At 52.9% G+C, this 85713-nt stretch carries 69 protein-coding genes, 1 pseudogene and 2 riboswitches (1 of these 72 running past the window's edge); of the genes and pseudogenes, 12 read left to right on the forward strand and 58 right to left on the reverse strand.

Annotated features, from left to right (window positions below; all coding sequences use genetic code 11):
- Nucleotides 1-806, forward strand: partial view of an FAD-dependent oxidoreductase gene (locus J2Z70_RS11650; RefSeq protein WP_209872889.1) — the final stretch only. It extends 1447 nt beyond the left edge of the window; 806 of the gene's 2253 nt are visible here — the last part of the coding sequence; its start codon lies off the left edge, out of view; the stop codon is at nucleotides 804-806.
- 73 nt (nucleotides 807-879) lie between these two features.
- Here the strand turns inward: J2Z70_RS11650 and J2Z70_RS11655 are convergent, their stop codons facing one another.
- Both J2Z70_RS11655 and J2Z70_RS11660 read right to left on the reverse strand, forming a co-directional pair.
- Complete coding sequence (locus tag J2Z70_RS11655) at nucleotides 880-1995, reverse strand: glycoside hydrolase family 88/105 protein (RefSeq protein WP_209872892.1); 1116 nt, start codon at nucleotides 1993-1995, stop codon at nucleotides 880-882.
- Nucleotides 1996-2029: 34 nt separating this feature from the next.
- Nucleotides 2030-3826: a glycoside hydrolase family 2 protein gene (locus tag J2Z70_RS11660; protein WP_209872895.1), complete on the reverse strand. Its 1797-nt coding sequence runs from the start codon at nucleotides 3824-3826 to the stop codon at nucleotides 2030-2032.
- A 271-nt stretch (nucleotides 3827-4097) separates the two neighbouring features.
- On the opposite strand from J2Z70_RS11660, the gene J2Z70_RS11665 reads away from it, so the two are divergent.
- Nucleotides 4098-5015, forward strand: coding sequence for an ArsR/SmtB family transcription factor (locus J2Z70_RS11665; RefSeq protein ID WP_209872897.1), 918 nt, complete (start codon nucleotides 4098-4100; stop codon nucleotides 5013-5015).
- 334 nt (nucleotides 5016-5349) lie between these two features.
- Here J2Z70_RS11665 and J2Z70_RS11670 read toward each other — a convergent pair whose 3' ends face one another.
- Entirely contained in the window at nucleotides 5350-6369 is a 1020-nt protein-coding gene (locus J2Z70_RS11670; protein WP_209872900.1) for a toll/interleukin-1 receptor domain-containing protein, read from the reverse strand.
- Between the two features lie 148 nt (nucleotides 6370-6517).
- On the opposite strand from J2Z70_RS11670, the gene J2Z70_RS11675 reads away from it, so the two are divergent.
- Nucleotides 6518-6841 carry a hypothetical protein gene (locus tag J2Z70_RS11675; RefSeq protein ID WP_209872902.1) on the forward strand — a complete coding sequence of 108 codons (324 nt, stop codon included), beginning with the start codon at nucleotides 6518-6520 and terminating at the stop codon, nucleotides 6839-6841.
- Entirely contained in the window at nucleotides 6831-7154 is a 324-nt protein-coding gene (locus tag J2Z70_RS11680) for a hypothetical protein (protein WP_209872904.1), read from the forward strand. The genes J2Z70_RS11675 and J2Z70_RS11680 overlap by 11 nt, the downstream gene beginning before the upstream one ends.
- Before the next feature lie 38 nt (nucleotides 7155-7192).
- Here J2Z70_RS11680 and J2Z70_RS11685 read toward each other — a convergent pair whose 3' ends face one another.
- Nucleotides 7193-8536 (reverse strand): competence protein CoiA family protein, encoded by a 1344-nt coding sequence (locus J2Z70_RS11685; protein ID WP_209872908.1) that lies wholly within the window; start codon nucleotides 8534-8536, stop codon nucleotides 7193-7195.
- A gap of 112 nt (nucleotides 8537-8648) precedes the next feature.
- Here J2Z70_RS11685 and J2Z70_RS11690 point away from each other — a divergent pair, with 112 nt between their 5' ends.
- Nucleotides 8649-10046, forward strand: coding sequence for a SpoVR family protein (locus J2Z70_RS11690; RefSeq protein ID WP_036721329.1), 1398 nt, complete (start codon nucleotides 8649-8651; stop codon nucleotides 10044-10046).
- A 176-nt stretch (nucleotides 10047-10222) separates the two neighbouring features.
- Here the strand turns inward: J2Z70_RS11690 and J2Z70_RS11695 are convergent, their stop codons facing one another.
- On the reverse strand, nucleotides 10223-10795 hold the full coding sequence (locus J2Z70_RS11695; RefSeq protein WP_209872910.1) for a Uma2 family endonuclease: 573 nt from the start codon (nucleotides 10793-10795) through the stop codon (nucleotides 10223-10225).
- A gap of 256 nt (nucleotides 10796-11051) precedes the next feature.
- On the opposite strand from J2Z70_RS11695, the gene J2Z70_RS11700 reads away from it, so the two are divergent.
- The gene (locus J2Z70_RS11700) at nucleotides 11052-13454 is read left to right on the forward strand and encodes a transglutaminase domain-containing protein (protein ID WP_209872912.1); all 2403 of its coding nucleotides are present in this window, start codon (nucleotides 11052-11054) and stop codon (nucleotides 13452-13454) included.
- A 67-nt stretch (nucleotides 13455-13521) separates the two neighbouring features.
- Here the strand turns inward: J2Z70_RS11700 and J2Z70_RS11705 are convergent, their stop codons facing one another.
- The 5 genes from J2Z70_RS11705 to J2Z70_RS11725 form a co-directional block, all read right to left on the reverse strand.
- Nucleotides 13522-14127 carry a DJ-1/PfpI family protein gene (locus J2Z70_RS11705; protein ID WP_209872913.1) on the reverse strand — a complete coding sequence of 202 codons (606 nt, stop codon included), beginning with the start codon at nucleotides 14125-14127 and terminating at the stop codon, nucleotides 13522-13524.
- 38 nt (nucleotides 14128-14165) lie between these two features.
- Nucleotides 14166-15098, reverse strand: a complete 933-nt coding sequence (locus J2Z70_RS11710) for a VanZ family protein (protein WP_209872914.1) — start codon at nucleotides 15096-15098, stop codon at nucleotides 14166-14168.
- A 56-nt stretch (nucleotides 15099-15154) separates the two neighbouring features.
- On the reverse strand, nucleotides 15155-16072 hold the full coding sequence (locus J2Z70_RS11715; RefSeq protein WP_245368158.1) for an AraC family transcriptional regulator: 918 nt from the start codon (nucleotides 16070-16072) through the stop codon (nucleotides 15155-15157).
- Between the two features lie 66 nt (nucleotides 16073-16138).
- Nucleotides 16139-16582: a flavodoxin domain-containing protein gene (locus J2Z70_RS11720; RefSeq protein ID WP_036721321.1), complete on the reverse strand. Its 444-nt coding sequence runs from the start codon at nucleotides 16580-16582 to the stop codon at nucleotides 16139-16141.
- Between the two features lie 144 nt (nucleotides 16583-16726).
- A complete protein-coding gene (locus J2Z70_RS11725) occupies nucleotides 16727-17314 on the reverse strand; it encodes a TetR/AcrR family transcriptional regulator (protein WP_036721318.1) in 588 nt (195 codons plus the stop codon).
- Nucleotides 17315-17474: 160 nt separating this feature from the next.
- Between J2Z70_RS11725 and J2Z70_RS11730 the strand changes: the two genes are divergently transcribed.
- The gene (locus J2Z70_RS11730) at nucleotides 17475-18356 is read left to right on the forward strand and encodes a hypothetical protein (protein WP_209872916.1); all 882 of its coding nucleotides are present in this window, start codon (nucleotides 17475-17477) and stop codon (nucleotides 18354-18356) included.
- A 194-nt stretch (nucleotides 18357-18550) separates the two neighbouring features.
- Here J2Z70_RS11730 and J2Z70_RS11735 read toward each other — a convergent pair whose 3' ends face one another.
- Nucleotides 18551-20446 carry a PrkA family serine protein kinase gene (locus J2Z70_RS11735; protein ID WP_209872919.1) on the reverse strand — a complete coding sequence of 632 codons (1896 nt, stop codon included), beginning with the start codon at nucleotides 20444-20446 and terminating at the stop codon, nucleotides 18551-18553.
- A 170-nt stretch (nucleotides 20447-20616) separates the two neighbouring features.
- On the opposite strand from J2Z70_RS11735, the gene J2Z70_RS11740 reads away from it, so the two are divergent.
- Nucleotides 20617-21516 carry a DUF2161 family putative PD-(D/E)XK-type phosphodiesterase gene (locus J2Z70_RS11740; protein ID WP_209872921.1) on the forward strand — a complete coding sequence of 300 codons (900 nt, stop codon included), beginning with the start codon at nucleotides 20617-20619 and terminating at the stop codon, nucleotides 21514-21516.
- A gap of 907 nt (nucleotides 21517-22423) precedes the next feature.
- Here J2Z70_RS11740 and J2Z70_RS11745 read toward each other — a convergent pair.
- The 5 genes from J2Z70_RS11745 to J2Z70_RS11765 form a co-directional block, all read right to left on the reverse strand.
- Nucleotides 22424-24322, reverse strand: coding sequence for a beta-glucoside-specific PTS transporter subunit IIABC (locus J2Z70_RS11745; protein ID WP_209872923.1), 1899 nt, complete (start codon nucleotides 24320-24322; stop codon nucleotides 22424-22426).
- Between the two features lie 140 nt (nucleotides 24323-24462).
- Nucleotides 24463-25314: a BglG family transcription antiterminator LicT gene (gene licT / locus J2Z70_RS11750; protein ID WP_209872925.1), complete on the reverse strand. Its 852-nt coding sequence runs from the start codon at nucleotides 25312-25314 to the stop codon at nucleotides 24463-24465.
- A 248-nt stretch (nucleotides 25315-25562) separates the two neighbouring features.
- The gene (locus J2Z70_RS11755) at nucleotides 25563-27020 is read right to left on the reverse strand and encodes a glycoside hydrolase family 1 protein (protein ID WP_209872927.1); all 1458 of its coding nucleotides are present in this window, start codon (nucleotides 27018-27020) and stop codon (nucleotides 25563-25565) included.
- 267 nt (nucleotides 27021-27287) lie between these two features.
- Complete coding sequence (locus J2Z70_RS11760) at nucleotides 27288-28505, reverse strand: aminotransferase-like domain-containing protein (protein ID WP_076079779.1); 1218 nt, start codon at nucleotides 28503-28505, stop codon at nucleotides 27288-27290.
- A 67-nt stretch (nucleotides 28506-28572) separates the two neighbouring features.
- The gene (locus J2Z70_RS11765; RefSeq protein ID WP_209872929.1) at nucleotides 28573-29229 is read right to left on the reverse strand and encodes a response regulator transcription factor; all 657 of its coding nucleotides are present in this window, start codon (nucleotides 29227-29229) and stop codon (nucleotides 28573-28575) included.
- A gap of 283 nt (nucleotides 29230-29512) precedes the next feature.
- Here J2Z70_RS11765 and J2Z70_RS11770 point away from each other — a divergent pair, with 283 nt between their 5' ends.
- Both J2Z70_RS11770 and J2Z70_RS11775 read left to right on the forward strand, forming a co-directional pair.
- The gene (locus tag J2Z70_RS11770) at nucleotides 29513-29920 is read left to right on the forward strand and encodes a hypothetical protein (RefSeq protein WP_036722356.1); all 408 of its coding nucleotides are present in this window, start codon (nucleotides 29513-29515) and stop codon (nucleotides 29918-29920) included.
- Nucleotides 29917-30984, forward strand: a complete 1068-nt coding sequence (locus tag J2Z70_RS11775) for a phosphodiester glycosidase family protein (protein WP_209872933.1) — start codon at nucleotides 29917-29919, stop codon at nucleotides 30982-30984. The genes J2Z70_RS11770 and J2Z70_RS11775 overlap by 4 nt, the downstream gene beginning before the upstream one ends.
- Nucleotides 30985-31370: 386 nt before the next feature.
- On the opposite strand, the gene J2Z70_RS11780 is transcribed toward J2Z70_RS11775, so the two are convergent.
- The 26 genes from J2Z70_RS11780 to metA form a co-directional block, all read right to left on the reverse strand.
- Nucleotides 31371-31625: an AbrB/MazE/SpoVT family DNA-binding domain-containing protein gene (locus tag J2Z70_RS11780; protein WP_036697751.1), complete on the reverse strand. Its 255-nt coding sequence runs from the start codon at nucleotides 31623-31625 to the stop codon at nucleotides 31371-31373.
- 153 nt (nucleotides 31626-31778) lie between these two features.
- Entirely contained in the window at nucleotides 31779-32243 is a 465-nt protein-coding gene (gene trmL / locus J2Z70_RS11785) for a tRNA (uridine(34)/cytosine(34)/5-carboxymethylaminomethyluridine(34)-2'-O)-methyltransferase TrmL (RefSeq protein ID WP_036697752.1), read from the reverse strand.
- A 196-nt stretch (nucleotides 32244-32439) separates the two neighbouring features.
- Complete coding sequence (gene serC, locus J2Z70_RS11790) at nucleotides 32440-33531, reverse strand: 3-phosphoserine/phosphohydroxythreonine transaminase (RefSeq protein ID WP_036722639.1); 1092 nt, start codon at nucleotides 33529-33531, stop codon at nucleotides 32440-32442.
- 106 nt (nucleotides 33532-33637) lie between these two features.
- Nucleotides 33638-34522, reverse strand: coding sequence for a hypothetical protein (locus J2Z70_RS11795; protein ID WP_209872936.1), 885 nt, complete (start codon nucleotides 34520-34522; stop codon nucleotides 33638-33640).
- A 145-nt stretch (nucleotides 34523-34667) separates the two neighbouring features.
- A complete protein-coding gene (locus tag J2Z70_RS11800) occupies nucleotides 34668-37415 on the reverse strand; it encodes a GH36-type glycosyl hydrolase domain-containing protein (RefSeq protein WP_245368160.1) in 2748 nt (915 codons plus the stop codon).
- Between the two features lie 716 nt (nucleotides 37416-38131).
- The gene (gene glnA / locus J2Z70_RS11805) at nucleotides 38132-39556 is read right to left on the reverse strand and encodes a type I glutamate--ammonia ligase (RefSeq protein WP_036722362.1); all 1425 of its coding nucleotides are present in this window, start codon (nucleotides 39554-39556) and stop codon (nucleotides 38132-38134) included.
- On the reverse strand, nucleotides 39546-39824 hold the full coding sequence (locus J2Z70_RS11810) for a hypothetical protein (protein ID WP_076079776.1): 279 nt from the start codon (nucleotides 39822-39824) through the stop codon (nucleotides 39546-39548). The genes glnA and J2Z70_RS11810 overlap by 11 nt, the downstream gene beginning before the upstream one ends.
- 13 nt (nucleotides 39825-39837) lie before the next feature.
- A complete protein-coding gene (gene aroF / locus J2Z70_RS11815; protein WP_209872939.1) occupies nucleotides 39838-40884 on the reverse strand; it encodes a 3-deoxy-7-phosphoheptulonate synthase in 1047 nt (348 codons plus the stop codon).
- Nucleotides 40885-41145: 261 nt separating this feature from the next.
- The gene (locus tag J2Z70_RS11820) at nucleotides 41146-42102 is read right to left on the reverse strand and encodes a 4-hydroxy-3-methylbut-2-enyl diphosphate reductase (RefSeq protein ID WP_209872942.1); all 957 of its coding nucleotides are present in this window, start codon (nucleotides 42100-42102) and stop codon (nucleotides 41146-41148) included.
- Between the two features lie 57 nt (nucleotides 42103-42159).
- On the reverse strand, nucleotides 42160-43611 hold the full coding sequence (locus tag J2Z70_RS11825) for a sensor histidine kinase (protein ID WP_209872944.1): 1452 nt from the start codon (nucleotides 43609-43611) through the stop codon (nucleotides 42160-42162).
- Nucleotide 43612: 1 nt separating this feature from the next.
- A complete protein-coding gene (locus J2Z70_RS11830; protein ID WP_036722376.1) occupies nucleotides 43613-44299 on the reverse strand; it encodes a response regulator transcription factor in 687 nt (228 codons plus the stop codon).
- 130 nt (nucleotides 44300-44429) lie between these two features.
- The gene (locus J2Z70_RS11835) at nucleotides 44430-46091 is read right to left on the reverse strand and encodes a S1C family serine protease (protein ID WP_209872946.1); all 1662 of its coding nucleotides are present in this window, start codon (nucleotides 46089-46091) and stop codon (nucleotides 44430-44432) included.
- A 263-nt stretch (nucleotides 46092-46354) separates the two neighbouring features.
- Complete coding sequence (locus J2Z70_RS11840) at nucleotides 46355-47566, reverse strand: MFS transporter (RefSeq protein ID WP_209872949.1); 1212 nt, start codon at nucleotides 47564-47566, stop codon at nucleotides 46355-46357.
- Between the two features lie 156 nt (nucleotides 47567-47722).
- The gene (locus J2Z70_RS11845) at nucleotides 47723-48718 is read right to left on the reverse strand and encodes an ROK family protein (protein WP_209873039.1); all 996 of its coding nucleotides are present in this window, start codon (nucleotides 48716-48718) and stop codon (nucleotides 47723-47725) included.
- Between the two features lie 54 nt (nucleotides 48719-48772).
- On the reverse strand, nucleotides 48773-49426 hold the full coding sequence (locus J2Z70_RS11850) for a response regulator (RefSeq protein WP_209872952.1): 654 nt from the start codon (nucleotides 49424-49426) through the stop codon (nucleotides 48773-48775).
- Between the two features lie 63 nt (nucleotides 49427-49489).
- Complete coding sequence (locus tag J2Z70_RS11855) at nucleotides 49490-50554, reverse strand: sensor histidine kinase (protein ID WP_209872955.1); 1065 nt, start codon at nucleotides 50552-50554, stop codon at nucleotides 49490-49492.
- Nucleotides 50555-51634, reverse strand: coding sequence for a cell wall-active antibiotics response protein LiaF (liaF, locus tag J2Z70_RS11860; RefSeq protein ID WP_209872957.1), 1080 nt, complete (start codon nucleotides 51632-51634; stop codon nucleotides 50555-50557).
- 236 nt (nucleotides 51635-51870) lie between these two features.
- Nucleotides 51871-52017, reverse strand: coding sequence for a hypothetical protein (locus J2Z70_RS11865; protein ID WP_200869501.1), 147 nt, complete (start codon nucleotides 52015-52017; stop codon nucleotides 51871-51873).
- Nucleotides 52018-52151: 134 nt separating this feature from the next.
- Entirely contained in the window at nucleotides 52152-52841 is a 690-nt protein-coding gene (locus tag J2Z70_RS11870) for a 3D domain-containing protein (protein WP_425355111.1), read from the reverse strand.
- Between the two features lie 171 nt (nucleotides 52842-53012).
- Nucleotides 53013-54950 carry a threonine--tRNA ligase gene (gene thrS, locus J2Z70_RS11875; RefSeq protein ID WP_209872960.1) on the reverse strand — a complete coding sequence of 646 codons (1938 nt, stop codon included), beginning with the start codon at nucleotides 54948-54950 and terminating at the stop codon, nucleotides 53013-53015.
- A gap of 455 nt (nucleotides 54951-55405) precedes the next feature.
- Nucleotides 55406-55579: a type II toxin-antitoxin system antitoxin gene (locus tag J2Z70_RS11880; RefSeq protein ID WP_036722388.1), complete on the reverse strand. Its 174-nt coding sequence runs from the start codon at nucleotides 55577-55579 to the stop codon at nucleotides 55406-55408.
- Nucleotides 55580-55592: 13 nt separating this feature from the next.
- Nucleotides 55593-56435: an SPFH domain-containing protein gene (locus J2Z70_RS11885; RefSeq protein ID WP_036722389.1), complete on the reverse strand. Its 843-nt coding sequence runs from the start codon at nucleotides 56433-56435 to the stop codon at nucleotides 55593-55595.
- A 146-nt stretch (nucleotides 56436-56581) separates the two neighbouring features.
- On the reverse strand, nucleotides 56582-60952 hold the full coding sequence (locus tag J2Z70_RS11890) for a bifunctional 2',3'-cyclic-nucleotide 2'-phosphodiesterase/3'-nucleotidase (RefSeq protein WP_209872963.1): 4371 nt from the start codon (nucleotides 60950-60952) through the stop codon (nucleotides 56582-56584).
- 570 nt (nucleotides 60953-61522) lie between these two features.
- A complete protein-coding gene (gene mqnC / locus J2Z70_RS11895; protein ID WP_209872965.1) occupies nucleotides 61523-62659 on the reverse strand; it encodes a cyclic dehypoxanthinyl futalosine synthase in 1137 nt (378 codons plus the stop codon).
- A 236-nt stretch (nucleotides 62660-62895) separates the two neighbouring features.
- Complete coding sequence (locus J2Z70_RS11900; RefSeq protein WP_036722449.1) at nucleotides 62896-64062, reverse strand: aminotransferase class I/II-fold pyridoxal phosphate-dependent enzyme; 1167 nt, start codon at nucleotides 64060-64062, stop codon at nucleotides 62896-62898.
- A gap of 49 nt (nucleotides 64063-64111) precedes the next feature.
- Nucleotides 64112-65029 (reverse strand): homoserine O-acetyltransferase MetA, encoded by a 918-nt coding sequence (gene metA, locus J2Z70_RS11905; RefSeq protein WP_209872968.1) that lies wholly within the window; start codon nucleotides 65027-65029, stop codon nucleotides 64112-64114.
- A 116-nt stretch (nucleotides 65030-65145) separates the two neighbouring features.
- A riboswitch (SAM riboswitch) is annotated at nucleotides 65146-65277 on the reverse strand.
- A 426-nt stretch (nucleotides 65278-65703) separates the two neighbouring features.
- On the opposite strand from metA, the gene corA reads away from it, so the two are divergent.
- On the forward strand, nucleotides 65704-66639 hold the full coding sequence (gene corA, locus J2Z70_RS11910) for a magnesium/cobalt transporter CorA (protein WP_209873045.1): 936 nt from the start codon (nucleotides 65704-65706) through the stop codon (nucleotides 66637-66639).
- Nucleotides 66640-66809: 170 nt separating this feature from the next.
- Here the strand turns inward: corA and J2Z70_RS11915 are convergent, their stop codons facing one another.
- From J2Z70_RS11915 to J2Z70_RS11985, 16 genes and pseudogenes are all read right to left on the reverse strand, one after another.
- On the reverse strand, nucleotides 66810-67826 hold the full coding sequence (locus J2Z70_RS11915; RefSeq protein WP_209872970.1) for an HRDC domain-containing protein: 1017 nt from the start codon (nucleotides 67824-67826) through the stop codon (nucleotides 66810-66812).
- A 168-nt stretch (nucleotides 67827-67994) separates the two neighbouring features.
- Complete coding sequence (locus J2Z70_RS11920) at nucleotides 67995-68876, reverse strand: ROK family protein (protein WP_051477785.1); 882 nt, start codon at nucleotides 68874-68876, stop codon at nucleotides 67995-67997.
- A gap of 425 nt (nucleotides 68877-69301) precedes the next feature.
- The gene (locus J2Z70_RS11925; RefSeq protein ID WP_425355112.1) at nucleotides 69302-70825 is read right to left on the reverse strand and encodes a cobyrinic acid a,c-diamide synthase CobB; all 1524 of its coding nucleotides are present in this window, start codon (nucleotides 70823-70825) and stop codon (nucleotides 69302-69304) included.
- 70 nt (nucleotides 70826-70895) lie between these two features.
- Entirely contained in the window at nucleotides 70896-72035 is a 1140-nt protein-coding gene (locus J2Z70_RS11930; protein WP_209872976.1) for a cobalt-precorrin 5A hydrolase, read from the reverse strand.
- Entirely contained in the window at nucleotides 72028-72825 is a 798-nt protein-coding gene (gene cobM / locus J2Z70_RS11935; RefSeq protein WP_209872979.1) for a precorrin-4 C(11)-methyltransferase, read from the reverse strand. The genes J2Z70_RS11930 and cobM overlap by 8 nt, the downstream gene beginning before the upstream one ends.
- On the reverse strand, nucleotides 72822-73697 hold the full coding sequence (cobI, locus tag J2Z70_RS11940; RefSeq protein WP_209872982.1) for a precorrin-2 C(20)-methyltransferase: 876 nt from the start codon (nucleotides 73695-73697) through the stop codon (nucleotides 72822-72824). The genes cobM and cobI overlap by 4 nt, the downstream gene beginning before the upstream one ends.
- Nucleotides 73698-73728: 31 nt before the next feature.
- The gene (gene cbiE / locus J2Z70_RS11945) at nucleotides 73729-74955 is read right to left on the reverse strand and encodes a precorrin-6y C5,15-methyltransferase (decarboxylating) subunit CbiE (RefSeq protein ID WP_209872985.1); all 1227 of its coding nucleotides are present in this window, start codon (nucleotides 74953-74955) and stop codon (nucleotides 73729-73731) included.
- On the reverse strand, nucleotides 74948-76063 hold the full coding sequence (locus J2Z70_RS11950) for a cobalt-precorrin-5B (C(1))-methyltransferase (RefSeq protein WP_245368183.1): 1116 nt from the start codon (nucleotides 76061-76063) through the stop codon (nucleotides 74948-74950). Before J2Z70_RS11950 ends, cbiE begins: the two co-directional genes overlap by 8 nt.
- Nucleotides 76064-77006: 943 nt before the next feature.
- On the reverse strand, nucleotides 77007-77672 hold the full coding sequence (locus tag J2Z70_RS11955) for a precorrin-8X methylmutase (RefSeq protein WP_209872988.1): 666 nt from the start codon (nucleotides 77670-77672) through the stop codon (nucleotides 77007-77009).
- Nucleotides 77673-77674: 2 nt separating this feature from the next.
- Complete coding sequence (gene cobK, locus J2Z70_RS11960; protein WP_209872991.1) at nucleotides 77675-78469, reverse strand: precorrin-6A reductase; 795 nt, start codon at nucleotides 78467-78469, stop codon at nucleotides 77675-77677.
- The gene (locus tag J2Z70_RS33980; protein ID WP_425355113.1) at nucleotides 78466-79683 is read right to left on the reverse strand and encodes a sirohydrochlorin chelatase; all 1218 of its coding nucleotides are present in this window, start codon (nucleotides 79681-79683) and stop codon (nucleotides 78466-78468) included. The genes cobK and J2Z70_RS33980 overlap by 4 nt, the downstream gene beginning before the upstream one ends.
- Nucleotides 79666-81303: pseudogene (cobJ, locus tag J2Z70_RS33985) on the reverse strand (precorrin-3B C(17)-methyltransferase); the annotation flags it as partial. The gene J2Z70_RS33980 and the pseudogene cobJ, both read right to left, overlap by 18 nt.
- Before the next feature lie 14 nt (nucleotides 81304-81317).
- Nucleotides 81318-82178: an energy-coupling factor ABC transporter ATP-binding protein gene (locus tag J2Z70_RS11970; protein ID WP_209872997.1), complete on the reverse strand. Its 861-nt coding sequence runs from the start codon at nucleotides 82176-82178 to the stop codon at nucleotides 81318-81320.
- A gap of 12 nt (nucleotides 82179-82190) precedes the next feature.
- The gene (cbiQ, locus tag J2Z70_RS11975; RefSeq protein ID WP_209873000.1) at nucleotides 82191-82979 is read right to left on the reverse strand and encodes a cobalt ECF transporter T component CbiQ; all 789 of its coding nucleotides are present in this window, start codon (nucleotides 82977-82979) and stop codon (nucleotides 82191-82193) included.
- Nucleotides 82976-83269, reverse strand: coding sequence for an energy-coupling factor ABC transporter substrate-binding protein (locus J2Z70_RS11980; RefSeq protein WP_036722466.1), 294 nt, complete (start codon nucleotides 83267-83269; stop codon nucleotides 82976-82978). Before J2Z70_RS11980 ends, cbiQ begins: the two co-directional genes overlap by 4 nt.
- A complete protein-coding gene (locus J2Z70_RS11985) occupies nucleotides 83269-84033 on the reverse strand; it encodes an energy-coupling factor ABC transporter permease (protein ID WP_036722468.1) in 765 nt (254 codons plus the stop codon). The genes J2Z70_RS11980 and J2Z70_RS11985 overlap by 1 nt, the downstream gene beginning before the upstream one ends.
- Before the next feature lie 285 nt (nucleotides 84034-84318).
- Nucleotides 84319-84513: riboswitch (cobalamin riboswitch) on the reverse strand.
- Between the two features lie 139 nt (nucleotides 84514-84652).
- Here J2Z70_RS11985 and J2Z70_RS11990 point away from each other — a divergent pair.
- Nucleotides 84653-85585, forward strand: coding sequence for an ArsR/SmtB family transcription factor (locus J2Z70_RS11990; RefSeq protein WP_209873003.1), 933 nt, complete (start codon nucleotides 84653-84655; stop codon nucleotides 85583-85585).
- Nucleotides 85586-85713 lie beyond the last annotated feature (128 nt).

Raw genomic sequence — 85713 nt, forward strand, 5'->3', positions numbered from 1 at the left:
GAATTGAGCTGCTGATCGATGCGGCCGAAGCCGCAGAGCTGACCGTCGAGCTATGGGAGACCGGACGGCCGGAGAATTATGTTCCCCATACGCTGGTTCAATCTGCATCAACTCCCGTTCAGGCTGGACCCGTGCAGTGGGTGAAGCTTCCGCTGCAATGGAAGCCGGAGTCACCGCGCAACGCGTTCCTGATCTTGAAGGCCAATCCTGCACTGTCGCTGCATATGGCGGATGAGCCCGCTTCAGGAATGCTCGCCTACGGGCATAGTGACACCCCCGCAGCCTCGCGGGATTTCGGCGAGAATCCGCCTGCACAGCCCGTAGTGCAGTGGGACAAAAAGAAATTCGACCACAAAGCCCCGTGTCTCCGCCTGTCCGGGATAACGAGTGCCTTCGCTGCGGATAAAGTTATCGACGGCTACCTCCGCCCGTACGGCGGTCCGCATATGTGGTCCTCTGACCGGATGGCCTCCGATCAGCCGGAATGGCTGGAGCTGGCCTGGAACGAGCCGGTAACTCTGCGCGAGGTTCACGTTACCTTCAACGACGATGTCAACGAGGACTTGATCAACCTGCATCATCATATTACGCCTTACGAAATCCTGCCAACACTCGTTAAGGAGTATCGTATTGAAGCTTACCTGGACGGCAAATGGACCTCAGTTGCCGGGGAACGTTACAACCACAAGCGCAAGCGGGTACACACGCTGAACGAAGCTGTGAGAGCCGATCGCCTTCGCGTGGTGGTGCTTGAGACCAACGGCAGTGAGTATGCGGAGATTATTGAGGTGCGGGTGTACGAGTAACCAGCTTCGGGGAACAAGTGAAAAAAAGCCTAATCCTTTGGCGTAAATGCTCAAGGATTAGGCTTTTTGCCGTTTAGTTTAACGCTTCATATAAAGCAATAAGAGCCAAAGACTGTCCGTAGGCCATAGGTCTGAGAGCAATGTTCTTGTAATGCTCCTTATCCATTCCCATACCGGTTCCGGCCGACACATTCAGCACGGTTCCGTCTCCGCTTACATTTTGACATACTGCCTGAATGGCATTGTCTGCCGCAGTCTGATAGGAGGCATCCAGAATACCGGACTTGATGCCTTTGATCATCCCTGCGGCAATTGCGGCCGACCCGGATACCTCTTCATAGCTGGATGGGTCCTGCAGGACGGTATGCCACAGACCGGAGGCTGCCTGGAGGGATACCAGGGCATTGACCTGAGCCGTATACGTATCAATCAGAAACCGCCGGAGCCCCGGGCTAATCGAACCCTGGCAGGCTTCCAGGTAATCAACGATGCCATACGTGAACCAGGAATTACCGCGGCACCAGAAGATGCTGCCGAAATTATCATTGCGTTCGAAGCTCCAGCCGTGGAAGAACAGGCCGGTATGCTTGTCGAACAAATATTTGATATGCAGCAGAATCTGGTGTTCAGCCTCATGCGCCCACTCCGGCCGGTTAAACTTGCGCCCCGCCTGATTCAGAAACAGAACCGCCATAAAAAGCGTATCAATCCATAACTGTCCATTGTGCAGGTGAATTCCATCCCGGTTGCCGATGGCAGTGACCGTATGCTGAAAGCCGCCTTCTTTCGTTTTGGGCAGCTCATGGATGAGCCAATCCGCATGCTCCCGGCATAGCTCCTCCAGTTCGCTGGAAGGCTCAAGCTGATCCAGAAGCAGCACCAGAGGCAGATAAGGAGCGGTTGTATTAATGTTTTTGGAAGGCAGGCCTGCCTCCAGGTTACGGGAAACCCAATTCCGGAAAAATTCCATATAGCGCGTATCGCCATAATACTTTTGCAGCTTGTACAGACCATAAAGACCTACGCCCTGAGGCCAATCCCATTCTTCAATGCCGAAATCCCGTTGCACAATCCCTACTCTGGTATCGGCCTGAACCACAGTTTTATCCTTTTCATAGTCGCTGCCGCCCAGGTTCATAAGCCTGTCTACGACCAGCCCGATCTTCTCAAGCAATAGTTCATTTGTCATCGATTATCAGCTCCTTATTATTCCTTAGGTCCGCTTAAATGGTCCGCAGATGCCACTGATCATTAATTTCTTTAATTAACGCCAGATCGCATTTGGGTGTCCGGTCATAGGCAACCAGGCCGTTAATCTCCTGTTCCACATCCGTTAACTGTGTATAACAATATCCATAAATAATCTTGGACGCGTATACCGCCTTCATGATTCTTCCGTATTCCTGAACAAGATCCTCTGCAGATTGTGCACTGGTATATCCCCAGCCGTCGTCAGCGCCAGCCTTGTAGCTTATACCACCGAATTCAGTCAACAAGATCGGCTCGCCCCGATGCTCATAACCGTCTGCATATACACTGCGGGCCGATGGCTTAGAAGCAAGCATCGTATCTTTTGTAGAAAGAATCCGCTTGAACTCTTCATACTTATCGGGCTCATCTGCTCTGCCGTGCTGATAATTGTGTACCGCACAGATGTCAGTCATCGTCATTTCCCATCCGTCATTCGATATCACTAACCGGGTATTATCCAATGAATGAATCAGACTATACATGGCTACGCTGTGATACTGCTGCTGCTTATCCGATTTCACCAGCGGAATCCCCCAGCTCTCGTTAAGCGGGACCCAGGCCACAATCGAGGGATGATTGAAGTCACGGTCAATAATCTCAATCCATTCTTTGGTTAACCGGGCTACAGCATCATTATTGTAAGAGGCGTTCGCCGCACATTCTCCCCATACCAGGAACCCAATCCGGTCAGCCCAGTATAAAAACCGCGGGTCCTCGACCTTCTGATGCTTACGGCAGCCGTTGAATCCTAATTCTTTGGCTAATTCAATATCCTTCTTCAGATGCTCATCCGTTGGCGCTGTAAGCAATCCTTCCTGCCAATACCCCTGGTCCAGTACAAGCTTCTGGTAATACGGTTTGTTATTCAGGTAGACCATACCATTCTCTGTATGAACCTTCCGCATGCCGAAATACGACTCTATCGAATCGACCTCAACCCCGTGATCGTACAGCTTCATTTCCACATCGAACAAATTAGGAGCTTCCGGGCTCCATGTCCAGCCGGCGCGGTGAAAGTTTGTGCGGAATATTTTTAAGCCAAACAGATCTACCATTCTGCGTGTTATAGGCTGTAACAATCGTATCCGGTCCTGAATCACAAGTGCTCCGCCAAAGGAAATACGAAGCTCCAAATCTAATTCTTCTGATCCATGTCCCTCCGATTTAACCTCTATCCCAACACTCCCTTGGTCCAAATCCGGCGTAAACTTCACCTGCTGAATATGCACAGGGTTGACCGCCTCCAGCCACACAGTCTGCCAAATCCCGCTCGTGCGCGTATACCAGATGCTTTCGGGCTGCTCTAACCAGAACTGTTTGCCCCGGGGTATGGTCTCGTCTGTTGATGGGTCCTCCACGTGAACCGTTATCTGTTCCTCCTGTCCGGTTAAGGCATGGGTAATATCAAACGAAAATGAAGTGTGTCCGCCCTCATGCATCCCGATATATTGACCATTCACATACACCCAAGCTCTATAATCTACCGCTCCAAAATGTAATATCACCCGCTTCTGATACCAGTCCGGATCGAGTGTGAAATTGCGTTTATACCAGACATAGTCATGAAACGTGGTATCGTGTATTCCGCTGGCAGGGGTCTGAAAAGCAAAAGGAACCTGAATGGTCTGACTGAAATTCTCACCTGGATCAAACCATCGCTGTGCAGCTCCCTCATTCCTGTCATCAAATTCAAATTGCCAGGTTCCATTTAAATTAAGCCATGCGTCTCTGACGAACTGCGGACGCGGATATTCCATCCTGTGTGTCATTTAGCTTCAGCTCCCATCTTAGTAGTCTACAACAATAAAAGTTAACTTTTTGTAGTTTAGATAGTAAATCTTCCTCGCGGGCAAGCAAATACTACCATGATGAAAGCGTTCTTTCAAGCTTATATCAGCGGTATCTGTGATTTTCAACTTTGTGGTATACAAAATAAAATCACCGCTTTAACAGAGTTATTATTGTTAACTAAAAAGTTAACAATATGTTATACTATTCAACAATCGGCGGAAGCCACAGATATGACAAGGAGGTATAATTATGTTCTTAGAACTCGACGATCATGGTATTTCTGTTTTGAAGGCATTGGCATCTGATACAAGAGCTTCGATGCTTAGACTATTGTTACATACACCGCTTACTGTCAGTGAGCTGGCCGCAAAACTTAACTTAAGCAAAGCGATCGTCTCACGCCATATCCGGTTACTGGAGGACGCCAAGCTCATCAAGCTCCAGGACAACCTGGAGGCTACCGATAGCCGAAAGAAGAATTTCATTGTTGCGGTAGATCATGTTGCCCTCAACTTACCGCAAAAGCTCCATCTTCCTTTTAAAGTCATTACGAATGAAATCAAGCTGGGATACTATTCTAATTTCTCAGTCACCCCTACCTGCGGATTAGCCAGCCAGGCGAAAATTATCGGCAAGTTAGATGATCAACGGACCTTCGTCTCCAATGACCGGATCGAAGCATCCTTACTTTGGTTTGCCGAAGGCTTCGTTGAATATATGATTCCGAATGATTTCAACCATAATTTCACGGCAGAATTATTAGAGTTATCCTTAGAGCTCTCTTCAGAGTTTCCTGGCTCCAACAATAATTGGCCCAGTGATATCGCTTTTTATATCAACGATGTTTTTTTAGGCACCTGGACGGCTCCGGGGAATTTCTCAGATGTGCGCGGGAAATTAACACCAAACTGGTGGGATAACGAACTAAGCCAGTATGGCCTTTTGAAACATTTAAGAGTCACCAAGAAAGATACGGGAATAGACGGTCAAAAAATATCATCGGTTACACTCGCCCAATTAAAAATTGAAGATTCCCCCTTCATCAAGCTAAGGATTGGTATTGACGGGAATTCTAAGAACAAAGGCGGACTTACCATCTTCGGGGAGCACTTTGGAAACTATCCGCAGAATATTCTGCTTAAACTATTTTACACAGAAGCGGAATAAGGGATATTTAGGCTGGGGTTCGAATCTCCAAGGGGTTTACGCAAAAAGGCTCTCCATAAACGATGCAGGATCGTTTATGGAGAGCTTTTTTATGGATCATATTCTGCTACAATTTAAGGACAAACCTAACTGGAGGTGCCAGCCGTGCAATGGGAAGAGGTTCGTAGGATTTATCCCAATCAATACGTCAAGCTGCAAATCCTTGCAGCACATACCGAAGGCCACACCAAGTAGGTTGATGAAGTCGCACTGATTCGTGCTATTCCTATGTTTATTACTATAATTAGTCAACCATAATTTATTCATTATCAGTAATGAATTCACCTTTTAACTATTAGGCTTTGAACAAGTATGCTAGTGAAGATGTCCAGATTGATCGTACTATTTTTTCTGGAGTATCAGTTTCATCTTTGCTAGAAAAACTAAGTGTCAGTTTTAGTTTCATCTCGTTATTTCGGTTAACATCAACACTTATAATTTCGTTCATTGAATTGTCCGATCTCACATTTATATGATTACCGTAGCTCAGACAAATCGAATTTGAATCATACATTAATCCACCAATCCAAATTTTAACTCCCGCTATTTGATTCCCGTATAAGTACAGAAGGAATAACTTTTTCTGGGTATCAATTTGCTCATTGCTAAACTCAAATCCAGAGTATTCCGTGCTCATTTGAGCAAAAAGCTGTTCAAATAAACTACAAATCTCAATATAACTTTGGCCAATAAATTTCTTTTTATCGAGATCGCTAACCTTATGAGCACTAGGTAAATCCAAATCATGAAAAACATTTTTGTTAGTCGAAACTTCTCGCACCTGAGTATTATTGGGCAGCACTTCACCAAAATGAGGAATATTGCCTAATGGCGCTTTTTCAAATCTTCCTTTCTTATATATACGGCGGATTAGTTCATCTAATTTAACGTTATATTCTGAATCCTGACTAAAGTTAATGGCATAGTAATCACGTAAATGATACGGAAAAACGGATGTATAGTCCCCTTCACGCATAACAAATATAAACTTATCAGGTTCTGTTCTTAAAGCAGGTAACGACAACATGGTTTCAAATCCAACTCCGCCTTGAAAATCATCTGCTCTCTGAGCGTACGAACTTGTGAGTACGACAATGACATAATCATTATCCCTTATTGCATTAATCATCATCTTATTTAAATTTACCGTTTTATCTTGAACTTCAAATTGATCGCACGTGGCATCCACACCGCCCTGTGATCGCAAATCATTTACAAGGCTTCTAATCCATTGTTCATGAGCAGGACCGTCCCAACTGTAACTAATGAAGGCGGTGTACCTTTTGTCCAATTTTCTCGCCCCTTTAAATTTCATAACATATTGCGATTATAGAACGTAAGTTCCTAATCAACAAGCTAGTTTCAATTATAAATCAACTTCTTGAGTGACGCATTAGGAAATAATCAAGTATTGTTGAGCTTCTAATGGTCATACTTAAGAAATACAACTCCCTTATGTTATAATGAGCAAAAAGGAAGGTGATCTCATGTCCATTTCCAAGGAACAATTGGAGCAGAGCTTTCAGGGCAAATCTTATGTTGAACTTAAAGATCTGGTGCAATTGATCGAGGAAAATTTCGGATTTAATGTTACGCTTCAGAGGAAAGATGAACCTGAATTTACTGATGAACAGAAGAAAAGAATGACATCCGTCATATTCAAAGATGAGGATGTTCTGTCTCAACTTCGACAAGCTCAGAGAGACCGTGAGAACGGAATTTCCACATACAGTAACAGTGAAGATGAATTTGCACAATTACTGAAAGAGATCCAGAATGAACAATGACCGCTACAATGTTCTGTGGACCACATATGCGCGTGTAGCTCTTGCCCGTATGGGGAGGTTCAAAGTGAATCCAACAAACGTTTTTAAGCGTTCTATAGACATTTTGACTGATGAACCTAATTACAAAGCTGATGGAGTTTCTGACTTCCCTGGTTTTGAGTTTAACGGATACTTCTGGGTACTAATCGGTAATGTGATCATTATATATAGAGTTGATGAGGATCTTCGTGAAGTGTATGTGGATGCTTGTTATTTTGCTAATACTGGAATGTCTCATTATGTATTTTGGGGAATTGATCCAGATGGAGAATAGCCTAACCCATGGAAGCATGGATTAGGCTATTTTTTGTCCTATAGTATTTCTATTTCAACAAGCCACTCACGGATCTTCGGCTCACTAATTTTCCCTAAAGCATATCTGACCGCATTCTTCACTTCTGTTAGTGTCAATCCATAATCCTCGAGTTCGCCTCTATGTACTTTAAGATAATAAAACAGCGCTTTAGCTTCTTGGTGAGACAGCGATAGATATTTTAATTTTGAGACATACTCGACCACGTCAATATCTACTGTCATATAAGGTTCGGCTATTTCGCCTATTGTTTCTTGAACAGTTGAAGCAAAATACTCCTCCCTAGCCTGCTGCTCATACCTGAGTTCATTGGCTTCTCTGCTTAACATTGCCTCGGCTTTTAATGCCTCAATCTGAACTAGTACTTGATTGGAAAATTCGAGCCTGTTCATCTCCTCTTGATCCTTATCGCTGAGCTGAATTTCATCCCGAATAATCAACGCTTGCGAGATATTCATCTGATAGCCTTTAGTTAGTGTAAATCCTCTAAATGGTGACTTCATTTGATCTAGGATCAGTCTATATACAGAGAATGTAATTTCATCTCCGATGGAGTGAACATAGTACAGACTTCTAACATCTAGATTCATTGTGCCATGTGCTCTGTATCCAAACAAACGAGGAATATTCTGGCCTGGAAATACCTCACTTAGTTCCTTCAATAATTTATCCCATTTGTAATCCTCTTCTGTCTTTATGGCCAAACCATACTCTGCTTCCCATAGGTGAAGAACTCTATGCTCGTAATCATCCGCTAACTCCCTGTCTTCCACAAACCAGATCGATTCAAGACCTTTTTCCTTAAAGTACTTATTCCGTTTATTAATTATTTTTACTATCTTTTCGTCGCCAATCTCATGGACATTTGTAATCACAGAAACGGCAAATTCACGACCATTTTTATTTAGATAAATGTCAGGGTAATGCTTCCATTTCTCTTCAGCTTTTTCTTTGTAGCCGTATTCAACTTTCAAATCTGATCTTATTAGTTCCTGACCTTTAAGCTCGTTATAGATAATCTCCTTAATAACGGAATGCTTTTTACTCTCTCGCTTCGTTTGATTATGATATGTATCGTATGCCTCTGCTCCCTGACATGACTTACCCTTGAGATGTGCAAAGTGTATTTCATTAATTTCTCCAGCGCGTAACCGTAGCTCCTCAAAGCAAAAAGGGCAGATCATTGCCTTCTTCTCAGCGGCTTTCCGATATTTATCAATCATTCTCTCTTTTTCTGCATTACTATACCTGCTGATCTCTACTGTAATATTAAGTGTTTCCCCCTCGTACAAAGCGACATCCATCCTAGCACCTCCAAACAATTTGATATTATTAGCTTCCACATTATTCTAATTAATTCCTGCTTCCTTCTTCAACATCCCCCCATCATACTCCCTCCCCTCCCCCCATATACATAGGAAGAACGGTTCACAAGCTGGAAGGAGAGATGGATGCATGCCCGGTGATGATGAGATTAAAGCGCTGGAGCGGTCGATTGCCGAGATTACGGAGATTGCTTCCGGGTTCGGGCTCGATTTTTATCCGATGCGTTATGAGATATGTCCGGCGGATATTATTTATACCTTCGGTGCGTACGGGATGCCTACCCGGTTCGGGCACTGGAGCTTTGGCAAGACTTTTCATAAAATGAAGGCCCAATACGATTTTGGCCTGAGCAAAATTTATGAGCTGGTCATCAACTCTAATCCGTGCTACGCCTTTCTGCTTGACGGCAACTCCCTGGTGCAGAACAAGCTGATTGTCGCGCATGTGCTGGCGCACTGCGATTTCTTCAAGAACAATATGCGCTTCTCCATGTCCAACCGGGATATGGTCGAGAGCATGGCGGCCACCGCCGACCGCATCAATGATTATTCCGTCACTTATGGCACAGACACTGTAGAAAGCTTCATTGATTCCGTGCTGGCGATCCAGGAGCATATCGATCCCAGCCTGATCCAGCCGCGCAAGCTGGGCAAGACCCATCTGCTCGAAGCCAAAATGAAAGAGCGCAAGGACTCCCCTCCCGGCGGGCCTGGACCGGCTAATGCTTACAGTGAACTGTGGGACTTGGAAAAGAGTGATGACGTCCCGCCAGTGCCGGAAACCGCTGGCAAACGCACTTTCCCCCCGGAGCCGGAAAAGGACATCGTCTGGTTCATCCAGCAGTATTCCACCGCTCTGGAGGACTGGCAGCGCGACATCATGACGATGCTGCATGACGAGATGCTTTATTTCTGGCCGCAGATGGAGACCAAAATCATGAACGAAGGCTGGGCCTCCTACTGGCATCAGCGGATCATGCGCGAGCTGGACCTTACCCCAGAAGAGACTGTCGAATACGCCAAGCTGAATTCATCGGTGGTCCAGCCCTCCCGCCAGAGCCTGAATCCTTACTATCTGGGGCTGAAGATTTTCGAGGATATTGAGCGCCGCTGGGACCGGGACAAAATGTTCGAGGTGCGCGAGCTGGATTCCGACATCTCGTTCATCCGCAGCTATCTCTCAAAGGAACTGGTGAACGACCTGGACCTCTATGTATTCGAGAAAAAAGGCCCGGAGTGGAAAATTACCGATAAGGCATGGGAGAATGTGCGCGACCAGTTGGTGCTGGCCCGGGTGAACGGCGGCTCCCCGTACCTCGTCATCCAAGATGCCGATTATGAGCGGAACGGCGAACTCTTGATTGCCCACCGCTACGAGAGCATTGAGCTGGATCTGAAATATCTGGAGCGCACGCTCCCGCATATCTATGCCCTCTGGGGCCGCACCGTGCATCTACAGACCGTTGTGGAAGACAAAAATGCCCTGTTCACCTATGACGGCAAAAAGGTGCAGCGGCGGTTTATGTAAAGAAACATATGGGTTCGCACAATAAGCCGCAGTGTAGTTGCTATGTGCAATTACGCTGCGGCTTGTTTTTGAAAATATAAGAATTTATACGTTGCACATGATAGCTTATCCTTCTATTTCTCGCTGAAACGGTACCGTCCTTTAAGAGGACGGCGAAGCCGTTTCTACTTGTTGTATCAGATTTGCAGGTCAAACAGGTTGCCCAGCGGCAGCTGAAAATCCTTAAACACATTTGACCGCACGCTATCCAGCTCCGAATATAAGTCCCTCACCTGATAGACGCCATCCCGCAGCGCATATACATGAACCGTGCGGTTGCCGGGGTCAACGATCCAATATTCCTGGACGCCGTATTTCTGATATAGATTAAACTTCTCATTGAAGTCCTTAAGTGCAGTGTATGGTGAGAGTACTTCGATAATCATCGTCGGAGCGCCGTGGCAGCCGTTCTTGGAAATCTGATTCTTTGAACAGACCACAGACAGATCTGGCTGTGTCACATGATCAGGCATCGAAGAAGCAGAATCATCCTCGCTGAAGAACACATCGAACGGAGCGACAAACACATGACAGCTCTTATTTTCCAGGTGCGTACGCAGTGCAAAATACAGCTCTCCTACTACATACTGTTGCAGGGCTGTAGGCGCTGGTGACATATTATAGGCTTTGCCGTTAATTAATTCCCATCCACCGTCCCATGACAACCAATCCTGATACGAATGCTGCTTCTGCTCATCCGGATTCGACACTTGGATCTGCCTCCTTCGCTTCCTAGCGGATTACGTGTAAGTGAATTATAACATGAATCACCGCCAATACTCAGCGCCCCATCCCCCCGATCCCCTGCTGCAAAAAATACTTAAATATAAATTATCCCAATTTTGTTTTAATAGTATCTGTATGGGTTAAATATCTCCTGTGATTTATAATGGGTAATTCTGGATAGTCTACAATTACCCTCATATAGAAACCAGACGGGAGAGGACGTAAGTGAAAGTGAAACAAATGGCAATACTGTTGCTCATCATGTGTGTGATTCTGACAGGCTGCATGGGGGGCAGCAAAGAAGGAAGTCCAGCACCTTCGTCCAGCCCGGCCACCACGGCAACTGCCGAGACGAAGAACACTTCGGGGAACCCTCCGCCGGAGGCTTCACAGACCGTGTACGATCTGAAGCACAAGTATGATTCGGACGAAGCAGATCACAATCCGGGCATCATGCCTATGTATAATGTGGAGCAGGATATGGAATTCATCTTCAGATTCAATACCGATCTTGGCTCAGAAGCCATTGGCAAGACGTTATCCGTACATACCGATATCGAGGCGCTGCCGGAGAGCAAGGTCGCGACCCTTGAGGATTCACAGCTCGTAGACGGCAAAAGCGTGTACTCCATCAAGCCGCTCGGCTTCGGCGTCCTTCCCTCCGATTCTCTGCGTGCCACGGGAGACAGTTCCTGGGGGAACGCCCCGGTCTACTACATCCGGCTCAACTATGACCTGGACGCCAAGTCGCCTACTCTGCTGAAGCAGCCGGTGATCATCCCGTTTACGGTGAAATCGGATCTGCCCACGCCGACGCTGCAAGCCGACATCAGTCCTGACGGAAGACTGACTCTGGTGTGGAATGAAGTTCCGGGCGCGGAAAGCTACAATATTTACAGCGCCTCCCATATTACAATGGAGAACATCAATGAGCCGCTCAGCGGCGCCGAGCAGGGCTATGCGGATCAGCGTCCGCTGAAGATTGCAACGGTACAGGGCAATGCGTATAACGACTTCATGAAGGACGGCCGCGGTGCGCTCGGGATTGTGGATGAGACCATTACAAGCGTCCAGAACAACAATGTGCAAGGGGAATATTACGTTACTGCCGTTCAGGGAGACAAAGAATCCAGATTCAGCCGCTCGGTGGACACCGTGGCATTATCCAAACGGCTGCCGCGCACCGTGGCTCCTGAGGATAACATCAACCTGAAATTGTACAAGAATGCCAAAGAGCTGCCCAAGACCGTTCCGGTCCAGTTCATTGACGGCTCCAAAGCCTCAGTAACAGTGATGTACGATACCGGAGCTGTGACTCTTAAGGCTTCCGGTCCAACCGATGTCCCGTACACGATACAAGGTACTGCGCTCAAAGGCTATGTCCAGGTTACGCAGTTGACGGAAGCGGATATTACCAGTCTTGCAGCCGCCCAGAGCAACAAGGCGAATCCCGGGTATGTGGAGCCGCAGAATGACACGGATTATGTGCCTGCACCGGATGTACCGACCATCATTGACAACAACAATAACGGCAACGCCAGTGAACCTGGAGATAATGTCATCGAACAGCAAAAAGAAAATACCAAGAGCAAGGTAGAGGAAGGCAACAAGCAGGCGGTTCCGGGCACCACGATACGTGCAGACCTGATTCATGCAGACTCTGCGCTGGAGGAATATCTCGCGTTGACCCTGATGAACGGCGACACCGAAATCTCGCTGCAAGCCTTCCCGGAGGCGCAGAATGCCCGTACCCTGGTGGATGTAATTGAGAAGGTAGTCTACCAGAACCCGCTCATTCTCGGCTTCCGCGGCTATGGCTACGATTATGAGAAGCTGACGCTGAATGTGAAGTACGATGATTCTGCCGAGATCATCCGCTCCAAGCAGAAGGAGATCCTTGCCGAGGCAGATAAAGTAATCGCCGCTGTGATCAAGGAAGGCATGAGCGCGGATGAGAAGCAGATGGCAATCTACGATTATCTGAATGATAACACCGCCTATGACGATGCTGCACTGGAGAATGCCATGGAGCAGGAGTTCAAGACAGTAGATTCGAAGTATAACGATTCTTTCAATACCTATGGCATTCTGGTTAAAAAAGTCGGCGTATGCATGAGCTATGCCCATACCTTCCAGCTGCTCTCTGATCTCGTCCAGGTCCCTTCGATGGTCGTCACAGGAACCATGAGCGGCGTGAATCACGCCTGGAACAAGGTGAAGATTGGCGACGAATGGGTCAACGTTGACCCGACCAATAACGCCACCAATACCGGACTTCCTTATCTGCTCTATAACTCCAATGACGCTACAGCCTCCGATGTAGAGTATGTGATGGACAAGGCCTACTGGCTGGACCATGAGCTGCCTCAGTTCAAGGCCACCAGCAATGCCTACGATTATTACGTGACGCAAGGACTGGAAGTAGATTCCCTGGAAGCCTACAAGACCAAGCTGGCCGAACAGCTGAAGAAAGGCGAGACGCTGGTAGTTCTGCGCGTTCTGGGCAATACCGACAGCTCGGAGCTCATGCAGAAAACCGCCGAGGTCATCAAGCAACACGATGCCGCCAAGCTGGATAGTGCAGGCATGGTTGAGCTTGGAAGCTACGTTGCGGTTCAATTGGACGCTGCAGCCGGGCAATAAACGGACAAGAAAAGGCAAGCCCCTGCTGCGGGGCTTGCCTTTCTTGTAGAATCACACCGCCCTCTGTCTATTCCTCTTCATACGGATAATAGACATCGCTCAGATTACCTGCCTGATAGTAGGGGTACTCCAGTTTTTTTTGCACCAGACGTGCAGTGTCTGTATCCACTAAGCACTCAATCAGGTACAGACCAAGATCGATCGAGGACGTTACTCCGCCTCCGGTGAAGGTATCACCGTCCCGGACAGCCCGGGCCTTAATGACTTCCCCGCAGTAAGGGGCAAGCAGATCGTAGGCTGACGAGTTCGTGGTCGCTTTTTTCCCCTCTAAGAATCCTGCCGCCCCTAACAGCAGTGCACCGGTGCAGACCGACACTTTATAACGTGCGCCTTCTGCCGTTCGTATCCAGCTCATAAAGTCCTCGTCATAGCGGAGTATCCGGGTCGGCATGCCGCCCGGGAGGAAGACCAGATCGAAGGTGCCCAGATCAGGCAGCACCTCATTGGCCTTCATGGTCAGCCCCCGGTCATCCGTCACCTCCGCTTTGTTGGCGCAAAATGTCCAGGATACGTTCTCCTTCGCCTTCAGGATCGCCACCCAGCTCACCGCTTCATAGAACCCCACAACATCCATGCTGGTCATGCCGTCGAACAGAACAAATGCCATTTTCATAACCGTCACCCATCCTCTCTGAATAGAAGATCAAGCACTCATTGCCAGAAATACTGCATCTTCTTATACCCCACATCCCATACTTTCAAGTCCCCCTTGATTGTGATCTTCAGCTCATCCCCGGGCTCAACCGGCATCTCATATACCACAGGGTACTGTTCAGGATTAGTACGCTGAAAATCTCCAGTATAATTCAGAATCTCCTGGCCATCCCGGGTAATACTGATCTCACCGGAATAATCCGTTGGTTCGGGGTTTCCGAAAGTGAAGGAGAAAATCGTCTGTCCCTCAGACTTGTACGTGAATGTTCTGGAATCTCCGCCTTCAGCGCCATACAGGTTAGAGCGGAGCGGTATCTTCTGTCCGTTGATTTGAATACTGTCCGGTTTGTCTGCGGATGAATTGCCCGAGGTGTCCGTCCATTCCGTGATCGCCGTAAACGGACCCTCTACTTTAGTTAATATTTTGTCTACCGCCGCGCCTAGTCCCCATAAAGCTATAAAAAGAACCAACCCTGATATAGCCGTTGCCACCAGATTGCGCCCGAGGCTGCGGTAACGGAAACCAAGCTTGTACGCCCCGAAGCCGAGGGCTGCACCAACCGAATTCTGAAGAGCGTCGTTGATATCGAAGCTGCCCAGGAAGGTAAGAGCCTGGATCGTTTCAAGCACAAGAATCGCGATGAAGAATAAGGTGATGAACCGGACGAAGCCGACCCGGTACAGCCATGGAATCAATATGCCGAAAGGAACAAACGCAAGCGTGTTCCCGAAACCCACCATACTCATGAGGCTGGGATGTAGAAGATCAGATGGATACGGCAGCAGAAGGAAGTTATCGGGCATGAAAATAAAGGTGTAGACGGTATGATCCGATGCCTCACCTCTGCCGAAAGCAAAGAACATAAAATAAAGAACAAACAGTGTGTACAATATAGTTACCGTTAGCAAATTCTTGCGTTGTTTGACCATGGTTAACCCCTTCACTCTATATTTCCACTTATTACAATTAAACGGTTAGTGTGGTTTCATGAAACCCGTTCCCGTACAGGGACATAAATCTCCATCACGGAATCCACGCGGGCGTGACAGCGTTCGTCGTAGAACTCAAAGTTCAGTTTATCTTCGTCATGCATGTAGCCGCTGCCCGGGAACCAGTCCTCGAAGATATATCTCCAGGTACTCTTGACCACCTCGGCAAAAGTCTCCGGTCTCGCCTCATCAGTAGCGTCCACCGGAGGTGTCGTGAATACCACGTACTGCGCCGCCGGTACAACAGCCGTAAGCATGTCAGGAGTGACCTTACTGAAGTCCTCCACTATAACCCCCAGCAGATACACAGCATTACCGCCAGCGTCTGACGGTATACATAAGCCGACCTCCCCGTGCTTCGGCGGATTCAGCTTTGCGTACATCTGATCCTCCAGATTGTCGCCCTCATAGTAATACCAGAAGGAAGCGACATCCTGCGTAGTATTCCCCGCCTCTACATCCGTCTCGATTCCATACCCCGCTACGTTAAAAGCAGGCTTCGTCACCAATACAGGCTCCGCGATGTATTCCTTGATGTCATACGCCAGCCGGTCCCGGACATAGCCGTTCATCCGCGCCGCATACTGGGAGGGGCTGTAGCCGTAAGACTTGCGGAAGGCTTTGGCGAAGCCGCCGGGAGTCTCGAACCCATACTCCAGCGCGATGTCCGTAATTCTCCGCCCGTTGAACAATTCGACAGCAGCCCGCGACAGTCTTCGGCTCCGCACATATTCCATGACCGGCATGTCCTGCGACTGGCTGAACATCCGGCAAAAATGAAACAGCGAATAACCCGCATACGCCGCAATCTGCTCCGCCGTCAAAGGGTCCGTAAGATGCTCCTCAATATATTCAATCGTCTGCCCGATCTCTCTGCTGTAATTCAGTGACTCCACCGGCCTTTCAGTATACATAGGTGCATACATTATAGCAGATGGCGGCCTCCGGGACTGATCCAGTCTTGCTATATACTCAGCTTTTCAGACAATCTTGTCAAATATAGCGGCTGCGAACAGGCGGGCTTTCTCAACATCCAGCTCATCGGGATGCCCTTTTTTATCCAGATTGAAGCCCAGCGGGCTGAACTCCCCGGGACAATGGAACTCACCGATCACGTTACTGCCCTTGGCCGCCAGTTTGGCCTCAACCAGTGCCTGATTCTTGAATTCTCCAGAGCCGGATGTGCAGAAAATAAAGACATTTTTGTCCCGGAGCGGCATTCTCTTGATGAATTTGAACATCCTGCGGTGAATTTTGGAGGCGTAAATGCCTGAACCGAGGCCAATCAGGTCATATACGGACAGCATCTCAGGCTTAACGTCCTCCACTTTTGCCAAATCTGCACCTAACACTTCAGCCATAGCGGCTGCAATCTTCTGTGTGTTCATGCTGCGGCCGGATCGGTAAATAATGATAGTCTTCATAATGGCGCCTCAATTCGTTATATTTAAAATATGAATGAGCTTAATTAAATTCATTCATTTCAAGCCAAAATAAAATGCCCAGGATATCCACTGAACATTTAATAGTGTATTCTGCCGCCAGCAAAGCGATGCCGGATACCTTCGTCAATGCTGTGTATCCGTCAAGCCTTTCATTATAAATTCGACCAAATAGTCCAGGATCTGCGGGAAATAGCTAACCCCGATCTCTTCCTTGTGAATGTCGATATACGGCACGGAGTTGAACAAGGCAAGAATCATCCCGTCCTCCAGATCTGTTCTGATTTTCCCCCTGGACTTCCAGTGCCGGATTAATTCCAGTGTGCCGCTGTTCATCATTTCATGAATACCCTCTATTCCGCCATGCTCATAGAATTCCTTCTCCAGCTTGCTGAAAAGAGCTTTGTTGTACCATTCCTTCAGGATTGGATTCGTATTGATCCCGCTGTAATTAAGCGCCATGATTTCTTTGAGCACTTTGGCAGGCTCGTCGTCCAGATTGACCGAAGATTGCAGGATACTCCGTTTCAGCTTCTCGTTCTCCTGCAGATAAATATCGATGAAGAGCTTCTCTTTCGAAGCGTAATAATTATAGAACGTGCCTACGGCATATCCGCACATTTTGGTGATGTCGGAAATATTGGTGTCCTTGAAGCCCTTGGAGCTGAACAGCTCTTTGCCGCATCTGAAAATCTCAGCCTTCTTATCTTCCATCCGTAAGCCCTCCGCGCCTGAGTGAATAATATATAATTCATTCATAATGTAGCATAGCCTTGCAGGCATTACAATGCACTTTTATATTCAGCTGACACGAATCACTTCCCATTTCGGTGAATAGGCTATTGTAATGACTTCAAGAATGGAGGGTTCCCGCATGAATTACAGGAACGAAGATTCGAACAGCTCAGCTCATCCGTCAGGCTATCGGCATCTGCCGCAGCCCTACCCTTATTCGCATTACCACTACCTGGTACGTTCGGAGTCCACTGAGGAGACCGCTCCGAGGATTGCTAAGAATTCCGCAACTGCCGGGAATACGCAGACTGTCAGGGCCTCCGAACCTCCGGCCGCTCCACATAAGCTCGAGAATGACCATGCGGAGGACAACATGGACGGCTGGCAGCAGATTCAGAATGCTAGCAAGCCGCAGACGGTCCTCGAAAGCGGACATCCGGCTACCGCGAACAAGCCGGTGGACGGCCATCCCGGGGCAAGTCAGGCCGGCGGAAAGGGAATTCATGTCGATGTAGGAGGCGAGTTAGGGGGTAAACACGGCATCGGCATGAATGCCGGAGGAAACCTGGCGTACAGCGGCGCAAGCATACAGGCAGACGGCCATATCGGCAGCAGCTCCTACGGGATCGAAGCGCAAGGCGATACCCATGTGGGCAACGGGCAAGGCCTCGGAGTGAACGCCGAAGCCCAGGCCTTCGGCAAATACGGGGTGGCTGCACAAGGCAAGGCCCAGCTCGGCGGCGGGCAAGGCGCAGATGTCAAGTTGGGCGCACAGGCCGGGGGCGATCACGGGCTGAATGCAGATGCGGGTGCTCATCTGGGGCTTAGTCAAGGTGCAGGCTTTGACTCTCATGTTCAGCTCGGCGGCAACAAGGGCATCGGGGCTGAGGCCAAAGCCCAGTTCGGCGGCGGCGAAGGTGCAGGCATCGGCGTGGGCGGACAGCTCGGCAAATATAACGGCCAATTAAGCTTCAAGATTGGCGGTAAGGAGCAGGAGCCTAAGGACTCTCAGGAGGATTAGAAGAATTAGTTATCCAGTCCGCACGGATTCACCGATCAGGCGCTTCGCTAGACTAAAGGGAATATCCCTAAGCCATCACCATGGCCTGGGATATTCCCTTTTGGCTGAGCGTACAAGTCTTAATTAGCTCCGGACAGACAAGAGGACTGCCTGATGGCAGTCCCCGGTCCCCAGTATCCGTGAAGCTGCCTCCGTCAGCGGTTCAGCAGGCTTCCGACATATTTCAGCAGCTCATTGGCACAGATCGGGCAGTAGTTGTGCTCGTCGATCAGGCGGCGGCTGACCTCGTTGATCCGTTTGAGCTGGCTTTCATCCGGTGTCTTGGAGGAAGTGGTGATTTTGACGATATCCTTGAGGTCCGTGAACAGCTTCTTCTCGATGGCTTCCCGCAGCCGGTCGTGATTGTTGTACTCGAACTTCTTGCCCTTACGGGAGTAGGACGAAATACGGATCAGGATCTCCTCGCGGAAGGCCTTCTTCGCATTCTCCGAGATGCCGATCTGCTCTTCAATGGAGCGCATCAGCCGCTCATCCGGCTCCATCTCCTCATCGGTAAGCGGGTCGCGGATTTTGGACCAGTTGCAGAAGGCTTCGATATTGTCGAGATAATTCTCGAACAGCGTTTTGGCCGATTCTTCAAAAGAGTAGACGAAGGCCTTTTGCACTTCGCTTTTGGCGAGAATATCGTATTCCTTGCGGGCAATAGAAATAAAGTTCAGATAACGCTCGCGCTCCTCCTTCGTAATTGAAGGATGCTGATCCAGGCCGTCCTTGATTGCCCGCAGCACATCCAGCGCGTTCATGCACTGCAGATCGCCTTTGATCAGGGCGCTGGAGATGCGGTTAATGACATAACGCGGGTCGATGCCGGACATGCCTTCATCTAAGTATTCGGTCTGCATCTCCTTCAGATCCGCTTCCTTGTAGCCCTCGACCTCTTCGCCATCGTACATACGCAGCTTCTTGATCAGATCCATCCCCTGCTTCTTGCTCTCCTTGAGTCGGGTCAGGATTGAGAAGATCGCCGCCGCGCGCAGTGCGTGAGGGGCAATATGCACATGCTTCATATCGCTCTGGCCGATCAGCTTGGCGTAGATTTTTTCCTCTTCAGAGACGCGCAGATTATAGGGAACCGGCATGACGATCATGCGGGACTGGAGTGCTTCGTTCTTTTTATTGGAGATGAAGGATTTATATTCGGTCTCATTCGTGTGGGCCACGATAAGTTCGTCAGCACTGATTAACGCGAACCGTCCGGCCTTGAAGTTGCCCTCCTGGGTCAAAGACAGCAGATTCCACAGAAACTTCTCATCGCATTTCAGCATTTCCTGGAATTCCATCAGGCCGCGGTTGGCCTTGTTCAGCTCCCCGTCAAAGCGGTAGGCCCGCGGATCGGATTCCGAGCCGAATTCGGTAATGGTGGAGAAGTCGATACTGCCGGTCAGATCCGCGATATCCTGCGACTTCGGGTCGGAAGGGCTGAATGTACCAATCCCTACCCGCTCCTCTTCCGACAACAGCACCCGGGTAACCGCAACACGTTCAATATCCCCGTGGTAATCATTCTTCAGCCGCATCTGGCAGGACGGGCAGAGATTGCCTTCAATCCGTACATCCAGCTCGCGTTCGATCTCAGGCCGCAGCTCCAGCGGAATCAGATGCAGCGGGTCCTCATGCATCGGGCAGCCCTCAATAGCATACACCGCACCCGCATCCGTGCGCGAATATTGCTCCAGGCCGCGCTTCAGCAGCGTTACCAAGGTGGACTTTCCTCCACTGACCGGTCCCATCAGCAGCAGAATCCGTTTACGCACATCCAGCCTTCGGGCTGCGGAATGGAAGTATTCCTCCACCAGCTTTTCCACCGCACGATCCAGTCCAAAGATCTCCTGTTCAAAAAACTTATACCGTTTACGTCCGTTAATGTCCTCGACGCCGTGTGACTTGATCATGTCGTATACGCGGGAATGAGCCGTTTTGGCGGGAGAGGGGTCTACTCTAAGCAGTTCTATATAGTCCTTGAAAGTGCCGCTCCACGCCAAACGGTCGTTCTCAGCCCGATGCGTTGCTATACGCTCAAAAATATCCATGGCTCGCTGCCTCCTCTTGCGCTCCTACTTGCTCCACCAAGCTTAGAAAGTGTATTACATACCTATGCGGCGAGCCCGGAATAGTTGACCTCTTTTTTGCTGTGCTATAATAGAGAATCATAAATTCTCTATTATAATTACGCTGCAATTCAGGGCAGGAGTGAATACGAATGGCAATCAAGCAGGAGACGGAGCTGTATGCTCCTTTGAAGAGTTTTTTTGAACGGCAAGGCTATGACATCAAGGGTGAGGTGCGGACCTGTGATCTGGTGGGCATCCGGGAAGACGAGGCGCAGCCACTCATTGTGGAGATGAAAAAATCGTTCAATCTCGCCCTGCTGCTGCAGGGGATTGAACGGCTGCGGCTCAGCCCTAACGTCTACCTCGCGGTAGAACGCGTCAGGGAGAAGAAGGGCGCGGTCAACCAGCGCTGGGGCGAGCTCACTGGGCTGTGCCGCCGGCTCGGCCTCGGGCTGATCACCGTCGTCTTCTACAAGACGAAGGCCCCGCTCGTCGAGGTGCTCGCGGAGCCGGGCGACGCGCCGCCGCAGGCCCGCAGCGCGGTGCGCCGCCGCGAGCGCTTGCTCTATGAGTTCCGCGAGCGCAGCGGGGACTACAACACCGGCGGCAGCACGCGCGTCAAGCTCGTGACTGCCTACCGCGAGAAGGCGCTGCGCGTGGCCCTCGCGCTGCAGGCCCTGGAGGCCGAAGCCGCCGGAGCGGCCGGCCTCGGCGGGGGGCCCGCGGCGCTAAGCGGCGCGCCGGGCACTGCCCTGGCCGCCGGGGAGCCGGCGGCCGCGGGTACGGCAGCAGCGGCGGCGGGTGATGCCGCTGCGGGTGCGGGCCCGGCGGCTGCGCACAGCCGGGCGGAGGGCGCGCGCGGCGTCGGCGTCACGCCCGCCGCGTTGCGGAAGCGCAGCGGCGTGCCCGGCGCCGCTGCGATCCTGCAGAAGAACTACTATGCGTGGTTCTTCCGGGTGCAGCGCGGCCGCTACACGCTCACGGCCGCCGGACAAGCCGCGCTGATCGAGTATGCAGCGGTCGCGGAGATCAGCGCGGGCAAGCTGTAGGCCCGCGCCCGGCCGGAGCGGATCTCAGCGGATTCGTCCCGCCCTCAGCCCAGGTCCCGCCGATTCGTTCGCAGCTCATCTGTCGGACCTGGGCTGCTGCGACTGCCTATCCGTTCGCAGCCCCACCTGCCGGACCCAGGCCGCCGTGTCTGCCCATCTGTCCGATCACTGCTCCATCTGCCGGACCCGGGCAGCGCGCCTACCCATCCGCTCAATACTCCACCTGCAGAACCCGGGCCGCGCGCCTACCCATCCGCTCACTACTCCAACAGCCGGACCTGGGCCAGCTGCACCTGCCGATTCGTTCGCAGCCCCACCTGCCGAACCCGAGCGGAAGCGCCTCCCTTTAAATGGGAATTCACGCAATCGCAAGGCGTTCCCGCTCTACTGCCCGGCTAATAGATGGAAAATCAACACTTAAATCGTTGAGTTTTTCCCGGCGCAAAAGATTAGTTGGATAAACAACACTTATTTTCCACCATTTTGTCCTAAGTAGCATATTTCAGCTGAATAAATGTACTTTTTCCAACTAAAGTCCCAAATTCGAGGAATCCAGTCAAATTAGATGCTCTTTTTCCACCTATCTCCACAGAATAAAGTTACTGGACAAGCGCCAATACATGTATTCGGTTTTTTACACACATTTGGTCCGCTTACCTTCGCCCCATCGCCCCTGCACATTGTGTTCGGTTTTCCGCACACATTCGGCCTGCGAATCATCTCTCGCGCCAACTATACAAGCACAAAAGGAGTTGTCCCCACGCAGACCTGCTGCGAGCGACAACCCTTTGTACCTTCTCTATCCACTTACCTGATCTATACTCTAGAATATCCTACTGGTTTATACCATGCTCTTCGCTCATTCACTCCAAGCCCCAGCCCTTCGCTTATTCGCTCCTGGCTCGCCCTAAGCAAGCACCGTATACAGTAGCTCCTTCTCCTTAACCGAGGCGGCGCCAGCAGACTGGATGGACTGGTACTGCTGGATGTTCGTAATAATAACCGGCGTAATCGTGCTATAGCCAGCCTTCTCGATCTCGACCAGATCGAATTCCATCAGGAGATCGCCGACAGCCACCCGGGTTCCGGCGGTTACCTTGGGCGAGAAATGCAGGCCTTTCAGCTTCACCGTGTCGATGCCGATATGGATCAGCATTTCCGCTCCGCTGTCGCTGACCAGACCAATGGCATGTCCGCTCTTCGAGAGCGAGAACACCGTTCCCTGGACCGGCGAGACTACGCGGCCTTCGGACGGCTGAATGGCATATCCTTTACCCATAATCTCTTCCGAGAAGGCCGGGTCGCTCACTTCGCTGAGCGGCTTCACCGCTCCGGCAATCGGACTGAACACCTCTTGATTCACCATCGTAGGCTCAGCAGCAGCGCCGATCACAGTAGTGTTAGCGTCAGATGCGACAGGCTCGGCAGAAGTCACCGCAGGCGCAGCAGCAGCTTCCGGCTCATCCTCGAAACCGATAATATAAGTGACAATGGCAGCAACTGCCGCCCCGATGGCGAAGCCGATGACCGAATAGACAAAGGTCGCACCGAGAACCATCGGGATGCCGGAGAGCCCGGCGAGTCCGCCGATGACATACGCTTTTACCTTGAACAAGCTGAGGAACGCACCGCCGGCGGCTCCGCCGATCAGGGCAGCGATGAACGGTTTCTTAAGCCGCATATTCACACCGTACATAGCCGGTTCTGTAATCCCCATGAAAGCCGTAATACTTGTGGACAGGGAGAGGGACTTCAGCTTGCTGTTCTTCGTTCTCAGTGAGACACCGAGCGCACTGCCCGCCTGGGCGAAGTTCGCTACCATCATAATCGGAATCATATAGTCATAGCCAAGCTGTGCAATGGATGCGATCATGATTGGAATCAGAGCATAGTGCATCCCGGTAATGATCAGCAGCGACATGGTTCCGCCCAGCAGCAGGCCTGCGAATAATCCCGTATTCTCGAACAGCCAGCTGATCCCTCCAGTCAGGCCATCCCCGATAATTACTCCCAGCGGGCCTACGGCAATCAGGGTAAGCGGCACAATGACCAGCAGCGTAACCGTCGGAACGATAATCAGCTTCAGGGAAGCATGGGTTACTTTATCAACGGCTTTTTCCACATAGGAGGCCAGCCATACTGCAATCACAATCGGAATGACGGACGAAGCATAGGTTGCAGCTACCACCGGCAGTGAAGCGAAGGTAACAGGCTCCCCGGACCCCAGCAGCGTGGTGACGGTCGGATGCAGAATGGCCGCCCCTATCGCAGCAGCGATGTACATATTGCTCCCCAGCTTACGGGCAGCGCTGATGGCCAGAACAATCGGCAGGAAGTAAAAGGCACCGTCCCCGATCGCCGATAGTATGATATACGTGGAGTTCTCTGTCCCCATCCAGCCCACCGCCACCAGCAGGGCGACAATCCCTTTGATCATCCCCGCACCGGTAATGGCCGGCAGGATCGGTGTGAAGATTCCCGAAATGAAGTCAAACAGCTTGCTGAGCGGATTCTGCTTCTTTTTCTCCACCTGGTCACCGGAAGCCTTCTTCTCAGGAGAAACGGACATATTGCCAATCAGCTCATTGTAGACCACCGGCACATCATTGCCGATAATGACCTGGAATTGCCCGCCGTTAATCATCACGCCCATAACCCCGTCCGTCTTCTGCAGGGCCGCTTTGTCCGCACGATTGTTGTCATTCAGATTGAAGCGCAGACGGGTCATACAGTGGGTTACCTGATCGATATTGTCTTCTCCGCCGACAAGCTTCAATATTTCTTTGGACAGCTCTTTTGTATTCATAAGATGTTGCTCCTTAGATGTAGTATGTTTTCCGCAAAAAAAAACCTAAACGCCGATCAGCGGGGAAAGGCAGTCTTCTGCCTCCAGCACTGTCCGGGTTTAGGTTTTGCCTCTGTTCCGAGTAGCAATCCTGCACCACATTATTCTGTTATATCCTCATTACGGATAATCCGTTCAATATGAATGGTCAGATACAATATTTCTTCCTTGGACAAGACCCGTTTGTATATCTTGCGGGAATAGTCCGCTATCTTCACCGCAACCGCATGGGCAGCCGGGTACTGCTTCATGACCAGATCATGCAGCGCATGATCCTGGTCTCGCTCCTCCATCGGAGTGCCCTGAACCACCCGCTGCGCAAAGAACTTCAGATGGGTCAGGAAGCGGTAATACCCGAGTGATTCTTCATCCAGCTCAATCAGGAAGCTCCGCCGGACAATATTCAAGATGTCCTTCACGATATTCGTGATACTTACCGTCTCCCGCATCTCACCGTTCATCTGCGCATTCACCAGATGCATCGCGATGAAAGCGCACTCGTCCTCCGGCAGCAGAACCCCAAGCCGTTCCTCGATAATTTGCAGCGCCTTGAGTCCAATGGAGAACTCCTTGCGGTACATCCGCTTGATTTCCCACAGCAGTGCATTCTTGATTTGAAGCCCCTGACGGTGGCGGTCGATGGCGAAATGGATATGGTCCGTCAGTGAGATATAGATGCTGTCATGCAGCTTCTCCCCGAGCACCGTCTCGGCATAACGGATCACTTCATCGGTGCATTCCACATATTCCAGCGGGATCTCCGAGAGAAGCGACATCAGCTTCTGTGAACCTTCTTTATTCTCCAGGGCGAATACCTTCTCGACCTGAGCATCCTCAACATCATCCCCGGCCTGCTTCTTGAAGGCGATACCGCGGCCCATTACGACCCGTTCCTTCCCGCTGGCATCGAGTACGGTGACCACATTGTTGTTGAGCACCTTAGCAATTTTCATTCCATCACCTTACACCGTCAGAGTAATAAAATCCCCCCGCAGGCGCGGGGATACAACATTATCGTGTTAAAAAAGGCAAAACCAAAACGGCATCAAAAGAGTGCCCGTTTCTGGTTTTGCCTGAATGAACAGTAACAATCCAGTTATTCTACCTGTAGCAGCATCTTAGCATATCATTGTTAATATGACAACACTTTTATGAAAACGGTTTATTAAGGCCTGTGCTTCTTAAGCTTGCCCCATTTCACCTACAATATTTCACCGTTCGACGAAATCACCTGCTTGTACCACTCAAAAGAATCCTTCTTACTGCGGTTCAGCGTGCCGCTTCCCGTGTCGTCCAGGTCTACGTAGATGAAGCCGTAGCGCTTGGACATTTCCGAGGTCGACATGCTCACCAGGTCAATCGGGCCCCAGGCCGTATAGCCCATCAGCTCCACGCCGTCCTTAACCGCTTCCTTCATCTCCTTGATGTGTTCCCGCAAATAATCAATCCGGTAATGGTCATGGATCGATCCGTCTTCCTCCACCTTGTCATATGCGCCCAGCCCGTTCTCTACGATGAACAACGGCTTCTGGTAACGGTCGTACAGGTTGTTCAGGGTAATGCGCAGACCCACAGGATCAATCTGCCAGCCCCAGTCGGAGGCCTTCAGATACGGGTTCTTGATGCCGCCCAGCAGATTTCCTTCAGTCGCCTCACCCTCCGGACCTGCGGACACCGTAAGCGTCATATAATAGCTGAACGAGATGAAATCTACTGTATTCGCAGCAAGAAGCTCATCATCCCCCGGTTCACGGACAATCTCAATATGGTTCTCGGCAAAATAACGGTTCATATAACGCGGGTACTTGCCGCGCGCATGCACATCCGTGAAGAACAGATTCAGCTGGTCCTCCTGCTGTCTCTTACGTACATCCGCCGGATTGCAGGTATGCGCGTAGCTCTCCATACGGGCCAGCATGCAGCCAATCTGCGAGCCTGGAATAATCTCATGTCCGAGTCTGGTAACCAGGGCGCTTGCTACGAACTGATGATGCAGCCCCTGAAAGACCGCTTGCAGCTTGTTCTCCACGCGGTCTGTAAGAATACCGCCTCCGGTATACGGGCTGAAGAGCATGACATTGATCTCGTTGAAGGTCAGCCAGTACTTCACTTTTTTCCGGTAACGTGTAAATACAGTCTCAGCATACTTCACATAGAAGCCGACCACTTCACGGCTGGCCCAGCCGTTATACTTCTGTGTAAGACCGAGCGGAGTCTCATAGTGCGAGAGAGTAACCAGCGGCTCAATGCCGTATTTCAACAGTTCATCGAATACATCGTCGTAGAATTGCAGACCCTGCTCGTTAGGCTCGGCATCATCGCCGTTCGGGAAGATCCGTGCCCAGTTAATCGACAGCCGGAACACCTTGAAGCCCATTTCGGCGAATAGAGCAATGTCCTCCTTGTAGCGGTGATAGAAGTCAACGCCTTCGCGTTTCGGGAACCAGTCATCCGTCTCTCCGGCAAGAATCCGGGCGATACGCTCCGAAGAGATCTCCATGGAATGATCCCCTGTGCGCTTATCCTTTGGCACGAAGGCGATCATATCTGCGGTTGACAGCCCTTTGCCCCCCTGATCAAAAGCGCCCTCCAGCTGATTGGCAGCGGTTGCGCCGCCCCATAAGAAATGCTCAGGAAATCCGTTAAGTACTGTAGCCATAGTCCTTACCCCTTTTCATTATGATCTTTCTGCATGGCCTATATAACAGAAAAACCTAAACCTATGGCAAGATCATCGAGCCCGGCGAACGGGTTCAAATCAGTCACCATCAGTTTAGGTTTTGCCTGGCACGGCCAGTAACAATCCAGTAAACGATGTGTTTATGGAAGATTTAATTGACTCCAGCCTAACATAGCATCCGGCAAAATTCAAATGAAAATCCGCTCAATTTCTGTGAAGCTCATATTTGCGCCCGTTCCTTCTCCCCTAGCTGCGCGCCGTGAACTCGGTCACCGCTTCGCTCATCAGATTCATTCCAAGCAGCAGCTCATCGCGGCCGGGATGGCTGAAGTTGAGCCGGATGCGGTCCGAGCCTCCGCTTACACTGCAGAGCGGACCAGGCAGGAAGGCTACCCCCTTGGACAGCGAAGCCCGCAGCAGAGCCATCGCGTCCAGGCCTTCAGGCAGCGATACCCAGAGGAACATGCCGCCGGCCGGCATATCATACACGCTGTGCTTCCAGGCCGGACGCTTCAGCAGCTCCGCCATCAGCTTCAGGCGGGTATTGTATTCGCGGTTCAGCAGCGCGATATGCTCCCTTAGATCAAAGGCCGACACACTGAGCAGATGATGCAGCAGGCGCTGGTTCAGCGAGCTGGACTGCCAGTCCGCCATCTGCTTGGCGGCAGCCATCATGCCGATCAGCTCGCGGCTTCCCGCCGCCCAGCCCGTCCGCAGCGCCGGCGCGACCGTCTTGCTGAAGGAGCCGATGTACAGCACATGCCCGCCCTCGCTGACATTCTCCAGCGCATATAGAGTAGGATATTTCTTGGAGGGGTGGCCCTCACTCCGCTGGAAGTGCAGATCGCCATAGGAATCATCCTCTACGATCAGCACATTATGTGAGATACACAGCTCCAGAATCTCTTGCCGCCGGGCAAGGCTCCAGAGCACTCCGCTGGGGTTGGTGAAGCTTGGCGCAGCGAACAGCATCTTGGGTCTATAGCTGCGGATCGTTCGGCGCAGATGATCCGGCAGCAGGCCATCCCCATCCCCCTGGACCGGAATAATGACGGCTCCCTGCATCCGCAGCGCCTGCAGAATACCGGGAGAAGTCGGATTCTCAACCAGTACATGATCCCCGGGATCGATGTACACCCTGGACAGCAGATCGATGGCCTGCTGGCTGCCCGTTGTCAGGAGCACTCCGCCTTCGGTTACCGCCACCCCTTTGCTGCGGAGCCAATCTCCGGTCAGCCATTCGCGGAGCGGGCCATACCCTTCAGGCTCCCCGTACTGCAGCGCACTTGCATCTGTGGAGATCACGGTAGATGCCGCCTCAGACAGCAGTGACAGCGGAAATAATTCTTCTGCCGGGAGCTCTTCTGCCAGCGAGATCAGCGTACCCCGGCGTGTCTCTTTACGGATACTCAGCAGCGGTGAAGATAACAATGTATGTGCGCGCGAAGAAAACTCATACTTCATACGCTTCCCCCCTTTATCTGGTTTAAGAATATTCCAGTCCTGACGCCATTATGTCGTAATACAGGGATTATGCGTAGATTTGCTTGTTCTGTCTTGAGAAAAGCGCGAACTTCTCAATCGCCTGCGCTCTTGTCGATACTTCCAGCTTCACATAAATCTTGCGCAGGTAGTTATCGATCGAACGGCGGCTGACTTCAATTTCAAGTGCGATTTTGTCGTATGTAATTCCTTGCACAATGCGTTCCATGATGAACATCTCCGTCTGTGTCAGCTGCAAGACACCTTCCAGCCCTCTGGAGGAGGCTACCGGACGGAAGCCCTTTTCGATCCATTCCAGCGGAATGGAGAGGAACCCTTCGCGGATGCCGCGGATCATCTGCAGAAGCTGATCCGGAGTGGCTCCCTTTGACAATACCCCGCTCGCTCCCAGTTCAATCAGGGGCAGGAATATCTCCTTATCGTTCTCCTCCGTCATGATAATAATGTGGGAGCACGGTGAGCTTTTTTTCATGTCCGGCAGCACCAGCTCTACGGTTCCGTCATGCATCTGATAATCACTCAGCACCAGATCAGGCCTTAATTCCTCCATGCCCGCGAGACATTCTTCCCAGGTAGCGAACATGCCATCTACCGTCAGTCCCTCCTCATCTTCCAGAATTAATTTTGTTCCCAGCATACTTGTGGGATGACATCCCACGATGACCACCTGCCAGACCTTCGTCATTAATGCCCAGACCTCCTGCTATCTATATAATTTTCCAGAATGGAAAGCGCTGTAAGCGTTTCCTGTCAACACGCAAGCAAGGATCTATGCTGTCATAAGTCTATTCTTCCTACTTTTACCTTGAATACGTCCATCAGATATTCCAATCTATAGAAATTGTATCGCAGTAGTTTAACAGGATGCAATTACTTTTTGTCGTTTCTGCGCGGCTCTTTCACTTTTGCGAAAAACCTGAAAGTCTGATAGAATGAGAACTTGAAAAAATATGGCTTGAGGTGATGAAATGCAACCGCTAGCGGAATCGACCCGGGTACACTCTCGCCGGAGTGCAGAGAGAAGCGGCTCGTCCGTCAAATGGTTTCTACTGTTCTGGATTCTGATGATCACAGCCGGCGTATATGCCGTGTACAGCTACACCAATCATCTGAAGGATCAGGTGCTGAGCGAGCTTGGATCTCAAAGCCAGCAGCAGCTTACCGTTTTGAAGACCGACTACGAGTCGAAGATCGCCGTCCTGTCAGAACAAGTGAAGGAGCTTCAGAGCACCGTGCAGACGTTCAACGAGCTGCTGACCTTCACCAAGGATAATGCCAGTAACAAGACGGACAACAGCAACAAGCTGTACACGCAATTAAGCGAGGTCAAGAAACAGCTTGATACGCTCAAGAAAGAGATGGATCTGCTGAAATGATGACTCCTGTCAAAAGAGTGAACCGGTTCTTCATGCTCCTGACCGCTCCATTGTTCGGACTGCTGCTCTGTCTGTGGCTGTACCAGCCTCCGCTTGAGCTTAAGCTGAATACCGCCCCCTTCGCAGCTGACCCCGGACCCGTGAATGAAACCGCGCAATTGAAGCAGGACCTGGCTGTGGCCAAGAGCTATGCCGCTTACACCATAGACTCTATCGGTACCAGCGCACAGCTCTACAAGCAGACCACGAACGCTATGAATACACTGGTCAGCACAGCAACGGCCCAGACCTCCCGTCCTGAGCGGATCTACAACCGCCGGATTAGTTCCCGGCTCGGCATTCCTGCCGATGTGATCAGCAGCGACCGGATTACCATTGAATTATACCGGCTGAACCCCGGCAATTATACAGCATACGCCATGAAGATTAAGCTGAAGGATACCTCAGCCATGAAGATGAGCCTGGCCGGTGACGGCACGGGCGCTTCCGAGACCACACTGCAGGCCGTGAACCGCTACGGTGCCTCGGCCGGTATTAATGCCGGCGGCTTCGCTGATCAGAACGGCAAGCGTTATCCGCTCTCGACCACCATCGTCGGCGGAGAATATCTGTACGGCTTCGAGCCCAGCTACAAGGATCTCAGCTTCGTCGGCCTGAACAAATCCGGCCAGCTGATCGGCGGCAAATTCACCAGTCGTGACCAGCTCGATCAGCTGGAGCCGGTATTCGGAGCAACCTTCGTCCCTGTGCTGCTGAAGAATCAGAGCAAGACAGCCATTCCGCTGAAATGGCAGCTGGCCCCGAAGCGGGCACCGCGGACCATCATCGGTAACTACAAGGATAATCAGCTGCTGATTCTGGTCGCTGACGGATATAACGAGAACGGTAACTCGGGAGCAACGCTGGCTGAGCTGCAGGATAAGCTGTACAATCTCGGCGTCATCGATGCTTATAACCTGGACGGCGGCGGCTCATCGTCCATGATTTTCCGCGGCAAGGTCATTAACAAGCCTTCCGACGGCAATTTGCGCCGTGTCCCAACCAACTTCTTGTTCTTCAAGTAATTCCGAGTATAACCGTCAATGCTAAATATCATATTTTCATTTATTTTTACAGATTAAAAGGGTATACTCAGGGTAACGAAGATCGTCAATAATGGAGGTGCCTGCATGTCGTTCTCCCTGACTTTTTGGATCGTGACCCTGGTATTTGTACTGTTTCTGGCTGGTATTCTTACTTCTTCCTACAACGACGACAAGACTAAGGGGCTGTGACCCGCCCTCCGCGAACAATCTGATGGACGTATACCACAAAAAGGAGCACCGCACGGATGTGTGCGGCGCTCTTTTTGTGTTCTTCACTATTCACTGAAGCCGAGTCCAACCAGCATCCATGTTATAAGACGCGCTTACGCGTTTTACCCTATGTAGATAATTGATGCGCTCTACGCTTACGCGTGTTTTGGCAGTTGGGTCATCTCGGTAAGGCAGCTTGAACAAATGTAACGGTCTTTATATTCGCTTACGCCTTCCATAGATCCGCAGAAGACACACTTCGGACGGTAACGCTCCAGAATAATGTGGTCGCCCTGAACAAGAATTTCTACAGGATCACCTTCATTCATTTGATACCTTTTACGCAGAGACTTAGGCAGAACAATTCTACCCAGCTGATCTACTTTACGTACAACGCCAGCAGGTTTCATATCTAACTTACACTCTCCTGTTCAACTTATGATTAGTAGTGCCATTTCTGACATCCAAGTTCACGTACCCTATTACTTTCTTCGGCACTAATCAACTATTTCGTTACTAAAATGTCGAATCCTGCTGAAAAAAATAAAAAATGATGTCAACTTTTAGAAAAGTTGTGGGAAATCGAGCTGCCGGAGCGCTTCATAGACCACAATCGCTGCCGAATTGGACAAATTAAGCGATCTGACCGCCTCGCTCATCGGCATCCGCATCGCCGTTTCCTGACCAGCCTCCAGGATCTCTGCCGGCAACCCCTTGGTTTCTTTCCCGAACACGAAGAAGTCTCCATCCCGGAAGGCGAAATCGCTATAGCGCTTCTTGGCCTTGGTGGTTGCGTAGAAGAACCGCCCTTCCTGATACTTCTCCAATACTTCACTGAAGGAATTATGATATTCAATATTCACTGCATGCCAATAATCGAGTCCGGCACGCTTCAGCGTAGCATCGTCTGTGCGGAAGCCCAGCGGGTGCACGAGATGGAGATGGGTTCCTGTGGCCGCACAGGTACGGGCGATATTGCCGGTATTCGCCGGTATTTCCGGTTCCACCAGCACAATGTGTAATGCCATAATACGAATGCTTCCTCTCTGTAGGGTCTTAAGGAGTGCGGCGGAGTAAGTATCCGCCGTGTTCCTCCATGGCCCTGTGGTGTATTCTTGATGCTGCTTGCAGATACAGGCCGGACACAGGCCGGGCTCTATGATCCTGGCTGCGGGCAAGAAGAAACCTTCCGCTGCAAGGCGGAAGGTCAGGAACGTTCTTTCATTACCCTTGAGTTTGCCGGAAATGCTTCATGAAATCAGCCAACGCCTTAACGCTCTCATGTGGGACTGCGTTGTAGATCGAAGCCCGTAAGCCGCCTACGCTGCGGTGTCCCTTGAGGCCGACAAAGCCTTCCGCTTCGGAAGCTTTGATGAACTGCTTCTCCAGCTCCTCCGATTGCATCCGGAACGTTACATTCATGATGGAACGGCTGCCTTCTTCCGCAACTCCGCGGTAGAAGCCGTCGCTGCCGTCGATATAATCATACAGGAGACCTGCTTTGTCACGGTTCTTGGCTTCAGTGCCGGCAAGCCCGCCCTGTTCCTCAATCCATTTTAACACTTCGTTAACCATATATACAGAGAAGGATGGCGGCGTATTGTAGAGAGAGTTGTTCTTGTAATGAGTATCATACCGCAGAATCGTCGGAATATTCGCCGGAGAACTTGCGATCAGCTCTTCCTTGGCAATCACTACGGTAACGCCCGACGGTCCGAGATTCTTCTGCGCACCGGCATAGATCAGACCGAATTGGTTCACATCGAAGTCGCGGCTCAGAATATCACTGGACATATCGGCAACCAGCGGAATGTTACCGGCATCAGGATACTGTGCATACTGCGTGCCTTCAATCGTCTCATTCGAGGTGATATGCAGGTAAGCGGCATTGTCTGCAGCCTTGATGCTGCTAAGCTCAGGAATAGCCAGGAATTTCTTGTCTGCGGAGGATGCGGCTACATGACCGCCGCCTGTCAGCTTGGCTTCCTTCAGGGCTTTGTCCGCCCAGCTTCCTGTCATGACATAACTGCCGACCTGGCCTTCAGCGATAAGGTTCATCGGAACCATGGCGAACTGTGTGCTTGCTCCGCCCTGGATGAACAATACCTTGTAGCCCTGCGGATTGCCGAGGAGCGAAAGCAGGCGTTCCTGAGCTTCATTATGCACGGATTCGTATATCGCCCCGCGGTGCGACATCTCCATAATGGACATTCCGCTCTCCCGGAATTCAACGAACTCCGCCTGTGCACGTTCCAATACTGCCAGCGGCAATGCGGCCGGACCGGCATTAAAATTGTATGCTCTCTTGCTCAAAATAACTCCCACCCTTTCTCTCCTATGAATATGGATATCGCTATGATAGCAGATAACGATAAACACCAGCAAGTATAATTATTCACATATGAGGTAAGCTAGACCGCAATCAGGAGGCCGAAAACAGGTAGCTGCGGCTCCAACCCTTGCTGTGACGCGGTAAAATAGTGATGTCTGCAAAAACCTCGGGTGAAATTACATGCTTGTCTCCCCACAGCGCAATCCGCTCAGCAGCGAAATCTCCGCTCTCTCTGATGCAGGCCCCAGTAGGCTTATGGATCAGCTCCCAGTAATAGTCCGCCTCCGCCTGCTCCCAGCCTTCGAGTCTGCAATAGAATTGGCGGTCCGGTTCCCCAGCCCATGTCAGGCTATTCCCGTCTATGCTGAGCAAATTCTCCGTATACGCCGATTCCGGGGCCACAATCCGGAGCGTTCCCGGCAGCCTAAGCTCATAATCCGTCCCTACCAGCGCCCCATCAATGCCGACAAAATTATGAATATACTCTTCAATCCGCAGCGGTTCGGTCCCTGTATTCTCTATCCTGTAGGAAATATCCAGCCGGTTATCTTCAAGCTTCAATGTCTTGACCAGCCGCATGCTGTAACCCCGGCATTCCAGCGGCTGCACAGTGTATGTCACCGAGTCTTCGCTCCACTCTTCAGTGATCGGGAATGGCTTAAGCGGATACTCCCCGACGAATGAATAAGGCTCATCACTTTGCTTCTGCAGCAGCCCGATGCCGGGCTTGGGGAACCATTCCCCAGGAGCAGCATCTTCATAGCCGATTGCCCGGGAAATGCCAAACTCATTGCAGAGGCCTATCCCTCCAGTACCCTGCCCAGGCACCAGACTTTCCGGAACACAAAAGGTATGCCCGCCCTCGTCCAGCTTCACGCCTGTAATAAATCCTGTCCAGTCAAAACGGGTGCCTCCATAGGCTCCCACATCAGCAATCTCTACGGTCAGTACTCCATTGGATAGTATACGTGTCATTGATCTCTTTCCTTTCTGTCCTGGTTGGACGCAGCACATCCTATCATAGCATTTCCAAGCCCATTCTATACGGGTTATTTGGATATTAAAACGCCTGCTCCGCGCGGACCGGCAGAGCAGGCGATAGAATTCAGCAGCTCCGGCTTTAGGCCAGCTCTACCTCCAGCAGATGAATTTCTCCTTCAGGCAGGTCTGTCAACAGGCTGCGTGGAATCACAGCACCCTCTGAGACGCGCTGAAGCGTTACCTCAGCCCCGTTCAAGCGGGCTGCGTGTATTTGATACTCTCCGTATTCCGTGCTTCCAGAGGCCATATAGACGACTTTCAGCTCGCGTCCGGCAAAGATAGTCTTGATCGAGGCGCTCTTATCGCCGTCAAACTGTTCATTCACCAGCTTCGGCTGCAGCAGCAGGTCGCCGAGCTTGCCTTTGACGCCAAACACCTCAGTTACCATCGTCAGCAGCAGCCAGCTTGCCGAGCCTGTCAGATACGTATACATTCCTCTGCCCTGCTCATTGATATATTCCGGAATTCCGGGATACATCCGGCTCACCTCGAAGTTCGCACTCAGATTATACAGTGAATCCAGCACCTTGCGGCCTTCTTTAACGTATCCGCGCTTATACAGCGCATTGCCGTACATAACGGTCATGTGGCTGAACATGGCTCCGTTCTCCTTGTGTCCGAAGGCGAAGCCGAATGCCCGGCCCAGATTCTGCTGAATGCCGCCGAAGTTGCTGTTCAGACGGTAGCCGATTTTCTCATCGTACAGATTGCGCTCTACCGCAGAGATGATCGCAGGAATCTGCTCTGGAGCAGCAGCGTGGCCGAGGAGCGGGAAGACCTGACCGGTAAGCGTCATCCGTGTGCTCTCCGCCCATTCCCCTTCTACACGTTCACCGTCATTATTATAATAGCCGTTGAACCAGCCGTCACCGTGTCCGCTCTCTACCCATTCATTGCGGCGCAGGTGATCGAAGATCCATTCCGCCTTACGGGCGAGATCTGCTGCAACCTCTTCAAGCGTCAGCACGGCTCTTACCCCGCTCACCTTATTCGGTGCAGCAGCATAGAAGCGGCTGAGCAGCTCATGCTTGGCTGTCACCGATTCATAATCGACAGCTTGGCCGAGCGAGTCAAGCAGCAGCACCATCTCTTCGGCCAGCTCCAGCGTATCTCCGCCAGTCCGTTCCTTCAGGGTAACCAGCAGTTTGGACAGATCGAGCAGGTTGCTGGCATAGAAGGCTGTGAATGTAACACTTTCACCCCGCTGTGCTGCCATATCGAGGCCATCGTTCCAGTCTGCGCCTTCCAGCAGGATGTTATTGTGCTCACCCACATTGAAGAAAGGAACCAGATTCTGCAGCAGGATATGCTCCAGAATAGTACCTGTATATTCTTCGCCCGCAGTTGTCCGCAGACTGCTTCCTGCCCCCGGCTCCCAGGAGGCGTCGCGGTCCTTACAGCGGTTCATGAAGGTATCACGGAAATAAGTCTGCTCCTGCAGCAGGAAGTCCAGATCCCCGCTCTGATCCAGGTATAGCATGGTAGTCAGGAACGGCCACGCACCATGGTCCATCCAGACCCGGGGAATATTGTTGCGGTCGGCAATGAATTCGCCCGGTTGCTGCCCGATGATCGTCGCATTGCTGCCGTCAATTCGAACTCCGGCATAGTTGTTCAGCAGCAGGCTGCGCACATCCGCAGGCTCCATAATCAACAGAGCCAGGCAATCCTGCCAGAGATCGCGCCAGCCGCGTCCCCCTCTGCCATAATCGTGGTAAGGCAGGAACGAGTTGCCGTATAGCCTGCGCAGCACCGGCTGCAGCGTGACCCATTTCATCCATTCGTCGGCGGCATGATCTCCAGTATGGAATTCTACCGTATTGACTTTATCCGCCCAGAAGCGTTTATTCTCATCAAGCAACGCGTCAAAAGCCGCAGCAGAGCCATATTTGGCCATCAGCGCCTGCACATCGATTCTATCATTGTCAATCGCCATGACTACGACATAAGAATGACTCTGACCCGGCTCCAAAGTGATTGCGGCGAACCGCAAACCACCCAGCGCCTCATATCCTTCCCAAGGCACTCCGCCATCCTCCCCAATCGGCGGCGCCAGATTGTTCACGACCGCTTCCGGCCAGTCCAGACTTCCGCCCTCGCCGATGAATTCCTCCTGCACCGGGAATAATCCGGTTGGCAGCGCTCCGCCCTCACCAGCCCCGTATACCCCGTACGAAGTATGATTCACCCGGTGGCCGCGTTCGTCGAAGGACAGCGCAGGCTGCACCTCTACGCCATACGCCGAAGTATAGATCCGGTTCAGCAGCGAGGTGACATGCCGGTGATCGCGCAGATCATCCGCAGAACGCGCATACAACGGAATAGCCGCTGTAGATGTCAGCGTAAGCGCCTCTGTACCGCTGTTCGTAAGTACCACCTTCATCAGCTCAACCTTGTCGTTGCCGCAGGGTACGAAGCTTGTGATCTCCGCTCTCAGCCCCAGCTCCTTACTCTCCCGCGTCACCCGATGCCACAGAAGTCCTGCCTCCAGCAAGGATTCATCTGCTGCTTCGCCATAGAACGCCGCATTCTGCCGTGCAGAATTGCCGGCAGCCGACCAGGCGCCCTTGCCTTCAATGTACACCCAGAAATTGCGCGAGGCGCGGGAGTTATGCAGATCCTCCACGGAGATTGGCGGTGTCAGAAAGGTATTATGGCCCGAAGTGGCCTGACCATGCAGCCTAGGACTGACCGAGGACATCATGCCCCCTTCATTCACCAGCGGAAAATATAAAAAGCTGCTCCGGTCCGGCTGCTCCAGCCGAAAGTCCCCGTTATTCCCGGTGAAGCTCCAGCCTGATCTTGCCACCTTTGATTGCTCCTTCAATACATTCTTCCTCCCTTTTCCTAACAGCAGATGTATTCTTAATTGCGTATGACCACATAATCGCAAAGCCCAGTACCGCTTTCCGAAATCGGTTTCGGTTTCATTATTACACCGTTATTTTCCTTTGTAAAGCGTTATTTTTGACTTATGAGCAGAGATTAATGTGCAAAATTAATACTCTAAAGCTCAGATAATCACATATAATTGTAATTTTATTACATTAATACTATTTTAGTAACGAAAATTTACGAAACCACAATATTAAGCTATTTGTAACAAGTACGAACGGGGTTCCACATTTGCTCAACTAGCACACATTCTCCGAATTCAGGTGCACTAATGCTCCTCATTTAGCTCATTTGCCCACTTTGACCGAATTCAGGTGCACTAGTGCTCCTCATTTAACTCATTTGCCCACTTTGGCCGAATTCAGGTGCACTAGTGCTCCTCATTTAACTCATTTGCCCACTTTGGCCGAATTCAGGTGCACTAGTGCTCCTCATTTAACTCATTTGCCAACTCCCCGCTAAATCAGAGGGATTTATCCCTTTCACCTTCCAACTTTCACCTTCCACCTTCCACCTTTCACATCACCCTCCAGCACGATCAGCCGCCACCGAAGTTTGTTTACACGATAAATACAAAAAGCCCCCGGAATCAAAAGATTCCAGGGGCCTCTCTATCCAGCTAGTTTTACACTAGCTAATCTTATAAGCTTATACGTCGAAGTACAGGGAGTATTCATGCGGATGAACGCGGATGGCAACGGCTTGAGCTTCGGAACGCTTCAGGGCGATATAGTTATCGATGAAGTCTTTGGTGAATACGCCGCCCTCTGTCAGGAATTCGAAGTCAGCCTCCAGTGCATCCAGAGCTTCGTCCAGGGTACCCGGAACGCTGCGGATCTTCTCTTTGTCTGCATCAGACAATTCGTAGATGTTCTTGTCCAGCGGACCGTAGCCCATTTCTTCAGGGTTGATCTTCTTCTTAATTCCGTCCAGACCAGCCATCAGCATAGCGGAGAAGGCCAGGTATGGGTTAGCCGTAGAGTCCGGTGTACGGAATTCGATACGACAGCCCTTAGGTGTCACAGCAGCTACCGGGATACGGACAGCAGCTGAACGGTTGCCCTTGGAATAGACCAGGTTGACCGGTGCTTCATAGCCAGGAACCAGACGCTTGAACGAGTTGGTGCTTGGGTTCGTCAGCGCGATCAATGCAGGAGCATGATACAGGATACCGCCGATGTAGTGCAGCGCCATTTCACTCAGGTTGGCATAGGCACCTTTTTCATAGAACAAAGGCTCGCTGCCGTTGAAGATCGATTGGTGAACGTGCATTCCGCTACCGTTATCGCCGAACAGCGGTTTTGGCATGAAGGTGGCTACCTTGCCGTATTGGCGTGCAGTGTTCTGCACAATGTATTTGTAAGTGAGGAGATTATCAGCTGTTTTCTTCAAGGTGTCGAAACGGAAGTTGATTTCCGCCTGGCCTGCTGTTGCTACTTCGTGATGATGACGCTCGATTTCGAGGCCCGCTTCACCAAGCAAACGGCACATTTCACTGCGGATATCCTGCTGGGAATCCACTGGAGCTACAGGCACGTATCCGCCCTTCACGCCAACCTTGAATGCCATGTTGCCGCCTTCTTCCTTGCGGCCAGTGTTCCATGCTGCTTCTTCGGAATCTACGTAGAAGGAGGAAGTGTTCATTCCGCTCTCGTAACGTACATCGTCGAAGATGAAGAACTCGGATTCAGGTGCGAAGAATGCTGCTGTACCTACACCGCTGGATTGCAGGAATTCTTCAGCCTTCACTGCGATACCGCGCGGGTCGCGCTCATAACGTTCGCCATCAGGCGTGAAAATGTCGCACATAATGTTCAGTGTCGGGTGAGCAGTGAACGGGTCAATGTAAGTGGTGCTTGGATCAGGCATCATTACCATATCCGACTCTTCAATCCCCCGGAAGCCTGTAATGGAAGAACCATCGAATGCTACTCCATTTACAAAGGTTTCTTCTTCAACTGCGGATGCTGGCAAAGAGATATGGTGAGCACGTCCACCCAAATCTACAAACCGGAAATCCACCCACTCGATATTGTTTTCCTTGATCGTCTGCAATACTTTTTCAACCGACATGCTTAATTCCTCCCCAGATTCCGAACATTAGGCCGCTCATCGTATCAAATGTTCTTGTTTTTATTTTTTTGCTGTCGTCATTATAAATCGCATACCTAACATCGTCAATGCTTATGTCAGGTATTTCTTGCGACAATGTGAGATATTCTGACGCTTTGGTGAAAATACCAATTTCATCCGGATTCCATGTCACCTTTGTCCAATATGCAGCAAAAACAGCTCTCATCCTCCAGCCTGAAGCGGGAGAAGAGAGCTGTTCAATAGTCATTATTCGTTGACAATCATACTACAGGCGCAGCCTCCAGAGACGGAGAGAACTTGCGGCCCACCAGCGGTGCCAGCTTCTCCAGATCCCGCAGCAGGCTGTCGAATTGCTCAGGGAACAGAGACTGAACGCCGTCTCCGGTCATGGAGTTATCGGGGTCGGTATGCATCTCGATGATCAGACCGTTGGCGCCTGCAGCAACAGAGGCCTTGGCCATAGGGGCTACCAGTTCGCGGCGTCCGGTGCCGTGGCTCGGGTCAGAGATTACAGGCAGATGGCTGAGGTTCTGCAACACAGGAATGGCCGACAGATCCAGCGTGTTACGCGTGTAAGTCTCGAAGGTACGGATGCCGCGCTCGCACAGCATGACATCCCGGTTGCCCCCCGCGAGAATGTATTCTGCCGCATTCAGCAGCTCATCATAGGTCGCACTGAACCCGCGCTTCAACAGCACAGGACGGCCGCAGGTCCCCAGCTTGCGCAGCAGGTCAAAGTTCTGCATGTTGCGTGTACCTACCTGCAGAATATCCGCATGCTCAGCACAAATATCCACGTATTCCGGCGTCATGACCTCAGTAATGGTCAGCAGGCCGTGACGTTTACCGGCTTCCGCCATCATTGTCAGCCCTTCCACGCCAACCCCTTGGAAGCTGTAAGGTCCGGTACGCGGCTTGAAGGCACCTCCGCGCAGTACCTGGCCGCCGGAAGCCTTGACCAGCCGGGCAATCTCATCGATCTGCTCCGGAGATTCCACGGCACACGGACCGCCCATAATAACCAAGTTCTCCCCGCCGATCTTCACTCCGCGGATATCGATAACCGTATCCTCCGGATGGAAGTCTCGGCTCGCCAGCTTATAGGATTTGGTAATCTTAACTACATTCTCCACGCCCTTCATCTGGCGAAGATGCTCGGCTAGCTTCGGAGTGACGCCCCCTACCAGTCCGATTACGGTATGGTCAGCCCCTACAGAGAGATGGACCTGCAAGCCTTCCTTCTCAATCACGGCAATAATCTCATTCACCTGTTCCTGAGGTGTTTGGTTGGATGTAATAACGATCATATTATAGCTCCCCTTTTGGACCCGTATTAGTGTTGTTGGATAGACCGGCACACTGCTAATTCACTGATTTACTATTTCGCTACGACGCGTGTACGCTTTTAAGCACTAAAGTGATTTTATCGCATATTCCCCTTTCAGTCAACCATTATTCCCCGTTCCGTGTGAATTCTATGTGGCAAAAACGAAGAAAGCAGCACAGCCCTCTCAGGCCGCACTGCCGGTTATCCGCTATGAGTTCATCGTTATTGTTATGCAGACCTGTCAGCTGGTGCTGGCAGTCTTGTTCTTCACAGGAGGCAGAAGCTTCGCCATATTGACTGTGCGCTTGATCTCCCAGGTCTCCGGCTTCGCTTCGTCATACTGCTCCAGATAATTAATGACTTCCTTGGTGATCGGCGTCGGCGTAGAAGCGCCGGAAGTCACACCTACCTTGGTGATTCCCTTCAGCCATTCTGTATTCATCTCGGATACATCCGAGATGCGATAGGCCGTAACTCCCGCGATCTCCTCTGATACCTGCGCCAAGCGGTTGGAGTTATTGCTGCGCGGATCACCGACCACAATAACCAGCTCGCACTGGCCCGCCTGCTCAGCGACAGCCTCCTGCCGCACTTGCGTAGCCATACAAATCTCATTATGAACTTCGGCACCAGGGAAGGTCTCCAGCAGCTTGCGCATAATATGCTTGATATCCCACTGGCTCATTGTGGTCTGGTTCGTAATGACAATCCGTGAGGAAGTGATAGAGAGGCCGGCAATGTCCTCTTCTTTCTCGATCAGATGGACATGCTCCGGCGCAATTCCCACCGCACCTTCCGGCTCCGGGTGGCCTTTCTTGCCAATATAGATAATCTCGCAGCCCTCATCAACCTTCTCCTTGATGAGATCATGCGTCTTGGTCACATCAGGGCAGGTGGCATCCACCGTGGTCAGCCCTTTGGCGCGTGCCACCTTACGTACTTCAGGCGATACGCCGTGGGCTGTGAAGATGACTGTTCCCTTATCTATTTTATCTAGAATATCCAGACGGTTATGCCCGTCCAGCGTAATAATTCCGTCATCCTCGAAGGAGTTCGTGACATGGCTGTTGTGCACAATCATGCCCAGTATATAAATCGGCCGGGGCAGATCCAGATTCTGCGCAGCCTGCCGTGCCATCACCATAGCATCGACGACGCCATAGCAATAACCCCGGGGAGAGATTTTGATGACTTCCATGAATTCACCGCTTTCTGCTGTCAATGACTGCTGTAATAGGAGCCACTCAATTATACCCTATTCCAGCGGCGGGGCAAAGAGAAGCGGCAGCCAAATCACAAAGGTCGTCCCTTCCCCCTGACGGGTGACCACCTCAACAGAGCCTCCGTGCTCCTCAATAATCCATTTGGCAATGGACAATCCTAGCCCGATGCCTTCCGTAATTCCTCTGGATTCATCTGCGCGGTAGAAGCGGTCGAAGATATGCGGCACCTCATCTTTGTCCATCCCGATTCCCGTATCAGCAATGCGGATTCCCACCTGATTCTGATACAGCAAGGCATCCAGCGTAACCTCACCTGCCGGGGTGTATTTGAAAGCATTATCAATGAAAATAAACATCATCTGCTGCAGATAATCCTTGTTGCCCAGGATATACTTACCGTTCAGATGGCCCATCTCACCTACAGACCACTCCGCTTCGCGCGTCAGGAAGGACGCCCGGCGGGCTACCTCAGTCATCATCGGCTCCAGCGCCACCGGCTCGATCTCGAAGGTCCGGCCGGTATCCGCACGGGCCAGGGAGAGCATATCCGCTACCAGACGGCTCATGCGCGCAGCTTCATCAGCAATATCCTTCACCGATTCAATTGAGAGCTGGCGGATATCCGCCTCAGACATCCGGCTGTCATCCGGCTTCATCTCCCAGACCTTTTGCAGCAGATCAATATTCCCGCGGATGGTTGTAAGCGGTGTCCGCAGCTCATGCGAAGCATCCGAGACGAAGCGGCGCTGCGTGGCATAGGCCTCCTCCAGCCCCGTATAGAAGCCCTCCATCCGCCCGAGCATACTGTTCACCGTCTCAATCAGCCGCCCGATCTCATCCTGCGGACCGTCATATACGATCCGCGAGCTAAGGTCAGTTCCCGTCTGTATTCCATTCGCAGCTTCAATGACCTTGCCAATCGGACTCATCGCCTTACGGGCCAGGAAGAGGCCGAAGGTGAAGGCTGCGAGCAGGGTAGCGAAGGAGCCGGCCAGCAGAATATTCTTCAGCCGGTTCAGCAGCGTGACCTGTTCCCCCGTATAGACGGCGACCTGAAGGACAGCAGGCGCAGGCAGACTGTTGTTGAGCGTTACATCAACCGCCCGCTGATAGATCAGGAAGGGGTTACCGCCATAGCTGGCCTGCAGGAATCCCTCCTGGTTATGCAGGTCCTCCTTGGCGGGAACCTGGAATTTCAGTTTAATTTCGGTCATATTTGGGCTTAGAATCAGCCGGTCCAGATCATAGATGTACATTTGGGCGAACAGGCTCTGACCCGCTGGTCCCCCAAGCACAGGCTGCAGGTTTCCGTCCGGGCTCAGGCCCGCCTTCAGCTCTACCTGATGCGATTGATTCTGGAGCCGGTTTTTCAAATCGCCGTACGTATTAATATAGACAAACGCATAGATCACGCCGGACAAAACCAGCAGCATGACAGCCAGAATTCCCGAATACCAGGCAGTAAGCCGCAAACGTATGGACATATTAGTCACCTCTTAGGATGTAACCGGCTCCCCGGATCGTCTGAATCAGTCGTTTGCCGCCATGCTCCTCCGTCTTCTGACGCAGCATTGCAATATATACCTCCAGGACATTCGATTCCCCGCTGTAATCGTAGCCCCAGATCTTATCCATAATGAGATCGCGGGAGAGCACCCGCTTCGGATTCTGCATGAACAGATGCAGCAGCTCGAATTCCTTCGCCGTCAGCTCCAGGCGCCGCCCGGCGCGGGTCACTTCCCGGGAATCCACATCCAGCGTAATATCCTCATAGGTGACCGCCTGATCCGGGCTACCGCCCTGCTCGCTTTTGCGCCGGAGCAGTGCCCGGACCCGTGCCAGCAGCTCCTCCAGCGCAAACGGCTTCACCAGATAGTCATCCGCGCCGAGGTCCAGCCCCTTCACCCGGTGCTCGATTTCATCCTTGGCCGTCAGCATCAGCACAGGAACGCTGCTCCCGCCCTCCCGCAGACGGCGGCATACCTCGAACCCGTCCACCTGGGGCATCATAACATCCAGAATGACCACATCGGGATCACTGTTCAGAACGGCACGCAGCCCGTCAGCCCCGTTGGACGCCGTCTTGACATCATAGCCCTCAAAGGCCAGCCCGCGGCGGAGCATAGAGGTTATTTTCTCATCATCATCAATTATCAGTATATTCGGTCGCATCCGGCAGCCCCCATTGTCTCATTCATATATCTCTATTGTATCAGATGCACCAGTCTCTCCGCATCCGTACACGAACAGCACAGAGCGGAAGGGTTGCCCCTTCCGCTCTAACGCCCACCGCATGATGTGCTTATTGCTTCTGAGTCTGCGTGGTCTCAAAATCATTCTTGTTGCCAATCGTTACCGGCAGATCCAGCTTCTTGCCGTCGCGGACTACATTCAGGGTAACCTTATCGCCCACCTTAAGCGTCTGAATATAGGTAATCAGATCCTGGTTGGTCGCATAGTTCTTTCCGTCAATTCCTGTGATGATATCGTAAGGACGCAGATCCGCTGTATAAGCAGGAGATTTAAAGACAATTTCAGCTACTACAGAGCCTTCTTTAATCGTTGTCCCCATTTGCTTGGCAACTTCATCGGTAATCGTCATCAGGGTAGCCCCAATGAATGGTACCGGTTCCTTCGGAATTTCCTGATTGGCTTCAAGCTTATCTACTACGCCTTTAATGGTATTTACCGGAATCGCAAAGCCGATACCCTGAGCGTCTCTGCTCACTGCAACGTTCATACCAATGACTTGGCCGTTCATGTTGAGCAGCGGTCCGCCGGAGTTCCCCGGGTTAATGGAGGCGTCAGTCTGCAGCAGGTTCTTATAGGTCTTCACGCCGCTGCCGTCTTCTTCGTTGATATCGATGCTGCGGCCTCTGGCGCTAAGCACCCCGGTTGTAACCGTATGGTCGAAGCCCTGCGGGTTACCGATCGCCACGACCTCTGAGCCGACCTTAATGCTATCGGAATCGCCAAGGGCTACGGACGGGAAGTCCGAGCCTTCAATCTTCAGTACGGCGAGATCCAGATCCTTGCTGGAGCCCAGCAGCTTCGCTTCATAAGTCTTGGAGGTGCCGTCTACGGTAACCTGAATGACATCGGCACCATCTACCACGTGCTGGTTGGTCAGTATATAACCGTTCGAATCATAGATGAAGCCTGTACCAATACCGTAAGGTGTAAGCTGCGGAGAAGAATTATTCGAGCCCTGCTGGGATTCCGAATTATTCGAACCGGAACCTCCTCCGCCGAATTGATCACCGAAGAAGAACTGTGAGAACGGATCGCTCATATTCGGACTGCTGCTTCTGTTCCGCGAGTTGTTCGATTTCACCAGCGTCTCAATCTTGACGACTGCCGGCCCTACCCCCTCAACTACGCCGGATACATCTCCCGAGCCGGTGACCAGCGCCGCTGCGGAAGTGGAAGGTGTAATATTAGCATTGCCGCTTGCCGTCTTCCCTGCCGGATTCGTTGCAACTGTGGCTGCCTCCTGGCCTCCGGTGAACCAGTTCCCCCGGTCTGCCATGAACATGGAGCCTGATAAGACCACCATTCCGGCGAGAAAAGATACCAGTACCGCCTTCACCGGCTTCTTCGGCTTACGGTTGTACTGCCAGCCGTTGCCCCCCTCGGGAGGATTGCCTCCGCGTCCGCCGTTCCCGTCATTGCCGGTAGTGCGAAGCGATGTGTTATACGGTAAGGACTTCACCGGCTGTGGCGGTGTAACCTCTACCCGCTCGGGATCGCGGCGGTTATAATGCTGCGGGTCATTGCCGTTCATCTCATCATTGTTCAACGATTTGAAAGGTCCGTAAGAATAGTAGTAGGAGCCGCCTTCTGCGGATGAATTAGTGCTGTTATCAGTATCATTATGATTATTGTCCCATTCACGATCCGGTCCCGGTTCATGATCACGATTGTAGTTGTTCTCACGATTGAAGTTGTTTTTGTTATCGTCCATGTTTACTTTCCTCCCGCGCCTTGCCGTGTCAGGCAAAGTGTTATTTGTTTTGATGTCCTTATTTTGTACTGTAAACCTTAAGGTCACATTAAAAACAATTTAAGCGGAGATAAAAGATACCCAGACGATGATAAATAGTTGATTAATCAAACAGATCTTCTACACTACGGATAGGCTTCACCTCCATAGGTTCTTTGAATGCTGCCATATGAAAGTAGGCGGCCAGCCAGATGATTGCGCATATAAGAATATAAGCCATCCGTTTATTCCCTCCCTAAAGTGGATTGGCCCAGCAGCCGGTTCACCCGCTCTGCACTGCAGAACATGAAGATCAGTAACGTAAGTACAGCAAAGGGGAATACGGCAATGCTGGTGCGCACGGATAAAAGTCCGAATAACGGCGGAATTAACGTTGTCCCCGTATAGGCTACCGCCATCTGATACCCGATTAAGCGGGCTGAATTCTCCTTGCCGAACCGGGCCGGCGTCTCATGCAGGAGACCCGGATAAACCGGTGCGAGGCCAAGACCAATCAATATCAGGCCTGCAAGCGAGAGGGCCGGATGGAGCGGGATTACAAGAATAGCTCCGCCTATAATGGTCACCAATTGACCGTAACGGATAAGCAGGCGGTTATGGACTTTTAAAGTGATGAAGCCGGTAATCAGCCTGCCAACTGTAATGCCCGCATAGTATACGGAGATCCAGGCCGCTGCTGTATCTGGCGCAACTCCCCTTGCGCCTACCAGATAACTGGCGCCCCACAGTCCTACCATTGCTTCTATTCCGCAGTACAACAAGAACGTCAACAGGGTAGGCTTAACGCCCCGCAAGCGGATGGTGTTCGCCTGCGGCTTAAGGTTCACAGCTGCTTCATCTGGAAGATTGCCGCTAAGCGCTGCGGGAAGCTGAGGCTCGCGCGTGGCAGCAACCTTTTTCCATAACGGAAGTGTCACTAACAGAAGCATTGCGAATCCGAACTGAATGATGGCCACAACCGCATATCCCCCTCTCCAGGACTGGGCGTGTACGAGATTGACTGCCATAATCATGGGTCCCAGGGTCGCGCCTACGCCCCAGAAGCAGTGCAGCCAGCTCATATGATGAGCCTTGTAATGTTCAGCCACATAATGATTCAGTGCCGCGTCCACTGCACCTGCCCCAAGGCCCAGCGGAACGGCCATTACAATGAACCACAACACAGATGGAGACACGGAGAATCCGAACAATGAGGCGGCGGTTAAGAGGCAACTGACAAAGGTAATTCGTCCTGTCCCCAGGCGCTTCACAATTGTGTTGCTGAACAGACTGGACACGATGGTCCCTCCGGCAATAATCATCGAGATGATTCCCGCCGATCCCAGCGATGAACCCATCTCTGGCCAGATCACAGGCCACGCAGAGCCAAGTAAAGAATCGGGAAGTCCCAGACTAATAAAAGCCAGATAAATAATAATCAAAAAATACGTAGACAATGATTCTCCTCCTAAAACCACTTAATAAATAAACTTTATAAAGTATATATACTAAGTATGTTCTCTCTCTTATTTTTTGTCAAGGAGCGGATTGAATGATTCAAAAACAACAAAAAAACCCCTGTATAGTTAACAAGGGTTCTTAGTACGTTAGGTCTAAACGGGCTCCGGCTCTAACTCCTTCAGGGTCAGCCTGCGCAGACCGTTCTCGAAATCTTCCTGAAAGGTATGCTGTAAGATGACTTCCGGATAAACAGGCATGGGGTGCTGAAGCTGATAGGCTGTCCAGGCCGATGTCCAGACGGCATCCTCCACTCTGTCCTGATAGATGACAATTCTATCCGGGGCCAGCACAGCATTCACCGTCTGTAAGATCCTGCAGGTTGCAGCTATGAATGTGTCCTGGGGGATCTCCAGGCTCCACTCAGGCATACCAGGAAGGAACTTTACCTCTCCTGACATCCCCTGATTTCCTTTTAGAAGGCTGCCGTGCAGGTATATCCCCATACCCGGCGGGTAACCGTTCGGAAAGTAGAGACCCAGTAAATATTGCTCTTCGCCTTCGCTATGCTTCATGCAATATCCGCTGATCGCGGCATTCACATCATTCTCCACCAGGATAGGCAGACCAAACCGGGACTCAATCTCTTCAATTAACCGGGTGCCCGTCAGCTCCCGGAGACTGCTAACCTTAATTTCACCGTTTACCGCCTGTCCCGGAATACCTATGCCAATGACCTTGATGGAAGGATACCGGTTCAGGGCATGTTCAATAATTGTATAGCAAAAATCTCTTTCGAAAACCGGGATGATATGCTCATCCTTCATCAGAATATCGTCCTTCAAATTGATAACTGTGGCGGAGATCAATACTTTTCCCGCTTTTTCTGTCACGTACATCACCAACGCGAGACTGAAATCGTAATTAAAGCGATAGGTCTGTGCGGGTCTGCCCCCGTTGGAAGGCACCACCAAGTCTTCAAACAACTCCCCTAACTCGGACAGCTCCTTAACTAATGAGTTCACAGTTACTACGCTTAGCTTGGTCAGTGCAGCTAGCTGGGGTTTTGTAGCCGTCTCCATCCGTTTCATCACCTGGCGCACATTATTCAGGTTAATTTCCTTCATCAGATTGGCGTTTGCTATTCGGATAGCCTCCTTATCGGTTCAATAGATCATTAGATTTAGTCAAAAAACCGGCAGCTGCTACCCCTGCGCCCAGCCCTTGCGGTGGGCGTAGATCGCCAGCTGGGTGCGGTCATCCAGCTCGCATTTCATCAGCAGGTTGCTGACATGGGTCTTCACGGTCTTGATGCTGATATGCAGCTCCTCGCCGATATCCTTATTCGTCTTGCCCTCGGCGATCAGCAGCAGCACTTCCTTCTCCCGCTCGGTCAAGCCGGAGGTGTCGCCCTGGACCGTGCGCTGGCGGATGCCGCGGGTCAGCGCCTGCGACACATCGCCGGTCATCACCGGCATGCCGCGATAGGCGCCTTGGAGCGCGTAGATCAGCTCTTCTGCCGAGACGGTCTTCAGCACATAGCTGACAGCCCCGGCTTCAATCGCATCGACCACCAGATCGTCCTCCAGGAAGCTGGTAAGGATGACGATCTTGAGCCCGGGGAATTCAGCCAGGACCGAGCGGGTGGTCTCAGCCCCGTTCATCACCGGCATCATCAGATCCATCAGCACCAGATCCGGCAGCGACTCCTGTCCCAGCTCGCGCAGCATCGCCAGCGCTTCATGACCGTTGGCTGCTTCTCCGATCACTTCAAACATCGGGTCCAGCATCAGATAGGTTTTGAGGCCCATTCTTACCATATCGTGATCATCTACAAGCAGTACTTTTACGAGACTCATTCTGTACTCCCCCTAACATTGTGTAAGCATGATTCAGCCCCGGCTTCATCACCGCCGAGCCCATCAAGCCTCTTCAGAATCGGCCTCAATCCCGTCAGCAGCGGTCTCCGCGCGGCCTTGGACAAACTTTGGAATATGTACGCGGATCGTCGTTCCCGCTCCCCTGCGGCTGATAATCTCCACCTGCCCGCCCAGCTTCTCGGCACGCTCACGCATAGTTGTGAGCCCGTAGGAGCCTTGCTTGTGCTGCACGTGCTCGAAGCCCTGACCGTCATCGCTGATGCTCAGCACCACCTGGCGCGGCACCTCCCGCAGGGACAGACTGACCACCCGTGCACCGGCATGCTTCACGATATTCGCCATCGATTCCTGAATAATCAGGAACAGCTGATGCTCAATCGCTTCGGACAGCTCACCCTGAAGCTCGAGCTCCTTCACCCCTTTGAGCCCGTTCTGGCGGCAGTAATCCGGGAACCACTTCTCCAGTGCCTCGAACAGATTGCGCCCCTCCAGCTCCACCGGACGGAGCTGTGCGATCAGCGCCCTCATCTGCTTCTGCGCCATCTGGGACATGCTGATCAGCTGATCCATCACCGTCTGCCCGTGCTCAGCGCTGCGTTCAAGCACTTTAGGCAGCGAGGAGGCGGACATGTGAATAGCGAACAGCTGCTGGCTCACCGTATCATGCAGATCCCGGGCCATACGCCTGCGCTCTTCCAGTACCGCACTCTCCGCTGCCTTTTCCTTCTCAATAACTTCCTGTTCTCCGAGCTGCTGAAGCCGCTTCATCTTCTTCTCGACCGTATCCATCATGATGTTGAACTCATGGTAGACACGTGCGAAAGACTGGTCCTCGCTCTCCGGCATCCGCACCGACATATTGCCCTTAGCCACCTGCAGCATATTCAGATCCAGATGATCGATCCGCCGCTGAATCCGCTGACCGGCGATGTAGCCGATGATAACTGTGAACAGTACAATGCCCAGACACAGGTAGATCCACATCCGGGTATCCACCACCTGAATATAGTCCAGGCATGTCCCCGCATACATCAGTCCCGCTGTCACCCCGCCGCTAAGCAGGAAATACACCAGCAGCATCCACTTGGTATTACTGAAGATCCCCATTTAACCCACCGTTTTAACTTTAACGTCACCGATGAAGCAGCTAACGTTGATACGGACCTTTTTGCCCGATTCCTTGTAATACGGCGTCTTGCACTGCACATTGCTCATGAACCCGCTGCGCGACTGCTCAAGCACCTGCATATCACCGATGAACGAGCTGCCGGTCACAGCCACACCCAGATCCATATCGTCCGGAATGTATACCTTAATGTCGCCGACAAAAGCAGAGATATTAATCTTGGTCTCGCCGTAAGGAATCTGCGCATTGGTCAGATCCAGCACCGTATCCCCGATGAACTGCGAAATGTTGGTCCGCTTCAGTTGAAAATGCTCCTTGCCCATATGCACATCGCCGATAAAAGCTGAACGGTTCGTCGCATCCTTATCATTCCCGGAATCCTGGAACTCCTCATGCCATTCGCCATGACGGCGGGCATGCCGTTCCTGACGCTCCTGACGTCTGCGCTCATGGCGCTCCTGCTTCTCCTGCCAGCGGGTATCTGCCGAGGCATGCAGCGGGTTACCGTCTGCGTCTTCCTCATTCTTATGCAGATAATCATTCCAGTTCCGTTCCTCGCTGCCAGCCGGCTTGCCGAATTTCTGCTCGAACTGCTGATCGAGCGTAGATTCGAGCGGAGCGGGCGGCGCTGTATCCAGCGGACTCTTACCGGGTCCAGGCGGGTAGTAGCCGGACGGTGAAGGCGGTGCCGGAGGTATAGGCGGAGTGCCCGGCCGCGGTCTGAAAATGACGGATAATCCGCCGCCGATCAGCATGACCGGAATCAGCATTTTGAAGAAGTCGCCTGCCGAATAGTAGAACCAGTCTAAATTCCGTCCCAGGAAAAACACACCGATCGCCAGATATATAAATCCGCCGAGTGTTGCAGAGAATCTTGAACGCTCCTCATCCGGGGCCAAAAACCGTTGTACGCCCATCACGATCAGAATAACCGGCCAATAGGTGGAGATCAGTGAACCCAGACTGAAATCCGTATAGCCCATCTGCCGGAGCAGAAACATTCCTCCAAGACCGATGAGGAGCAGGCCTCCGAGTACCTGGCTGGTGAACCTTCGTTTCATAATGTCATCCTCCTTGTCGTAAATACAACTCTTCCTTTTGAACACTTATAGCCTTAGTCTACAGGAAGAATGCGGCGGAGAACAGCGGCGTAAGAAGGAACCGCATCTCAGTCTCCAGACCGAGATAGCTGGAATAATAAGTTAAATTATAAACGCATAAAAAAGCTGCCCCCCAGCCCGTAATCCGGACATGGCAGGACAGCTTGTTGCTTCAGAAGCTTACCGGGAACCCAGCATTACTGCTGCGGTTTCTGAGCCGGTTTGGTCATAGAAGAGCTGCTTTGCTTAGTTGCACCGTCATTTTCAACAGCGAACTCTGCATTGTATTTTTCATTTGGTGTTTTGAAGTTTTCTTGTACCTTTGGTTTCTTGGAATTAGCCACGAGAATCACCTCCCTATTGTATCGGAAGAAGCAAGTATTTGCCCCAGTCGATATTATGGGAAGCAGCCCGCTGTATTATGCATGCTCACGTGAAAATAAATTCAAACTCCCGGATTGTCCAGCGAAAGCATCCGTTAAATAGCTTCTTCCAGCAAATATTGCGGAACTGCATTATAAGTCTGGATGGCATGGCCAAGGCTCTTCAGCATACTTTCCGTGCATTTGCCGTCGCCGCGCTTGATCACTTGAACCACGACCGACTTCTTGCCCCATTCCTTGTAGACCTGCTTGGTGGTGCTGAAGTAGAGATCAATCTTTCGCCCTTTGATTGCCGATCCGGTATCGGCCACAATTCCATATCCATAACCCGGTATATATAAAATACTTCCCAGCGGCAGCACCTTCGGGTCCGCTGCAATCGTGGATACCGCATTTTTGTCCCGCCGTACCTTTACTCCTGAATACGTAATCCCGTACTCCGGATGCTTCGCGGTCTTGCCGGTGGATTCGTATCCGGCTGTATAGCCGGTCGCCATTACTTTCAGCGAGGTGATAATCTGCTCTGGAGCCGGAGCGGCTACCGGTACCGAACCGGGTGCCTTCTTAGGCTTAGCTGCCTGTACCTCTGGTTTAGCCTTGTCTGCGGCATCCGGCTGTACGGCTCTAGAGGAGCCTCCAAGACGGGATGCTGAGCCTGCCTGCTGACGATCAACGGGTGACTGCTTCTGTATGCTGCTTCCATGCTGTCCTGCAGTGTCCTCCATCCCTCTCGCCTGGGCTGACTTGCGCGCGTAATCCGGGAAGATCCCGGCAGCGGTCAGCATAAGGACGATCGTGACGAAAAGACACCAAAACCTCTGGTATAAGCCCATTTTGTTCATTAGTTAAACCCTCCCCATAGTACGAGGGTTTCCCGATTCACAAAACTTTATACATGACACCGCGCCATAGCGGTCTCATGAGGCTTATAACAGAGGTTCAGTAATCAGACTGAATTAAATTACACGTCCGGCAATTTCCTGTGCAAGTGAATCAATCGCTTCCTGCAGAGGTTGGGCACCGATATCCCCTTCACCGCGTTTACGGATCGCTACACTGCCCGCATTCATCTCGTTCTCGCCGACCACGAACATGTACGGCAGCTTCTCAAGCTGAGCTTCACGGATCTTGTAGCCCATCTTCTCATTGCGTAAATCCACTTCCGCACGGATGCCGCTGCGCAGCAGCTTCGCTTCCACTTCCTTCGCATAGTCGTCGAAGGCTGACGATACAGGAATAATCTTCACCTGCTGCGGAGACAGCCAGAGCGGCAGTGAACCGGCAAAATTCTCCAGCAGGAAGGCTACGAAGCGTTCCATCGTTCCCAGAATCCCGCGGTGCAGGACAACCGGACGGTGCTTCTGGCCGTCGTCGCCGACATATTCCAGCTCAAAACGCTCCGGAAGCAGGAAGTCAATCTGTACGGTCGAGAGTGTCTCTTCTTTACCGAGTACAGTCTTAATCTGCACATCGAGCTTCGGACCATAGAAGGCTGCTTCGCCTTCGGCTTCGTAGAACGGCAGTCCGGCTTCTTCGACTACCTCACGCAGCATACGCTGTGCAGTCTCCCACATCTCGTCGTTGGCATAATATTTCTCAGTATCCTTTGGATCACGATAGGACAGGCGGAACCGGTAATCTTCAATCCCGAAGTCGCTGTATACCTGCTTAATCAATTCCAGCACGCGGATGAACTCGCCCTTGATCTGATCCAGACGGCAGAAGATATGTGAGTCATTCAGCGTCATGGAACGCACACGGTGCAGACCTGTCAAGGCTCCTGACATTTCATAGCGGTGCTGAATTCCAAGCTCGGCAATACGGATCGGCAGATCGCGGTAGCTGTGCATCGAGCTCTTGTAGATCATCATATGGTGCGGGCAGTTCATCGGGCGCAGCACGAACTCTTCGTTATCGATAGTCATCTTAGGGAACATATCTTCCTGATAGTGCTCCCAGTGCCCGGAAGTCTTGTACAGCTCTACGTTCCCCAGTACAGGAGTGTAGACATGCTGGTATCCGAGGCTTGCTTCCAGATCGACAATATAACGCTCCAGAATACTGCGCAGCTTCGCGCCCTTAGGCAGCCAGATCGGCAGGCCTTGTCCAACTAACTGGTTGAAGGTGAAAATCTCCAGCTCCTTGCCCAGCTTCCGGTGGTCGCGCTTCTTCGCTTCCTCCAGCAGGCGCAGATGCTCATCCAGCTGTGCCTTTTTGATCCAGGCTGTGCCGTAGACACGCTGCAGCATCTTATTCTTGCTGTCCCCGCGCCAGTAAGCCCCGGCCACATTCATCAGCTTGAATACCTTGATCTTGGCCGTAGACGGCAAATGCGGGCCACGGCAGAGGTCGAAGAATTCGCCCTGCTCATAGATGGTGATGACACTGTCTTCCGGCAGAGCTTCAATCAGCTCCAGCTTGTAAGGATCACCCAGCTCGCCGAAGCGCTCCAGTGCTTCCCCCCGGCTGACCTCATGCCGGACAATCGGCAGATTCTCCGAGACGATACGGTCCATTTCCTTCTCAATCTTCAGCAGATCCTCGGGATTGAGCGGATGCTCCAGGTCCATATCATAATAGAAGCCGTCTTCGATCACAGGACCGACTCCAAGCTTCACTTCCTTGGTGCCGAACAGGCGTCTTACCGCCTGCGCCATCAGGTGGGCTGTACTGTGGCGCATCACTTCAAGACCTTCCGGCGAATCAAGAGTTACGATCTCTACCAGATCGCCTTCCTGCAGCGGTGTTGACAGGTCTACGACAATCCCGTTGAGCTTGCCTGCTGCGGCGTTCTTGCGCAGTCCGCTGCTGATAGAGGCGGCTACATCATCAATGCTGCTGCCGTCTGCGTATTCCCGGACCGATCCGTCCGGAAGCTTAATATTTACTGACATGATTACTTCCTCCTAAGGTTTGTTGGGCTATACTTCCTTGAACTCTTCACACAAAAAACACCCGTCCCGCAAAGGGACGAGTGATTGCACCCGTGATTCCACCCAAATTCGATCTATTCTTACAGCTGCCGCTTATGCTGCATTGCAGAATATGATCCTTCGTTAGCATGGGGATAACGGCCATGAACCGGCGGTTCTTACTATCCGTTAAGGTTCCGGAGTACGGAAGCCGTCAGGGGTTCATAACCGCAGCTACAAAGGGGTAAACCACAGCCGGTACCGGAGGAAGTTGCAGCCTGAGGCTTCCTCTCTCTGAAACGGTCCAAAGCAAGTGGTTCATATCTTCGTCAACGCTGATAACATGAATTAAGGCAATTATAAATCTCAGCTTATCTTCCGTCAAGCGCAAAACGGCTGTCCGTCTTCAGGCCAGAAGGGCCGCCGCCCCGGGCAGATTATTCTTCTTCCCGGCGTTTTTTAACCGGCAAGCGGCCTGCACGCTTCAAAGACTCACGCAGCAAATATTCGATATGTCCGTTTACGCTGCGAAACTCTTCTCCCGCCCAGCGTTCCAGCGCTTCGTGCAGCTCGGGATCGATCCGCAGCGGAAAGCTTTTTTTGGCCGCCATAATATTACCGCCTTTAGTACAACGAGCCGGCATTGATTACCGGGCTCGCGCCGCGCTCAGACACAATCGCGACCATCAGGTTATTGATCATTGCTGCCTTGCGCTCTTCATCCAGTTCAACTACACCGCTCTCCTTAAGCTGACGGATCGCCATATCGACCATACTGACAGCCCCCTCCACAATGATCTGGCGGGCGGACAGAATGGCCGAAGCCTGCTGGCGCTGCAGCATCGTGCTGGCAATCTCGGTAGAGTAAGCCAAGTGGGTCAGCCTGGCTTCAATGACCTCTACACCTGAAAGGGACAAGCGTTCCTGCAGCTCTACGGCAAGCTCTTTGGCAATTTCATCCGCATTGGCCCGCAGGGACATGCCGGTCTCATTGAAGTTATCGTAAGGGTACTTACTCGCCACATGACGCAGTGCTGTCTCACTCTGAATTTCCACAAATGCCATATATTTATCTACATCGAACAGCGCTTTGGCGGAATTAATGACCTTGAACACAATCACCGCAGCAATCTCAATCGGATTACCTTCCACATCATTGACCTTCAGCTTCACGCTGTTGAAGTTGCGGACCCGGAGAGATACCGTCTTACGGATGCTGAACGGAATGACCGCGAACAGTCCGCTTGCTGCAATAGTGCCCACATATTGGCCGAAAAAAGTCACTACCACCGACTTGTTAGGCTGAACCACGGATATACTGGTGCTCAAAATGAACGCCGCTACGAACAGGATAACAGGCAATGCCACATATTCCTGAACCGCACCATAAATCCCGCCGCCGATACAAATGGCAATCAGAGCGATGACCCAAAAACCGCTGACCGGATGCAAAATTTTCTCTTTCATAAAGCCGCCTCCATTAGATATGTATTTGATATGATTATGATATCACTTTTGGATACAATTGTAAACCAAAAAAGGCCCGCGCTATTTCTGCACGGGCCTTCTCTCTGATGGATTATCATTTCATGATCACATGATGAAACTTTTACTTATGATGCTTTGTTCTCCAGCATACGGAAGATAATGACCGCAGCCTGGGCACGGTTAGCCATACTCTTCGGTGCGAACTGCTTGGCATCCACTCCGTTGACGATACCAATCTGAGTCAGCTGTGCCACTGCCTGCTGGGCGTAAGGAGCAATCTTGGCCTTATCCGTGAATTTGTTCAACGTTGCAGCGTCTACCGGCTGCAGCTGACTCTTGAGGGCATTCGCGATCATAATCGCCATTTCCTCACGGGTAATCTCACGGCCCGGCTCGAACTTACCGTTGCCTGAGCCTTTGACCAGACCTGCATTCACAGCCGCAGCAATCGTATCGGAGTACCAGACTCCCTGCTTCACATCGCTGAATTTTGCAGGTGAAGCCGAATTGCTCAAATCAAGTGAACGAACCAGCATGGTTACGAATTCTGCGCGGGTTACACTTTTCATTGGTGCAAAGTTTGTGCCATCCATTCCTTTGATAATGCCTTTGGCTGCCAATGCATTAATGGCATCTGCGGCCCAGGCTACCTTGCCCAGATCCTTGAAGGCTACAACAGGTACAGCCGGGCTTGGCGTTGGAGCTGCTGTTGCCGCAGGTGTAGCTGCCGGACTTGGAGTGGCCGAAGGCGAAGCCGTTGGCTTCGGTGTTGCAGTTGTAGCCGGTCCAGGGTTACCAGGGTTCGGATTAACCGTTCCAGGGTCTTTCTCTACATTAGTGATCCGGCCTTCAATGGCAGCAGTGATCGCCCCGCCTTTGAATGTGTCCCTAATGTATTCATAGAATACATCCAGGTCAATCGGTCCGGCCAGCGAGGCGCTTGCCTCAGTCAATACCTTGTAATTGTCGCCGCCCGCAGCCATGAAGTTATTGACTACAGCCGTGTAGCTCTTCGACATTTCAATAGGTGTTCCGTCAGCCTTAGTCAGGTTAGCCACACGTTCTGCAACTGGCAGATACATGTTCGCTGTATATTTCAGCCCTGAGATTTGCAATGTCTTCGTGTCTGCGGTGCCGTCAGCCTTAACAGCCCATTGCTGCTGCAGCAGGGTCTTGATCTGTTGACCAGTCAGGGTCAGCTTCACCAGCGTGTTGCCGAACGGCTGGATCTTCGCCAGATCTCCGAACGCTACATTGCCTTTCGGAAGATCCGCACGGATACCGCCCGGGTTCATGAAGGCGAAATCAGCAGGACGAGTAGAATCGTCTTTGAAATCAGCGCTGCGCATCGCATCTGCAATCAGGTTACCCAATGCTGATTCCTTAGTGTAGGCATCTGTACGGGTTATTGTACCGTCAGTAGTTCCTACAGGCTTGGTTAGTTCAGGGTGCCGACTCAGATAGTAGTCCACCAACGCCTTGGTTTCGGCATCCGGTGTGATTTTACTCTGAACCGTGTTCGTTACAGTGGCTGTTTTACTCTTCACTGTACCTGTAGCTCCGTCAATCACCAGCTTGATGTCTTCAAAAGCCGTTCCGTAAGAGTAAGCCTGAACGATCAGCTTACCGTTCACCGTATCATTGGCATAGCCATGGTTGTCTCCGGCTACGATCACATCAACCGGGGAATTGGCAGGAAGCGCATTAGCCAGATCTACAGCTTCACCGGTGGATACATTTTTTTTGGTAACCGGATCAACCTTGGTTGTTGCCGGATCATGGGCAAGCACCACGATCGTCTTGACGCCTTGAGCATTCAGCTCGGCCGCATATTTCTCAATCGCCGCGACCTCTTCCTCGGCACTCAGGAATTTCACACCAGCTGTACCGGCTGGCGATACTTTGCTTGGCGTTGCTTTGGTCACAACTCCGATGAAGCCAATTTTCACGCCGCCAACTTCTTTTACAACATAAGGGGTGATAATAGGTTTGCCGGTGGTGCTGTCTACTGCGTTGGCATTGATATAATCGAAATCTGCGCCATTATGGACGACCTTCTCGTTCTTAGGGTCCTTGCCGCCATAGATTTGAGCCTTCATCGCCTCAACACCTTGGTCAAATTCATGGTTGCCCAGGGTGCCGACGTCGAACTTCATGAGGTTCATCCATTCCATCGTAGGCTTGTCCCGTTCCAGCGAAGATACCGGAGCGGATGCGCCCACAGAGTCGCCGTTGTGGAACAGCAGCGAATGCTCATATTTGGCACGGGCTTCCTTCAAATAAGCAGCAAGTGTAGCCGCTGTGCCTACAGCTTCCCCGTTCACCACCGAGGTAGTGTCCAGTTGGCCGTGGAAGTCATTGATGCCCAGCAGGTGAACTTCAACATCTCCCGTTGGGGTTGGAGGAGCTTTTTTCAAGTCAAGGTTGTAGATTTCAAAGCCTCTGACATCTATAGTACCCGTAGCTGTAATGTTGGCAGGAGCGACTGCCGCTGCTCTAGGTGAAGACGGGAACGTTACAGTGACATTTCCTTGGATAGGATCAATCGACCAGTTGTTGTCTGCGGTAGGATCAACTGTTCCCGCTTCCTTGATGTAATCCATCAGTACCTGGCGATTCTCCATTTGGGAATCAATAATCATTTTCGCTTCTTTGACACCTGGGAAGTTCCCCCCACCGCTTGCACGGTAGTTGTTGGTAACGACCACGAAGTCCTGATCCATGACCAGTGGCTTATCGCCATAGGTGATGGAGGTTACCCGGCTGGAGGATTTATCGTTGATGCTTCCATCGGGCTTGTACTTGGCATTGCGGGTGACATCAAGCGTATATTGGATGCCGTCAATCACATCGAAATTGTACACAGCAAATGCTGAATTTAACAGAGATTGCGGTGTAGAGATGGACGGCTTGATGCGGTTGAACGCTCCTGCACTCATCTCTACCCATTCTTTGACGGTCGAACCTTTCACTACAATCGCCTTAAGCGTATTGTCATACAGATACAGATCGCTTGCACTGGCTATTGTAAGGTCGCCCTTCTTGATATCTGTATACTCTTCAGGGCCGTTGCGTCCAGCCTTGAACGGTGCGCCGACGCTCAGGATTGGCAGGTTTCTATAACCGGCCAGGTTCTCGTTCGTATGAATCAGATTGGATACATACTGCTGCTGGGCATAGGTGACGAGCTGTACTGTCGGATCATCCTGCACCATAGCAAAATAGCTGTTCATCGGCGCAGATGTTACACCAAGCGGTTGATTCACGTATTTGATCGTAGCTTGATGTGCCGCTCCGGCAAGATCATCGATAGCGGTGTCAACGGCAGCGCCAGCAATAGAGCGCGTAGAAGCCTTGGAAGCTGCTTTGTCTACTGCCCATTTGCCGCTGCTGTTCTGGGCGATTTTCAGATCGATAAGGCCCAGGTAACCTCCGCCATAGCCCGCTTGTACTGCCGGAGTGCCATTAATATGGCCGTTGAGGTTGTCTACCTTGGCTACATCATTATTGTAAGGGAGCTTGGTGGATGGATCTTTGAAGGAAGCATCCAGCTTGCTGTCATCCCCGTTCGTCGGGAATACCTTGTGGGTATGCGAGAAGGTAATGGCATCGATGCCAGGGACCTTGCTCAGCAGGTTAATGACATTCTCTGCTCCGGTTCCTTCTGCGGCAGCAGCGTCGAACCCGGAATGAGTCATGGCGACGATAACGTCCGCACCAGCTGTCTTCATTTCAGGAACAAACTTCTTCGCCGTTTCCACAATATCTTTGGCAATAACCTTTTTCTCCAGGTTCACCTTGTCCCACTCCATGATCTGCGGAGTAACCAGACCCAGGAGGCCGACTTTAATGGTAACGGTGTTGCCGTTGCTGTCCTTTACCTCTTTATCGATGATTTTATAAGGTTCAAATGTATTATCATTATCGGACACATTATAAATATTTGCATTCACATAAGGGAACTTCGCTCCCGTAGACTCCTTATAAGTTGCGCTGCTTACATTGCCTTTAACTGTCCGGTCCAGATAATCCAAACCATAATTGAATTCATGATTGCCGAAGGTTGCTGCATCATAACCCATGAGGTTCATAGCTGCGATGATCGGATGAATCTGGTCTTCGCTAGTCCTGAAATCAGACACTTGGGCCATATACGTTCCCAGCGGTGTTCCTTGAATTAAATCGCCATTATCCAGCAAAAGGTTGTATTTCCCCTCTGCGTCATTGCGTGCAGCCTTTACTAAGGTTGAAGTACGGTCCAGACCTACAGTCGCGGAGGCGGCACCCTTGAAATAGTCCCATCCATATACGTTCGTATGAACATCAGTCGTGCTCATCAAGCGTAAATTAATGGTTCCCGGATTAATCACCGGAGAAGCCTCAGCCTTTCCTGCCGCCAGCACAGGAACATTGAATACTCCGCCCAGCATCTGTGCTGCCAGAACTGTGGTAGCCAATAAAGAAGCTATCGGCTTGTTCCATCTTCTCTCTCCCATAAATCTAATTTCCTCCCTGTGATTGCTATATTATTCTACCACTGTCCGAAAAATTGTATCATAGCCTTCCCTATGAATCTATCAAATTCCATTAACTCTTATAAATTGTTGTGTAAAATCTCACATTAATTCATCGTTTTTTGTAAAATATAACGATTAATCTTTACAACTCTATGACAAAACAACAACAAGTCATCCTAACGGATGGCTAGGATTACCTGCCTGCGAGCACAATGTATGCTGTTTTCCACATACATTCGGGTTAAGCGCCTGCGTGCGAGCACAATGTATGCTGTTTTTCGTATACATTCGGGTAATATGCCTGTGAGCGAGCACATTATGTGTTGTTTTCCGCATACATTCGGCCATATGCCTGCGATTGAACACAATGTATGCTGTTTTTCATATACATTGGCTACATGACGCTGTAACGATTGCTCCACATTCAGCAACCAAGTCACTGTACGAATCATTCAAAGAGGAAATAATAGTTTCCAAAAAACATAACGGGGCTGCGCTACTTATATGTAGCACAGCCCCGTTATTGATCTGTTGGTGTATAGCTATATTCTAGTTCTGCATCACAAAATCATTATCAATCTTGACACTCGCATCCTCGAACGTACGCAGGATGTCATAACGCGTGTTGCGCTGCGCCGGGATCTTGCCCGCTTCGCGGATGAGCTGGGTGATCGACTCGATGTTGACCTTGTAGGTCGCGCCGGCGGAGGAGACTACGTTCTCCTCGATCATCGTGCTGCCGAAGTCATTGCAGCCGTATTTCAGGGAGAGCTTGCCTACTTCAGGCCCCATCGTAACCCAGGAGGACTGGAAGTTCTTGATATTGTCCAGCACCAGGCGGCTGATAGCTACGGTCTTCAGGTATTCCTCCGGGGTCTGGCGGTCCAGCTTCAGGTTCGTATTATCCGGCTGGAAGGTCCAGGAGATGAATGCCAGGAAGCCCTCGGAATCATATTTGTTCGCAATACATTCGTCCTGGGCTTCACGGACACGCAGCAGATGCAGCGCCCGTTCTTCCATACTCTCGCCAAGACCAATCACCATCGTGGCTGTTGTATTCATGCCGATCCGGTGTGCGGTCTGCATGACATCCATCCACTCGCGCCAGGAGCCCTTGAGCCGGCTGATCTTGCGGCGGGTACGGTCATCGAGAATCTCTGCGCCTCCGCCCGGCAGGGAATCGAGGCCCGCAGCATGAATCTCACGCATGACCTGCTCCAGCGGCAGGCCGGAGACCTCCACCATCTTCATAATCTCCGCCGGTGAGAAGGAATGCATCGTAATCTCCGGGAACCGCTGCTTGATGCCGCGCAGAATATCCGTATAATAGCTGAACGGCAGATTGGGATTCGTACCGCCCTGCATCAGAATCTCGGTTCCGTTTACGCTCATGGTCTCGGCAATCTTCTGGTAGATCGTCTCATCGGGAAGCACATAGCCTTCCTCCGAACCGGGTCTGCGATAAAAGGCGCAGAATCGGCAGTATACATCACATACATTGGTGTAGTTAATGTTGCGGCCGATGACGAATGTCGTCACTGGCTCCGGGTGCCAGCGCTTCATAATAATATCTGCGGCAGCGCCCATTTTCTCAATTTCATTGCTCTCGAATAATGTGACCGTATCTTCCAACTGAAGACGTTCACCCTTCAGTGCCTTATCCAGTATAAGATCGACTGCACTCACTGTTGACGGCCTCCTCTTCATCTATGAAGTCTATGAGATAAATACAATTTGAAATAAAAATAGTCCGTTCTCCCATCGTATCACAATCGGCTGTTCTTGAAAAATGTTTCGCTGCACAGGATCGAATAAATGCCCTTGTCCCAGGCAAAATAAACAGCAGTGCACAAAGGCACTGCTGCTTGTACGTTCTGCGAATCTCGCATGCCGGGCAGGTCCGGCGGCGCATCGCCTTAGCCTTATTCCAGCTCGCTCCGGGCGGCCTCCAGGGCCTGCCCGAGATCGGCGATCAGATCATCTACATGCTCTATGCCGACAGAGAAGCGCAGCAGCCGGTCATCCACGCCTACAGCATCGCGGATTTCAGCCGGAATATCGGCGTGGGTCTGTATCGCCGGATAGGTCATCAGCGATTCCACACCGCCCAGACTCTCGGCGAAGGCAATTAGCTTGATATGGCGGAGCAGCGGCTCCACATAGCTGGCCTCTTTTACCTTGAAGGAGAAGATCCCGGTGTTGCCGGAGGACTGGCGGTTCTGAATGGCATAACCCGGATGGTCCGGCAGGCCCGGGTGGAAGACCTCGGCAATCGCCGGATGCTCCTGCAGATAACGGGCAATGGCCAGTGCGTTGCTCTCATGCCGCTCCATACGCAGGGCGAGGGTCTTCATACCCTTCATCAGCTGGTAGCTGTCATTCGGCGCGAGAACGGCTCCCAAGGAGTTATGCAGGACAGCCATTTCAGCCGACAATTCTGCACCCTTGGTCACAATCAGCCCCGCCAGCACATCGTTATGCCCGCCCAGATACTTAGTCGCACTGTGAACCACGATATCTGCGCCAAGCTCCAGCGGGCGCTGGAAGAACGGGGTCAGGAGCGTATTGTCCACGATCGTGAGTAGCCCGTGACGGCGGGCCCAGGTACATACGGCTTCGACATCCGTAATCATCATCAGCGGATTGGTCGGTGTCTCAATGAATACAGCTTTCGTGCCCGGCTGGCGGGCCGCTTCCAGGCCATCCAGATCATTCGTATCTACATAGGAGGCGCTGATGCCGTATTTGGAGAGAATCCGTTCCAGCAGCCGGTAAGTACCGCCGTACAAGTCCAGCGATACAATGAGATGGTCCCCTTGTCCAAACAAGGTGAACACTGTAGTCAGTGCAGCCATACCGGAGGCACAGGCGAAGCCGGCATCCCCTGATTCCAGGGCCGCTGCCGCTTCTTCTAGGACAGAGCGGGTAGGATTTTTGGTGCGGATGTAGTCAAAGCCTGTGCTCTGTCCAAGCCGCGGGTGACGGAAGGCCGTCGCATGATAAATCGGGTAATTAATGGCCCCGGTGGCGGGGTCCTCCATTGAACCAATCTGTGCCAGTCTGCTCTCAATTCTCAGTTTCTCATCCATCTCCATTGCCCTCCTGATTAATTACTTCTATTAAGAATAAGTCAACCTCTTAGATAAATGCCCCGATATCGTAAGGAGTCTCCTGGTATACATAGTAATTGAGCCAATTAGCGAATAATAAGTTAGCATGGGCGCGCCAGACTGCCGGCGGTGTGCGTGTCGGATCATCCTTGGGATAATAGTGCTTCGGCAGGGCAACCTCCAGCCCCTTGGCGATATCCCGGTCATACTCCCATTTCAAGGAGAAGGGATCATACTCCGAATGTCCGGTGACAAAAATCTGCTTCCCGTCATGCGTAGCCACCAGGTACACCCCGGCTTCCTCGGATTCTGCCAGAATCTGCAGCTCCGGGTTCTGCTCAATATCTTCACGGGAGACGTCGGTATGGCGGGAATGCGGAACATGGAACACTTCATCGAAGCCGCGCAGCAGCTTGACATTATTATGGCTCATTGTATGCGGAAACACTCCAAAGCATTTGTCCGGCAGACTCACCTTGCGCACGCCGAAGTGATGATACAGCCCTGCCTGCGCCGCCCAACAGATGTGCATGGTCGAGGTTACATTCTGCTTGCTCCACTCAAAAATCACTTTCAGCTCTTCCCAGTAGTTGACATCCTCGAAATCCAGCTGTTCTACGGGAGCGCCGGTTACAATCAAGCCGTCGAACCGGCGGTGGCTGATCTCATCAAAGGTTTTGTAAAAGCTCTTCAAATGCTCTGCCGAAGTATTCTTCGACGTATGGGAGCTGGGGTGCAGCAGAACAACATCCACCTGAAGCGGGGAATTCCCGATAAGGCGCAGCAGCTGGGTCTCAGTAGTTTCTTTGGTAGGCATCAGGTTCAGGATGGCGATCCGGAGAGGACGGATATCCTGATGGAAAGCCTGGCTTTCATCCATTACAAAAATATTCTCACCGGATAATACTTCTTTGGCCGGCAGGCTGTCGGGAATTTTGATAGGCATTGCTGTTCACTCCTTAACTGAAATGGGGTTCCACTTGGTGGTTCAACCTGAGGCAGGGTAGCGAAAAAAGACCTTTCCCGGGCGAGAAAGGTCATATCATGCAGTCATATGCGCCTCTCTCATCTGCCAGAGAACTTTCGCCGGACGAATAACGCCCTGCAAAGCTTCCGCAAGAATTAGCACCGTGCGTTCACACGCCGGTTGCCGGGTTTCATCGGGCTAGTCCCTCCACCTGCTCTTGATAAGATTTAGCTGTATTCAGTTGAATAACCTTAAGCATCTGAACGATGCTTTTTCTTAAATTTCACTTTAAATCATGAACCTCCTTTTCGTCAAGTCCATACAATGCTGAAGGGGCCTTATAACAGAAAACAATTTCTCTTGTAAGAGCCATATCCCGGCGTTATACTAGACAAGTGTTTCAAACCCAAAAACGGCGAAAAGAAGAGGTGAGAGAACAATGGAAGGCGACCCGGGCTCGCGAATAAGCGTGCAGAATGAACAACCACACAGGATTAACATCAGCTTGCCGGCGGCGGGAGCCCTTTTTCTTCATGCTCTCGGACCGTCTTTTGGCCTTCGTCCATGATTGTACCACCGGCCAAGCTGATTTTTTCCGTGTGCTGAAATTAGCATACCCCTGGAGAAGAACAGGGACATAAGGAGTGAATCAGATGAAAATCCGGCTGGTGAATGCAGGGGTTTTTACGCCTATTGACAATATTGAAGAAACTTTAACCGCCCCTGCCGAGGGGTTCTACTGGATTGATGCGGATGTGGAGGACCTTGTAGAGCTTCAGCCTATATACGGCCTGCATGATCTGGCTGTAGAAGACTGTCTAAGTGAAGAGGATCAGCGTCCGAAGCTGGAGATTTATGAGAGTCATTACTTCATCGTGGTGAACAGCATCCGGTTCGATGATGAGGAAATCTTCCTCCGTGCGCTCAACGTATTCCTTGGCAGACATTTCATTATTACCGTTACGAAGCAGAAGATCCATGAGCTGCGTGTCCTGAAGCCCGTACTGTGGGAGCAGGAGGTCAGTACGCCTGACCGCTTCCTGTATTTGCTGATCGACCTCGTTGTCGACAACTTCTTCTCGGTCGGTGACCGGATTGAAGCGCGGATCGAGAAGCTGGAGGAAGACATCCTCATGCATACCAAGAAATCGCATCTGAGCGAGATCATCGGTCTGCGCAGTGAGATTCTCTGGCTGAAGAAGATGCTCGGCCCGCAGAAGGAAGTTATCAACACGCTCAACAAGAAGGATCTTCGCCTGATCGACGATCAGCTGCAGAAGTATTTCAGCGATATCTATGAGAATGCGGTCAAGATCTCTGAGACCTTCGAAACATACCGCGATCTCATGGGCAACTTGCGCGAAGCTTATCAGTCCAGTATTGCGAACCGAGCCAATGAAATCATGCGTGTATTTACAGCAATTACTACCATATTCATGCCGCTGACCGTGATTACCGGAATCTACGGCATGAACTTTGACAATATCCCGGAGATCCACACCGAGTACGGCTACTATGGCGTCATTGCCGTTATGGTGACGCTAGGCTGCGGAATGCTAATTATCTTCCGTAAGAAGGAGTGGCTATGAAGCAGAGCGGACGAATACGAAGGACGAAGGCACCGTTTACCCGGCTACCGGGACTCGGAGAGCCTTCGTCTTTTTGGTATGTCACCAGTATGTAATGCGTCTGCGCCGATCAGGAATTCCGGTCATCAGGACCGCAGATTGGGACTGATGCAGGCCATCAGACTCAATAATTATTGAGGGGTAACTATCCCTAACGCCGCCGGATGCTCCCGCCGGAAGCGGATGCGGATCAGCCGCAGGCGTTCGTAATACAGATCAAGTCCGTCAGCAGGTACGAAGTTGTCGCCGTAGGCTTTGTAGAGGACAGGCTTCAGGAAGTTGTCGCCGATCAGTTCATAGGCTGTCCAAATATTGTTCTGTTCTTCGGGACTCACCTCGCTCAGCTCCAGGGCAATAAGCTTCTCGGCCGAGTAGCCGTCCTTCTCCAGCTCCTCTACCACTTCAAGCACTTCACGGCGGGAAACTCCGCTAAGCACTCTGAGCTGCTCCATCCCCTGTCCCTCTTCAATCCCCTGTAATAGAACGCGCCGCAGTCTCAGCCGCTCCAGCTGCTTCTTGTACTTAAGCTCCTTCTGCTTATAGTGCCAGGATACGAAGCTCTCTTCGTCTATGGCATGATTCACCCAGCTTAGCGGAAAATCATGCTCACGCTCAGCCGCCGCGGTGATGCTAAGCCAGTCTGCACCATACTGTGAGACTTTGCCTTCACCCACACCCGGGAGCTGCAGCAGCTCCTCCTCCGTGCGGGGAAGAAATGCGCTGATCATGCGCAGCAGTCGGTTGCTGGCCAGGATATAAGGCGCCTTCCGCTCACTGGAGGCCTTCCCTCTGCGCCAGGAGCACAGCTCCTCGAAGATGGCTTCATTCCCGTATTGCTCACTGTAATACTGCAGCTTAAGCTGCTCCTGGCTGCGGCTGCTGAGGTTATCGTCATCATGAAATACCCCGTCAATCAGCGGGCGGTAGCCATCCCCCATCTTCACGGCAAGCTCGTGCCGGTATACACACAGCATCTCATTCCATGATCCGCCTTCATACCACAGGCTGTCGCCCGTCTCCTCTTCGCCGGAGAAATCACGCCAGCCAAGACGCCACTGACCCTCTTCCTCTCCAATCCACAGCTGGGCAAAATTCTCCCCGTCCACTCCTGATCTTCTGCACAAACGGTTCATAAATACGATCTGCATATGAATCCCTTCTTTCGTCGTCTTACAGTACGCATGAGCGCTCTGAACGCAAAAAAAGCACCTCTCCCACGACATTCGTGAAAGAGGTGCTTCCTCTTAAATGCTATACTGTTAAAACCTAGAATACCATATATTACGTAACAGTCAATCTCTTTTTGACAAAATATCCTACTTGCGGTCTAAAGCCAGCTTGGCCAGACCCAGTGCGCCAGACAGACCAGCGTTATCTCCAAGCTGCGGAGGCACAATATAGCTGCCAATCTCTTCATTGAGCGCCGGATGCTGCACATATCCGCCGAGCAGCTCCTGCAGCTTGGCATGGATCAGCGGGAAGAGCTGGCTCTGCTTCATCACACCGCCGCCCATTACGATCTTCTGCGGCGAGAGGATCAGCACATAGTTCATAAGCGCATGAGCCAGATAGTGGGCCTCCATCGCCCAGGCCGGATGATCCGCAGGCAGCTCACCCGCGGGCTTACCCCAGCGCTTGCCAATGGCCGGCCCCGCCGCCAGACCCTCCAGGCAATCGCCGTGATAAGGGCAAAAGCCTTCGTAGTGGTCCTCAGGATGACGACGGACCAGGATATGGCCCATCTCGGGGTGGGACAGCCCGTGAACGAGCTTCCCGCCTACCACAGCACCGGCACCAATCCCGGTGCCCACCGTGATATAGAGACAACTGTCCAGCCCTTGCGCTGCTCCCCAGGTGTACTCGCCCAGCGCTGCGCCGTTCACATCTGTATCAAAGCCGATCGGAACCCGGAATTGCTCCTCCACGGCTCCAACCAGATTATACCCGCCCCAATGCGGCTTCGGTGTGGTTGTAATATATCCATAGGTGGGACTGCCGATAACAGGGTCAATCGGTCCGAAGGAACCGATCCCGATAGCCTCCACTGATTTTCCGCTGAAATAATCCATTACCTGGCCCATAGTCTCCTGAGGAGTAGCCGTCGGAAAGCTCACCCGGTCGATAATCGTCCCGTCCTCATTCCCGATACCGCATACAAACTTCGTTCCCCCTGCTTCAATCGCTCCCAACAATTTCACTGCAGCGTTCCCCCTTCTCCTGATGCATCCATATGCTGTTGCTTCTGATAATTTCGATAGACTCCTGAGATACGATAAATACAATGATAGTTTCCTGCGCTGGAACTAGCCGGTTGACCAGTCCGAGCGCATTAATGAAGCGTTCTCTTGTCCTATTATACGTATCAAATATACGTATGACAAGCGGTTGACATACAGTATGAATAAGTGATTTGCTGATGAGGATTAGGCCGCATTGAACGGGACGGGGGATAGTTGGATTTTCTACACTTGCTAATGAACGAATAGCCGATGCTAGAACAACAGTTGGAAAAACAACACTTAATGTTGCCCATTTTAGCCCAAGTAGCTAAAAGTAACATGAATTGATGTTGTTTTTCCACTTGTTGCCGGGCATCCCATGAAAATTAATAAATTAAAATACATTATTCCACTTGTTGGTTGCAAGAATCGAAATCTTGCTGCCGCACAGCCTGTTTGCGGTCACGATAGGCCCGGCAGGCTGCTACAAGCCGGGCTGCTGCCGGGAGATGGGAGGCCAGATGGATATGCGCATAAGCAGCCATAATGCTGCCGCTGATGTAGCCTTCCGGCTGGCTGCCCCCTCTGCCCTTACTCTCGTAGGCATAGGTCCGGGCTGCCCCCTCAGGATAGCTCATGACGGAGTAATGAAATTCATGGCCGCGCAGACGCTCGCCCTGCTTCAGCAGCAGACAGTCGTGAAGTGCCGTAACTTCACGATACCCGAGTGCCGCCCGGCGTTCCTGCATCACGGTGTGTGCCGGAATGATTCCGGCCATCTCATGCACCGTGCCGGTGCGGTCGGTCAGACTGCGGGCCAGCACCATATAGCCGCCGCACTCCGCATACAGTGGCATTCCAGCGTCTGCGGCGGATCTCAGGCCGCTTAGGAACAGCTCGTTCGCGGCAATCACCGCCGCGAATTCTTCCGGGAAGCCGCCGCCGAGATAGATGCCGTCAGCTTCCGGCGGAATGCCTTCACCGCTGAGCGGGCTGAAGTAAGCCAGCTTAGCACCCGCATGTGCGAGCAGCTCAAGATTATCGGCGTAATAGAAGTTGAACGCCGCGTCACGGGCTACGGCAATGAGCAGGCCAGGCCCCGCCGGGCCTGCCTGTGTCTTATGTATTATCTGAGCAGCGGGGTTACAAAGTTCAGCCGCATATGTAAGAGAGCGAACTTGCTGGTCCGGCATCTGCATGCAGGCAAGCACGGCTTCTTGCTCCGGCGCCACCGGCTGCCCCTGCACAGCAGGCGCGGCCGCAGCAAGCTCCAGCAGCCGTTCCAGATCCGTGCCTTGCTCCAGCATGTCGGCGGCACGCTCGAACAAGGGCGCAAGCTCCCCTCGCTCCACAGCGGGCAGCAGGCCCAGATGCCGTTCCGGGATGTCCAGCCCGCTGTCGCGGGGGAGCCAGCCAATCACGGGAATCCCGCAGGCTGCTTCAATGGCAGCCTTAACTAACCGGTAGTGACCCTCGCTGCCGCAGCGGTTCACCAGAACGGCGGCAATCTGCACCTGCGGCTCCAGCTGCCGGAAGCCCAGCACTATCGCCGCCGCACTGCGCCCCATGCTGCGGACATCGACCACCAGCAGCACAGGGCTGGCAGTCAGGATGGCGATCTCCGCCGTGGATCCGGTAAGTGCTGTGTCTTCCTTGCCGTCATACAACCCCATCACGCCCTCAATGACGGACAGGTCAGCATCCGCCGAAGCCCGCAGGAAATACTCCTGCAGATAGTCGCTTGAAGTCATCCAGGAGTCCAGGTTGCGCGAGGGATGGCCTGTGACCGCAGTGTGATAGGCGGGATCGATATAGTCAGGGCCGCATTTGAAGCCCTGAACCTTCAGGCCCCGCCGGGCAAAAGCGCGCATCAGCCCCAGTGTGACCGTTGTTTTGCCCGAGCCGCTGCCTGTGCCTGCGATGACCAGGCGGGGATGCGCCTGCGGCTCACGGGGGGCTGATCCAGGCTTTTTTTCATATCCGGCTGCATTCCTCAGCTCATTCACCGCTCTTCCCCTCCTTCTCTCCGGGATAGACAATCCGGGCTACGGCGATGGTCACATTGCCGCTCTTGAGCTTAGGCTGCAGGAGCGAATGCGCACCTGAAGACAGCAGCGCAGCAGGTTCACAGACGCCGTAAGCCCCGGTTGTCCTGAATACCACCTCAGACGGATGGTCCAGCTCTACTGTATTGAGCTGCTCCGGGGTGTACAGAACCAGCTCCCAGCTGTATTTGGCACACAAGGCCAAGAGTCCCGCTTCATCCCCCTTGATCCCGGCTGTCGCCACATTCCGCACACTATCGAGCGACAGACGAAGCTCATTCAGAGTGCGCAGGACCACGGCTTCCAGCTCTTCCGCAGACGTCCCGCGGTTACAGCCGAGTCCAAGCACCAGACTGCGCGGGCGATACACTACAGTGTACTCGGCCAGAGTAGTATCTGCCGGTGCGTCCTCCTCTGGTTCCTCCGTCACCCGGTCGCTTACCACAATCGCTGCACTGAAGCTGCGTCTGCTATACCGAAGCTCGGCTCTGCTTGCGAACATAGAGACATGCTCCGGCACCTCAGCACCCGGCGGCAGCCAGTCACGTTCCCCGCTCTCCTGCACAAAGGCTACCGGCTCCCCGTTAACGAGCGCAGCACTAACCCCCTTCATGGAGGTGAAACTGTCGGCACGCCAGCCGTACTCCCGGCCCAGCAGATCAACAGCGAAGGTGCCCTGCACATCCGAAGCCGTGGTGATCACCGGATGGCTGCCCAGCAGCTCCGCAATCTCCAGTGTCAGCTTATTCGCTCCGCCAAGATGGCCGGAGAGCATGCTGATGACATGCTCCCCGCGCTCATCGATGACGATGACGGCAGGATCGGTTCTTTTATCCCGCAGCAGCGGAGCCGTCAGCCGGACAGCCGCCCCCAGTGAGAAGAACAGAATGACCGCCTCATAGCTCCCGAAGAGCCTAGGCAGCAACCCTCTGACCGGTCCGTCAAAAACAGTGATCTCCCCGCTCCGCGCCTCCAGCTCTCCGCTATACTTGGCATAGACAAAGACCTCAGTCCCGCCAAGCCGCCCGCCGAGCTTCACAGCCAGCTCTATGCCACTCCGCGTAATGGCAACAGCCGCATACCGCTTACTCACCGGAGCCAATTCCTTCCCTGCAGCCGTGGGTGAAGGTCTTGTCGTACAGCTTGGAGCGGTGCTGATCGCGGTCCGTCAGCCCGGGGTCCAGCGCCCAGCCGGCCAGGATCATGGCATGCATGGTGATGCCAGCACCTTGCAGGTCCGCCTCCAGCTTCTCGACCGTCGTCCGCAGAATCTGCTGATCCGGCCAAGTGGCCCGCTTCACGACCGCCACCGGGGTCTCCGGGCTCCAGCCTGCGGCCAGGAATTCACGGCTCACATGACCGGCCAGTGATGCACTCAGAAACAGCGCCACCGTGCAGTGATGCTCCGCCAGCTTGCGCAGCTGCTCGCGCTCAGGCACCGGCGTGCGCCCTTCCGCACGGGTAAGAATGACCGTCTGCGTCAGCTCCGGCACGGTCAGCTCTGCGCCAACCGCCGCCGCAGAGGCAAAAACCGAGCTGACGCCCGGTACAATCTCGTAAGCGACGCCGCGTAGCTTCAGCAGCGACATCTGCTCCAGAATCGCGCCGTACATGGCGGGGTCTCCGGTGTGGACGCGGGCTACGCTTTTACCGGACTGCACGGCAAGCGTCATCAGCTCCACCTGCTGCTCCAGATCCATGCCCGAGCTCTGAAGCACCTGCGCACCGGGCTTAGCGCTGCGGATCAGCTCCTCGCTGACCAGCGAATCCGCATACAGCACCAGATCAGCGGAGCGCAAGATTCGGCTGCCTTTTACAGTGATCAGCTCGGGGTCACCCGGTCCGGCACCTACAATGTATACCTTCGACGCAAGCTCAGTCATTTGCTCACCACCATCAGACTCAGGTACTCCACTTCCTTGCCCCGCAGGTCCCGTGCATCGCGCCAGACAGTCTCATAGGGGGAGGTGACCTTGGTTACCACCGAGGCGCAGCCGGACAAGCCCAGCTCATCCAGCACATCCAGCACCACATCCAGCACCTTGGCTACCTTAAGGAACACCACCGTATCATGATGCAGCAGCGCTTCCCGAAGCGCCTCCCTGTCGTCCGTAGCCGGGATGATCCCCACCCGCTGATTGCCGTCTGCCAGGGGCTGCTCCAGCGCAGCCGCCGCGCCCAGCACCGAGGATATTCCCGGAACTGAGACGACCGGCACACCGGGGTGCAGCTCCTGCATCAGCCGGGCCAGATGAATGAAGGTACTGTAGAGATTAGGATCGCCTTCGGTCACAAAAGCCACATCCCGTCCCTGTCTCAGCTCTCCCCAGCACAGCTCTACCGTACGGGTCCAGCCGCCGGCCAGCAGCTCCGGGTCCTTCGTCATCGGAAAGACCAGTCCGAGCATGATTTTGTCCTGCGGGTCTACATGCAGCTCAATGATTTCATAGGCGTAGGATTTGCCTCCCTTCTTGGTAGCCGGGTAGGCAATCACCGGACATTCCCGCAGCAGACGGCAAGCCTTAAGCGTAATCAGCTCCGGGTCGCCGGGGCCAACGCCTATGCCGTATAACGTTCCAAGCGCCCGGGGAGTCAGTCTTTCCTCCAGCTCCAGCTCTTCTGCATCCAGCGGGTCAAATAACGCACTGGCCGCCTGTATCGCTGCTTCTGTCCACAGCGTCCCTGCAGCTTCTCCTGACGATATTTCCTGTCCCTCCGCAGCCTGCTCACGCGGCTCAGTTACATCGGTCTTCATTGCGGGTTCCTCCTTCGTTATTGTCTGATGATTAATGAAGCCTCCGGCCGCTGACCACATAGACGGGATTCATTCCGTCGAACCGGGTCATGCCGAGAATCAGCTTGCCGCGCGACGCCTGAAGCATCGTCACCTCGCAGGCCAGCCCTGCGGCCTTAAGCGCCTCCATGCTGCCATGCAGCGTCTCCACCGTAATCGCCCCAACCACAATCCGTCCGCCGGGCTGAAGTCTCGCAGCGCTATGTTCAATAATGGCCGCCAGCTCACCGCCGCTCCCGCCGATGAAGACGGCATCCGGGTCAGGTAGAGCCGCTAAGCCCTGCGGCGCCTTCGCCTGAATGATTTCGAAATCCGCCCGGAACTTCAGACGGTTCGCTGCCATATTCGGCAGGTTCTCCGCACTTTTCTCCAGAGCGTAGACCCTCCCGAGTCTGGCGATCCGCGCACATTCCGCAGCCACCGCACCCGAGCCGGAGCCGATATCCCACACGACTGCATCCTCGGACAGGTTCAGCTCCGACAGCACCAGAGCGCGGACCTCGCGCTTCGTAATCAGGCCTTTCTCCGGCTTACGCTGCCGGAACTCCCCGTCGGGATAAGCGAATCCGCGCCGCACGGGAGCGGAGACCTCCTGCTTATGGCGCAGGATCACGACATTAAGCGCCGCGAACTCCCTGGTCTCCATTTCCTCCAGCGTCCAGAACCGGCAGATCTCCTCTGCGCCGCCAAGCCGCTCGCAGACAAACGCCTCATATTCCACCATCCCGAACTCCTGCAGATAAGCGGCAATGACCGCAGGGGTGTTGTTCTCGTCTGTCAGCAGGGCGATTTTGTGCCTGCCGTCGATACGCTGGGCCAGTCCCTGAATGGGACGCCCGTGCAGACTGATCAGCTCCGCATCCTGCCAGCTGTCCCCGAGCCGCGCGAACGCAAGCTGCACGCTGCTATAATGAGGGATCACCTCCACATGCTCCGGCCCGAACCTGCGGACAAGATACCCGGCAATCCCAAAAAAGAACGGGTCCCCCGAGGCCAGCACCACCGTCCGCCGCTCACGCCACACCTCCTCCAGCTTGTCTGTAAAAGGCTTCAGCCCGCCTTGCAGCACGATTTTCTCCCCTCTGTATCTGCCGAAAAAATTCAATTGCCGCTCGCCGCCCAGCAGCACCTCGCTGTTGTTCACTATGCTTAAGCTATCCGGGGTCAGGCCGCCGGCACCATCCTCACCGATCCCGATCACATAAATCAGGTTATCCATGAATCTCCGCCCTTCCCAGCACCCGGCCCTTCATTGTAATGAGCACCATTTCCACAATCATGCCTCCGTTCATATGCGCCAGACTCTGTTCACAGGCATGCCTGCACAGCTGCTCGAAAAAAGTGTAATTCCCCGCCTCAGTCATCATATCCACGACCTGTGAGGCTGTGTTGGCGGCAGCAATCTCCTGCACCTGCTCCGGGGACGCTCCCGCCCCCGCCGCAACGGTTGCCAGAAATCCGAAATCGACGGGCGCGTTCTTGGAGTGAATCAGCATGGCCCCCTGAGCCACCTTGGAGAATTTGCCGGCCATCCCGACGAAGGTAACCTTGCGAATTCCGTATGCCTTGGCATGCTCCAGCGAGAAGCCCACATATTCCCCCATCTGTATAAAAGCTTCCTCCGGAAGCTCTGCGAACATCGCGATCGCGTATTTCTCGCTGCTGCCGCCTGTGGTGAGCACAACCTGCCGGTTCCCCGCCGCAGCCGCCACCGAGATAGCCTGAACCACACTCGCCTTGTAGGCCTCGGTGGAGAACGGGGTCACCACGCCCCGCGTGCCCAGGATCGAAATGCCGCCCAGAATACCCAGCCGGGGATTCAGCGTCTTCATGGCGATGCTCTCGCCCTCCGGCACGCTGATGACTACCCTCAGGCCCCGCACTGCACCGTGCTCCTCCAGTACGGCGGATACCGCCTCCTGAATCATCCTCCGGGGCGCCGGATTAATCGCCGCCTCTCCCACGCCCACCGGCAGCCCCGGCTTCGTCACCCGGCCAACACCGCGGCCCCCGTCAATCTCCACGCCCGGCTGATCCCGCCAGCTCACCGCCGCCTCGATCCACGCCAGATGCGTCGCATCCGGGTCGTCTCCGGCATCCTTCACTGTGGCACAGCTTGCCGTATGCGTTCCTGTACGCTGCCAGCCAGTCAGCTCAAAGGTATGACCGAATCCGGCAGGCAGATTAATCTCTACCGCAGGCAGACTCTCCCCTGTAATGAGCAGGGTAGCCGCACCTGCGGCTGCCGCTGCGGCACAGGCCCCTGTCGTGTAGCCCCTGCGCAGCGGGGGAACGGGCGTTTCACCTGCGGATTCGGGAGCGGGCAATCCGGGTTTTACAGCCTGCTTTACCTGCTCAGCCGCTGGCTTGAACTCGGGGCAGCTGGCTTGCTCCGGTTGCTCAGTTGCCTGATCGAATCCGGGCAATCCGGGTTCGATAGCCTGCTGTACCTGCCCAGCCATCTGCTTGATCTCGGAGCCGGCTGCGTGCTCCAAACGTTCAGCCGCCTGTGCGGATTCGGGGCTGCCTACTTGCTCCAACTGCTCAGATCCCTGATCAAATTCAGGTCCGGCTGCTTGCTCTACTCGCCCCACCTGCCCCGCCCCTGCCTCACCGCTTTCTTGGCTCCGGTTCTGCCTGACGGCGTGACCGGGTATTTCCTTGGTCATGGCAATCCCTCTTTGCTGTTGGTCTAAGAATAAATCCTCAGAATCTGAACAATCTGCACATCGCTGAAGCTTATCCTCTGAGCTTTCGCCCCGGCAGGTAACCTGTCTTACTCTCTATATAACCTGATTATACTGCTGCTTCTAAGCAAATCAGGAGATTTTTATACAAATTCTGGATCCATTGCATTTTGTACATTAGAATTTGGCGGGGGAGGTGTTTTGGAGCTATTATCCACAAATCAAGTGTATAAACTACAGTAGAACCAGATTTCAACTATAAAATCACGAATTCTGTTGTAAAGAATACTAGTTAAAACTAAAGAAGTACATAATTTGAGATAGTTGTATTCTGTACATTTAAAACCCGCAAAAAGGGAGGATTTCCTCATCTAACTGTAATCTGTACAACTATATCTGCCCAAATGAAGGAGAACACCGATTATAGAAAAGTTTAATTGCACGTTTTACAGCTAAATGGCTATTCACTCGTACATCAGAGCATTTAGTTGTAGAGAGTGCGATTAAGCATACCACTTGCACCATAATCGGGATGTGACAACTCACCAGCCCTACGCTTCAGCGATCTGATTCTCTGATCAAGCTACCCCAGCTCACCCGCCGCCCGGCGGACGGCCAGCAGACTTAGTGCGTTCACTGCGGCGACCACGATTGTACTGCCGCCTTTGCGGCCGATATTCGTGATGTATGGAATATCCAGCTTGCGCAGCTCATCCTTGGATTCCGCCGCAGAGACGAAGCCAACGGGCATGCCGATGACAAGTCCGGGCTGGGCGGCGCCTGCTTTTACCAGACGGATCAGCTCCAGCAGGGCAGTCGGCGCGTTGCCGATGACATAGATTCCCCCCGGTGCCTGGGCGCAGGCCTTGCGCGTTGCGATAATCGCCCTTGTGGTTCCCTGCGCCTTCGCCTCGTCCACCACATCAGGATCTGAAATATGTACCCGGACCTCGCCGCCGTACCGCTGAATCCGCTCCTTGGCAATGCCCGCCTCCACCATCCGCACATCCGCTATAATCGGCTTGCCCTGCAGAATGGCGTGAATCCCCGCCTCAATCGCCCCGGGATGGAACACCAGGCTGCGCCCCAGCTCAAAATCAGCCGAAGCATGAATAATCCGCTGTACAATCGGGTACTCCAATGCACTAAACGAATGTTCACCCAGCTCCTCCGTAATCATCTGAAAGCTTAGACCCTCTATCTCCTGCGGCTGTACGGTCACCGGCTTGAACTCTGTCCCGAAATCCACATTCATCCCTCTTCCCTCGTCATTAACAGCGCATTCTTCACAGCAGCCGTAATCTCGTCAAAAGAATCAAACACCGTTCCGCCATCCCCGAAGGACAGCCCCGGCCGCATAATCAAAATCACATATAACCCCATATCCAGCGCGGCATGCAGCTTCTCATCCACCGAGCCCTCGGCCCCGCTCTCCTTGGTAATCATCACCCGGGTGCCGTACTGCCGGTATAAGGCCTCATTCATCTCTCTGCTAAAAGGGCCCTGAAGCGCAATAATATTCCGCTGCTCAATCCCAAGGGTCAGACACTTCTCCAGATTCTCCAGACAAGGCAGCAGCCTTACGGTCAGCCGGATATCCGGATCTCCCAGCAGCTCCTCCGCAAAAATCTCCAGCGTTTTGCCGCCGGTAGTCAGCATCACAGAGCCCTTCAGCTCCCTAGCCTTGCGCGCAGCCTCTTCATAAGAATGCACAAGCAACAGCCGGGGATGGCTGTTATAGATAAGGCTCTGCCGCTCGTAGCGGAAGTAAGGCAACCCCAGCGCAGCAGCAGCTTCCATTGCATTAGCATGGGCCTCCAGCGCAAAAGGATGGCTGCCGTCCACCACGGCACGGTACCCGCCCGCTTGCAGCAAAGCGATCATCGCCGCGCGGTCCAGTCTGCCGACGCGGGTGCGGATGCCTGCGGCTTCCAGGCGTTCAGCCCCGCTGGGCGTCACTACGCTGGCCTGCAGCGGCAGGCCTTGGCGCTGCAGGCTCTGTGCCAGCTCCCGGGCGTCGCTGGTGCCGCATAACATGAAGATCATCGAGGTTGGCGAAGCGCCCGGTTGTCTGCCGGAGCCGCCGCCTCCGTTACATCATGCTGCCCATGGCAGTGATGCTCATGCGCGTGATGCGTGTGCCCATGTTCATCATGCCTGTGATGCGCACACTCGTGATGCCCATGCTTCCCATGGCAGTGGTGCCCGTGTCCATGCCCCTCATGCCCATGATGCGCACACTCGTGATGCCCATGCTCATGATGCCCATGCCCGTGATGTCCATGCCCATGCTCCCCGTGCTCCTCCTCACCATGATGGTGATGGTGATGATGCAAAGAGGCTGCATCGCGGTATTTGCAGTTATCGCAGTTGCTGAAGGCACGCCCTTCCAGCGTCTCCTCGATCCGCTCTGTCAGCATATCCGCCAGCAGCGGATGTGCGCCCAGTGTGCCGCCGATCTCCACTTCAAGCCCGGGATGCTCCGCTGCGAATTGCGCCACTCTCTCTGCGAACTGCTGCATTAGCACTCCGGTGAACAGCAGGTACGGCAGAACAATAATTTTGCGCGCCCCCAACGCCAGGCAGCGTTCAAGCCCGTCCGGCAGCGAAGGCTTGGCGATGGCAATGAAGCAGCTTTCCACGCTGCGGTAGCCTGTTCTCTCCCAGAGCAGCCGGCTTATTTTATACAGATCGCTGTTAGCATCCGGGTCACTGCCCCCGCGTCCCATCAGCAGCACGATGGTATCCTTATTCTCTATCGTGGATGCACCGTTCCCGCGCAGGTCCAGGTCCATTCCGCCAGCCGCCTTCACCGGCAGGAGTGGAAGTCGTTCTGCTTCCTGAATCCGCTCCAGCAGAATATCGACGGCACGGTCCTGCACCCCCAGCGGACGTCCGTAGATGAACTTCACCCCGGGATATCTCTGCTTGGCTTCATCAATGGCCATTGGAATATCAAGCTTGGAATGCCCCGCCGCGAACAAAATAATCGGCACAACGTATATCTCCGCCGCACCACCCTCAATGCATCTGGCAATTCCGCCAGCGATGGAAGGCGAGGCCAGCTCTATGAAGCAGGTCTCAACCTTCAGCTCCGGCTTACGGGCTGCGAGCAGGCGGGTGAATTCCAGCAGCTCCTCATTTCCCGCTTGAACCCGGCTCCCGTGTCCCACCAGTAATACCGTTCTCATCGTCTGCACTCCTTCTTTGCTGTTATCGTTATCGGATGTATGGGCTGCACTCCCTGTTGCGCTGTCCATCCGTTCCCGGAACGCATGATACCGCTCCTGCTCCCGGCCATGAGCCCTGTAGTCCTCAACTGCGGCAGCTACAGCGGCTACCGCTTGCTCTTCGTCCATCCCTTCACGCACCAAAATCCCTGCATGGGCACCCCGCCCGGCCTTCTTGCCGCCGAGATACAACTCATAGCTGCCGCGCGACATTACCAGTCCGATATCATCCAGCACAGCGGAGCTGCAAGCCATCCCGCAGCCGGCTACACTGATGTGCAGCTCTCTGGGCACAGCCATTCCATGCAGCAGGGTGTGGAGGCGGACAGCAGCACTTAACGCTCCGCTTCTGCGCAGCTCACAGAATCCGCAGGTCTTCACCTTCACGTAATCTCCAGGTGTACTTACATTCAGTCCGGCCTCCAGCAGCCTTGCTCCTGCCTCTGCCTCTTCATTCCGGCTGCCGCGCAGCAGGAAATATCCGTCCTTCGTATAGATCAATTGCCCATCGCTGCCTGCAAGCTCAGCCAGCAGCTTCATCTGATCACCGTTGAAGCTGCGGCTGCCGGTTGCGGGAGCAATCTCCAGCTCGAAGGAAGAATCGGTGGATGCCGTAAGGCGATTGGACAAGCTCCGCAGCCGCTCCACCTGCGGAGCAGCAGCCAGGCTCTGCGCAGCAGCCTCTTCCATTCTCACTGATTCCGCTTCTCTTCCTGATACAGCAGCTTCCCTTCCTGCAACAACGGATTCTCTCCCCGCAACAACAGTTTTGGCCGCTCCGGCTCCAGCTGCCCCCTCTGCCTGCCCGGACTCCGCCGCAGCCAGCGACCACGGCTCTGCGTCTGTGCGCAGCCGCTCGTGCGGCTTCAGCGTCTGCGTCTGTGCTCCGAGACTGTACTTGCGCTCATATCCGCGCGGCGTAATCATCAGGTCCTCATAGACAACGGTAGCAGAGTTGCCGATCACCACGGTTGAGAGCATGCCAATCTCATGCTCCAGCATATCCTGCAGCGTCGTTACGACCGTCTGCTGGCGGTCACGGTAGGCGCTTTTGACAATGCCTACCGGTGTAGCCGGATCACGGTAACGCAGCAGAATACCCCGCGCTTCTTCAATCTGACGCGTCCGTCTGCCGCTGCGCGGATTATAGAACGCAATGACGAAATCTGCCGCCCCCGCCGCTTCCACACGCGCAGCAATGCTCTCCCAGGGCGTAAGATGATCGCTCAGGCTGATCGTGCAGGAATCATGCATAATCGGGGCTCCAAGCAGCGAGGAACAGGACTGGATCGCCGAGATTCCCGGGATCACCTCCACCTGTACCCCCTCTGAGCGGTTCCAGCCGCGTTCGATCAGTACCTCGTAGACCAGCCCGGCCATCCCGTAGACACCGGCATCGCCGCTGGAGATTACTGCAATCGTCTGGCCCGCTTCTGCTCTGCGGACGGCCTCCTGGGCCCGGCTGACTTCTTCAGTCATCCCCGTGCCGACAATCTCCTGGTGCCGCAGCAGCGGCCTGATCAGATCTACGTAAGTGGTATAGCCGATGACCGCCTCACTCTCATCCAGCGCAGCCAGTGCGCGGCCGGTAATATGCTCCAGCGCTCCGGGGCCGAAGCCGATAATCAGCAGCTTTCCTTGTCTCTTCATTCTTCTTCCCCCGTTCATGAATAGCTGTGGTTAAGCGCAAGCAGCTTATGCAGCTTCACCTTGAATTCCCCGGCGGTGCGGGGAGCGCTCTGCCCTGCGGTCAAGCTGGCAGGCAGGCTGAACCATAAGTCAGCCAGCAGCGGCAGTCCCAGCCCGATGGACAATAGCTCTTCCCGTCCCGCAAAAATCTCCTCCGGCGTCCCCGCCGCCCGGCATCTTCCATGCTCCAGCACAATAATCCAGTCCGCCCAGCGGTAGGCCAGGTCCATATCATGCGTAGCCATAACTACGGTTGTCCCTTTAGCATGTATGGCTTCAAGCCCCTTCAGCATCTGCGTTTCCGATAACGGGTCCAGATAAGAGGTCGGCTCATCCAATAGAATCAGCTCCGGCTCCATAGCCAGTACACCGGCGAGTGCCGTGCGTTTCTTCTGGCCCAGACTAAGCTGGTGAATCGGTTTATCGCCGAGACCGGTTAGATTCAGCAGCTCCATGACCTCCCGGCAGCGCGCAGCGATAGCCGGTTCAGCCATGCCGCTGCCGCGCAGCCCGAACGACACATCCTCCAGCGGAGTGCTGAGAATCAGCTGCTGCTCGGGGTCCTGGAAGACCAGGCCCACTTTCCGCCGCAGAGCGGCCAGCTCTTTTTTGGAGTAGGATAACGCCTTCCCTCCTTGCATAACCGTCCCCTGCTGCGGGCGCAAAATGCCGACGGCATGCAGGAACAGCGTGGATTTGCCTGAACCGTTATGACCGAGCACCGCCGTCTTGCTGCCTGCGGGGATGGAGAACGTCAGTTCATGCAGTGCAGGCTCCTTCGTATCCGGGTAATGGAACACCACTCCGTCACAAGCCAAGCTAGATTCCTGATCCATGGGTGACTCCTTTCATGTGTTAGTGATAAAGTACGCCTCAGCCAGCAGCAGTAGCGCAATACCGGCATAAGCCTGGATTGAATAGCGCAGCGGCACAGGACGCGCCGTATAAGGCGGGAGAATAATCTCATCTGTGAATCCGCGGGCCAGCAGCCCCTGCGATAGTCCGTAATACCGGTGCATCGTGTTGCCGAACAGCGCTCCTGCCATAGCCGCAGTCTCCCGCATTCTGGCCTTGTAGCCCCGTCGGCCTCCGCGCAGCCTGCGGGCCAGCAGCAGACCATGCGCTGCATCACTCAGCAGGAATAAGAAGCGGTACATAATCAGCATCAGCTCCAGGACAATCTGCGGCATCCGCAGCCTGCGCAGCACCTGCAAAAGCTCACTGAACGGAGTCGTAAACATCAGGAAGAAGAAACAGCTCATGCAGGCAGAGATTCTGGCCAGCAGCTCCCCTGCCCGCTGAAGTCCCGCCGCTGTGACATATACCGGCAGGTTCAGTCCCGTAAGCGGGAATATCCCTGCCTCTCCCGCAGCCGGATGCCCGAATTCCACGAGCAGCGCCGGTACGCTAAGCGCATAGAACAGCAGCGCTGTGCCGAACAGCTTGCCATAAGCACGGAAGGGAATACGGGCCTGCAATATACACCAGGACATCATCCATAGGGTAATTGCAGCCTGTAGTACCGGATGTACGGTGTAAGAGAGCAGGAACATCAGGGCTGCGAACGAGCTTTTCCACATCGGGGACAACTGGCGCAGAGCATTATTGTAAGAGAGAACGTCAATCCACCGGATCACTTGCTGCTATGCTGCTTCGTCCCGCCTTGCTTGCCCTTGAGCAGCCCCAGGGTATAACCGATCACACCGGCACCAATCGCGGCCTGCAATGCAAACAGCATACTCTCCGTCTCACCCGGCAGCTCGGTCAGCGGCTTGAACCACGGCTTATAGTCAGGATTCATTTCGGTAATCACACCTTCAGCCGCATCATCGGCCCCGCCGAATTCCCCATTGACCAGCAGCAGCGGCAGAATGACCAGCAGAATAACAACCAGCAGCATCAACCCATTTTTCCATTTATTGCTCATTAGGCTCTTCCTCCGTTCACCTTGCGTTTCAGAAGCGACAATTCATTCGGGCTATACGATTTCAGCCAGTTCCAGAGCAGTACCGTCAACAGCCCTTCACTGATGGCCAGCGGGATTTGCGTCACGGCAAAGATGCCCCCGAATTTGAGAAATGATGCCAGAACGCCGCCATCCGCCGCCGGAAAAGCCACCGCCAGTTGGAAGGAAGTCACTACGTACGTACTCAGATCAGCCACCGCAGCCGCACAGAACAAGGCCAGTTTCTCGCGGTCCGGCATTTTCATCATCAGTTTATACACTGCATATCCGGCAAAAGGACCCGCCACCGCCATCGAGAACGCATTGGCTCCAAGCGTAGTGATCCCGCCGTGCGCCAGCAGCAGCGCCTGAAACAGCAGGACAATCGAGCCGATTACGCTCATGGGCAGCGGCCCCAGCATTACCGCACCTAGTCCGGTACCGGTGGGGTGGGAGCTGCTTCCGGTCACGGAAGGCATTTTGAGCGCAGACAGTACGAAGGTAAACGCCCCGGCCAGACCCAGCAACAGCTTCAGCTCCGGATTCTCCCGGGTCATGGCTCTCAGCTTGAAGATTCCAAGGACAAAGAACGGGATAAACGCCGCCCACCAGAACACCGCCCAGCCAACCGGCAGGAATCCTTCCATAATGTGCATCGCCCGGGCCGTCCCCGGTTCGTTCAGCATAAAGTACACCGTAAATCCGGCAACCAGTGCCGCAAAGCTCCACCATCTGTGCTTTTTCATTTGTCACCCTCCATGTTTGTTGATTTCCCATTACAGATCATAAAGCCCAAAAAACCCACCCTATAGGGTGGGAGTGTATGTACGCAGGCAAGTTCGATAGAGCGCGCAACCCGTGGCGAAGCGGAACAAGGTGCTTTTCACCGTCCCATCACTATGGGCCGTATCCTTGTATCCAGCAGCTATAACCGGGGATCACCTTGAAGCACCAAGCTTTCTCCGGTCCATCAGGGCAGAACGCCTCTTCTCATTAACCTATCCGTACACCGCTCCTATCCGCGTAGAGTCGTGGTGTGCGTAGACAAGGTAGGTCTCCTGGCTTGGAATACAGGCGCTGCAGACTTCGTCTTCCCCGGGGGCTTCCCGAGTGACCTCATGAAGTGCAGCTCTTCCATACAGTGGCGGGACCGCTCGGGAGTTGCACCCGATTCCCTGTTATCCCTTGCCGCTTCCGGCAAGAGCACCTTGTTTCATCGCTAATTCATCTCACATCATAGCGGACAGAGATTGGCCTGTCTGTGATATAAATTGGAAAAGCTCGCCTGCAGCCAATCATGGCTTGTAGAAATTTTATTTGAGTAATATAATTATTAACTATATAACCTGAACGTGGAGGCATCCGATGAAACTTGATCTAACCGAACAATCTTTGCCCGTGTACGAGGCCCTGTCCAGTACCGTGCGCCTGCATATGCTGCGGCTGCTGTCCGATAAGCCCATGAACGTGAAGGAGCTGGCCGCAGCCCTCAAGCTCAGCAGTGCGATTATGACCATGCATGTGCGCAAGCTCGAAGCCGCCGGGCTGATCCGCAGCCATATGGCTCCCGGCAAAAGCGGCCTGCAGAAGATCTGTACACTGGCCGCCGACGGGGCTGAGATAGTTTTTCCGGGACAGGCCCGGACTCCGCGCAGAGGGTACCGCAAGGACATCCCTGTGGGGCATTATTCCGACTTCCAGATCGAGCCTACCTGCGGACTGTCTACGACAGAGAGGGTCATCGGGCACTTTGACGATCCCCGTTATTTCTGGGACCAGGAGCGGGTGAACGCCGGGATTCTCTGGTTCGGCAAGGGGTTCGTCGAGTATAAAATCCCGAATTTCCTGCTGTCGAGCCAGCAGCCGGAGGAGCTTGCCATCACGATGGAGATCGCCTCCGAAGCCCCGTCGGTCAACAACAACTGGCCGTCGGATATTACCTTCACGCTGAACGGACAATCGCTCGGCTTCTGGACCAGCCCCGGTGACTACGGAGATAATCCGGGAAAATACACCCCGGCCTGGTGGCCTGCACTCACCAATCAATACGGCCTGCTCAAGCAGCTGCGGATTACGCAGACAGGTACCTACATGGACGGGCAAAAGCTGTCGGAGGTCACCCTGGATCAGGTAGGCATCCGCAACAAACAATGGACCTTCCGGCTCTCTGTCGAGGAGGATGCCGAGCACATCGGCGGTCTCACCCTGTTCGGTAAAGGCTTCGGCAATTACAACGAGGATCTTGTGTTTGAGTTGTTTTATACGGATGGTGTGGCAGATTTGCCGGGTCCTATATGAAAGCCAGATTAGGGTGTGTAGAAGGTAGGAGGTAGGTAGGTAGGTAGGTAGGTAGGTAGGTAGGTAGGTAGGTAGGTAGGTAGGTAGGTAGGTAGGTAGGTAGGTAGGTAGGTAGGTAGGTAGGTAGG

Source organism: Paenibacillus silagei (genome assembly GCF_017874735.1).
Taxonomy (GTDB): domain Bacteria; phylum Bacillota; class Bacilli; order Paenibacillales; family Paenibacillaceae; genus Paenibacillus_AQ; species Paenibacillus_AQ silagei.

What these genes read in the sequence shown, in the direction of transcription:
- J2Z70_RS11655 (WP_209872892.1), bottom strand. Translation starts at nt 1,995, where the DNA reads ATGACAAATGAACTATTGCTTGAGAAGATCGGGCTGGTCGTAGACAGG.
- J2Z70_RS11660 (WP_209872895.1), bottom strand. Translation starts at nt 3,826, where the DNA reads ATGACACACAGGATGGAATATCCGCGTCCGCAGTTCGTCAGAGACGCA.
- J2Z70_RS11665 (WP_209872897.1), top strand. Translation starts at nt 4,098, where the DNA reads ATGTTCTTAGAACTCGACGATCATGGTATTTCTGTTTTGAAGGCATTG.
- J2Z70_RS11670 (WP_209872900.1), bottom strand. Translation starts at nt 6,369, where the DNA reads ATGAAATTTAAAGGGGCGAGAAAATTGGACAAAAGGTACACCGCCTTC.
- J2Z70_RS11675 (WP_209872902.1), top strand. Translation starts at nt 6,518, where the DNA reads ATGAGCAAAAAGGAAGGTGATCTCATGTCCATTTCCAAGGAACAATTG.
- J2Z70_RS11680 (WP_209872904.1), top strand. Translation starts at nt 6,831, where the DNA reads ATGAACAATGACCGCTACAATGTTCTGTGGACCACATATGCGCGTGTA.
- J2Z70_RS11690 (WP_036721329.1), top strand. Translation starts at nt 8,649, where the DNA reads ATGCCCGGTGATGATGAGATTAAAGCGCTGGAGCGGTCGATTGCCGAG.
- J2Z70_RS11700 (WP_209872912.1), top strand. Translation starts at nt 11,052, where the DNA reads ATGGCAATACTGTTGCTCATCATGTGTGTGATTCTGACAGGCTGCATG.
- J2Z70_RS11705 (WP_209872913.1), bottom strand. Translation starts at nt 14,127, where the DNA reads ATGAAAATGGCATTTGTTCTGTTCGACGGCATGACCAGCATGGATGTT.
- J2Z70_RS11710 (WP_209872914.1), bottom strand. Translation starts at nt 15,098, where the DNA reads ATGGTCAAACAACGCAAGAATTTGCTAACGGTAACTATATTGTACACA.
- J2Z70_RS11715 (WP_245368158.1), bottom strand. Translation starts at nt 16,072, where the DNA reads ATGTATACTGAAAGGCCGGTGGAGTCACTGAATTACAGCAGAGAGATC.
- J2Z70_RS11720 (WP_036721321.1), bottom strand. Translation starts at nt 16,582, where the DNA reads ATGAAGACTATCATTATTTACCGATCCGGCCGCAGCATGAACACACAG.
- J2Z70_RS11725 (WP_036721318.1), bottom strand. Translation starts at nt 17,314, where the DNA reads ATGGAAGATAAGAAGGCTGAGATTTTCAGATGCGGCAAAGAGCTGTTC.
- J2Z70_RS11730 (WP_209872916.1), top strand. Translation starts at nt 17,475, where the DNA reads ATGAATTACAGGAACGAAGATTCGAACAGCTCAGCTCATCCGTCAGGC.
- J2Z70_RS11735 (WP_209872919.1), bottom strand. Translation starts at nt 20,446, where the DNA reads ATGGATATTTTTGAGCGTATAGCAACGCATCGGGCTGAGAACGACCGT.
- J2Z70_RS11740 (WP_209872921.1), top strand. Translation starts at nt 20,617, where the DNA reads ATGGCAATCAAGCAGGAGACGGAGCTGTATGCTCCTTTGAAGAGTTTT.
- J2Z70_RS11745 (WP_209872923.1), bottom strand. Translation starts at nt 24,322, where the DNA reads ATGAATACAAAAGAGCTGTCCAAAGAAATATTGAAGCTTGTCGGCGGA.
- licT (WP_209872925.1), bottom strand. Translation starts at nt 25,314, where the DNA reads ATGAAAATTGCTAAGGTGCTCAACAACAATGTGGTCACCGTACTCGAT.
- J2Z70_RS11755 (WP_209872927.1), bottom strand. Translation starts at nt 27,020, where the DNA reads ATGGCTACAGTACTTAACGGATTTCCTGAGCATTTCTTATGGGGCGGC.
- J2Z70_RS11760 (WP_076079779.1), bottom strand. Translation starts at nt 28,505, where the DNA reads ATGAAGTATGAGTTTTCTTCGCGCGCACATACATTGTTATCTTCACCG.
- J2Z70_RS11765 (WP_209872929.1), bottom strand. Translation starts at nt 29,229, where the DNA reads ATGACGAAGGTCTGGCAGGTGGTCATCGTGGGATGTCATCCCACAAGT.
- J2Z70_RS11770 (WP_036722356.1), top strand. Translation starts at nt 29,513, where the DNA reads ATGCAACCGCTAGCGGAATCGACCCGGGTACACTCTCGCCGGAGTGCA.
- J2Z70_RS11775 (WP_209872933.1), top strand. Translation starts at nt 29,917, where the DNA reads ATGATGACTCCTGTCAAAAGAGTGAACCGGTTCTTCATGCTCCTGACC.
- J2Z70_RS11780 (WP_036697751.1), bottom strand. Translation starts at nt 31,625, where the DNA reads ATGAAACCTGCTGGCGTTGTACGTAAAGTAGATCAGCTGGGTAGAATT.
- trmL (WP_036697752.1), bottom strand. Translation starts at nt 32,243, where the DNA reads ATGGCATTACACATTGTGCTGGTGGAACCGGAAATACCGGCGAATACC.
- J2Z70_RS11795 (WP_209872936.1), bottom strand. Translation starts at nt 34,522, where the DNA reads ATGACACGTATACTATCCAATGGAGTACTGACCGTAGAGATTGCTGAT.
- glnA (WP_036722362.1), bottom strand. Translation starts at nt 39,556, where the DNA reads ATGTCGGTTGAAAAAGTATTGCAGACGATCAAGGAAAACAATATCGAG.
- J2Z70_RS11810 (WP_076079776.1), bottom strand. Translation starts at nt 39,824, where the DNA reads ATGACTATTGAACAGCTCTCTTCTCCCGCTTCAGGCTGGAGGATGAGA.
- aroF (WP_209872939.1), bottom strand. Translation starts at nt 40,884, where the DNA reads ATGATCGTTATTACATCCAACCAAACACCTCAGGAACAGGTGAATGAG.
- J2Z70_RS11820 (WP_209872942.1), bottom strand. Translation starts at nt 42,102, where the DNA reads ATGGAAGTCATCAAAATCTCTCCCCGGGGTTATTGCTATGGCGTCGTC.
- J2Z70_RS11825 (WP_209872944.1), bottom strand. Translation starts at nt 43,611, where the DNA reads ATGTCCATACGTTTGCGGCTTACTGCCTGGTATTCGGGAATTCTGGCT.
- J2Z70_RS11830 (WP_036722376.1), bottom strand. Translation starts at nt 44,299, where the DNA reads ATGCGACCGAATATACTGATAATTGATGATGATGAGAAAATAACCTCT.
- J2Z70_RS11835 (WP_209872946.1), bottom strand. Translation starts at nt 46,091, where the DNA reads ATGGACGATAACAAAAACAACTTCAATCGTGAGAACAACTACAATCGT.
- J2Z70_RS11850 (WP_209872952.1), bottom strand. Translation starts at nt 49,426, where the DNA reads ATGAGTCTCGTAAAAGTACTGCTTGTAGATGATCACGATATGGTAAGA.
- J2Z70_RS11855 (WP_209872955.1), bottom strand. Translation starts at nt 50,554, where the DNA reads ATGGGGATCTTCAGTAATACCAAGTGGATGCTGCTGGTGTATTTCCTG.
- liaF (WP_209872957.1), bottom strand. Translation starts at nt 51,634, where the DNA reads ATGAAACGAAGGTTCACCAGCCAGGTACTCGGAGGCCTGCTCCTCATC.
- J2Z70_RS11870 (WP_425355111.1), bottom strand. Translation starts at nt 52,841, where the DNA reads ATGCTGACCGCTGCCGGGATCTTCCCGGATTACGCGCGCAAGTCAGCC.
- thrS (WP_209872960.1), bottom strand. Translation starts at nt 54,950, where the DNA reads ATGTCAGTAAATATTAAGCTTCCGGACGGATCGGTCCGGGAATACGCA.
- J2Z70_RS11880 (WP_036722388.1), bottom strand. Translation starts at nt 55,579, where the DNA reads ATGGCGGCCAAAAAAAGCTTTCCGCTGCGGATCGATCCCGAGCTGCAC.
- J2Z70_RS11885 (WP_036722389.1), bottom strand. Translation starts at nt 56,435, where the DNA reads ATGAAAGAGAAAATTTTGCATCCGGTCAGCGGTTTTTGGGTCATCGCT.
- J2Z70_RS11890 (WP_209872963.1), bottom strand. Translation starts at nt 60,952, where the DNA reads ATGGGAGAGAGAAGATGGAACAAGCCGATAGCTTCTTTATTGGCTACC.
- J2Z70_RS11900 (WP_036722449.1), bottom strand. Translation starts at nt 64,062, where the DNA reads ATGGATGAGAAACTGAGAATTGAGAGCAGACTGGCACAGATTGGTTCA.
- metA (WP_209872968.1), bottom strand. Translation starts at nt 65,029, where the DNA reads ATGCCTATCAAAATTCCCGACAGCCTGCCGGCCAAAGAAGTATTATCC.
- corA (WP_209873045.1), top strand. Translation starts at nt 65,704, where the DNA reads ATGAAAATCCGGCTGGTGAATGCAGGGGTTTTTACGCCTATTGACAAT.
- J2Z70_RS11915 (WP_209872970.1), bottom strand. Translation starts at nt 67,826, where the DNA reads ATGCAGATCGTATTTATGAACCGTTTGTGCAGAAGATCAGGAGTGGAC.
- cobM (WP_209872979.1), bottom strand. Translation starts at nt 72,825, where the DNA reads ATGACTGAGCTTGCGTCGAAGGTATACATTGTAGGTGCCGGACCGGGT.
- cobI (WP_209872982.1), bottom strand. Translation starts at nt 73,697, where the DNA reads ATGAAGACCGATGTAACTGAGCCGCGTGAGCAGGCTGCGGAGGGACAG.
- cbiE (WP_209872985.1), bottom strand. Translation starts at nt 74,955, where the DNA reads ATGGATAACCTGATTTATGTGATCGGGATCGGTGAGGATGGTGCCGGC.
- cobK (WP_209872991.1), bottom strand. Translation starts at nt 78,469, where the DNA reads ATGATCTTCATGTTATGCGGCACCAGCGACGCCCGGGAGCTGGCACAG.
- J2Z70_RS33980 (WP_425355113.1), bottom strand. Translation starts at nt 79,683, where the DNA reads ATGGACAGCGCAACAGGGAGTGCAGCCCATACATCCGATAACGATAAC.
- J2Z70_RS11970 (WP_209872997.1), bottom strand. Translation starts at nt 82,178, where the DNA reads ATGGATCAGGAATCTAGCTTGGCTTGTGACGGAGTGGTGTTCCATTAC.
- J2Z70_RS11980 (WP_036722466.1), bottom strand. Translation starts at nt 83,269, where the DNA reads ATGAGCAATAAATGGAAAAATGGGTTGATGCTGCTGGTTGTTATTCTG.
- J2Z70_RS11985 (WP_036722468.1), bottom strand. Translation starts at nt 84,033, where the DNA reads ATGAAAAAGCACAGATGGTGGAGCTTTGCGGCACTGGTTGCCGGATTT.
- J2Z70_RS11990 (WP_209873003.1), top strand. Translation starts at nt 84,653, where the DNA reads ATGAAACTTGATCTAACCGAACAATCTTTGCCCGTGTACGAGGCCCTG.